General features: G+C 69.1%; 64 protein-coding genes, 1 tRNA gene and 1 pseudogene. 36 read left to right on the top strand and 30 right to left on the bottom strand.

The features are described 5' to 3' along the window. Positions 1–762: ABC transporter permease (locus HY049_14035; protein MBI3450021.1), on the top strand; the 762-nt coding region annotated here is incomplete at its 5' end. Positions 763–1,403: 641 nt separating this feature from the next. On the opposite strand, the gene HY049_14030 is transcribed toward HY049_14035, so the two are convergent. The 17 genes from HY049_14030 to HY049_13950 all read right to left on the bottom strand — a co-directional run bounded on the left by HY049_14030 (position 1,404) and on the right by HY049_13950 (position 18,883). Then, on the bottom strand, positions 1,404–2,681 hold the full coding sequence (locus HY049_14030; protein MBI3450020.1) for an ATP-binding protein: 1,278 nt from the start codon (positions 2,679–2,681) through the stop codon (positions 1,404–1,406). A gap of 163 nt (positions 2,682–2,844) precedes the next feature. Further along, complete coding sequence (locus HY049_14025; protein MBI3450019.1) at positions 2,845–3,276, bottom strand: DUF420 domain-containing protein; 432 nt, start codon at positions 3,274–3,276, stop codon at positions 2,845–2,847. Positions 3,277–3,280: 4 nt separating this feature from the next. Beyond that, the gene (locus HY049_14020; GenBank protein MBI3450018.1) at positions 3,281–3,943 is read right to left on the bottom strand and encodes an SCO family protein; all 663 of its coding nucleotides are present in this window, start codon (positions 3,941–3,943) and stop codon (positions 3,281–3,283) included. Between the two features lie 38 nt (positions 3,944–3,981). Beyond that, the gene (locus tag HY049_14015; GenBank protein ID MBI3450017.1) at positions 3,982–4,335 is read right to left on the bottom strand and encodes a cytochrome C oxidase subunit IV family protein; all 354 of its coding nucleotides are present in this window, start codon (positions 4,333–4,335) and stop codon (positions 3,982–3,984) included. 55 nt (positions 4,336–4,390) lie between these two features. After that, positions 4,391–4,981 (bottom strand): cytochrome c oxidase subunit 3, encoded by a 591-nt coding sequence (locus tag HY049_14010; protein ID MBI3450016.1) that lies wholly within the window; start codon positions 4,979–4,981, stop codon positions 4,391–4,393. A 19-nt stretch (positions 4,982–5,000) separates the two neighbouring features. Continuing rightward, a complete protein-coding gene (locus HY049_14005) occupies positions 5,001–5,318 on the bottom strand; it encodes a hypothetical protein (GenBank protein MBI3450015.1) in 318 nt (105 codons plus the stop codon). Between the two features lie 29 nt (positions 5,319–5,347). Next, positions 5,348–6,007: a heme-copper oxidase subunit III gene (locus HY049_14000; protein ID MBI3450014.1), complete on the bottom strand. Its 660-nt coding sequence runs from the start codon at positions 6,005–6,007 to the stop codon at positions 5,348–5,350. A 186-nt stretch (positions 6,008–6,193) separates the two neighbouring features. Then, positions 6,194–7,027 (bottom strand): protoheme IX farnesyltransferase, encoded by an 834-nt coding sequence (gene cyoE / locus HY049_13995; protein MBI3450013.1) that lies wholly within the window; start codon positions 7,025–7,027, stop codon positions 6,194–6,196. 89 nt (positions 7,028–7,116) lie between these two features. Further along, positions 7,117–8,055, bottom strand: a complete 939-nt coding sequence (locus HY049_13990; protein MBI3450012.1) for a COX15/CtaA family protein — start codon at positions 8,053–8,055, stop codon at positions 7,117–7,119. A gap of 4 nt (positions 8,056–8,059) precedes the next feature. After that, positions 8,060–9,799, bottom strand: coding sequence for a cbb3-type cytochrome c oxidase subunit I (locus tag HY049_13985; protein ID MBI3450011.1), 1,740 nt, complete (start codon positions 9,797–9,799; stop codon positions 8,060–8,062). Further along, on the bottom strand, positions 9,796–10,473 hold the full coding sequence (gene coxB, locus HY049_13980) for a cytochrome c oxidase subunit II (protein MBI3450010.1): 678 nt from the start codon (positions 10,471–10,473) through the stop codon (positions 9,796–9,798). The genes HY049_13985 and coxB overlap by 4 nt, the downstream gene beginning before the upstream one ends. Positions 10,474–10,632: 159 nt before the next feature. Beyond that, complete coding sequence (locus tag HY049_13975; GenBank protein ID MBI3450009.1) at positions 10,633–11,442, bottom strand: hypothetical protein; 810 nt, start codon at positions 11,440–11,442, stop codon at positions 10,633–10,635. A 152-nt stretch (positions 11,443–11,594) separates the two neighbouring features. Next, positions 11,595–12,836, bottom strand: a complete 1,242-nt coding sequence (locus HY049_13970; protein MBI3450008.1) for an ATP-binding protein — start codon at positions 12,834–12,836, stop codon at positions 11,595–11,597. A gap of 23 nt (positions 12,837–12,859) precedes the next feature. Further along, positions 12,860–14,191, bottom strand: coding sequence for a DUF2723 domain-containing protein (locus tag HY049_13965; GenBank protein ID MBI3450007.1), 1,332 nt, complete (start codon positions 14,189–14,191; stop codon positions 12,860–12,862). 121 nt (positions 14,192–14,312) lie between these two features. After that, on the bottom strand, positions 14,313–15,161 hold the full coding sequence (locus HY049_13960) for a (2Fe-2S)-binding protein (protein MBI3450006.1): 849 nt from the start codon (positions 15,159–15,161) through the stop codon (positions 14,313–14,315). Next, positions 15,155–16,972 carry an NAD(P)H-dependent oxidoreductase subunit E gene (locus HY049_13955; GenBank protein MBI3450005.1) on the bottom strand — a complete coding sequence of 606 codons (1,818 nt, stop codon included), beginning with the start codon at positions 16,970–16,972 and terminating at the stop codon, positions 15,155–15,157. The genes HY049_13960 and HY049_13955 overlap by 7 nt, the downstream gene beginning before the upstream one ends. Then, positions 16,973–18,883, bottom strand: coding sequence for a molybdopterin-dependent oxidoreductase (locus tag HY049_13950; GenBank protein ID MBI3450004.1), 1,911 nt, complete (start codon positions 18,881–18,883; stop codon positions 16,973–16,975). Positions 18,884–19,030: 147 nt separating this feature from the next. Here HY049_13950 and HY049_13945 point away from each other — a divergent pair, with 147 nt between their 5' ends. The 18 genes from HY049_13945 (at position 19,031) to HY049_13860 (ending at position 38,302) form a co-directional block, all read left to right on the top strand. Next, positions 19,031–19,486, top strand: a complete 456-nt coding sequence (locus HY049_13945; protein MBI3450003.1) for a hypothetical protein — start codon at positions 19,031–19,033, stop codon at positions 19,484–19,486. Beyond that, positions 19,483–20,499, top strand: coding sequence for a hypothetical protein (locus tag HY049_13940; GenBank protein MBI3450002.1), 1,017 nt, complete (start codon positions 19,483–19,485; stop codon positions 20,497–20,499). The genes HY049_13945 and HY049_13940 overlap by 4 nt, the downstream gene beginning before the upstream one ends. Positions 20,500–20,525: 26 nt before the next feature. Continuing rightward, positions 20,526–21,155 carry a hypothetical protein gene (locus tag HY049_13935; GenBank protein MBI3450001.1) on the top strand — a complete coding sequence of 210 codons (630 nt, stop codon included), beginning with the start codon at positions 20,526–20,528 and terminating at the stop codon, positions 21,153–21,155. Further along, positions 21,113–21,949 (top strand): sigma-54-dependent Fis family transcriptional regulator, encoded by an 837-nt coding sequence (locus tag HY049_13930; GenBank protein ID MBI3450000.1) that lies wholly within the window; start codon positions 21,113–21,115, stop codon positions 21,947–21,949. The genes HY049_13935 and HY049_13930 overlap by 43 nt, the downstream gene beginning before the upstream one ends. Positions 21,950–22,160: 211 nt before the next feature. Next, the gene (locus tag HY049_13925) at positions 22,161–22,943 is read left to right on the top strand and encodes a hypothetical protein (protein ID MBI3449999.1); all 783 of its coding nucleotides are present in this window, start codon (positions 22,161–22,163) and stop codon (positions 22,941–22,943) included. A 1-nt stretch (position 22,944) separates the two neighbouring features. After that, positions 22,945–24,906 (top strand): asparagine synthase (glutamine-hydrolyzing), encoded by a 1,962-nt coding sequence (gene asnB / locus HY049_13920; protein MBI3449998.1) that lies wholly within the window; start codon positions 22,945–22,947, stop codon positions 24,904–24,906. Beyond that, a complete protein-coding gene (locus tag HY049_13915) occupies positions 24,903–26,489 on the top strand; it encodes a glycosyltransferase family 39 protein (GenBank protein ID MBI3449997.1) in 1,587 nt (528 codons plus the stop codon). Before asnB ends, HY049_13915 begins: the two co-directional genes overlap by 4 nt. Positions 26,490–26,500: 11 nt before the next feature. Then, positions 26,501–27,268 carry an ABC transporter ATP-binding protein gene (locus HY049_13910; protein MBI3449996.1) on the top strand — a complete coding sequence of 256 codons (768 nt, stop codon included), beginning with the start codon at positions 26,501–26,503 and terminating at the stop codon, positions 27,266–27,268. Further along, the gene (locus HY049_13905) at positions 27,265–28,974 is read left to right on the top strand and encodes a hypothetical protein (protein ID MBI3449995.1); all 1,710 of its coding nucleotides are present in this window, start codon (positions 27,265–27,267) and stop codon (positions 28,972–28,974) included. The genes HY049_13910 and HY049_13905 overlap by 4 nt, the downstream gene beginning before the upstream one ends. An 83-nt stretch (positions 28,975–29,057) precedes the next feature. Continuing rightward, the gene (locus tag HY049_13900; GenBank protein ID MBI3449994.1) at positions 29,058–29,732 is read left to right on the top strand and encodes a hypothetical protein; all 675 of its coding nucleotides are present in this window, start codon (positions 29,058–29,060) and stop codon (positions 29,730–29,732) included. A gap of 29 nt (positions 29,733–29,761) precedes the next feature. Beyond that, on the top strand, positions 29,762–30,613 hold the full coding sequence (locus HY049_13895; GenBank protein ID MBI3449993.1) for a DMT family transporter: 852 nt from the start codon (positions 29,762–29,764) through the stop codon (positions 30,611–30,613). An 84-nt stretch (positions 30,614–30,697) separates the two neighbouring features. After that, positions 30,698–30,997, top strand: a complete 300-nt coding sequence (locus tag HY049_13890) for a hypothetical protein (protein MBI3449992.1) — start codon at positions 30,698–30,700, stop codon at positions 30,995–30,997. 78 nt (positions 30,998–31,075) lie between these two features. After that, positions 31,076–31,669 carry a helix-turn-helix transcriptional regulator gene (locus tag HY049_13885; protein ID MBI3449991.1) on the top strand — a complete coding sequence of 198 codons (594 nt, stop codon included), beginning with the start codon at positions 31,076–31,078 and terminating at the stop codon, positions 31,667–31,669. Further along, positions 31,666–33,117, top strand: coding sequence for a retropepsin-like domain-containing protein (locus HY049_13880; GenBank protein MBI3449990.1), 1,452 nt, complete (start codon positions 31,666–31,668; stop codon positions 33,115–33,117). The genes HY049_13885 and HY049_13880 overlap by 4 nt, the downstream gene beginning before the upstream one ends. Before the next feature lie 11 nt (positions 33,118–33,128). Continuing rightward, positions 33,129–34,157, top strand: coding sequence for an ATP-binding cassette domain-containing protein (locus tag HY049_13875; protein ID MBI3449989.1), 1,029 nt, complete (start codon positions 33,129–33,131; stop codon positions 34,155–34,157). Further along, complete coding sequence (locus HY049_13870) at positions 34,154–34,924, top strand: ABC transporter permease (protein ID MBI3449988.1); 771 nt, start codon at positions 34,154–34,156, stop codon at positions 34,922–34,924. Before HY049_13875 ends, HY049_13870 begins: the two co-directional genes overlap by 4 nt. 73 nt (positions 34,925–34,997) lie before the next feature. Further along, positions 34,998–36,662, top strand: a complete 1,665-nt coding sequence (locus HY049_13865; GenBank protein ID MBI3449987.1) for a hypothetical protein — start codon at positions 34,998–35,000, stop codon at positions 36,660–36,662. 50 nt (positions 36,663–36,712) lie between these two features. Next, positions 36,713–38,302: a hypothetical protein gene (locus HY049_13860; GenBank protein ID MBI3449986.1), complete on the top strand. Its 1,590-nt coding sequence runs from the start codon at positions 36,713–36,715 to the stop codon at positions 38,300–38,302. Here HY049_13860 and HY049_13855 read toward each other — a convergent pair. Beyond that, the gene (locus HY049_13855) at positions 38,268–40,370 is read right to left on the bottom strand and encodes a hypothetical protein (protein ID MBI3449985.1); all 2,103 of its coding nucleotides are present in this window, start codon (positions 40,368–40,370) and stop codon (positions 38,268–38,270) included. The two genes, HY049_13860 and HY049_13855, sit on opposite strands and share 35 nt — an antisense overlap. Here HY049_13855 and HY049_13850 point away from each other — a divergent pair. Next, on the top strand, positions 40,318–42,162 hold the full coding sequence (locus HY049_13850; protein ID MBI3449984.1) for a thrombospondin type 3 repeat-containing protein: 1,845 nt from the start codon (positions 40,318–40,320) through the stop codon (positions 42,160–42,162). The genes HY049_13855 and HY049_13850 overlap by 53 nt on opposite strands. 16 nt (positions 42,163–42,178) lie before the next feature. Here the strand turns inward: HY049_13850 and HY049_13845 are convergent, their stop codons facing one another. The 5 genes from HY049_13845 to HY049_13825 all read right to left on the bottom strand — a co-directional run bounded on the left by HY049_13845 (position 42,179) and on the right by HY049_13825 (position 50,746). After that, entirely contained in the window at positions 42,179–43,888 is a 1,710-nt protein-coding gene (locus HY049_13845) for a response regulator (protein ID MBI3449983.1), read from the bottom strand. After that, on the bottom strand, positions 43,885–45,576 hold the full coding sequence (locus HY049_13840) for a HAMP domain-containing histidine kinase (GenBank protein ID MBI3449982.1): 1,692 nt from the start codon (positions 45,574–45,576) through the stop codon (positions 43,885–43,887). The genes HY049_13845 and HY049_13840 overlap by 4 nt, the downstream gene beginning before the upstream one ends. Continuing rightward, on the bottom strand, positions 45,573–46,499 hold the full coding sequence (locus tag HY049_13835) for an ABC transporter substrate-binding protein (GenBank protein MBI3449981.1): 927 nt from the start codon (positions 46,497–46,499) through the stop codon (positions 45,573–45,575). Before HY049_13835 ends, HY049_13840 begins: the two co-directional genes overlap by 4 nt. A 17-nt stretch (positions 46,500–46,516) precedes the next feature. Next, positions 46,517–48,520: a TonB-dependent receptor gene (locus tag HY049_13830; protein ID MBI3449980.1), complete on the bottom strand. Its 2,004-nt coding sequence runs from the start codon at positions 48,518–48,520 to the stop codon at positions 46,517–46,519. 351 nt (positions 48,521–48,871) lie between these two features. Further along, a complete protein-coding gene (locus tag HY049_13825) occupies positions 48,872–50,746 on the bottom strand; it encodes a hypothetical protein (GenBank protein ID MBI3449979.1) in 1,875 nt (624 codons plus the stop codon). Positions 50,747–50,919: 173 nt separating this feature from the next. Here HY049_13825 and HY049_13820 point away from each other — a divergent pair, with 173 nt between their 5' ends. Continuing rightward, positions 50,920–53,490, top strand: coding sequence for a serine/threonine protein kinase (locus HY049_13820; GenBank protein ID MBI3449978.1), 2,571 nt, complete (start codon positions 50,920–50,922; stop codon positions 53,488–53,490). Positions 53,491–53,503: 13 nt separating this feature from the next. On the opposite strand, the gene HY049_13815 is transcribed toward HY049_13820, so the two are convergent. Next, positions 53,504–56,131: a PD40 domain-containing protein gene (locus tag HY049_13815; GenBank protein ID MBI3449977.1), complete on the bottom strand. Its 2,628-nt coding sequence runs from the start codon at positions 56,129–56,131 to the stop codon at positions 53,504–53,506. A 181-nt stretch (positions 56,132–56,312) separates the two neighbouring features. Between HY049_13815 and HY049_13810 the strand changes: the two genes are divergently transcribed. Both HY049_13810 and HY049_13805 read left to right on the top strand, forming a co-directional pair. Next, positions 56,313–59,207: a protein kinase gene (locus HY049_13810; protein MBI3449976.1), complete on the top strand. Its 2,895-nt coding sequence runs from the start codon at positions 56,313–56,315 to the stop codon at positions 59,205–59,207. A 20-nt stretch (positions 59,208–59,227) separates the two neighbouring features. Beyond that, on the top strand, positions 59,228–60,229 hold the full coding sequence (locus tag HY049_13805; protein MBI3449975.1) for a tetratricopeptide repeat protein: 1,002 nt from the start codon (positions 59,228–59,230) through the stop codon (positions 60,227–60,229). Positions 60,230–60,248: 19 nt separating this feature from the next. Here HY049_13805 and pip read toward each other — a convergent pair whose 3' ends face one another. Beyond that, on the bottom strand, positions 60,249–61,217 hold the full coding sequence (gene pip / locus HY049_13800; GenBank protein MBI3449974.1) for a prolyl aminopeptidase: 969 nt from the start codon (positions 61,215–61,217) through the stop codon (positions 60,249–60,251). An 88-nt stretch (positions 61,218–61,305) separates the two neighbouring features. Between pip and HY049_13795 the strand changes: the two genes are divergently transcribed. The 6 genes and pseudogenes from HY049_13795 to HY049_13770 all read left to right on the top strand — a co-directional run bounded on the left by HY049_13795 (position 61,306) and on the right by HY049_13770 (position 67,021). Then, positions 61,306–61,530, top strand: a complete 225-nt coding sequence (locus HY049_13795; protein ID MBI3449973.1) for a hypothetical protein — start codon at positions 61,306–61,308, stop codon at positions 61,528–61,530. 162 nt (positions 61,531–61,692) lie between these two features. Next, entirely contained in the window at positions 61,693–63,513 is a 1,821-nt protein-coding gene (locus tag HY049_13790) for a malate synthase (GenBank protein ID MBI3449972.1), read from the top strand. Beyond that, on the top strand, positions 63,510–63,758 hold the full coding sequence (locus HY049_13785; protein ID MBI3449971.1) for a hypothetical protein: 249 nt from the start codon (positions 63,510–63,512) through the stop codon (positions 63,756–63,758). The genes HY049_13790 and HY049_13785 overlap by 4 nt, the downstream gene beginning before the upstream one ends. Beyond that, a pseudogene (locus HY049_13780) lies at positions 63,755–64,225 on the top strand (isocitrate lyase/phosphoenolpyruvate mutase family protein). The gene HY049_13785 and the pseudogene HY049_13780 overlap by 4 nt, the downstream one beginning before the upstream one ends. A 192-nt stretch (positions 64,226–64,417) precedes the next feature. Then, on the top strand, positions 64,418–65,683 hold the full coding sequence (locus tag HY049_13775; GenBank protein MBI3449970.1) for a hypothetical protein: 1,266 nt from the start codon (positions 64,418–64,420) through the stop codon (positions 65,681–65,683). Between the two features lie 183 nt (positions 65,684–65,866). Beyond that, positions 65,867–67,021: a DJ-1/PfpI family protein gene (locus HY049_13770; GenBank protein ID MBI3449969.1), complete on the top strand. Its 1,155-nt coding sequence runs from the start codon at positions 65,867–65,869 to the stop codon at positions 67,019–67,021. 9 nt (positions 67,022–67,030) lie between these two features. Here the strand turns inward: HY049_13770 and HY049_13765 are convergent, their stop codons facing one another. After that, entirely contained in the window at positions 67,031–67,471 is a 441-nt protein-coding gene (locus HY049_13765; GenBank protein ID MBI3449968.1) for a hypothetical protein, read from the bottom strand. Positions 67,472–67,562: 91 nt separating this feature from the next. Here HY049_13765 and HY049_13760 point away from each other — a divergent pair, with 91 nt between their 5' ends. After that, a complete protein-coding gene (locus tag HY049_13760; protein ID MBI3449967.1) occupies positions 67,563–68,723 on the top strand; it encodes a serine/threonine protein kinase in 1,161 nt (386 codons plus the stop codon). Positions 68,724–68,845: 122 nt separating this feature from the next. Further along, the gene (locus HY049_13755; protein MBI3449966.1) at positions 68,846–70,225 is read left to right on the top strand and encodes a PD40 domain-containing protein; all 1,380 of its coding nucleotides are present in this window, start codon (positions 68,846–68,848) and stop codon (positions 70,223–70,225) included. Here the strand turns inward: HY049_13755 and HY049_13750 are convergent. From HY049_13750 to HY049_13740, 3 genes are all read right to left on the bottom strand, one after another. Beyond that, positions 70,222–70,704, bottom strand: a complete 483-nt coding sequence (locus tag HY049_13750; protein MBI3449965.1) for a hypothetical protein — start codon at positions 70,702–70,704, stop codon at positions 70,222–70,224. The genes HY049_13755 and HY049_13750 overlap by 4 nt on opposite strands. Before the next feature lie 71 nt (positions 70,705–70,775). Next, positions 70,776–71,189: a helix-turn-helix transcriptional regulator gene (locus HY049_13745; GenBank protein MBI3449964.1), complete on the bottom strand. Its 414-nt coding sequence runs from the start codon at positions 71,187–71,189 to the stop codon at positions 70,776–70,778. Positions 71,190–71,242: 53 nt separating this feature from the next. Continuing rightward, a complete protein-coding gene (locus HY049_13740) occupies positions 71,243–72,880 on the bottom strand; it encodes an ABC-F family ATP-binding cassette domain-containing protein (protein MBI3449963.1) in 1,638 nt (545 codons plus the stop codon). A gap of 177 nt (positions 72,881–73,057) precedes the next feature. Here HY049_13740 and HY049_13735 point away from each other — a divergent pair, with 177 nt between their 5' ends. From HY049_13735 to HY049_13715, 5 genes are all read left to right on the top strand, one after another. Further along, positions 73,058–76,219: a hypothetical protein gene (locus tag HY049_13735; protein ID MBI3449962.1), complete on the top strand. Its 3,162-nt coding sequence runs from the start codon at positions 73,058–73,060 to the stop codon at positions 76,217–76,219. A gap of 34 nt (positions 76,220–76,253) precedes the next feature. Further along, positions 76,254–76,934, top strand: coding sequence for a response regulator transcription factor (locus HY049_13730; protein MBI3449961.1), 681 nt, complete (start codon positions 76,254–76,256; stop codon positions 76,932–76,934). 83 nt (positions 76,935–77,017) lie between these two features. Next, complete coding sequence (locus HY049_13725) at positions 77,018–78,613, top strand: thiol oxidoreductase-like protein (protein MBI3449960.1); 1,596 nt, start codon at positions 77,018–77,020, stop codon at positions 78,611–78,613. Positions 78,614–78,732: 119 nt separating this feature from the next. Continuing rightward, positions 78,733–78,807, top strand: a tRNA-Gln gene (locus tag HY049_13720). Between the two features lie 28 nt (positions 78,808–78,835). Beyond that, a complete protein-coding gene (locus HY049_13715; GenBank protein MBI3449959.1) occupies positions 78,836–80,521 on the top strand; it encodes a glutamine--tRNA ligase/YqeY domain fusion protein in 1,686 nt (561 codons plus the stop codon). Here HY049_13715 and HY049_13710 read toward each other — a convergent pair. Further along, positions 80,518–82,461: a hypothetical protein gene (locus HY049_13710; protein ID MBI3449958.1), complete on the bottom strand. Its 1,944-nt coding sequence runs from the start codon at positions 82,459–82,461 to the stop codon at positions 80,518–80,520. The two genes, HY049_13715 and HY049_13710, sit on opposite strands and share 4 nt — an antisense overlap. Positions 82,462–82,717: the final 256 nt, after the last annotated feature.

Below are 82,717 nucleotides of genomic sequence, written 5' to 3'. Positions count from 1 at the left end.
TGCACCCTCGCCTGGCGAGAGGTGATCCGCTTCGTGAGGCAGCGCAGCCGCCTGACGGGGGCGCTCCTCCAGCCGCTCCTCTTCTGGGCTCTCCTCGGAGGCGGCTTCCGGGCGTCGTTCCGTGTCCCCGGCGGCGCGGAGGGGATGACGTACACCGAGTACTTCTACCCGGGGATCCTCTCTCTCGTCCTCCTCTTCACCGCGATCTTCTCGACGATCAGCGCGGTGGAGGACCGGCAGTCGGGGTTCCTCCAGGGTGTGCTCGTCGCGCCGATCCCCCGCTGGGCGATCGTGATGGGGCAGGCGCTCGGCTGCACGATTCTCGCCGTGGCGCAGGGGGTCATCCTGCTCGCCCTCGCGCCTCTCGCCGGGATCCCCCTGACGGTGGAGTCGGCGCTCGCCACCACCGCCGCGATGATCCTCGTCGCCTTCTGCGTCACGGGGCTGGGGCTGATCCTCGCGTGGCGCCTCGACTCGACGCAGGGGTTCCACGCGATCATGAACTTGATCCTGATGCCCCTGTGGCTCCTCTCCGGAGCCTTCTTCCCAGCCGAGGGGCTCCCCTTCTGGCTCGCGATCCTGGTGAAGGTGAACCCTCTCACCTACGGGATGGCCGCGCTGAGGCGGTGCCTCTACATGGCGCGGCCGGATCTCGTCGCGACGCTTCCGCCCCTGGGCCTCTCGATCGCGGCGACGGCGATCTTCTCGGCCTTGGGCTTCGCCGCCGCCGTCCACGCCGCGACGCGGAAGGGGCGGGGGTAGGAGCGCCCGCGTCCAGTGGGAGGCGAACGCCTACCTCGGGGGGAACCAAGTTCCGAGACGGGCTCGGAGACGATGGAATGATTCGTCTCGACATCGATTGACGCTCACCTTGCGGGCGATTCTCTCGTAGACTGCCGAAGACCGAGGCACTTTGGTCTCGAAGAGCGCTTGCTCCACCGCCCGCTTTGGATCGGGAGGCTTGACAACTTCTTCTGGCCACAAACCCTTTTCCCGAAGCCACACTCTGACTCCCGGTCGCCGGCCGCCCCAACCAAGTGCGGTACCCACGTGAGGAGAATCGCTCCACACCCACACTTCGAGTTCGGGGGCAATGACGACCACGTCAGCCCAAGCCTCCTGCCCTGCCCCTCGGAGACGTTCGCGGACTGCAGTCTCCAGGACACTCGCGTCCTGGCTTGGCGCGCCTTCCCAGGCCTGATCAAAGAGGACCAAGGCGTTGAGGTACGCACTGCGAAGCGGCCGCAAGAACTCGTGCCCCCGCTGAAAGCATCCCGGGTCCCGCTGCGGGTGAACAAACACGTCGAACGTAACAGTCCGCATTCCCATCGCTCGAGGGCGATCCAGCAGCGCTTGAATTGTCGCGGCCTGATTCCGGTCCGCGACTAGGCAAGCTAAGTCCTTCACCCGAGAACCCCACCGGCGAAGAGCGTGCCGAGATCGGCTTCGCCCTTCCAATCACGAAGGCGAGGGTGCAGGTCCCCCTGTACGATGTCCGTCGCGCCATCGGTGTCGCGGGCAAAGCAGAGGATATCGCCGGCCCTGGCGATGCTTACTGCAACCGGTGAGTGCGTGGCGCAGAGGATCTGAGCTCCGTACGCGCTGGAGAGTGATTGGATGATGGTCTCGACCGCACGTGGGTGAATTCCGTTCTCAGGTTCCTCGATGAGAAACACGCCTGTCACGTCCGGCGCGTACGCAAGAATGGTCAGCGCAAGAAGTCGGAGCGTGCCGTCCGAGACGAGCCACGACGGCGTTTCCAGTCCGTTCGAATGTTTGAGAACGACGTACCGATGTCGGTCCTCTTCGCGTGGACGAGTCGTGACTTCGACGAGTTGCGGAAGCGCCTGGCGAAGGTGCTGGACCCACTCGTGATGACGGTCCGAGTGCTTCTTTCGGAGTGCGTCAACCATCCACGGCAGGCCGGACCCATCCGGGAAGTAGGAATGAGCCCGACCAGGCGGGCTCGGTCGGCGCAGCGCGTCGCTGGAGAGCGCGACTCGCTGAATCCCGTCCACAAGCGCCTGCTTGAACCAAGTCGCGACGGGAAACTTCGCTTCGTCTTCCGGGAGGCTGGCCAAGGCCAACTTCGCTGGTCTCACTCGAAATGGGTTGTTCCAGCCCGAGGTCTCCGCACTGAATGTCACCTTGGAAGCGTCTTCCCCACGCGAGATCACTTTCTTCCAACCAGCCGGAGGCCGTTTCCTCGGAAGATGCACGATGTGATCCGGTGGATGCTCCGGGAGGGGAAACTGCATCTGACTTCTCGTCGTCTCTGTTCTCGGAGGATCGGGAAGCAGCCATACCGCTTCGTTCTCGATCCCCAAGTCGTCTCCGGCGACCACCGCGAGTTCATATCGCACCCGCGCGAAGCCGCCGTTGAGAAGACGGCCTTTTCGCTCCGGCGGAATCTCAGCCTCCACAGCAAGCTCGAACCGTTTCCCCTGTCGCATCCAGACCAACTGCCGAGCGTCCGGAGCGCGTTCGGGGATACTCAAGCGAGCGTCACCTTCAATAGCTCCGGGAAGACCGACGCGGACGAGATCACCGAGCAGCGAGACGACGTCGAGAAACGTGGATTTTCCGCTGGCGTTCGGTCCGACGAGGAGATGAAACGGGCGGACATCCTGGGCGACGTACCGGAGGGATCGGTAGTTCAACGCTTCGATTCTTGTGATCACTCGCCCTCTCCCGGAAGTGTGACCCGCTCCGGGCCATCAAGGTCACAGCGTGACCTCATTCTAGTGTCCCGCGACCTTCAGTTGGCACCCTTCGAATCGGTCTGGACTCGAGTCGACGCCGGCAAGACTCCGGCGAGCATGCAGGAACCTGGCTTGCACGCCCCTACCCCGCCGGCGGGTACAGGTGGTACAGCATCGCGTAGACGATCAGCCCCGTCACCGACACGTACATCCACAACGGAAGCGTGAAGTGTGCGATCGACTTGTGGCGATCGATCTGCCCCTTGAAGGCCCGGCGCATGGTGACGATCGCGAGCGGGACGATCGACGCGGCGAGGATGACGTGCGTGGTCAGGATGAAGAAGTAGACCGGGCGGATGATCCCGGTGCCGGGGAAGTGGGTGGACCCGGCGTGATAGTGGTAGACGACGTACGAGATCAGGAAGAGGATCGCGACGACGAAGGCCGAGAGCATGCAGGCGCGGTGGGCGGCGATCTTCTTCAGGCGGATGAAGGTGAACCCGGCCGTCAGGAGGACCAGGCTCGTCGCGTTGAGGGCCGCGTTCAGGTGAGGGAGGGCCGCGTAGGGGATCATCGCCTCAGGACCCCCCCGCCAGACCGTCGAGATCGGTGAGGACGCGGCGCACCGTCTCCTCCTCCGATCCCCGGTAGTACCCCCGGATCCTCCCCTTCCCGTCCACCAGCACCAGCCGATCGCTGTGCGTGATCAGCTCCCCCGGGGCGGCGGTCCCCTCGGGGGCCTTCGCCACGGCGAGGTGGAACCCGCGGCCGATCAGATCGTGGAGCTCGGGCCTCGGCCCGGTGAGGAAGATCCAGCGCGAACTGTCGGCGCCGTGATCCTTCGCGTAGGCGGCGAGGACTTCGGGGGTGTCGTAGTCGGGGTCGACGCTGAAGGAGACGAGGCGCACGTCGTCGCGCCCGCGGAGCGCCTTCTGGAGCGCGAGCATCCGCCCGCTGAGAAGCGGGCACACCCCCGTGCAGCGGGTGAAGACGAAGTCGGCGACCCAGATGCGGCCTGCGAGGGTCGCGTTCGTGACGGGGGCGCGGTCGGAGGCGGTCAGGGCGAAGGAGGGGACGGGATCGAAGAGCGGGAGCGCGGGGTCCTGCGACTCGGGGAACGGGTGGGGGCGCCGGGCGACGAGATCGCGGGCACCTATCGCGATGATGACCGCGAGGACGACGCCGACGCCGGCGAGGATCGCCCGCTCCGCGGGGCTCCTCCGCGGCTGGCCGCCGGCCATCGCTCAGCCGATCGAGGGCGCGCCCGCGCCCCGCGGGGTCACGGGTGCGTCGCCGCGGCCGGAGCGGGAGGGGCCGCGGGGTGCTTCACCTTGGCGGGGTCGGCATCGGGAAGGAGCATGAACATCAGGAAGACGCACAGCGCGATCGGCGTCGCCGCGATGACGGCGAGCGTGCGCTTCTCGAACTTGAGGTGCATGAAGTACATCGCGACGAGGATCGCCTTGGTGAAGGCGAGGGTCACCAGGATGGCGCCGATCGCCAGCCTCGAGATGGGCATGAAGACCATGACGACTTCGACCACCGTCAGGACGGCCAGCGCGACGAAGACCGCCATGTAGTTGGGTTCGGCGTGATCGGCGTGGGCCGCGCCACCTGCGTTGTGCTGCGTCATCTCTCGGAGTCCTTCCCGGCGGACCGCGCGGCCCGCCTCGCCAAGACGGAGAACGTCAGATCAGGTAGACGAAGGTGAAGACCAGGATCCAGATCAGATCGACGAAGTGCCAGTAGAGCCCCAGGACCTCGATGCCGTTGTAGGACGACTTCTCTCGCGCGGTCAGCATCAGCTGGGACGTCAGGTAGATGACCCCGGCGAGGACGTGGCAGCCGTGGAAGCCGGTCAGGATGAAGAACGTCGTCCCGAAGAGGGAGCTCCCCCACGGGTTTCCGCGAATCGTCATCCCCTCGTGGATGAGCCCCGTCCACTCGATCGCCTGCATCCCGAGGAAGATCGCGCCGCCGAGGATGGTGAGCCCGAGGAAGAGCTTGGTCTTCCCCGAGTCCCCCCTCTTCTTCGCGGAGAGGGCCTTCACCATCGTGACGCTGCTGCAGATGAGGATGAAGGTCATGAACGCCGTCGTCTGGATCCCGAGGACCTTCTTCGGGTCGGGCCAGTTGCCGCTCGAGTACCTGAGCGCCCCGTACCCGGCGAGCAGTCCGCCGAAGCTCATCGCGTCCGCCGCGAGGAAGATCCACATCCCCAGCTTCCCCCAGCTCTCGGGGGTGAGCGGCGATTCGGCCGGCTCCACCGCGTGTTCCATCGTCGCTGCCTGGCTCAAGTCAGACTCCTCCCGTCGCCTGTGGGTCGGCGGTCGTCGCTTGCGGATCGTCGGGGGTCGCGGCGGCGAGGCGCGCCGCGTTCCTCGCCTTCCGGTTCGAGAGCACGAGCCACCCCGCGGCCGAGAAGAAGACCGCGAAGGGCATGGAGACCATGAAGAGAACGCTGTGGGAGAGCCCCCGCGTCAGCGGGTCGTCCTGCCCCTCGACGGCGGTCCGGCACATCGCGCACCCCTGCGCGAGCGCGGGAGGAGCCGACAGGAGGACGGCCGCGGCAAGAAGGGCCGCCGCCGCGAAGCGCTTTCGAACTCGCAGGGTCATGATCGCGTCATCTCCGCCTCGTCACGAGGTCAGTAAAGGTACACCAGCGGGAAGAGGATCAGCCACAGCCCGCCCACGTAGAACCAGTAGATGGAGACCATGTCGATGGCGGCGGCGTTCGCCCCCGAGTACCGGGTGCGCCGCGCCCGCTGCTGGACCCACAGCAGCCAGAGGACCGCCCCGAGGACGTGCAGGCCGTGCACCCCGATGAGGGTGTAGAACGTCGCGCCGTAGACTCCCGTCGAGACGGTGAGCCCGTGGCGGACGAGCCTGATCCACTCCGACCCCTGCACCGCGAGGAAGAACATCCCGAGGAGCGTCGTGAGCGTGAGATAGCGCTCCAGCCGCCAGGGGCTCTTCCGCTTCAGCGCGGAGAGGGACATCGCCATCGTGACGCACGAGGTGACGAGGACCAGCGTGTTCGCCCAGGTCACCGCGATGGGAAGGCGCGGCAGGCCGATCGGCGGCCACGCCGTGCTCGCCCCGCGCAGCACCACGTAGGCCCCGATGAGCCCCGTGAAAAACATCGTCTCCGCGCCGAGGAGCATGACGATGGCAATGCGCGTGCTGGCGATCCCGGACCGCGGCGGCGACGGAGGTCCCCCGCCGAACGCCGTCGCCGGAGCCCCCGCCGCACCCGAAGGCAGTCCCCGGGCCGCTCCGCTCCGCGCCGCCGATCCCTGCGCCATGGCGAGAACTCGACGCCTCCTCCGCCCGAACCCCGGCGGCTCCGTTAGTCATGCCTGTGAAGCGCGATGTAGACGATGGTGAAGACCGCGAGGAAAGCCGCGACCGCGAGGAGAACCCGCCTCAGCCGCCGGTTTCTCGCCTCCGTCCCGTCGTAGGTCTGGCTTCCGGACATCGTCATGCGCCCCTCACCACCCGAGCGGCCCGCGCCCGAGGGGGATGCGATCGAGCGCCATCGCCGTCAGGACGACCGGGACGTAGTAGAACGTCGTGTGCAGCAGCCTCCGGGCCCCGGCCGGCGTTCCCGCGAGGGCCGCCCCCACCGCGTCGGCGAGGAACCACCCTCCCATCCCGAAGGCCACCGCGAAGTACATCCACCCCGCGAGGCCGATCAGTGTCGGGAGCATCCCCACGCCGAGGAGCGCGATCGCGTTGATCGCGATCTGGCGGCCCGTGCTCCGCCCGTCGGGCTCGACGGTCGGGAGGAGGCGCGTCCCCGCGCGCGCGTAGTCGTCGCGGTAGATCCAGCCGATGGCGAGGGAGTGAGGGAGCTGCCAGAAAAACATGATGCCGAACAGGACCGCGGCCCCCACGCCGAGGTGCCCCGTCGCCGCCGCCCATCCCGTGACGGGTGGGAGCGCGCCGGGAACGGCGCCGACCACGGTGCACAGGGCGCTCCGGCTCTTCATCGGGGTGTACGCGAAGAGATAGCTCAGGACGGTGAACGCCGTCACCGCCGCGCTCACCGGGCCGACGGCCGCGAGGAGGTAGACGAGCCCGAGGACGGTGACGATCGCCCCGAAGGCCAGCGCCTCGATCGGCTGAAGCCTTCCGTCGGGAAGCGGGCGGCGGCGCGTCCGCTCCATGCGGCCGTCCTCCACGCGCTCGAGGTACTGGTTGAGCGCGAGGGCGCCGGCCGCCGCGAGGCCCGTGCCGAAAAGGGTGTGGAAGAGCGCCGTCACGTCGGGAGAGGCTCCGGAGCCCATGTAGAAGCCCGCGGCCGTCGTGACCAGGATGAGCATCACGATGCGCGGCTTGGTCAGCTCGAGAAAGCTGGAGAGCGCGGAGGCGGCGCCGGCCGGACGGACCTCGACGGCGAGGCGAAGCAACGTCACGCCGTCACCTCGAAGGTCGCCGCGCTCTTCACCGGCAGAGGGCGCGTCGCGACGAGCCGGTGCGCGCGGAGCGTGATGAGAAAGCTCGTGCCGAGGATCGCCGCCCCGCCGAGGACGTGGGCGGTGGTCGGCAGGACCGCCTTCCCCGTCCAGATCGTGAGGGCGCCGAGAGTCCCCTGCGCGACGAGGAGGGTGGCCAGGAGGATCGCCGGCCGCCTCAGCAGCCCCTCACCCGCGTGCTCCCTGAGGATCCGCGAGACGGTCCAGACGACCATCGCGCTCACGATCAGCGCGCCCACCCGGTGCGCGAAGTGGATCTGCACCTTCGGATCCCCGAGCGGGGGCACCAGCCGGCCGACGGCCAGCGGGAAGTCGGGGATCGCGAGCCCCGCGCCGGTGTGGCGCATGACCGCGCCGAGGATGAGCTGGACGTAGACGGCCGCCGTCGTGGCGATCGCGAGGGCCTTGAGCGGGATGGCGGCCCTCTCGGGGGTCGCCCGCATCTTTCCCCACACGTCGCCGGTCACGACCGCGATCGAGATCGTCAGGCAGAGAAAGGCCTGCGCGAGGCAGGCGTGCGCGACGGAGACGGCCGGGGGGAGCTTCAGCAGCACCGTCAGCCCGCCGAGAAGCCCCTGGAGCACGACCGTGCCGAGAGCGCACGCGGCGAGGGTGCTGATCGGCGCGCGCCGTTTCCCGAGGGCCGTCCAGACGTACAGCGCGACGACCAGCGCTCCGACGGCCGCCGCCACCATCCGGTGGCCGTGCTCGAAGAGGACGCCTCCCTCCATCTTGGGGAAGACCATCCCGAACGAGAGGGGCCAGTCGGGGACGGCGAGCCCGGAGCCGGTGCTCGTGACGAGGCCGCCGACGAAGACCAGGACGAACGTCGCGCCCGAGAGGAAGACGGCGAAGCGGTGGAGCGCGGCGTTCATCTCGTCAGTGGGCGAGGCCCGAGGCCGGCCCCAGATCCCGATTCTGCGGGAGCCAGTCCTCGGTCACCAGCGGCGAGGAGTACTCGTACGGCCCGCGGAAGACGGTCGGGATGGCGTCGAAGTTGCCGTGCGGCGGCGGGGTCGCCGCGACCCATTCGAGGGTGTTCGCCTTCCACGGGTTCTGTTCGGCCTTCTTGCCCTTGTACAGGCTGTAGTAGTAGTTGAAGGCGAAGATGAACTGCGTCGCCCCGAGGCACAGCGCGTTCACCGTGATGAAGTGGTTCACCGGCTGGAGGGGCTTGAGGAAATCGTAGTACTCGGGGTTGAAGATGCGGCGCATGTGGCCGCCGATCCCCAGGATGTGCATCGGGAAAAAGGTGCCGTTGAAGAAGATGAACGTCAGGAAGAAGTGAATCTTGCCCAGCGTCTCGTTCATCATGCGGCCGTACATCTTGGGGAACCAGTACGTGATCCCGCCGAAGATCGCGAAGAGGCTGCCGCCGAACAGCACGTAGTGGATGTGCGCCACGATGAAGTAGGTGTCGTGAATGAAGATGTCGACCGGCGTCGAGGCCATGAAGATGCCCGACAGGCCGCCGATGAGGAACATCGACACGAACGCGAGGGCGTGGAGCATCGCCGTGGTGAAGCGTATCGAGCCGCCCCACAGCGTCCCGAGCCAGTTGAAGACCTTGATGGCGGACGGGACCCCGATGACCATCGTCGAGATCATGAACGACGTCCCGAGCGCCGGGCTCATCCCGCTCTGGAACATGTGGTGTCCCCACACGATCCAGCCCAGGAACGCGATGCCGATCATCGAGTAGGCCATCGCCTTGTAGCCGAAGATGGGCTTCCGGGAGAAGGTCGCGAGGAGGTCCGAGGCGATCCCCATGGCGGGGAGGATCATGATGTAGACCTCGGGGTGGCCGAAGAACCAGAAGAGGTGCTGCCAGAGAAGCGGCTGCCCTCCCCCCTTCGGGATGAAGAACGACGTCCCCGCCATCCGGTCCATCAGCAGCATCCCCAGGGCGGCGGTCAGCACGGGAAGGGCGAGGAGGAGAAGGATGGCGGTGATGAAAAGCGACCAGATGACGAGGGGCATCCGGAACCACGTCATCCCCGGCGCGCGCATGTTGATGATCGTCGTGATGTAGTTGATCGACCCCATCAGCGACGAGATGCCGAGGACGATGATGCTGATGCACCAGAGGTTCTGGCCCCAGTCGACGCCCGTGTACGCCGGGACCGCCGAGAGGGGCGCGTACGACGTCCACCCCCCCGACGCATGGCCGCCGGGGACGACGAACCCCGCGAGCATGAGGATGCCGGAGAGGAGCGCGACCCAGAACGAGAGCATGTTCAGGACCGGGAAGGCCATGTCGCGCGCGCCGATCATCAGCGGGATCAGGAAGTTTCCGAAGCACCCGACGAGGATCGGCATGACGACGAAGAAGATCATGATCGTCGCGTGCATCGTGAACGCGGTGTTGTAGAAGGCCGGGCTGATCGTCCCCTGCACCATGTAGGGCTCGGGGACCCATCCCATGCCCGGGATGACGCTCCCGGGCCAGGCGAGCTGCCAGCGGACGAGCATCGCCAGGCCGCCGCCGATGATCAGCATGAAGAGCGACACCGTGAGGAACTGCTTCCCGATCATCTTGTGATCCGTCGAGAAGAGGTACTTCCTCACGAACCCCGGCTCGTGATGCGCCTCCGCGTGCGCGGGCGCCGCCTCGGTCATGCTCCGCCTCCTTCAACGGGAAACGCCTTCTTCTCGGCCGCCCAGGCCTTGAAGCTCGCCGGGTCGTGCACCGTCAGGTACCCCAGCATGTTGCCGTGGCCGAAGCCGCAGAGCTCGGCGCACGGGATGTCGTACTTGCCGGGCTTCGTGGCCTCGAACCAGACCTCGATGTCGCGCCCGGGGACCGCGTCCTGCTTGAGCCGCGCGTTCGGAAGGAAGAACGAGTGGATGACGTCCTCGCTCGAGAGGATGACGCGCACGGGCTTGCCCGTCGGCACGTGAAGGCTGTTCTCGGCCTTCACGTCATCGGCGGTGCCGAGGACGCCGTCGAGGCCCGGGTACTGCATCACCCAGTTGAACTGCTTGCCCGTCACGCGGACGCGGATGTCGGTCTCGGGGAGCGTCTGGCGGATGTGGGCCCAGACGGAGCGGCTCATGAACCCGAGCATCACGAAGACCAGCGCGGGAACGATCGTCCAGATGATCTCGAGCGTGTTGTTCCCGTGCGAGTAGATCGCCCGCCGTCCCTCGCGATGCCGGTACTTCACGAGGAAATACAGCATGCAGAGCAGGACGCCGATGCAGGCGAAGCCGGTGATGTAGTAGATGAGGTAGAAGAGCCGGTCGACATCCGGGCCGTAGGTCGAGATGTCCTCAGGAAGCCATTGGGACACGGGTTTCCCTCTCGAAGCCGTTACGTTTCCGAGGAGTGGCGGTGCGCTGCGGCAGGGCGCGGGCCCAATCGAGCGGGGCGCACTTTAAACCGGCCGCCGGGAGGAGGTCAAGAACCGTCCCCCCGGCGGCGCGACAGGGCGCAGCTGCGTGGCTCCGGCTCAGGAGGCCTGGAGCGCGAAGTCGGCGGTCGCCGTCCCCTTGGCGTCGACCTTGATCGGCATGCTCTTCTCGCCGAAGCGGCCGTGCCACACCTTCAGCGTGTAGCTCCCCGGCGGGACGTCGCCGAGCGAAAACGATCCGTCCTCCTTCGTGATGGCGAAGTACGGGTGCGCCGCGACGAAGACCCACGCGCTCATCCACGAGTGGACGTCGCACTTCATGTGGACCGGGCCCGTCTCGGTGACCTTCTTCGGGGTCTTCTGCCCCTTCATCGGCTGCGCGATGTTGAAGAGCGTCTCCTCGCCGTGGTAGGCGTGGATGTTGTGGAGGATCGTGTCGGAGTTGACGACCTCGACCGTGCCCCCCGCCTGCACCGCCTGGATCTGCGGGATGTAGTGGCAGTCCTTCTGATCGATCGTGACCTTGTCGTTTCCGGCCCAGGCCTTCCCCTTCGAGATACCATCGATCCAGACGACCGCGTCGGCGAGCGATCCGCCCGCGCCCACACGGACGTCCTCCATCGTCTTCTCGTTGCCGCAGACGGCGGTGTCCTTGTTGACCTCGACCTTCTCGGGCTTCGGCACGTTTCCGGTGACGGTGACCTTCCCTGAAATCGTCCCGCCGTCGGCGACGGTCGTGGCTTCGTAGGCGCCCGCCTCACCGCCACCCGCCGCTTCCGCGGCAGGAGCGGCCGGCGCCGGCGCGGCTTCGGACTTCGTCTCCGCGGGGGGCGGAGGCGTCGAGCCGCCACAGGCGGCGAAGAGAACGAGGGCGACGAGAGCGGCTGCGGAACTGTACTTCTTGAGCATCTTCGGAAGTCCTCCTGGTGTGGCGCGGCCTGACGCGTCCGATCTCGAGCCTCAGGCTTTCGCGGACCGCGGGCCGTGCGATAGGAACAAGACAAAGGATGGCCGACGGACGGTACACAGCCGGAGGGGAGGGTGTCAAGGGGAGGGGGGAATCAGCAGACACGCCACCAAGGGACCGCCAGAACGTCGGGTGTCAGCCACTCGATCGAGGTTCCGCAATGCAGGAGGAGCCCCAACCTCGCCCGTGCGCCGTACTCGTGCCGGAACGCCCGGGGGTGCGCGACGTCCCCCAACCGCGGCCGGGTCGTCGCCTTGATCTCGATCGGGAGCACTCGATCGCCGTCTTCGATCACCAGGTCCACTTCTTCGCCGGAAGTGGTCCGCCAGTAGAGAATTTCGGCGCGCTTCGATCTCGCGTCCCGCCAGACGAGCAGATCGTGGAGCACGATGTTCTCGAGGTGGGCCCCCGTCGGCTCCGCGAGACCGGCGAGATAGAGCGCGAGGCCGACATCCCCCCAGTACAGCTTGGGAGACTTGACCAGGCGCTTCGTTCGGTTGACCGAGTACGCCGGCAACCGAACGAGGAGGTACGAGGCCTCGAGCAAGTTGAGGTAGCGGTGCACCGTGGGCTGGGCAAGCGCAAGATCGCGGGAGATCTCTGTCTGATTCGCGAGCTGACCGAGGCGCAGACATGTCGCGCGCATGAGCCGCCGGAAGTCCGGAAGGGCCGAGATCGAGGACAGCGCCTGGAGATCGCGCTCGAGGTACGTTCGGGTGTATCCATCGAACCAGATGGCGCGATCCTCCGCCTGCTTCATGTGCACGGCAGGCGTCGGGAACCCTCCGCGCCTCGCCAGGAGCCGCCAGTCCTCCGCGCCAGTGCGATCGGCGCGCAAGATCTTCGGCCACTCGGAGTCCTTGGCGGCGAGCAGCTCCTCCCACAGCCCGCACCGCCCACGCCCCCGCTGCTCGCGGCGCGTCATCGGCCACAGCGTCAGGTGGCTGGCGCGTCCGGCGAGCGACTCCGACACGCCGCGCATGAGCAGGAGGTTCGCCGACTCCGTCAGCAAGAACTGCCCCGGCCGACGTCGTCGATCGATCGCCCGCTTCACCGCGAGGAGCAACCCGGGCTCGCGCTGCACCTCGTCGAGGGTGAGGCGCGCGTGGCTGCCGATGAGCGCCTCGGGGTCATGAGCCGCCAGGTCGATGACGTCGAGATCGTCGAGCGACAGGTAGCGGCGCTTCCCCGGAGTCAGCCGCTCGACCAGCGTGCTCTTGCCGGTCTGCCGAGCGCCGGCGACCACGAGGGCCGGCATCGCTCTCAGCCGGGCCGCGAGCGCCGGAACGACATGTCGCGGGTATTCGTTTCTATTCACGGAGTGAATGATTTCCATTCACGACGTGAATGACATGGCGGTCACCCCCGGCTCTTCAGGCGAAAGACGGGCCCCGCCGGAACGATTTCGAACCGCCCGCGGAGCGCGTCCAGGTTGTAGTACGCGTCGGCGGCGGCGAGGAAGACCGGGCGGCCGAGGCGGGCGCGGGCCGACGCAAGCTGGAGCTGGCGCGATCGCGAGACGTAGAAGACCTCGACATCGGTCCGCTCTCGTTCGACGACCTGCACGTAGTCGAGGGGCTCGGCCAGGGTGTCGTCGGCGATGAGGAACGTCCGCTCGGGACATGCCGCGAGCGCTTCCTCGGCAAACCGGCGGGCGCCGTCGTCCCCGCGCTTGCCGGGATAAAGATGATAGAGGGCGGCGTCCCTTCCCGGGATGGAGCGCACGGCTCCGACCTCGGGGATCGAGCCGGCGGCGAGCGGGGCGAGGCGGTACATGATCGGTGGTGCGACTACGCAGCCCACGGCGAGGACCGCGACGGCGAGGCGACGAGACGAGGCCGTGCGCACCAGCATCGCGTCGAGCCCCGGGGCCGCCACAATCGCGACGACCAGATACGACGGCAGAAAGAAGGCGAAGCGATCCTGCGCCGGATAGCTGAACGCGAAGCCGGCGCTCGCGACGTAGATCAGGGCGAGGCCGGCGAGGAGATCGCGCCTCAGGCGCGCCGCACCGACGATCGCCGCGGCGAGGATCGCCACCGTCGGAAATTGGTACACGAGGTACCCCGCGAACCGCGCCGTGTCGGCGAGTTTCCCCGCGGGCGAGAGATACACCCCGAGGAGGCGCGACGCGAGGGCCGCCACACCTTCCACCCTCCCCGTCCCCGCGCGGAGCCAGAGGTACGGAGCGACGCCCAGCGCGAAACCGCAGGCCGCGGCGACGAGCCCGCCCCGCGACACGCGCTCGCGGCGATGCGCGGCGGCGAGGATCCACGCGATCCCCGGCACCCAGAGGAAGACGAGGTTGTGATTGTCGCCACCGAGCGCGCACCCGAGCCCCGTCCCGAAAAGGGCGACGTCGGACGGCGGGCGTTCGGCGCCGGCCTCGGCGGCCGCGCGCGTGACGACGTCGAGCAGCAGGAGCATCACGAGCGAGTTGAGGGCGTAGACCTCGGTGATGACGGCGTGGAGCCAGTACGTGTGCGACACGGCGAGGGCGAGGCAGGCGATCGACGCCGCGGCCTGCGAGGCGCCGAGCCGCCGCATGATTCTGAGGGTGGGTCCGAGGGCGAGCGCCGAGAGGATTGCCGACAGAAGATTGCACCCTCGCGCCGGATCCATCTTCGTGACCCAGAGGAAGCTCTGCGCGAGGAAGACCCACAGCGGATGCCCCGCTTCGTCGAAGCGCATCTCCCCTTCGAAGGCCATGCGCTGGAACCGCGCGGAGTCGCCCCAGAGGAGCCCGGGGGCGAGCGTCAGGTAGAAGAGGACGAAGGCGAGCGCGACGAGAAGGGCAGGATGGCGCGAGGCGTTACTCCCGGGCGGGCTTCCGGATCTGCACGAACTCCCACCCGAACCGCCCCTTGATGCAGAGATTTCCGTGCGTGACGCTGTCGTCGAGCGGCGAGGTCGCCTTCACGATGGTGTTGTCCTGCACGTGGAGCGTGAGCGTGCACCCCACGCCGCAGTACGGGCAGATCGTGTCGGTCTTCGTCTGCCGCGACTCGTCCCAGCGGCCTTCGGCGCGCATGTCGTGCTCGCTCTTCGCCATCAGCGCCCCCGTCGGGCAGACCCCCACGCAGTTCCCGCAGTAGACGCAGGCCGTCTCGGGGAGCGGGGCCGTGTACTCCGTCGCGATCGTCGCGCCAAAAGCCCGGCCGGCGACGGAGATGGCGAAGGTGTTCTGCGCCTGATCGCCGCAGGCGTCCACGCACCGGTAGCAGAGGACGCAGCGCCCGTAGTCGCGCACGTACAGGTTGTTGTCGACGATGGGGGCGTTCCGGGGGGGCGCCGACCCGAACCGCTCGGGGCGCGCGCCGTAGCGGTCGATCGCGGCCTTCAGCTCGGGCGCGGCGAGCGAGAGGTCGACGCTGCCGGCGAGGAGCTCGAGGATCAGGCGGCGGCTGTGCCGCACGCGCTCGCTCTCCGTCTGGACGACCATGCCGGCCTCGACCCGGCGCGAGCACGACGGGACGAGGACGCGCGCCCCCTGGAGCTCGACGACGCAGAGGCGGCAGGCGTTGATCGGATCGAGCGTCTCGAGGTAGCAGAGGGTCGGGATCTCGATCCCCTCACTCCGGCAGGCCTGCAGGATCGTGAGCCCCGCCGCCACCTCGACCTTCCGGCCGTCGAGCGTGAGCTCGACCGAATCGCTCACGATCTCCCCTTCGCCTGGAACAGGCCGAGCCTTCCAATCGACGATTGCACGGCGGCCGCGGCCGTCTGCCCCAGTCCGCAGATCGAGGCGTCGGTCATCGCGCGCGCGACGTCGGCGAGAAGGCCGATCTCGTCGCCCGTCGACCCATGCGGCCGGCGCGATCCGAGGCGCTTCAGAATCTCCTCCTGCCTCTCGGTCCCGATGCGGCACGGCACGCACTGGCCGCAGGACTCGTGCCGGAAGAACGACGCGATGCGCAGGACGATCTCCTCGAGATCGGCCTTCGCGTCGAAGACCATGATGACCCCCGAGCCGAGCGTCGTCCCGGCCGCCCGCGTCCCCTCGAACGTCAGCGGCATGTCCAGCTGGTCGGCGGTGACGAAGCTCCCCGCCGCGCCGCCGAGGAGGATCGCGGAGGGCTTCCCGCCCCCCGGGACGCCCCCCGCGAGATCGAGCAGGGATCGAAGCGTCGCCCCGAAGACGACCTCGTAGAGCCCCGGCCGCGCGACGGCTCCCGAAAGGCAGAAGAGCTTCGTGCCGGTGGAGCCGGGGGTGCCGTTCCTCGCGAAGGCCTCTCCCCCTTCGAGGACGATGTCGAGGACGTTGACGAAGGTCTCGACGTTGTTGATGAGGGTGGGCTTCCCGAAGAGCCCGGCCTCGACGGGAAACGGCGGCTTGTTCCGGGGCTCGCCGCGGAACCCCTCGATTGAATTGAAGAGGGCCGTCTCCTCTCCGCAGATGTAGGCGCCCCCCCCTCTTCGGATCTCGAGATTGAAGTCGATCCCCTTCCCCATGACGTCGGGGCCGAGGAGGCCGAAGCGCCGGCTCTCCGCGATCGCGGCCGCAAGGCGCCGCGCCGCCTCGGGGTACTCACCTCTTATATATATGTAGCCCTGCCGGCAGCCGGTCGCGATCGCCGCGATCGTCATCGCCTCGATGAGCGCGAAGGGGTCCTCCTCCATCAGGACGCGATCCTTGAAGGTGCCGGGCTCCGACTCGTCGGCGTTGCAGACGACGTAGTGCGGCCAAGCTTTTGCCTTCGCGACCGCCTCCCACTTGCGCCCCGTCGGGAACGCCGCGCCGCCGCGGCCGAGGAGCTTCGACGCGATCATCTCGCGGAGGACCGCGTCGGAGCCGAGCTCGATCGCGCGCACCAGGGCGGTCGCCCCGCCGTGCGCGCGGTAGCTCTCGAAGCTTCCCGGATCGACGAGGCCGGCGCGCCGGAGGAGGCGGAGCTTCGGATCGCGCGGGTCGCGCGCCTGCGGGGCGGCGGAGAGGCGCGGAGGCTCGGGCCTGCGCGCGGGTGTCAACAGATCTTTCGCCCTCGCCGGGGCGATGCCGGCCTCGCGCGGCTCCGCGCCCGCCACCTGCACCAGCGCCGCGGGGGCGCGCTCGCACGTGACGAGGCAGGGGCTTCGATGCCACGCGACGCCGCCGCCGGGTCCGCCGGGCTTCCCTTCGGGGCCGATCTCCTTTTCCATCGCCGCGCACAGCTCGAGCCCGCCGCGCGTGCGGCAGGCGATGTCGTCGCAGACGTGGATGGCGCCGCGCGGCCCGGGCTCGTGCGCGAGGAGGGCGTAGAAGCTGAGGACTCCGTACGCGTCGGCCGGCGCCACGTCGAGGCGCCCGCAGATCTCGTTCAGCGCCCCCGGGCTCACCCACCCGACGCGGCGCTGGACGGCGAGAAGCGCCGGAAGGAGAAGGTGCCGGCGCGAGCCGTCGGGGGGGGATGCCGCCCCCGAGGCGACGGCGGACTCGACCGCCGCCCGCTCGTCGGCGGTCGCGAAGGCGCCGGGGATCTTGTGAAGATCCAATCAGCGCCCCTGCGGCGAGGCCGCGAGCTTCTCGATGCGAATCGCCGTCGCCTTGAACTCGGCCGTCCCCGACTTCGGATCGGTCGCGTCGATCGTCAGGAGGTTGGTCGCGACGTCGTCGGGGAAGTGAAGCGTCATGAAGGCGAGGCCGGGGCGGAGCGTCTCATCGTAGCGGACCGGAACGACGACCGAGCCCCGCCGCGAGATCACGGTCACCGTCTCGCCGTCCCGGACGCCGTAGGACGCGCCGTCCTCCTCGTGCAGGTCGAGCGTCTCGCCGCGCCGGAGCGGCGACGTGTAGCCGCCGGTCTGCACGCCCGTGTTGAACGAGTCGAGACGCCTCCCTGTCGTGAGGCGGATCGGGTACTCCGCCGTGAGGGCGTCGACGGGAGGATCGTTCTCCACGGGGGAGAAGGGAGCGCGAGCTCCCTCGATCGGATTCTTCCAGAGGCGCCCGTGCAGGAAGATGTCTCCGGGGTGGTCCTCGGCGGGGCAGGGCCACTGGATGCCGCCGAGCGACTCGAGGCGCGCGTAGCTCATGCCGCGATGCCAGTCGGAGAGCGAGCGAAGCTCGTCCCAGACCTCCTCGGCCGAGGGGTGACCCCAGTCGCATTTCATCCGCCGCGCGATCTCGGAGAGGATCCACAGATCATCGCGGGCGTCGCCCGGGGGTTCGAGCGCTTTGCGCACGCGGCGCACGCGGCGCTCGCTGCTCGTCACCGTCCCGTCCGACTCGCACCACGACGCGGAGGCGGGGAGGACGACGCTCGCCAGCTCCGCCGTCTTCGTCATGAAGATCTCCTGCACCACGAGGGCGTCGAGGCCGGCGAGGAGGCGCGCGGCGCGGGAGCTCTCCGCCTCGGACTGCGCCGGGTTCTCGCCGATGAGGTAGAGCGCCCTCAGATCCCCGTGCTCCATCGCCTCGAACATCTGCGAGAGGTGCCATCCCTTCTTCGGCGGGACGGGCCGCCGCCACGTCGCCTCGAAGGGGGCGCGGCACTCGGCGAGCTCGAGATCCACGCCGCCGGGGAGGCGGTTCGGCAGGGCCCCCATGTCGCCACCCCCCTGCACGTTGTTCTGGCCGCGGAGCGGGTTGAGCCCCGATCCGAAGCGGCCGACGTGGCCGGTGAGAAGCGAGAGGTTGATGATGGCGAGGACGTTGTCCACCGCGTTGTGGTGCTCCGTGATCCCCAGCGTCCAGCAGATCTGCGCGCGCGGAGCCTTCGCGTAGGCGTGCGCCAGATCGCGGATCGTCGCGGCCGGGACGCGGGTGAGGCGCTCCCCTTCCGCGAGCGTGTACTTCTGCACGCCCGCGCGGTACGCCTCGATCCCCTCCGTCGCCCGGGCGATGAACTCGCGGTTCTCGAGCCCCTCGGCCAGGATCTCGCGCCCGATCGCGTTGGCGAGGGCGACGTCGGAGCCGACGTCGAGGCCGAGCCACACGTGCGCCCACCGGGCCGAGCTCGTCCTCCTCGGATCGATCGCGTAGAGACGCGCGCCGCCCCGCACCCCCTTCAACAGATGATGGAAGAAGATGGGGTGCGTCTCACGGGCGTTGCTCCCCCACAGGACGACGAGATCGGTCTCCTCGATCTCACGGTACGAGCTGGTCGCCCCTCCCGCGCCGAATACCGTCGTCAGACCGACGACGCTGGGCGCGTGTCAGGTCCGGTTGCAGCTGTCGATGTTGTTGCTGCCCACGACGGCCCGCGCGAACTTCTGGGCGAGGTAGTTCACCTCGTTCGTCGCCTTCGAGCAGCTGAAGAGGCCGAAGGCCGTCGGGCCCCGCGCGTCGACCGCCGCCGTGAACCCTGCGGCGGCGCGATCGAGTGCCTCGTCCCAGGTGGCGGGGCGAAGCGCTCCATTCTCGCGGACCTGCGGCTCTACCAGCCTCTCGTAGCGGTGTCTCATCGCCATCTCCTGAGCCGTCCCTCGCGCCCACGGGGCGCGAGCCGGCGGCGGCCAAGATTACCATTCGCGGTCCGCGATGGCCCTCCCCGCGGGGCGCGGCTATCCTTCGCCGGGATCCTGACGCACTCCGAACGCGAGGGCACCGCGGTGAACCCGCTCCGAATCGCACAGAGGTCGATCGCGATCCTGCTCGTGCTCGGCTCGGCGGGCGCGGCGACGGCCCCCGCGAGCCAGCCCGTGCCGAAGCTCGTCGAGCTGCCGCTGAAGCTCGAGACCAGGATCCCCGCGGTTCTCGAGGATCAGCTCGCGGACGTCGAGCGCGCCGCGTCCGCGCTCCCGGGCATGGATCGCAAGCGCGCGTACCTTCTCACGCTCCCGCTCCAGAACTACCTGGAGGACGTGGTCCTCTCCGGCGGACGCCCCGTGCTGGTCCACCCGCGCGCGCTGGCCTGGCTCATCGGACGGGAGGCCGCCCGGGGGACGCCCGCCAGGGACATCTCGCGCCTCCTCGTGACCTATTACCAGAAAGATCTCTTCAGGACGCTGGACATCGAGCCTCACGACGTCTCGGCGACGGAAGCCTCCAAGGGGGGAAATCCATGATGCGGCGGACGGCGATTCTCACGATGGTGCTCGCGCTCTTCGGGGTTCCCGCGGCCGCGGCCGACGAGGCTCGGGATCCCAACGCCCTGCCGGCCGCGACGTGGGGGGGAGAGGTCCGGCTCCACGCGGGCGGCATCAACGGCGACCCGGGCATCGGCGGGACGGGGGGGCCCTTCGACGCACGGTTCTCCCTCGACGCCCCACTGGCCCGGGGGCTGCGGCTCTTCGGAGAGGCCGGCACGGGGGGTTACCTCGGGGAGGATGAGGCGGGGGTGCACCAGCTCTATCTCTCGTACGAGCTCGGCGACGCGAGGCCGGTCAGCGTGCGCGCCGGATACATCCCGGTCCCGTTCGGCCGCTGGGACGCCGTCACGCTGAGCCGCCCCCTGATCAAGGACTACGAGTTCACCCTGGGAGCCGGCGATGCGTTCGTGCTTCGAAGAGCGAGCCCCGGCGTGGGGTTCCACGCCACCGCCGGGCTCTTCGAGACGGATCTGGCGCTCGTCGATCAGACCAGCACGCCGAGGTTCGGCGTCGAGCGAGGGGATGGCCGGGATGCCGCCGCGCGGTTCGGCCTCCGCGGCGGGGCGTTCTCCGCGGGCGTCAGCCTTCTCGAAGGGCTGAGGCCGGGGACCCCCGCGACGGCCGGCGGAGACGCCGAGGACATCCGGTCGCGGGGGATCGATCTCGAGTGGAGCCGCGGGCCGTTCAGCGTGGGGGGAGAGGCCGTCGTCGTCGATCTCGCCGGGAGCCGCAACGCCGGCTACTACGTGCAGGGAAGCTGGGACGCCTCCCCGCTCGTCCGCGGCCTGCGACTCTTCGGCAAGTACGACGTCTTCTCGACGAAGAACGGCGTTCCCGAGGAGAACTTCCGGCGGACGACGATCGGACTGCGGCAGGCGCTCCGGCGCGATCTCGACGTCGAGCTCGAGGCCGATCGCGATCGAGGAAACGCCGGCGCCACCGGCTTCGGCGGCACGCATCTCGTCTTCGGCGTGAGATACCGGTTCTAGGAGGACTCGCCGTTCACCGGCCCCCCGTGAAGCTCAGACATCGCATCGCGTGGTTCGTCATCCCGACGGTCGTCGTTCTCAGCGGGACGGCGGGGTGGTTCATCCTCTCGTCGATCGAGGCGTACCACGACGAGCAGGAGCGAGACTCGGTGCTCGGCCTCGCCCGCACGATCAGCCTCAGCCTGAGGCGCGAGCGGGATCTCTCGGACGCCCGGCGGCTTCACACCTTCATCGAGCAGCTCCGGGACAGCGATCCCCGGATTCTCGAGGCCACCGTCGTGGACGATCGTGGGGAGATCACCGGAGACCTGGACGCCTCGCGCGTCTACGGCGCGGCCACGGACGCCGACCTCCTCGCCGTCCTTCACGGCGGAGGCGCCGTCTCGCGCGCGACGCGACGCGGATCCTCCGCCTTCGAGGCGACGGTGCCGATCTTCTTCCCGGGCTCCGAAAAGCTCCTAGGCGTCTTCAGGCTCCGGTACGACACGTCGTCCACGCAGGCCATCCGCCAGACGGCGCGGCTGCGCATGCTCCTCGCCATCGCCGCCATCGCCGTGCTCCTGGTCGCCGGCCTGCGCGCCGCGCGGCGGCGAGCGACTCCACGGTCCTGGTCATGGGGGAGACGGGCGTGGGGAAGGATCTTTTCGCCCGCCTGATCCACCGGGAGAGCGCGAGGTCGGGGCAGCCGCTCATCACGGTGAACTGCGCGACGCTCCCCGAGAGCCTGATCGAGAGCGAGCTCTTCGGCCACAGGAAGGGGGCGTTCACGGGAGCCCTCGAGCACCGGGAGGGGGTCTTCGAGCTCGCCGACGGCGGCACTCTCTTCCTCGACGAGATCGCCGAGATTCCGGCCGCGCTGCAATCGAAGCTCCTGCGAGCCCTGCAGTTCGGCGAAGTGAAGAGGCTCGGCGACACGGTGAGCCGGACGACGGACGCGCGGGTGATCGGCGCGACATCCCGGGATCTGAAGGCCGAGATGGCGGCGGGCCGCTTCCGCGAGGACCTCTACTACCGACTGAACGTCCTCGAGCTGCGGATCCCTCCGCTCCGGGAGAGGCTCGAGGACATCCCGGCGCTCGTCGCGGCGATCCTGCGCCGCGCGCGGCGGCCGGAGGGCCCGAGGCGCCTGGGCCCGCGGTCCGTCGATCTCCTCATGAAGTACGACTGGCCCGGGAACGTCCGTCAGCTCGAGAACCTCCTCGAGCAATGCCAGGTCCTCTCCGACGACGTCGAGATCGACCTCGCGCAGACCCCGTTCGCCGCCGAGCTCGAGGAGAGCCTCTCTCGCGCCGGGACCCGGGTCGACGCGACCCTCGAGGAGATCGAGCGGCGCCACATCCAGTCCACCCTCGAGCGCCACCGGGGCAATCGGGCGAATGCGGCCCGCGAGCTGGGCGTCTCCGTCCGCGCCCTGTACTACAAGATCAAGTCGTTGGGCGTGAAGAGCTGACTGCAAGATCCGATGCGTGAAGCCGGGAATTGCAGTCAGGTCGCCGGCGCCGGCGCGCAGCCCGCGCATTCCCGGACGGCCGATTTCCGTGCCACGCTCCGCGAATGACAGCCCGGCGCAACTCCCGATCTTCGGTGGCAGCCCCCTTGCTATTCCCTCGAGCCGCCGGTCTACTGGGAGGGTGCGACGGATGAGAATCGAACCGTTCAGAATGCGTGCGACAATTCGGGCGTTTCTTCTCGTCCTGTGTCTCGCCGGCGCCGCAGGGAGCGGCATGGCGCAAACGCTCGAGACGGAGACAGCGCGGCTGCTGACGGCAGGCTCATGGAAGCTCGGGACCGCCTACGAGCGCCAGCACTCCTCGGACGGGACGGAGGGGGCATTCCCCTTCCTCGCCGAGTACGGAATCCGTGACAACCTGGAAATCGCCGTCGAGCCCGTGCCGTACACGGCCATCCGCCCTCACGCCGCGAGCGCCGCAACCGGAGCGGGCGACACCGAAGCCACGTTGACCTACCGTTTCCGGCAGGAGTCCAGGCGTCTCCCTGCGATGGCGGTTGCGGGCGAGGTGAAATTCGCCACCGCAGGAAACACCCAGATCGGCACGAAGCAGACCGATGACGCCGCCTACTTCATCGCCAGCAAACGATTCGGGAAGTTCGACACGCACCTGAACGTCGGTTACACCGTCGTCGGCGACCCGCCGGGAACGTATCTCAAGAACATCATCAACTTCGCCCTGGCCGGGGTGTATCGGCCGAGCCCGAACGTCGAGATCTTCGCCGAGATGCTCAGGAACACTTCCTCGCTCCCGCACGGCGAGACGGGCGATTCGAGCAAGAGCGTCATCCCGGAAGCATCCGGGGGGGAGACCGTGGGGACCCTCGGAGCGGGCAGGCGCCTTCGCGAGAACCTGCTTCTCTACATGGCGGTCAGCTACGACAACAACGGGGCGCTGCAGGTCCGACCCGGATTGACGTTTCGGATCCACTGACATGTGCGGGCTGGCCGGGATCGTCGGGCGCGCGGGAAAAGACGCGGCGAGATCCGCGAAAGTTCGCAGGATGGCGGCGACGCTGTATCACCGCGGCCCCGACGGCGCGGGGCACGCGGCGCTCGACGGCTGCGACCTCGGGTTCCGGCGCCTCGCGATCGTGGATGTCTTCGCCCCTGCCCCACCCTTCTCGAACGAGGACGGATCGATTTGGTCCGTCTGCAACGGCGAGATCTACAACGCCGCGGAGCTGCGCCTCCGCCTCGAGGCGCGCGGCCACGCGTTCCGCACGCACGTCGACACCGAGGTCATCCCCCATCTCTACGAGGAGCGGGGGGCCGATCTCGTCCAGGATCTCGACGGGATGTTCGCGTTCGCCGTGTGGGATCAGCCGCGCCAGAGGCTCACGCTGGGGCGCGACCGGGCGGGAGAGAAGCCGATGTTCTACTGGCGCGGCGACGACGAGCTGGTCTTCGCGTCCGAGCTGCGCTCGATCCTCTCCCATCCGGCGGTGCGGCCGTCGCTCGATCCCGTCGCGCTGCGGAGATACCTCCTCCACGACTACTTCCCCGCCCCGCTGACTCCGCTGCGGGGGGTGCGCAAGCTGCCGGCGGCGCACGTCATGACCTTCGAGGCCGGGAAGGAATCGCTCCGGCGATACTGGGATCTGGCGGATCACTTCGACCCGAGGCCTCCCGCGCCGCGCCGCCCCGCCGCCGCGGCCGAGCGGCTCGACGGTCTCGTCGCGCAGGCGGTCTCGAGCCGGGCCGTGAGCGACGCGCCGGTCGGGGTCTTTCTCTCGGGGGGGCTCGACTCGTCCTTGATTCTCGCCCACCTCACCGCGCAGCGGGGGCGCGGCGTCCCGGTCTTCTCGCTGGGGCATGCCGACCGGTCAGCCGACGAGTCGCATCTCGCGCGCCGGACCGCGGAGGAGCTCGGGGCCGACTACGACGAGCTGATCCTGACGGCGGCCGATCTCGAGGAGGGACTCCGGCAGGTGGGCGAGTCGATGGACGAGCCGCTCGGCGATTCATCGTGCATTCCGACGTACCTCCTCGCCTCCCGAGCCCGGCGCAAGGTGAAGGTCGTCCTCTCGGGCGAGGGGGGCGACGAGCTCTTCGCCGGATACCCCACCTATCCGGGCGCGCGGATGGCGCGTCTATTCCGGAGGCTCCCGCGCACCTTCCGGAGGAATCTGGGCGACAGGCTTCGCGCGCTTCTCCCGCCAGGTGAGGGAGACGTCGGGCCGGCCTACCTCCTCGCCCGATTCCTCCGCGGCGCGGAGCGAAGCGGCGTGGAAGGTCATCACGCGTGGTTCGGGAGCTTCGCCCCGGAGACCCATGCGCGCCTCCTCGCCCCCGACGTGGCGAGAGCGCTGGTGGTCGACGATCCGTTCACGGCCGCGCGCGTCACCGTCGAGAGCCGGAGATTCCCCGACGCTCTCGCCGAGCTCCTCTACACCGACTTCGCGATGTACCTGCAGGACGGGCTCCTCACCAAGGTCGATCGGATGACGATGCTCGCGTCCCTGGAGGCGCGGGCCCCCTACCTCGATCACCGGCTCGCCGAGTTCGCCGCCGGGCTGCCGTCGAGCGTGAAGCTCCGCGGATTCCGAACGAAGTGGATCCTGAGGCGCGCGGCCCGCGGCCGGGTCCCCCGGTCGGTGCTCACGCGCCGCAAGCGCGGGTTCAACATCCCCTTCTCGCGGTGGCTGCTCGACGGCCTGGGCCTGCGGCTCAGAGCCCGCTTCTCGGAGGAGCGGGTGCGCGCGAGGGGGATCTTCGCGAGCGCCGGCATCGCGACGCTCATCGACGACCACCTCGCCCGAAGGGCCGACAACCGCAAGCCCCTCTACAACCTCCTCGCGCTCGATCTCTGGTGCGATCGCGTGTGGGGCGAGGGAGCCGCGGTCCCCCTCGCGGCGATGCACGCGGGGCGAGCCGCCGAGCTCTGCACGGCATGATCACCCGGGGCCGCCTCCTTCTCGCCCTCGCGGCGATCGTCTTCATCTGGAACACGTGGGGATACGACCTCTGGGCCCCCGACGAGCCCTACTTCGCCGAGGGAGCGCGCGAGATGGTCGTGGACGGCCACTGGGCGGTCCCTCACGTGAACGGCGTCGTGACGCCCGACAAGCCTCCCCTCTTCTTCTGGCTCATCGCGCTCCTGTCGCTCCCCCTCGGACACATCTCGTCCTTCAGCGCACGACTTCCCTCCGCGGCGGCGGCCGTGATCTCCGTCGCGCTCACGATGCGCCTCGCGCGGCGGCTGGCAGGTGAGACCGCGGGGTCTCTCGCGGGCCTCGTGTTGATGACGACGTACATGGTCTGGGAAAAGGCCCGGACGGCCCAGATCGACTCGCTCCTGTGCTGCCTCGAGCTCGTCGCCCTCTCCGCGTTCGAGAGCCTGAGGTCCGGCGCGAGGCGCCCGCGTCTCACCGCGATCGTCCTCTGGACGGCCTGCGCCCTGGCGGTCATCGCCAAGGGGCCCGTGGGTTTGATCGTCCCTGGGGGGATCGGGATCGCGACGCTGGCGATGGACGGCGGCCTCGGGACGTGGAGGCGCTACGCGCCGGCCGCGGGGTCGGCGATCTTCGCGCTGATCGTCGGCGCCTGGGCGATCGGGGCGACGCTGGGGGGCGACGGTGAGTACTCGGTGTGGGGGGCGTTCAAGCAGCACGCGCTCGGCCGCGCCATCTTCGGCATGCACCACGTGCAGCCCCCGTGGTACTTCCTGGAGGTGATGCCGTTCCAGCTCTTCCCCTGGACTCTGCTCCTCCCCGCGGCGCTGTACGATCTCTGGCGGCGCCGCTCCGCCGACAGCCGGTTCCTCCTCGCGTGGATCGCGTTCCCGTTCCTCTTCTTCAGCGCCGTCACCGAGAAACGGGAGCTCTATCTCCTCCCCCTGTGCCCCGCGGTGGCGATTCTCGTCGCGCGCTTCCTGACCTCACTTCCCTCGGAACGGTGGACGCTCACTGCGCTCCGCGCGACCTGCGCGCTGATCATCGCGGTGGGAGCCGCCCTGCCGTTCGCGGTGCGGGGGTATCCGGTCGTTCCCATGCCCGTCGCGACCGCCCTCGCGATGGGCCTGGTCATGACCGGGCTCGTCACGGCGTGGCGGTCGACGCGCGCGGGCCTCCTCCCGTCGGTGCGGGCTCTCGCGACGGGAACGCTCCTGGTGTACCTGCTCGTCGCCACGGCGGCCCTCCCGTCGCTCCAGGGGATCAAGTCGGTCGAGCCGTTCGCCGCCAGGTTCAAGGAGCTGACGGCGGCCGCGAGGAAGCGGGGGGATCCGGTGCTGGCCTTCCGGATAGGCAACCTCTCGGACGCGATCGCCTTCTTCACCAACGGCGTCTACGTCCGCGAGGCGACGCTCTTCGACCTGGAGCTTCACCTGGGTCGGGCCGACCCGACCTTCGCGCTCGCCGACGCGGGGGAGATCCCCCACATCCGGCCCGCGATCCGCGATCGCCTCACCATCGTGGAATCGGCGACGTTCGGCCCGACCCGGCTCGTCCTCGTCACCAACCAGAGGCCGGCGATGTAGAATCGCCGCCCATGGAACCCGCCCTGGAGACGCGTGGCCTCACCCGGACCTTCGGCGACCTCCGGGCCGTGGACGGGATCGATCTCACCGTGCCGGCCGGGAGCTTCTACGGGTTCCTGGGCCCGAACGGGGCGGGCAAGTCGACCACGATCAAGTGCCTCACGGGTCTCCTCGCCCCCTCATCCGGATCGATGCGCATCCTCGGCCTCGATCCGATCGCGGATCCCGTCGCGGTGAAGCGGAAGGTGGGCGTCGTCCCGGAGGATCTCGCCCTCTTCGATCGCCTCACGGGCGTCGAGACGCTCGCCTTCGTCGGCCAGGTGCACGGCCTCGGCGCCGCGACGCGCCGGTCGAGGACGGCCGAGCTCTTGAAGCTCATGAGCCTCGAAGAGAGCGGCGTGACGCTCGTCGCCGACTACTCGCACGGGATGAAGAAGAAGCTCTCCCTCGCGGCGGCGCTCCTCCCCGCGCCGAGGCTCCTCTTCCTCGACGAGCCGTTCGAGGGGATCGACGCGATCGCCTCGCACCAGATCAAGGATCTCCTCGGCCAGTTCGTGAAGGGGGGCGGGACCGTCTTCGTGACCTCCCACATCCTCGAGATCGTCGATCGCCTGTGCGATCACGTCGCCGTCATCCAGAGAGGGCGCCTGGTGGCGCAGGGGACGATGGCGGAGCTGAAGGCGGGCGGGGCGGCCGGCCGGAGCCTCGAGCAGATCTTCCTCGATCTGGTCGGCGCGGAACAGGCGCAGGGCCCGGCCCTCGAGTGGCTCTCGCGGTGATCCGGTTTCTCCGCGCCTTCGTCTGGCTGAGGTGGCGGCTCGTGGTGAACGGACTTCGCGGCGGGAAGCGGCGCGACCTCGTCGAGGACATCTCGCGCGCGGCCGGCGTCGCGGTCCCCCTGATCGTTCTCTCATTCTTCGCGGTCGGCGCGGCGAGCTTCTCCTGGCTCTCGTTCCACGGCGGGCGTCTCCTTGGAACGGGGGAAGCGGCGGCGACGGCCGTCCTCCTTCCCGCCCGGCTGATCCTGTTCCTCCTTCTCTTCATCTTCTTCCTGATCCCCCTGGCCCGCTCGATGCACGGGTCGACCCTCGGCGTCGCGAGGTTTCTCCTCCTGCCGATCCCGCGATCGGCCCTCCACGCGGTGGAGGTGGCCGCGACCCTCTTCGACCCGTGGGTGATCGCGGTCGCCCCGGGCCTGGTCGCCTTCCCGCTCGGCCTCGCCGTCTCGGGCTCGCCGGGGCCCGCGGGGGTGGCGCTCGTCGCGGTCGCGGCGTTCCTGGTCCTCTGCGCCTCGCTCGGCGCTCTCCTCTCGTTCCTCTTCGCGTGGCTCCTCCGCGATCGGCGCCGCGCGGAGATCGTCTCGCTCCTCTTCATGCTCGCGGTGCTGAGCGCCGCCGTCGTTCCGGCGCTCGTGGTTCCTCGCGATCTCGGGAAGAGGCCAGGGCCCGGCGACGAGCGCGGCCCCGGGATCTCCCTCGAGGAGATAGACGCCCGGCTTCCCGTTTGGACCGCCGCGCTCCCCTCGGAGATGTGCGTCCGCGCCGTGCGCGCCGGAGCCGAGGGGGACACGGGTCGCGGGATGCTCTGGACGCTCGGGCTGACGGCCGAGGCGGCCGTCCTGTTCGTCCTGTCGGGGTCGATCCACCGCCGCCTTCTCGACTCGGGAGGGGCCGGGGGCACGCGGCGCGGAGATCGCGGGCGCGACGCGCGGGAGTTCCGGATCCCCGGGCTCGGGGCCGGCGCCTCGGCGGTCGCCGTCGCGCACGTGCGGACGTCGCTGCGCACGCTCATCGGGCGCCTGGCGGTTCTCGGCATGGCGCCGATGATCCTCGCCCTCGGGACACTCGCGGCCCGCCTCGGAGGGGACGCCCGCGCCGCGGGGCTTCTCGCGCCGGGGGGTTACGTCATCGCCGCCGGCGGGATGGTCTTCTCGCTCCTCACGCTCCAGCCGATCCTCATGAACCAGCTCGGCTCCGATCGGGCGGGGTTGACGCTCCAGTTCATCCAGCCGCTCGGCGACCGGGAGATCGTCCTCGGGAAGGCCGCCGGGGGGCTCGCGCTCTTCGGCGCGTGCGCGGTGCTGAGCCTGGCCGCAGGTCTGGTCCTCAACCGTTCGGGCGCGCCCCTCTCGTGGTTGGCGGCCCTCCTCGCGGGGATCTCGACGTACCTCTGGACGGCGCCCGTCTCGGCGCTCCTGTCCGCGATCTTCCCGAAGGCCTCGAACCTCGGAAGCTTCGGCCCGGACGGAAAAGCGCACGGCGCCTCCCAGTTCTTCGGGGCGCTGGCCACCCTTGGGGCCGCCGCACCTCCGATGCTCGTGCTGGTCTTCCGGTCGTCCGCCCCCGAGCGGGCGACGTCGGGGTTCACGCTGATCCTGGCGTGGACGCTTCTCGCCGCGTTCTCCGCCGTCCCCCTCCTCGGCGCCGCCGCGCGGCTTCTCGGCCCACGCCGCGAGAACATCGGCCTCGTCGCCTCCGGGCGCTGACTTCGAGAGCGGTATTCCCTCAACCCGGCCCCGTTGTGTCCGATTGACCTCCCGGAGTGTGCCGCGCACTCCGTGGAGACGTCATGCGGAAAAACTCGCGCGCGCACTTCCTCATCCTCTTCCTGTGGGCGTTCCTCCTCACGGGGATCGGCACGGTCGTCGCCGCCCCACATGGGGCCTGCGGCACGTGCCATCTTCCCGTCGCCCGCGCGGCGAGCGACGCCCCGCGCGGCGCCGGCGGGGCGGCGGCCATCTGCGCCAGATGCCACATGGCGACGGCGGAAGGGGAGGCGCACTCTCCCGTCGTGGGGGGCCACGCGCAGGGGGATCATCCGCGGGACCCGGTCGTGCCGCCCCTCGGAAGGGCCGAGGTCAAGCAGGTCGATTGCCTCTCGTGTCACTCCCCCCACCCCAACGGGCAACCTCATCAGCTCCTTGAGGTCCGCCTGAGCGGCGTGCGGGGCGACTTCGATCCCGAGACGCGGCTGTGCCTCTCGTGCCATCCGCTCGCCGCGGACTTCCGAGGATCCGGCGGCCACTTCACGCGCCACCCCGTGGGACGCGATGTCGCGGCGCGCGTCCAGCCGGTGCGGCTCGAGGCAGCCGATCTGTCCGCGCCCGCCCCCGAAGGCGTCAGCTGCGCGACGTGCCACCGGGCGCACGAGGAGCGCAACCCGTTCCTGCTCCGCTGGGCGATGAAGGACCAGATCTCCGCGTGCGCCGCCTGTCACGCCGACGTCGCGGCCGGCCTGCGCTGATCGGCCCGCCCGCGGAGTATCATGCCCGGATGCCCGCGTCGCGCGGAGCGGGGCGGACCGTCGCGCTGACGGGCGCCGCGCTCACCGGATTCGCCGCCAACTCGATCCTCTGCCGCCTTGCCCTCGCCTCCGGAGGGGCCGACCCGGCCACCTTCACGACGATTCGCCTCGGATCCGGCGCGATCGCCCTGGCGCTGATTGCGCTCGCCACGGGCTCCCCCAGGGCGAAGGCGCACGAAGGGTGGGGATCGGCCGTGGCCCTCTTCATCTACGCCGCCGCCTTCTCGTGGGCGTACGTCCGGCTGACGGCGGGGACCGGCGCGCTGGTCCTCTTCGCCTCCGTGCAGGCGACGATGATCGGCTGGGGGCTCGCGAAGGGCGAGAGGGTCAAGCGCGCCGAATGGTGGGGGATCGCCGCCGCCCTCTCGGGCCTCGTCGTCCTGACCTTCCCGGGGCTCACCGCTCCGGATCCGGGGGCTCTGGGCCTGATGGCGGCCGCGGGAGCGGCCTGGGGGGCGTACTCTCTTGCCGGGAGGGGGGGATCGAGCCCGCTCCGAACGACGGCGTCGAACTTCCTGAAGGCCGTCCCGCTCGCGGCGGGGGCGAGCCTCGTGTCGCTTTCCGGCGCGCACCTCTCCGCGCGAGGGGCGCTCCTCGCCGCCGCCTCCGGCGCGCTCGCTTCGGGGGTCGGCTACGCCCTCTGGTTCGCCGCGCTCCCCGCGCTGAGGGCGACGCGGGCCGCGATCGTCCAGCTTCTCGTGCCGGCGCTCGCCGCCTCGATGGGCGTCGCGCTCCTCGGCGAGCCGATCACGGCGCGACTCGTCGTGGCGGCGGCCGCGATCTTCGGCGGCGTGGCGGTCGCCTCGCTCTCCGGTCGCTGATCGTCTCCGCGCGCGCGCGTCTGATAGGATCGCGACGGTCGGCGCTCACGCGCCCTTTTCTCCGGAGGAACCATCATGCCCAGAATGAAACTCGCCGTCATCGCGCTGCTCGCGATCGCGCTCGGCACCGCCGCCGCACACGCCGCTGCGGCGAAGACCTACCAGGTCACCGGCCCCGTCCTCTCCGTCACCGCGGACACCATCGTGGTCCAGAAGGGGGAGGACAAGTGGGAGATCTCCCGGGACGCCGCCACCAAGGTCACTGGCGATCTCGCCGTCGGCTCGCAGGTCACCATCCAGTACCGCATGTCGGCCGTCTCCGTCGAGGTGAAGGCCCCGAAGGGCGAGGCCAAGGCCCCCGCGAAGTCCAAGTCGAAGTCCTGACCCCCCGCCGCGATTGGCCGGGCGGACATATTCAAAAAACTTGACAATTTTGAATATCGTTCTACGATGGGCTCCGCCATGGAGCCCACCCGCCCGGCCGTCGTCGTCCTGAAATCCCGCGCCCAGCTCGACGCCCTCGTCTCCCCGATCCGGCTCGAGATCCTCGAGCAGTTCCGCGATCGGCGCGCCCTCGCAATCGCCGACGTCGCCCGCCGGATGGAGCGCTCCGCCACTTCCCTGACGTATCACGTGGCGAAGCTCGCCCGCGCCGGCATCCTCGTCCGGACCGGGATGCGCCGCTCGGGCGGCCGATCCCACTCCCTCTACGCGCTGGCCGGCGAGAGGCTCGCCGTCGGCGTCCGCGCCGGCTCGCGGCCGGCACTCGACGCCGCCTCACGCTCCATCGCCACGATGCTTCGTCTCGCGGCGCGCGAGGCGGGGCGCGCGCTCGCGGCCGGGTGCGGCGACGCCCGCCGGAAGAGCGCGAGCCCGTTCGTGCGGCGCATCCGGACGCGGCTCACCGACGCCGACGCGGAGAGTCTCGCGCGCCGTCTCGAGGAGCTTCAGGAGTGGCTCGCCTCGTGCGACGGAGGAAGAGCCGGTCGCCCTCACGCAGTGACCGTCGTCGTGGTGCCGCTCGCCCCGCGCGGGCGGCGGAAGGAGAGCCGATGAACCTTGGAGAGTTCCGATCTTCGGTCCGATCCGCGGCGCGCGTGCCGCTCCTCTTCGAGGGGACGGTGACGCGGCTCGGCATCGAGAGCCCCTGGACCATGCACGTCTCACCGGCAGGGAAGTTCGCGCTGCGCATCGTCGGCCGCGTCCCGCGATCGATCGGTTTCGACGGCTCGGCCGTCTGGGCGGCGGACGCCTCCGGGACGTCGCGCACGCTCCTCTTCGACGAGCGCGACGCGTGGTACGTGCCGCTCGCGGCCGCGACGCATGCGTGGCTCGACGGTCCCGAGCCGGCGCGCGCCGCGATCGTCGAGCCGGGCGACGGCCCCGACGTGACGATCGCCATGAGCCTCGACGAGAGCGCGCCGCCCTGCCGGCTGGTCTTCGATCGCACCACGCGTCTTCCGCGCGCCGTCATCGTCCCGGGGAACCACGCCGGGGGCCAGCGGTGGGAGTTCACGGACTTCCGCGAGGCTCACGGCACGCGATTCCCGCACACTCTCGTTCATACGAAGCCGGGGACGGTGAACACGTACCGGGTCGATCGCGTGCGCTCGGTCGCGTCGATCGCGGACGCCGCCTTCTCACCCACCCCCTCGCCCCGGCGAGCCGTCTTCCCGCCGGAGCCCCGCCCGGTCTCCCTCGAGCTCGCGGTCACCGGCCACCTCGTGTGCCGGCCCCGACTCTCGGGCCGGGAGGCCGGCGCCTTCATCTTCGACACCGGCGCGGGCGTCCCGCTCGTCTCCCGCGCCGCGGCGGAGGCCGCGGGTATGGCGGCCTTCGGCCGAACGGCGATGAGCGGGGCCGGCGCGGCGATCCGCGAGGCGACTCTTCGCGACGGGGCCCCGTTCGAGCTCGGCGGGGTCGAGATGCCCGATCTCTGCTTTCTCGAGGCCGACCTGTCGTCGTTGAGCGGGGCGCTCGGCGTCGAGATCGAGGGGGTCGTCGGTTACGACGTGCTGGCGCGGACGGTCGCCGAGATCGACCTGGCCGCGCCGTCCATCACGCTGCACGACCCCGGAGCGTACCGGCTCGCCGGGGGGTCTTGGCAGGAGCTGCTGCTCCGCAGGAACCACCCGCTCGTGCGCTGCCGCTTCGAAGGGGATCGCGAGGGGCTCTTTCTCTGGGACACCGGGGCCGGTTCCGCGCCCGTGATCTTCACCGCCCCCACCGTCCAGAGGCTGGGCCTTCTCGACGAACGGGAGACGACCACGGCGCGCGCCATGGGCGCCGGGGGGGAGATGGAGGTCCGGATCGGGACGCTCGCGTACCTCGAAATCGCGGGGCGGCGGATGGAGCAGGTCCAGGCGGTCTTCCCGTCGCCTCAGGAGGGCGCCCTGGGCGATCCGTGCATCGCCGGCCTTATCGGCAATCCTCTCCTCACCCCCTTCCGTGTCGTCATGAACTACCCTGCGGGACTCATCGCGTTCGTCGAAAAGGTGTCCTGAGGTCACGCCCGATGTCCGTCGGCCTGCGCACGGAGAATCTCAAGAAGGTCTTTCACACGCCGCCTCCCGCCGCCGCGGGGGCGCGCCCGGTCGGCATCCTCGCGACGCGGAGCCGCGTCGGGCCCCGGGACAAGCCGAAGGACGACGTGGTCGCCCTCGACGGGATCTCGCTCGAGGTCAAGCCGGGGGAGATCTTCGGGCTGCTCGGCCCGAACGGCGCGGGGAAGTCGACGACCGTCGGGGTCCTCACGACGAGGGTGACCCCGACGTCGGGCGGGGCCTTCGTCGGGGAGCACAGCGTCACCCGGGAGAGGACCGCGGTGAAGCGGCTCATCGGCGTCGTACCCCAGCGGCCGAACCTCGACTTCGGCCTCACGGCGCGCGAGATCCTCACCTTCCACGGCGCCTACTTCGGCATGGGCGCCGCCGAGCGCGCCGCGATCGCGCAGGCCCTCCTCGATCGCTTCAAGCTCGGGGATCGCGCCGACCAGCTCCTCTTCGGCTTCTCGGGCGGAATGCTCCAAAGATTGTCGATCGCGCGGGCCATGGTGCACGACCCCCGCGTGCTCTTCCTCGACGAGCCGAGCGCCGGCCTCGACCCCCAGACGCGGCTGCTGCTGTGGGAGATCGTCCGCGAGTACAACGCGCGCGGCAAGACCATCCTGATGACGACGCACAACATGGAGGAGGCCGACGGTCTCTGCCACCGCGTCGCGATCATCGATCACGGGAGGGTGATCGCCCTCGGCACCCCCGACGAGCTGAAGCGCTCCGTGCCGGGCGGCTACCTCGTGAGGCTCCAGTTCGATCGCGCCGTCCCGAAGCTCCTCGACGTCCTGCGCGCGCTCCCCGGCGTCACCGAGGTGCGGCAGGGGGCGGGGGCGAGCGTCGATATGTACGCCGACCGGGGAGGGGCGCTGATCCCGATCCTGGTGAACACGGCGCAGGAGAGCGGCGTCGACATCCTCGACGTGCACATCTCGGCTCCGAGCCTCGAGAACCTCTTCCTCCACCACACGGGAAGGAGCCTCCGCGAATGAACTGGAAGACGTTCCTGGCGATGCTGTCGCGCGACGCCCACGTGGCCCGGCGGAACTTCGTGCCGCTGCTCCTCCAGACGCTGCTGCAGCCGATGCTGTTCGTCTTCATCTTCGGCCGCGTCATGACGGGAAGCGGGCTCATGCCGCCGGAGTACAAGAGCCTCCTCCTCCCGGGGGTCATCGCCATCAGCATGATGCTCTCGGGGATCCAGGCCGTCGCCCTTCCGCTCGTGAGCGAGTTCCAGTTCACCCGCGAGATCGAGGACCGGCTCCTCGCGCCGATGGAGATCGAGTGGCTGGCGATCGAGAAGGTGGTCGCCGGCATGATCCAGGCCCTCGCGGCCGGGCTCGTCGTGATCCCTCTCGCGCGGCTCATCATGGGCCCGGGGACGAATCTGAGCTTCGACGCACCGCTGCGCTTCCTGGCCGTCTCGCTGATCGTCTCGTGCCTCGCGGCGGCGATCGGCCTCACGCTGGGGTGCTCGGTGGGACAGACGCAGATCGGGCTGATGTTCTCGCTCGTGCTGGCGCCGATGATCTTCTTCGGCTGCACCTACTACCCGTGGAGCGCACTCGACAAGTTCCCCATCATGCAGAAGGCGGTGCTGATCAACCCGCTGGTCTACGCGAGCGAGGGGTTCCGGGGAGCGCTGGTGCCGCAGTTCCCGCACCTGGGGGCGGGAGGGGTGATGGGCGCGCTCGTGCTCTTCGACGCCTTCTTCATCTTCCTCGGCCTGCGCCAGTTCCGGAAGAAGGCGATCGCTTAGGAGCGCGCCCGGGGGTGCTCCTATCCCGTGCAGGGACGTTTCGGCCGGGCGGACGCCGTGATACTCTGTCGGGATGCGCTTCCGGATCCTTCCCCGCCTTTTCGCCTGCTTCGCTCTCGCCGCCGCCTCCGCCGCCAGCGCCCAGACCCCCGAGGGGTTCGGGGAGAACACGACAGGCGGCGCCGGCAAGCCGATCGTCCACGTCACGAACCTCATGGACAACGATCCCAACCAGGCGGTCATCGCCGGAAGCCTCCGGGCGGCGGTCCACGGGAGCAACCGCATCATCGTCTTCGACGTCGGCGGGACGATCACGCTGAGACAGAAGCTCGACATGCGAAGCCAGAGCAACGTCACGGTCGACGGCACGACCGCGCCGTCGCCGGGGATCACGCTCCGCCTCAACCAGTTCGAGATTCGCGACTCGCACAACATCATCGTGCGAAACCTGCGCCTTCGAGACACCGCCGACCTGGACGACATCACTCCCGGCTTCATCCTCTTCAAGAACTGCTCGGACGTCTGGCTCGATCATCTGTCCGCCAGCCGCATCAGCGACGAGTCGATAGGCGTCTTCGGCGGCACCCCAGCGGAAGGGGCCCCCGTCGACGTGACCGTCTCGTGGTGCCTCATCACCGACGCGCTGCACACCGTGAGCCACGGGAAGGGACTGCTCGTCTCGGGTCCCGGCAGCGGGGACGCCAACGTGCCGATCACCGGCGCCTTCGCTGATCGCGTCTCGGTGCACCACAACATCTTCAACAACAACCCGGAGAGGAACCCCCAGATCAGCGGGAACAACAACACGGCCACGGCGATGCCGCTCGTGGACATCCGGAACAACCTCGTCCACAACTGGATAGATTACGGCACGCGCATCCGGTTCAACGGCACCGGGAACGTCGTGAAGAACATCTACCTCTCGAACGTGAAGCCGAACTTCGCCCTCCTCCTCGAGCAGAACGGCCCCGTCTTCACCTCGGGAAACATGGCGCCGGCGCAGGGGGCCGGGGTCGACATCAACACGCTCGGGAACGCCGGCTCCGCGATCACCGCGCCGCCGATCACCGAGGACAGCGTCGCCTCGCTGCCGGCGGTCCTCCTCGGTGACGGGATCACGACGGGGGCCGGCGCCCTCCCGCGCGACGCCGTGGATGCGAACGCGATCGCGCGCGTCGCCGCGGATCTCGGATCGAGCCTCCAGACGTGCTCGGCGCTCGGGGGGACGGGGTGCTCGGCGGGATCGATCTGCAACGGCGGGACGTTCACCGCTTCGAGCGATTTCGGAAGCCTCTGCTGCGTCGCCGGAACGTGCATGGCGCCGCCGGGGCAGGACACCGACGGCGACGGCGTGGAGGACGCGGTGGACGACTGCCCGGCGATCTACAACCCGTCGCAGACCGACACCGACGGCGACGGCGCCGGGGACGCGTGCGATCTGACCGTCACCTTCCCTCTCGCCGGAGACATCCTCTGCAGCGATCCGCCGCCCCTCGTCCAGTGGACGCCGAAGACTTACGACCGGTTCAAGCTCTTCGTCGGCGCGAACGCGGCGTTTACGGTCAAGGTCTCGAGCGGAAGCACGCTCCTCAAGACCCCCTCGTACCAGGTGCCCGCGAAGAAGTGGGCGAAGATCTGCGGGAAGGCGAGCCCCAGCCTCTTCTTCCGGGTGCTCGGGAAGGTCGCGGGAACGCACACGTCGGAGCTGAGCGCGGTGGACGCCGTCGTCGTCAAGTAGACGGCACGACGCCACGCGGACCCTTCAACCGGACCGTTCGAGAGGAAACGATGCGAAGACTCCTGGTCGGCACGATGGTCGTCGTCTTCGGGGCGTGGGCCGGGGCGCGGGCGCAGTCCGTCCCCTCGGGGTTCGAGTTCCAGGTGAACACCTACACGATGGGCGTCCAGTCGGGACCCGCGATGTCCGGAGATGCGCGGGGGAACTTCGTCGTGGTCTGGACGAGCGTGGGCCAGGACGGGGACGCGGGGGGGATCTTCGGCCAGCGGTTTGCCAGCAGCGGCGTGCCGCAGGGAAGCGAGTTCCAGGTCAACACCTACACATCGGGCAGTCAGTTCGGGCCCGCCGTCGCGATGTCGGGCTTCGGGAGCTTCGTCGTCGTCTGGTCCAGCTTCGGCCGGGACGGAAACGGCTACGCCGTCGTCGGGCAGAGGTTCGACAGCCTGGGCGGAAAGCTCGGCGTCGAGTTCCAGGTGAACACCTACACGGCGGGCGACCAGTACTACCCGGCCGCGGCTGCGGACGCCGGCGGGAGCTTCATCGTCGTGTGGCGCGACGTGGGGGCGGGGCTCAAGGTCGTCGCGCGGCGGTTCGACGGTCTCGGAAACGCGCGCGGCGGGGAGTTCGCCGTCACGACGTCCACATCCAACTTGCAGACGAACCCCTCGGTCGCCGCAGATCCTGCGGGGAACTTCGTCGTCGCGTGGCAGCAGAAGGCGCCGGCAGCCCCCAACTGGTCGGTGTCGGCGCGTCGGTTCAACGGCGCTGGCGCCGCGACGACACCCGACATCCTCGTCAGCTCGTACACGAGCGCGGACGAGCGCCAGCCCACACTGGCGATGGCGGCCGACGGCAGCTTCGTCGTCGTCTGGGCGCGCGACACCGGAACGAGCTACGCCGCGATGGGCCAGAGGTACTCCTCGGCGGGCGCCCCCACGGCGGGTCCGTTCCTCGTGGCCGCCTCGACGAGCGAGAACACGCGCGTGCCGCGCCTGGCGGGAGATCCGGTCGGCAACTTCGTCGTCTCGTGGACGGGCGACGACGGCTCGGGGTACGGCACCTTCGCGCGGCTCTTCAACAACGCCGGGCAGAAGCGCGGCCCCGAGTTCGCGCTCAATACGTACACCACCTCGAACCAGCTCGCCTCGGGCGTCCACATGGACACCGACGGGAACTTCGTGACCGCGTGGCAGAGCGCCGGGGAGGACGGATCGGGGGACGGGATCTTCGCCCAGCAGTTTGCGTGCACCGACGTCGACCTGGACGGCATCTGCGATCTCCAGGACGTCGTCGTGACGAACCCTCTGGTCTCGGACACGCTCGATTGCAGCAACCCGCTCGCCCTCCAGCCGACCATCCAGTGGGACGGCGGGGCGTACGACAAGTTCCGCGTCCTCATCGCCGCCGACGCCCAGTTCACGACGGCGAACCGCGTCACGAGCGGATCGACCCTCCTCAAGACCCGCTCCTACACCCCGCCCGCCAGGAAGTGGAAGAAGGTCTGCGATCGGGCGACGGCGATCAACTCGGTGACCCCCCAGGTCTTCGTCGAGGTCTACGGCGTGGACGTCAGCGTGCCGAAGAGCGCGCCGAACCGGACGACTCTCAGCCAGACCGTGCAGGTGGCCGTGGCGCCTTGAAGAGGCGCTCGAGGTTGGCCCGGTGGAGGGGGTTCCCGGGGGCGAGGCGCATCGCCTCCTTCTGCGCGGTGAGAGCCGCCAGGCGATCCCCGGACAGCACCGCGAGGTTGGCGAGGTACTGGTAGACGAGCGCGCTCCGGGCCGGGCCGTTCAACCCTTCCGCCCTTTCCAGGAGACCCCGCGCCTCGGCGACCTTTCGCGACTCGACCGCCTGGCGCGCCGCGTCGCAGAGACGATCGACCTCCGCGCGCGCCGCGGCGTCGGGGGGCGGAAGCGACGCCGCCTCTCGCTGCCACAGCTCGGCCGCCCGCCCGAGGAACGCCCCGAAGTCCTCGCGGGCCAGATCGCGGGAGGGCCAGAGCGGATCGAGCCGCGCGTCGAGCTCGAAGTACTCGAGACGCACCGGCCCCGGAAGAAACGTCGTGGTCGGGACGAGGCCGGGGGTGAGGCGCGCGAGGAGGCCGAGATCCGGGGCGGCCGCCTTCCCCGCCGCGCCGATCTCGAAGGGGTTCCCGAAGAACGTCTCGATGGCGCGCTCGTCGCCGGCGCCGGCCTCCGCGGAGGCGGGCAGCGCCACGCGGCGCGGCCGGTAGAAGAAGCGGAAGACAGGGTCCTCCGCCATCTCGCGATCGCTGAGGTAGTAGGGATCGAACGAGCCCGAGGCGTTGTACCAGACGATGGCATCGGGCCGCCGATCGAGGACGTACGTCCCCCATCCGCGCCGGTGCCCCGCCCAGCCGACCGAGACGACGAAGACGGGGCGGTTCGCGATGTTCTCGTCGGTCAGGCCGAGCATGTCGATCGCGGGAAGCTCCGACACGTAGGGAAGCGCCCCCGCGGTGTTCACGGCGATCGTCGATCCCGCGGGCAGGTGCCCCTTCATCCACTCCCCCGCCGCCTCCCCCACGATCGCCGTGCGCGACGCGACGAAGGCTCGGTACCCCTGCGGTCCGACCTGCCCCGCGGCCGCCGAGAGGAGGCATGCGGTGAGGGCGACGAGGGCGCGTGGCGTCGCGCGCGCGGCGAGACGCTCCGCGAGCGCCGCGATCGAGGTGGCCGCAATCGCGGCGGCGATCGGGAGGGCCGGGATGAAGAAGCGGAAGAAGGGCATGAAGTCCCCCCCCACCGCGACGACGTAAAGAATCCAGGCGATGGGGAGCATCGCGAGGACCGAGATGGAGACCGCGGGGGCGCGCCCCGCCCGGCGCGCGCGCCACGCCACGCCCAGCGGCGCCGCGGCGACGGCGAGCGCCAGGACCGGGTAGCCGAGGCACCACTCGCCGAGGTGCCTGGCGCCGGTCAGGATCTGCTCCCACCCTCCCGTCACCTTCGCGGTGAAGGTGTTCGGGACGAGCTTGCCGTAGTACCAGAGCCGCCAGCCGAAGTAGGCCCCGTACAGGGCCGCGAAGACGGCCGCGGCGCGAATCGACGCCGCGAGAGGCGGCCTCGCGCCGTCGCGCCACCACGCGCAGAGAAAGAGGGCCACGAGCGTCAGGCCGAACCAGAGCCCCCCTTCGGGGCGCGTGAGCGCGGCGGCGACGAACGCCAGCGTCGAGGCCGCGCCCGGACGATCATCTCTCAGCGCGAGGGCGACGCTCAGCGAGACGAGCGCGGTGAAGAGCATCGTCTCCATCGCCGACGTCGCCCAGTAGGCGAAGGCCGGAAGCGGAAGGAGAAGGAGCGGCGACAGCGGCAGCGCCGCCCGGCGCCTCGGAGCGTCGCCTCGCATCGCGAGCTCGAGCCGGACGGCGGCCGCGACGGCCGCGATCGCCGCGAGGAGCGAGATCCACGGAAGCGCGGCGGCGGGATCCATCCCGGCGCGCAGCATCCCCGCCGAGAGGATCACGTGGAGGAAGTTCGTGTACCCCTCGACTTTCTCGCCCGGGTTGTAGACGAGGCCGTTCCCCGCGACGAGGTTCCGCGCGTAACGGAAGGAGATGTACGTGTCGTCGAGGAGATAGCCGTGGTAGCGGACGAGGCCGGCGGCGAAGAGGGCGGCGGCGAGGAGCGAGCCGATGACGACGGCGCGGTGCCGGCGCCACGCGAAGGGCAGACATCGAAGCCGCATGGGGGGCGATTCTACTCCGCGACTCGGAGAGATCGCACACGCGCCTCGGGACTCGGGTCGCGCCCGCCGCGGCCGCGTGCTAGTTTTCCGGCGCCGTCGACGCGTCACCCAACAGGAGACCACGATGAAGCCACTCTGCGCCGGAATCCTCCTCACGGTCCTCGCACCGGCCGGCCTGGCCCTCGCCCAGGGGGGCCCCTCGAAGGCCGGGACGGAGTTCATCGTCAACTCGTACACGACCAACAGCCAGACCCAGAGCGCCGTCGGCATGACGGCCAACGGCGACTTCGTCGTCGCGTGGCACGCCCCGGGATCGAGCGGGTACCCGGTCTCCGCGCAACTCTTCGACGCCTCGGGCGCCGCGGTCGGCCTCGAGTTCCAGGTCAACGCCGCGACGACGTCGTACAACACGCGGCCTCGCGTGGCGGTGGCCGGGAACGGCTTCGTCGTCGTCTGGCGGGAGTCGTACGGCTCGACCTACCTCGTCCACGCCCGGCGGTATGACAGCGCCGGCGCACCGAAAGGCCCCCAGTTTCAGGTCAACACCGACACGAGCTCGCTCGTCGAGCCCAACGTCGCGTCGGACCCGAACGGCGCCTTCGTGGTCGTCTGGAGCGGGTCCGACGGCTCGGGGGACGGCATCCTCGCGCGCCGCTTCAACTCGAGCGGAGCCCCCCTCGACGCGCAGGAGTTCCTCGTGAACTCGTACACCACCGGCGAGCAGGACGTCCCCGCGGTCGCCTACGCCGGCGGGAACTTCGTCGTCGTGTGGGAGGGGCCCGGGCTGGGGGACGCGAGCGGGATCCACGGGAAGCGTTTCACCTCGAGCGGCGCGGCGATCGGGGGCGAGTTCCTCGTCAATTCCTACACGGGCTCGTACCAGAGGCAGGCGGCCGTCGCCGGGGATGCCACGGGCGACTTCGTGGTGGCGTGGGCCAGCAACTTGCAGGACGGGAGCTCGTACGGCGTCTTCGGACAGAAGTTCGGAGCCAATGGGAACGCGAAGGGGCAGGAGTTCCAGATCAGCAGCTTCGTCACCGGCGCTCAGGAGTACCCCTCGGTCGCGATGAACGCCTCCGGCGATTTCGTCGTCGCCTGGACGAGCTACGGCGGGCAGGACGGCAGCGGGGGGGGAGTTTTCGGCCAGGCCTTCCGAAGCTCCGGCGGGATGCTCGGGAGCGAATTCGCCGCAAACGTCTTCACGACGGGCGATCAGGTCGTGCCATCCGTCGGGATCGACACGTCGGGGAACTTCACCGTCGCGTGGCAGAGCTTCGGGCAGGACGGCGACAATTACGGCATCGTCGCGCAGCTCTTCTGCGGCCCGGGTCAGGACAAGGACGGCGACGGCGTCTGCGACGCCTCGGACAACTGCCCGAACGACGCGAACCCGACGCAGAGCGACGCCGACGGGGACGGGATCGGCGACGCCTGCGACGTCTTCATCACGTCGCCGGCGAACGCCCAGAACCTCGACTGCACCGATCCGAACACGACGCGGCCGACGATCTTGTGGAACAAGGGGAACTACGACAGGTTCCGCGTCTTCTTCTCGGGGAACGCCGCCTTCACGAAGGCGGCGCGCGTGTCGAGCGGCAGCACGCTGCTCGTGACGAACTCGTATTCGCCGACCGTGAGGAAATGGAAGAAGGCCTGCGGCAAGGCGATCGCGGCGAACCCCGGCGCGCACCAGATGTTCATCCGGGTGTTCGGCGTGGACGCTCAGCTTGCGAGCGGAGACCCGAACCGGAAGACGTTCAGCCAGGTCGTGAACGTGGGGATCGTGCCGTAGGGCGGCTCTCGAGCCCTCAGGCGACGGGGCAGGCTTCGAACGCCCCCACCGCCGCCAGGAGATCATCCCGGGAGAAGGGCTTCTGGAGGCGGGGCGCGGCGGCAAGGATCGGATCGCAGATCCCGGCGGCCCCCGGGACGTCGCCGCTCGCGAAGAGAACGCGCCCCGACATCTCGGGCCTGCGGCTGAGCAGAGCGCGCACGAACTCGACTCCTCCCATGCGGGGCATTTTGACGTCGGTGATGACCAGGTCGAACTCTTCCTCCTCCGCCCGCCGAAGCGCAACTTCCCCGTCCGGGGCCGTCACGACGGCGTGACCCGGCTGCGTCAGGACGGTGCGCGCGAAATCGAGGATCATCGGCTCGTCGTCCACCAGAAGGATCTTCAGTCCCGGCAACGCGGTCCTGCCGGCGACGGGGGCGCTTTCGCGCCGCCCTCCTGCCGGAGCGACGGGGCGCGCGCGGTCCCCCGCGACATCCTCGAGAACGGGGAGGGAGACGGCGAACGAGGCCCCGCCCCCCGCGCGATTGAACGCCTTGATGTCTCCACCGTGCTCCAGCACGATTCCGTAGCAGATGCTCAGGCCCAGGCCGGTGCCTCTCCCGGCATCCTTTGTCGTGAAGAACGGATCGAAAACGTGAGGGAGGGCCGACTCGGCGATTCCCGGACCCTCGTCGCTGATGACCGCCTCGATGCGCCCATCCCGGAGCCTCGTGTCGATGCGGATCGCCCCGACCCTGCCGTGCCCGACCATCGCCTGCTCGGCGTTCGTGAGAAGATTGACGAAGACCTGCTGGAGCTGATTGGAGTCGAGCATCGTCTTCGGGAGATCCGGAGCCATCTCGGTGTGCACCGTGATGTTCGCGACCTTCAGCTCGTATTCGCGAAGCTGGATCGACTTGACGATCACTTCGTTGAGCTGGAGGTGGCGCTTCTCCGGCTCCTGCTTCCTCGCGAACGAGAGGAGGTTCCTGACGATCCCTGCGGCCCGCGTCGCCTGGTCGGCGACTCTCTCGAGAGGAACGCGCTGTGAGTTCAGATCGTCGCTCTGCAGGGCCAGGTGGGTGTATCCGATGACGCTCGTGAGGGGATTGTTGAGCTCGTGGGCCACTCCGGAAGCCAGCCTGCCGATGCTCGCCAGCTTCTCGGACTGAAGCAGGTGCTGCCGGGCCTCCTGAAGCTCGGCGGCCCGTCTCGTCAGGTCCTCGTTCGCGCTCTTCAGCCGGACCGTCAGCGCTTCGTTCTCCCGCCGGCGCGACCATCCGGCCAGCATGTTCGTGGCCTTCTGGATGATCTCGGACCGGGTGAAGGGCTTGTTCAGGAAATCCCACTCGTCCTGCGCCTGAGGGCCGAAGATTCCGCCGATATCCGACAGCGATCGGTCCTGGTACGCGGTGACGAACGTCACCAGGATTCTCGGATCCAGAGCGCGGAGCTGCCGGACGGTCTCGAGCCCGTCGATCCCGCCCGGCATCCGCATGTCGACGAAGCACGCGCAGAGCGAGCCCCCGCGATGATAGATCCCCGTGGCCAGCCGGACCGCCTGCTCTCCGCTGTCGGCGAGGGTCAGCGTGCAGCGGACGGCGAATCCGTCCACCGGCGGCGCTTCTCCCCTCGAGGATCGGGGGAGATCCATGGCGACCCGCGGCGAGAGAAGATCCTCGTACACTTTGAGGATTCCCGGCTCGTCGTCGACGGCAAGTATCGCGTCATGCATGTCGTTCATGCGGCGTCACTCCTCGGCAGTTCGACGATCATCTTCGTACCCTTGGTCGGCGCGCTCCATCCCAAGCGGACGTCGCCACGAGTTCGCCGGGCGAGACGGCGGCAGATCCCGAGTCCGAGTCCGGTTCCCTCCCTGGGCCCCTTGGTCGTGAACGTGGTCTCGAACAGTTTGGCCTGATGATCCAACGCGATGCCCGCGCCGTTGTCCTGAACGCGAACCTCGATGAACCTCGGACTGTCGACGATCTCGATCAGGATCTCCCCCTCGCCGCGGGCGCGGGCCGCGTCGATGGCCTGCATCGCGTTTCGGAGCAGGTTCGTGAAGATCTGCACGAGCTCGCCGCGATCGGCCCGGACTCTCAACGCCGCGCGCTCTTTCGCCATCTCGACGCGGATCGCCCGCTTCTCGATGGGATCGCGGAGGACCTCGATCGACTCTTCGACAACCTGGGCCACGTCGAGTTCCTCCAGCGTGATCGCGGATCGGCTCATCGATCTCATGCCCTCGACGATTCTGGTGACACGCTCGATCTCCTTGAGGAGAAAATCGATCTGATGGGCGCGCTGGTCGTGGAGTCGCCTGAAGCCGCCGAGGATTCGCTTCAGGTTGTCGAGGTCTTCTTCCAGGAGGGGAACCGTGCCGCAGCCGTCACGCCCCGGGACCCGGCGCCTGAAAGAGGCCTCCAGCGCGGGCAGGCCTCCCGATCGGTACTCCTCCGACCACCCCTCCACGATTTGCTCGAGGACTTGAAGAAGCGGACCGTGATGGCTTCCCAACTCGTGCCGCTCGTTCTCGAGCCGGCCGTAGACCGCGGCGATGGGATTGAGGATTTCGTGGGCCGCCTGGCCGGCGACCTCCCCGACCGCCGCCAGACGGCTGGACTGCAAGAGTGCCTCCTGCGCTTCCTTCGTCGCGGCCCGGGAGAGCTGGAGGCTCTCGGCCATCTGGTTGAAGGAGCGCGCGAGGCGCCCGATCTCGCCGGCCCAGGTCTCGGGCACGCGGGAATTGAAATCGCCCGCGGCGACGCGGGACAGGCGCTCGGACAGCCGCTCGATCGGGTGAATCAGGTATCGGAGGGACACGAGAACGACCAGGGAGCCGAAGGCGACGGAGAGCGTGAAGAGACCCACGGCGGATCGGAGCGCCCGGCGCAACCCGTCCTCCATGTGGCGCCGGCTCAACCCGACCCGGACCGTTCCGTCCAGATCGACCCTCCCCTGCGCCGGAACACCGAACGTCGCCTCGACCTCGGGATCGACGCGGGCCGCTCCAGCGCGGGATCGGGAGTTGATCAGCATCTCGACCTCGAAGAGGCTCGCGTCCGGTTCCCGCGATGGATCCGCCGCCGACCCGTACCCCGGCTTCCATCTCTCGAGAAGAATCTCCCCGCCGTGATCGGAGAACGCGATGTGCACGATGTCCCTGTCGTCGAAGGCACGGTCCGCGATCTCCGCCAGCACGACTCCGTCGCGGGTCATGACGGCGTAGCGGGACGTGAACGCGAGCGCCCACGCAATCGTCCGGACGCGCCCCTCCACCTGGTCCGCGAGGGACTGCCGGGACTCATCGTACAGATACCAGCCCGTTCCCGCGCTGGTGGGGACGACGAGGAGAAAGAAGAGAGCGAGGAATCTCGCCCGGAGGGAAAACCGCAGGATCGGGAGCCTCACTCCCCGCGCGGCGCTCACTCGACGATCCGATCCGCGGCACGAAGGGTCTCGGGAGCTATCGAGAGATTGAGAGTTCCTTCCGTCCGGCGATTGATGACGAGGCGAGGGTGCTCCGGCGCCTCCACGCGATCTCCGGCGAGCGCCCCCTGGACGTTGACTCTCCTCAACATCCGCGCCGCCTGGCGGCCGATCTCCGCGTAGTCGGGAGAGAGCGAGAGAAGGGCCCCCGCGCTCACGTAGGCTTCGGAGAAGACGAGGAGGGGAACCTTCACTTCGAGCGAGAGGTTGAGCACGAACTGGAACGATTCCCTGCTGAAGCACGTGCTGTCGGGGATCAGCCAGAGGGCCTGAACCTTGCCCACGAGGTCGCGGACGACGCCCGGGACGTCGTTCGCGCTCGAGACGGGCCGGGGGATCAAGTCGAGGCCGAGGAGCTTCGCCTTCCTGCCCGCGTCCTCGATCAGGCTCGCGGAATGGGCGGGGTCGAAGACGACGCCGACGGTCGTGACCCCGGGAAGCGCCCGCCTCAGCGCCCGGAACTGGGTCTCCGGGTCGACGTTGAGCGAGATTCCCGAGACGTTCTTCGCGCTCAGGACCGACTCCGAAACTCCCATCGCCATGCAGAACACGACGGGGATGTCGGGAATCTGCGGAGCGAGAATCTCCGTCGCCAACGAGCCCACGGTGAGAACCGCGTCGGGCTTCTGCTCCCGAATCTCGCGAAGCACCCATGCCCCTTCGGCCACGTCACCTTTCAGGCTCATGACGACGACGGGCGACCCTGTTTCGGCCCTGAAAGCGTCGACCGCTGCGCGGTAGGGCGCCAGGTCCTGGCTCAGCGCGATCACGACACCGCGGCCGCCCGCCCGGATCGCGGCCCCCGGGGCGGGTGAGAATCCCACCGCAAGAAGCAACACCGACACCGGCAGGACGCGTCGCATCGACCGACTGGCCTCCGTCAAAACGTCTCGAGAAACTTGAGGACGACCCAGCGGCCGGGCTGGACGATCTGATCCTGCGTGTGCTCGAACGAACCGGGGACGAAGTTATCCCGGTTGAGCAGGTTGGAGACGGTCATCGACAGGCTCGCTGAATTCACGTTCAGCCGGTACAGGAGTGTGAAGTTGACGGTCTCGAAGGGAGGCGTTCTGTCGCCCGCGAGCGTTCGCCTCTCCCCGGCGTACAGGATCTCGGTGGATGCGAACAGGCTCCGCTCCAGGATCGGAACCGAGACGCCCGACTTGACAATCTGCCGAGGCGAGTTGGTCAGCCACGATCCGTCGCCGTCCACCCCGCTCGTGTAGCTCGCGCTGGCGAACGCGAGGAGCCCCGACCCGAGGGCGACGCGGCCTTCGGCCTCCACCCCTTCCGTTCGCGCGCTGTCGACGTTCTCGAAACGAGAGAGTCCGCTCGGCCGCAGGACGGGCGTGATGAGATCCGTCACGTCGTTTCTGAAGGCGGTCACCGAAAGCGTCTCAGCGACGCCCAGCCTTTGCTCGTAGGTCGCCTCGTAACTCACGACCCGCTCGGGGACGAGACGGGCCGGGGTCTCCAGGCTCACCCCGTCCACGTAGAAACGCTCGTAGACGTTCGGGGCCCGGTAGGCCGAGCCCGCGAGGAGCTTCAGGGTCGAAGCCGGCGAGAAGTGCAGAAACGCGGCGGCCCGAGGGTTGAGAGCGAGGCCGAAATCGTCGTGGTGATCGAGACGCGAGCCGAGGTCGAGCGAGAACATGCGCGAGATCTTCCATTCGTCCTGGACGAAGAGGGCCCACTGGTTGAATTGGGTCGTGGTGTCGAGGTACTTGAAGTACGGCGCCCGATCGAAGTTGAGCATCTTCGCGCTGAACGTCGCCTCGTAGCTCTGACTCACCGTCAGGCGATGCGAAGGGGTGCTCTGCCAGGCGAGGCTCACCTCCTCGCCGGTCCACCAGGCCGAGCCGGAGTCGTCGTTCAGGACCGTGGGCGGGCCGCTGTATGGATAGGCACCGTGGGTCGCATACCAGTCGGAGTAGCCGCGCGCGGTGATTTCGACCGATCGGCCGAGCCTGTGGACGTAGTGCACGTCAACGAGGGACGAAGTGTCTCGCGTGTACAACGAGCCGTCGCCGAACGCCGTGCCGAAAGAGGCGGTCGGGACCTGCTTCGCGCGGCTGTCGTTGAACGCGAGCACGCTGAAGTCGCCCCGGTCCCATCGGAGGGACTCCTGGTGCGTCGTCTCCCGATCGAGATCCCGCGCCCATCCGAAGTTGCTCGCCGGGGAGTCGAACTGCGGAAAGTACAGGTTCTCGCCGCGCGCATCCAGAATCGCCCCCGAGATCCGGTAGTCGGACCCACCCGCGGTCCGCGTGCCGTAGCTGACGGCGGATCCGTACCTGCCCCGGTTGCCGCCGATGAGTTCCGGGCGGAGGCCGCTGATCTCGGATCCCTTGCGCGTGATGACGTTGATCACCGCGAAGACCGCGTTCGTGCCGTACAGCGTGGAGCCGGGGCCTCGGACGATCTCGACCCGATCGACCGTCCCCAGGTCCAGCCCCGTGTCGGGCCCGATGGCTGCGGCCGAGTCGTAGACGTTTTCGTTGATGGGATGCCCGTCGAGGAGGAAGAGAACCCGGGAGTTGTAATCGCCCGGCCGGCCGAAGCCGCGCACGCCGACGTACGAGTAGTTGCGATCGTTGGAGACGTAGAAGCTGCGCACCGAGTCGAGCAGGTCGCCGAGCGTCAGGTAGCCGAACCGCTCGATCTCCTCGGAGGTGATGACCGTCACCGAGGAGGGCGCTTCGCTGAGAAGCTGGACGTGCTTGGCGGCAGCGGTGACGGTCGTCTCGTCGACGACGGCGAACTCGTCGTCGAGAGCGGCGGAGGTCGCTCCGCCGGGTTTCGTCTCGGCCGGAACGGAGCCGGGGATCAGCAACGTGAGAGACACCACGAGGAACGCGAGAACGGCGGGGCTCGATGACTTCATCGATCTCGACCTTTCAGCCCGCCTCGCGAGCCTCTTCACGCCCCCAACACCATGAATTCGGAAGAGTTCGTCCGACCTGCAGGGGCGTCGGCGGACATCGGAGAAAGATTATTTGTTCTCGGGGATTCATCCAGTTCCGATTGGCCGGGGATTCCGCGTCTTCTCGGATCGGGTTCGTCCTGGAGGCGGGAGGGCGAGGCGAAAAAGGCCCCTCCGTCGACGCTGGATGACGCTCGGGCGAGATCTAGGCGCGGCGAGATGGAGCTCGGCTCGAGGCGGCGGCCGGGCTCGGACGAGCGGTGTCAGGTGGCGGATGGCGCCGCGCCCGTCGGCGCCGCGAGCGCGAGGTCCCTAGTCGCAGTGCTGCGGGCTCTGCGCCGCGCCGGTGTCTCGGCTCTGGTTTCCGTACGTCCCGGTGCCTCCGGCGCAGCCGTTCTGCCCGCGGATCATGAAATACGTCGCCTGCCCCGGCGCCGGGCCGGCTCCCGGGTAGTCGAAGTACGACGTCGCCACGTTGTCGGCGAGGCACGACCCGGCCGCGAAATTCCCGAGCGGATAATCCGCGCCGGATCGTCCGAAGACGTCGTAGTGGGTTCCCATCCCCGCGGTCGACCCCTGGTCCACCCAGTGATACCTGAGGCCGTCGCCGGGGAGGTCCTCGATGTCCATGAGCACCACGGCGACGGGCGGCGCGAAGGACCCCGCATCGGCGTCGTTGCAGTCGTAGTTTCCGCACCCCGTCGCTCCGTCCCCGTCGGCGTCGAGAGGAGCGCCCACCGGGTTCGGGGTCGAGGCGTTCACGCACTGAACGGCCCCTGAATCGACCCTCACGGCGTCGTACCCGAGATCGCCGCACTTTCCGAGGCGGCAGTTCGGAATCGATACGCCAGAGGTCTCGGGCTTCTTGCCGAAGAGAACCCGCAGCCGGAAGCAGGCGTCGGCCGACACGGTGAGGCCGCTGAGCGAGGGGGCCGACGTCTCGGATCCGACGGGCGTCCACGTCATCGTCGCCGGCTGCACGAGGCCGTTCGCGTCGACGTTGGCGCAGGTGACCGGCGCCGCCTCCATCCTGTAGCGGATGAGCGGGAACTTCGCGTTCAGATCGAGGACACCCGTCCCCGCGGCGCGCGTCGGATCCGCGGGCGCCAGCGTCGGGTTCGTGCTCGGACGGATCGAGCCGTCGTGGTAGAGGACGTTCGGGGTCCACGAGGCGTTGACGGTCCTCGGACCGACTCCCGAGCAACCCGACACGCAGGCGAGCTGCGGCGTGGGTGCCTCCTGCCAGGGGATCACGTTCGGCAGGCCGGTGCTCGCGTTCGTCCCCCCGTTGACGATGTCCTTGAAAAAGAAATGGCCCGGTCGGAAGTCGCAGGGGGCCGGGTTCGTTCCGGGATTGACCGAAGCGCAAGGACCGTTGTGTCCGGTGCCGTCGTTGTTCCGCTTCATCGAGGCGATGGCGGCAAAGGCGAAGTACCGGGAGACGCTGCCGTCCGCGCACTTCGCGTCATCCGCGCACGTCATGCCCGCATTCGGCCCGGCCGGGCAGAAATCGCAGTCGCTCTCGAAGAAGCACGATTGGCCGGCGCGAGGTCCCGAGGTGCACGCGGTGCTCGTGGCGCCCGCGCAGATCGGCGTGTGATCGCACCCGACGTGAGCGGCCGGCCCCCGGAGGAGCACCGCCATCGGGTAGTCCTGCTGCCACATCCGCGAGTACTCCCCGAAGTAACTGTAGTGGGCCTGCTGCATGTCGGCGTACGGATTGAGCATGCCGTCGTCTGCGAACGGGAGGGACGTGTCCCGCACGTCGTCCATGCACCCGTCGATGCCGCCATTCCCCCAGTTGTTGCTCCCGAGACACGTGGCGCCCGGCGGGATCTGGAAGAACTGCGTCGCGGTGCGGGCGTCGAGGAACTGGGGGAGCCAGGACCCGGAGTCGTTTCCGCTGAACGCCGTCGCGCTGGCCATTCCGGTTCCGGAGTTTCCGCCGGCCGGGCTCACGCTCCGATTGCCGAACCCTATCTGCCAGAATGCGATGGATCCGTTGGTGACGACCCCGTTCGCGTCGCTCGTCACCTGCCACGGGGGCGGCGCGAAGTAGCCCAGGTCGGCGCACTGGAAGATGGCGAACCCGCCGAAGTCGAGGCAACTTGCGGCGGCGACCGAGGCGCCGAGGAGAAACGAGAGGGTGAGACCGAGCGGCCAGCGGACACGGTGCAGGATCGCCATGATGAGGCCCTCCTGAATCCGGACGTCTGGGACGAATGCCTCGTCGCCAGAGGTATACCGCGATCCTGATGCTGAGTCAACATTATAAAGGGCGGCGAAGTCGGTGGTAGGCTTGCCGGCCTTCGCGCGCGCACCGACCCGCGCCACCCGGCCCCGCACCGGAGAGTGCCGTCTTGACGGACCGCCCCATCGACACGCCGCCACCGAACGACGCCACGCCCACGGTGACGTCGGGGGGGATCGAATCCCGCACGACGCTGGGGTCCGGAGCTCCCGCGCTCCCCTTCCCGATGCCCGACTCGATCGGCGGCTACCACATCATCGGCCTCCTCGGCGAAGGGGGGATGGGCGTCGTCTGGGAGGCGGAGCAGCAGAGCCCCCGCCGCCGCGTCGCGGTGAAGGTCGTGCGGCAGGCGCAGGCCTTCGACCCGCTCCGGGCCCTCATGTTCCAGCGCGAGGCGGAGATGCTCGGGAGGCTCAAGCATCCCGGCATCGCCGCCATCTACGAGTCGGGGCGCACCGGCGACGGGCACGGCTTCTTCGCGATGGAGCTCGTCCGCGGCGAGATGCTCGACGAGTGGCTGGCGAAACGCCCCTCCCCGGTCACCCGCGACGAGATGACGCTCCGGCTCAGGATCTTCCGCTCGATCTGCGACGCGGTCAATTACGCCCACCAGCGCGGTGTCATCCACCGCGACCTCAAGCCGTCCAACCTCATCGTCACGAGCGAGGCGGTGAGCACCACCGGCGGCTCCGGCCCGCCGGCGCCGGCGGTCAAGATCCTCGACTTCGGCCTGGCGCGCCTCGCGGGGGCCGACGAGGACGGCGGGGGGATCCTCACCCTCGTCGGCGTCGTCCGGGGGACGCCGCAGTACATGAGCCCGGAGCAGGCGCGCGGCGAGCCGCGCACGATCGACCACCGCACCGACATCTACTCGCTCGGGGTGGTCCTCTACGAGATCCTCACGCGGAGCCGCCCGCACGAGCTGAAGGGGGCGCCCCTGACCGAGGCCGTGCGCGTCGTCTGCGACGAGCCGCCGCGACCGCTGCGCGAGGCGTGGCGCGGCACCTCCAGGCTCGACCGCGACCTCGAGACGATCGTCGGCAAGTCGCTCGAGAAGGAGGCGGATCGCAGGTACCAGAGCGCCGCGGCCCTCGGCGAGGACATCGAGCGCTACCTGACGTCCCAGCCGATCGCGGCGCGCGCGCCCAGCCGCGCGTATCTCGCGCGCACGTTCCTGAGGCGCCACCGGGTCGGCGCCTCGGTGGCCACCCTCCTCGCCGTCGTCCTCCTCGCCTTCGCGGCGAGCATGGCGGTGCAGGCCCGAAGGATCGCGGTCGAGCGCGATCGCGCGAACCGCGAGGCGGCGGCCTTCAAGCGGGTGTCGGACTTCATGGCCGGGATGTTCCGGGTGTCGGACCCCAGCGAGGCGCGCGGGAACAGCGTGACGGCGCGCGAGATTCTCGAGAAGGCCTCGAATGAGATTGAGACGGGGCTCGCCGACGATCCCGAGCTGAAGGCCCGGCTGCTCGGCACGATCGGGACGGTCTACCGGGGGCTCGGCCTCTTCTCGAAGGCCCAGCCGCTCCTCGAGCAGTCGGCCGCGACGTACGGGCGAGCGCTCGGCCCGGAGAGCCCCGACACGCTGAAGGCGATGCAGGAGGTCGGGATCGTTCTGGCCCAGCGGGGCCACTACGCCGAAGCGGAGAAAGTGGGGCGCGAGGTCCTCGAGGGGCAGCGCCGCGCCCTCGGCCCCGAGCACCCCGATCTGGCGCGCACCCTCAGCAACATCGCCGTCGCCGCGTGGTACCAGGGGCACCTCAAAGACGCCGAGAAGCTCCTCACCGAGTCGCTCGCTCTCAGCCGCCGCACGAAGGGTTCGGGCCATCCCGACACGCTGGGGCCGATGAACAACCTCGGCCTCGTGTACATGGACGAGGGGAAGTTCGCCGAGGCCGAGAAGCTCTTCAAGGACACGCTCGAGCTCCGCCGCCGCATCTCAGGTGAGGACCACCCGGACAGCCTGAAGTCCCTGCTGAACCTGGCCATCGTCACGGAGCGCCAGGGGCATCTCGCCGACGCCGAGAAACTCTTTCGCGAGTGCCTCGACCTTCGCCGGCGCGTCGTCGGCCCCGATCATCCCGACACCTTCGAGGCGATGAGCAGCCTGGTCGAGGTGTACTACGAAGAGGAGCGGTTCGCGGAGGCCGAGGCGCTGGGCCGGGAGACCCTCGACGGGCGCCGGCGCGTCCTCGGCCCCGATCATCCCGAAACGCTGACCTCGATGAACACTCTCGCGAACGTCTACGACACCGACGGGAAGCGCGCCGACGCCGAGCCGCTCTACCGCGAGACCCTCGAGCGCCGCCGCCGCGCGCTCGGGCCCGAGAGCCCCGAGGCGGTGCGCACGATGATCGATCTGGCCGAGTGCCTTCGGGGACAAGCTCGTCTCGACGAGGCCGAAAAGCTCCTGAACGACGCGCTCGCGATCCAGCAGCGCGTCCCCGACACCGATCGGGCCGAGATCGGTCTCACCTTCTACGGACTGGCCGGCGTCGCCGCGGTCCGGGGCGCGACGGACGCCGCGTTCGCAGATCTCCGGAAGGCCTTCGACGCGGGGCTCGATCCCCAGTTCGCGCGCAAGGTGGAGGTGGCTACGGAGTTCCGGTCGCTCCACGGAGATCCCCGGTTCGCCGCCGTCGTCGAGGAGGCGAAGAAAATCGCGAGCTCCCCCGGGTCGTGAGGCCGGCGGCGCCTCACTTCGCGGGCGCGGCGGCCTGCGTCTCCAGCATCCAGATGTCGGACTCGACCGAGATCTCACCGGCGTAGATCGTCCGGCCGTCCCTCGCCACGACGATCGCCTCGGGAGTGAGCGCGAACGGAAGTCCTGATCCCGGGGACTTGTGCCGCCCCGAGTCGACGTCGAGCAGGCCCAGGCCTCCGTCGTCCTCGACGTAGACGACGCGACGGCTGTCGGGGAGCCATCGGATCTTCTTGAACGCCGCGCTGACGACGCCGGCGACTTCGCGCGACCTCCCCGTGGTGAAATCGTAAACGCCCACACCGCTCATCGAGGCGCTCCCCTCCGTCATCGGCCCGACGAGGCGCCGGCCGTCCGGCGACCACGCGAGGGGGACGAGCCACTTCCCGCCCACGTCGAGGCCCTCGAGAGGCCGGGGGGTCTGCTCCTTCCACGGACGCGCCGGATCGAAGATGATCGCCCGGCGATCCTCGAGACCGACGATGGCGATCACCCGGTCGCCCGACGGCGAGTACTCGGGCCAGATCAGCCCGTCCTTCTCCGAATCGGTGAGCTGCCTCAGGCCGCTCCCGTCGGGGTGAATGCTCCAGCAGGCGTAGCGCCCGCTGCGGTTCGAGTAGAAGGCGATCTCGCGGCCGTCCGGCGACCAGGTGGGCCACCGGTCGCGGAAGGGATCGTCCGTGAGGCGCCTCACGTCCGAGCCGTCCACGCGGCTGACGAAGACGTCCTCCTGCCTCTCGCCGAAGTTGGTGAGGGCGAGCCACTCCCCGTCCGGCGAGACGCCGGTGGGGCTGAGCGACCCCGACCGCCGGATGAGGCGCCTCGGCTCGCCGATCGTCTCGGACGCCGGATCGAACGGGAGCGCGATCGGGTTCCGCGTCGACACCTCCGATCGGAAGACGATCCTCCCCGTCCTCGAGAGCGCGGGGAGCTCGGCCGCCGAGCTCACGCCGCTCGTGACCACCTCGGGCTCGCCGAGCCTCCGCCCGGTCGGCTCGTCGATCCGCACGCGCCACAGGTTCATCGTCCCGCCGCGATCGCTCGCGAAGTAGAGATACCGACCGTCGGGGGACCACGCCGGCGACCAGTCGAGAGCGGTGTCGGTCGTCATCGCGACCGGCGTCCCCCCGTCCGCCGCGATCGTGAACAGATCGCGCTGCCCGCGGTTGACGGCCCAGAACGCGATACGCCCCCCCGACGGGGACCAGGCGGGCTGCACGGCGTCGCCGTCGAAGATCTTCCTCGGCGCCCCGCCCGCGAGATCCACGACCCAGAGCTGGCTCGTGCTCTGCCGCGAGAAGGGGACGAAGATCTCCTCGGTGCAGAAGGCCAGGTGCTTGCCGTCGGGGGACCACGAGGGATGGAACCCGAAGTCGGTGAGGCGCCGCGCCGACTCCCCTGTCGCCCCGACGACGAAGAGACCCCCCTTCCGGTCGGACAGGTGGTACGCGATCGACGCGCCGTCGGGAGAGAAGGCCGGCGCCGTTTCGTCCCGGTGCGGATCTCCGGCGACGACGGTCGCGTTCCGGCCCCCCACGCGCTGCACGAGGATGTCCCACGTCCCCTTCTCGCGCCTCGCGAAGGCGAGCGAGCTTCCGTCGGGGGAGAGGCTGGGCGAGGACTCCTGTCCCGCCTGGTCCGTGAGCTGCGTGAAATGCGGCGAGAGGACGGCGGGTGCCTCCCCGCGCCGGGCGGCGTACCACGCGCCGAGAGCCGAGATCGCGGCGGCCGCGATCACCAGGGCGGCGACGGCCGCGGCCCCGGGACCCCGGCGACCGCGCGCCCCGGTCTCGACCGCCGCGACGACGCCGCTCGCGGGCGCCCCCGCGCCGCTTCCCGGCACGAGGCTCTGGATCGCGAACGTGAGATCCCGCGCGCTCTGCCACCTGTCGTCCGGATCCTTCGCGAGGCAGCGCGCCACGATCTGATCGAGAACGGCCGGGGCCAGCGGGATCATCTCGGCGATCGGCCGCGGCTCGTCGCGCATGATCGAGGAGATGAGCGACGCCTGTGTCTTCCCCTCGAAGGCCCGCTTCCCCGTCGCCATCTCGTAGAGAGTCGCCCCGAGCGCCCAGATGTCGCTCCGGGCGTCGGCCTCCCTCCCCTCGAGCTGCTCGGGAGCCATGTACTGGAAGGTCCCGACGATCGTCCCTTCGGCCGTGAGCGGCTGCGCCACCGTCGGCGAGTGCGTCTCCTCACCCGCCGCGCCGGGGCCCGCCGCGCGCGCGAGGCCAAAGTCGAGGAGCTTCGCCCCCGACTTCGTGAGGATGATGTTGCCGGGCTTGAGGTCCCGGTGGGCGAACCCCTTGTGGTGCGCCCGGTCGAGAGCGGCGGCGATCTGCGAGCCGATCCGGAGGAGCTCGCCGAGCGGGAGCGGGCCCCGGAGGATGCGCGCCACGAGCGTCTCCCCCTGAAGCAGCTCCATCACGAGGTAGTCGACGCCGCCGTCGTGGCCCACGTCGTACAGCGTGCAGATGTTCGGGTGGCTGAGCGAGGAGATCGCCTTCGCCTCGCGGTCGAACCGCTCGCGGGCCTCGGGGTGCTGCGAGAGGTGCGACGGCAGGACCTTGATCGCGACGTCGCGGTTCAGCCGCGTGTCGCGCGCGCGGTAGACCTCTCCCATCCCGCCGGCGCCGATCGGGGCGACGACCTCGTACGGGCCGAGCTTCGAGCCGGGGGAAAGACTCAGAGTCGCCTCACAGAAACGGCATTCTACATGAGAGGGATGGGTTGCGCGCCGCGTGGACGGACCCCGTTCACGGGGGTAGAGTGCCCGCGTCGCCGTTCCGTCGAAAGGGTGCGCCATGAGCCGGACGCTTCAGCCCGACGACCAGATCTCCCACTACCGCGTCGTCGGACCATTAGGCGCCGGCGGGATGGGCGAGGTCTACATCGCCCAGGACGAGAAGCTCGAGCGCAGCGTCGCTCTGAAAGTCCTGCCGCTCCGGCTGGTCCGCAACGAGGAGCGCGTCCGCCGCTTCGTGACCGAGGCGAAGTCTGCCTCCTCCCTGAACCACCCCAACATCGTCACCATCTACGAGATTGGCCACGACGTGGTGAGGTCCAGCCGGGCGGGCGACGGGGCGGAGCCGGACGCCGAGCCGGTCCACTTCATCTCGATGGAGCTGGTCTCCGGCGACACTCTGACGCAGAAGATCCACCACGAGAAGGCGGACCTGAGGACCCTCCTCGGCTACCTCGCCCAGGCCGCCGAAGGCGTCTCCAAGGCCCATGCGGCCGGCATCGTCCACCGGGACCTCAAGCCCGGCAACATCATGGTCTCCAAGGACGGTTTCGCGAAGGTCCTCGACTTCGGCCTCGCGAAACTGACGGAGAAGCAGGCTCCCGCGGAGGCGGACGCCACCAGCGCCCCGACGAACGTGGCGGCGACGAGCGAGGGGGTCGTCATGGGGACGGTGGGGTACATGTCCCCCGAGCAGGTGCAGGCCAAGACGGTCGATCACCGCTCCGACATCTTCTCGATGGGGTGCATCCTCTACGAGGCGGCGACGCGCCGGCGGCCGTTCGTGGCGGACACCGACATCGAGGTCATGCACCAGATCCTGAGGGAAAAGCCGAGGGCCATCGAGGAGCTGAACCCAGAGGTGCCCGCCGAGGTGCGGCGCATCGTCCGCCGATGCCTGGCGAAGAGCCCCGATCAACGCTTCCAGTCGATGAGGGACGTCGCCATCGATCTGCGCGAGGTCGTCGAGGAGTGGGACACCCTCTCCGCGAGCGCGACCTCGGCCACCTCGGCGCCTTCCGTCCCCTCGGGAGCGCTGGGCGCGGCGCCGGGGCGGGGGAAAGGGTTCTGGATCGGCATGACTGCCGCGGCGGTCGTGGCCCTCGGCGGGCTGGCCTTCGGCCTCTACGGCCTCCTCGGCCGGGGGGCGCGGGGGGAAGACGCCGGCGCGGGCTTCCAGGATCTGAAGATGTCCGTCCTCATGAGCCGCAACGATCTGGGCGAGGCGGTCCTCTCGAAGGACGGCCGTTACCTCGCCTACGTCACCGCGAAGGACCGGGAAACCTCCTTCGTCGTGCGCCAGGTGCGCACAGGGAGCGACGCGCCGATTCTCCCCGATCAGGATTTCCAGATTCGAGGGATCAGCTTCTCCCCCGACGGCGACTACCTCTATTACCTGAACCGGGATCCGGACGCTGCGCACTACAGCGCCCTCTGGGAGGTGCCGTCGCTGGGTGGATCGCCGCGCAAGGTCGCCTTCGACGTGGACTCGGCGGCCACCTTCTCCCCGGACGGGAAGCGCGCCTGCTTCAGGCGCGGGCTCCTCGACGTCAGTCAGGACTCTCTCGTCGTCGCGGAAGTCGACAGCGGCAAGGAGCGGGAGCTCGTCCGGATCAAGTCCCCCGAGCATTTCATCGTCCCGCCGGCACGGTCACCCGACGGAAAGAAGATCGCCGCGGGCATCCAGAGCACGGAGGCCGGAGCGAAGACCTGGATGGTCGCAATCGACGCGGAGACCGGAACCAGTGAACGTTTCGGCAACCGCACCTGGCTCAGCGCCAACAGCACGGGATGGGTCCCCGACGGGGGCGCGGTCGTCGTCAGCGCGTTCGACCTGGGGGCGGGAACCAGTCCCCAGCTCTACCGCGTCTCCTACCCGGGCGGCAAGACGCTCCGCGTGACCAACGACCTGGACGGCTACGGCAACCTCTCCATCTCCGCCGACGGCTCGTCGATCGCCGCCATCCGGAGAACGACCGTCGACAACCTCTGGGTCGCCCGGACGGAGAAGGGGGCGGAGGCGCAGCCGATCACCTTCGCCTCGGGGAGCGCGGGGTCCATCGGCAACCTCGTGCCGCTGCCCCACGGCGCGGCGGCCTTCTCGGCCCCGAAGGACAACAGCGTCTTCATGTGGCGCATCGGCGCCGACGGCAACGGGCGGCGGCAGCTCTCCTCGCAGGGGATTTTCGTGATCAACGCGGAGTACACGGAAGGCACCGGTCTCGTCTTCTCGCAGGTGGACGCGGGAGAGAAGGTCGTCGCCCACGTCTGGCGCATGGACGCGGACGGCGGCGGGCTCAAGCAGCTGACGGAAGGGAACGGCGAGCAGCTCATCGCGCTCTCGCCGGCGGGCAACGCCCTGGCGTTCTCCCGATGGGACGATCCGAAGTCGATCTGGATCCGGAACATCGGCGAGGCCAGGCCCTACAAGCTCGTCGACGGGAAGGCGGTCGAGCTGCCCCTCGTCTCGCACGACGGGAAGCGGGCCCTCTACGCGACGCTCGAGGAGGTCCAGGGGAAGTTCCTCACGCGTTACCACGTCGTCCCCCTGCCAGGAGGCGAGCCGCAGGCCGGCTTCTCCCTGCCGCCCGGCGCGACCAACCTCCTGTGGACGCCGGACGGTGCGGCGCTGACCTTCGTCGATCGCGGCCAGGGTTGGAACCTGATGCGCAAGACCATTCCGGACGGCGAGCCCCAGCCGCTCACGCGCTTCACGGACGGCCAGGTCGTCGACCACGTCTGGCACCCCGACGGCTCGCGCATGGTCATCCACCGGCGCGTCGATCAGAAGGACAGCCTCTGGGTGCTGAAGCCGGGCGAGGCGCAGCCGACCCTCGTCACGGAGTTCAAGACGGGGAGGCTCTCGCGCCACTTCTGGGCCCCCGACGAGCCGCTCCTCTACTTCACGTACGGCGCCTCGACCCAGGACGTGGTCCTGATCGGCGGATTCAAGTAGTGTCGAGGAGGGCGCGCTCCATGAAATCGATCGTCTGCTGGGCCGCCCTTTCGATCGTCTTGCCGGCAGGGGCAACCCTCGCCGGCCCGGATCAGGACGACCGCCCTCGCCTCCATACCCCGGCGCAGATCATCGATATCATGGAGAAGTCCCACCTCGTCTACGAGGTCGGCGACTACGAGCCAACCGGGGTGCCCCCGCAGAAGGGGCGCGTCCTCACGAGCGATATCCGACTCGTGAAGAATGACGAGGGGGGATACGCCCTCACGCAGTTCACGATTTCCAAGGAGGCGAGCGAGCTCTTTGCGAAAGCCGAGGCGGCTTACGAGAAGAAGGACTACGCGGCCGCGATGGCGCTCTATCTCGTCGTTCAGGAGAAAGAGCCTGAGTACCATCACTTGAAGACGCTCATGGGCGACGTCGAGTTCATGCAGAAGAGGTACCCGGAGGCCGAGAAGCTCTACCTCGCGGCGATCGAATCGAACTTCGCCGATTACGAGGCGCACTGGTTCCTCTCCGACGCGTATGCGAAACAGGAGGAGAAGGAGAAGGCGGTCCGCAGCCTCACCATTGCGCACGTCCTCAACGTCAACCACGAGATCCTGCGCAAGAAACTCGTTTCGGAGCGGGAGAGCGCGGGGAGGCCCTGGAAGGAATGGAGCTTCTCTCCAGAGTACTCGATCGCGAAAGAAGGCGATAAGATCAAGGTCAAGGCCACTCTCGACTGGATGGGCTACGCCATCACGAAGGCGGTGTGGGCCTACGAGCCCGGATACGCCGAGGCCATGGACGGCCCCGAGACGTCCACGCACCCGTTTCGGATGGACGAAGAGAAGGAAGCGCTCCTCATGCTCATCGCGATGAAGAGCAAAGCCGCCGACGTCGAGAAGGTCATCGCCGACGGGTACGTCGACGAGTTCGCCTACTACGAGATCCTCGCTCCGCAGTCGCCGGAGGCGGTCGTGCTGATGCCGCGCGAAATCTTCATGCGGATCGTGGATTACGTGGACAAGTACCACTGAGTAGGCGGCCCGAGCGCCCCTACAGCCTCGCGAAGCGATCCGTCTCCTCGATCAGCGCGGTGCGGATTCCGGGCTCGGCCATGGAGTGGCCGGCGTCGGGCACCACGATGAGCTTCGCCTCGGGCCAGGCTCGGTGGAGATCCCACGCCGAGCGGATCGGGCAGACGACGTCGTACCTCCCCTGAACGATCACGCCGGGGATCCTGCGGATCTTCCGGACGTCGCGCAGGAGCTGATCGTCGGGGTTCATGAACCCCCGGTTCACGAAGTAGTGCGCCTCGATCCGGGCGAAGGCGTCGGCGAACCGGCCGCCCCCCATCGTCTTCACCAGCGCCGGATCGAAGAAGAGCTTGCTCGTGCTCCCCTCCCAGATCGACCAGGCGCGCGCGGCCGTCTCCCGCACGCGGCGGTCTCGGCTGGTGAGGCGCTTGTAGTACGCCTTCATCATGTCGCCGCGCTCTCGCGGCGGGATGGGCGCGAGGTAGTGCTCCCAGGCGTCGGGGAAGATGTGGCTCGCCCCGTCCTGGTAGAACCAGAGGAGCTCGCTCCGCCGCAGCATGAAGATGCCGCGCAGCACGAGCGCCTTGCAGCGATCGGGGTGCGTCTCGGCGTAGGCCAGCGACAGCGTGCTCCCCCAGCTCCCGCCGAAGACGACCCATCGGTCGATGCCGAGGTGCTCCCTCAGCTTCTCGATGTCGGCCACGAGATCCCACGTGGTGTTCTCGCGAAGCTCGGAGAACGGAGTGCTCTTGCCGCAGCCGCGCTGGTCGTGGAGCACGATGCGCCACTTCCTCGGATCGAAGTAACGGCGGTAGACCGGGCCGATGCCGCCGCCGGGGCCACCATGCAGGAAGACGAGCGGCTTGCCGCGCGGGTTGCCGGACTCCTCGTAGTGGATCGTGTGCAGCTTCGAGACCTTCAACTTCCCCGTTCGGTAGGGCTTCGTCTCGGGGTAGAGCTCGCGGTGGCGCACGGCTTTGGGTTTCATGCGGCACAGGGTAGTACGCGGCCGACACCGCGGGAACACCCCCCCAGGATTGCTTGCTCGATGTCTCGATCATGGTCATACTCACGGGATGAAGACAGCCGTTTCCATTCCGGATGAGGTCCACTACGCGGCGAAGCTCATGGCTCGCCGTTTGGGTATCTCGCGGAGCGAGCTCTACGCCGCGGCAATCGGCGAATACGTCGCCGGCGATCTCACGAAGCGCCTCAACGAAATCTACGCTGGGCACACGTCCTACCTCGACCCGAAAGTACTCGCCGCCCAACTCCGCTCGCTCCCTCGAGACAAACGCTGATTCTTCGCCCCTCCCCGACTTGACGGTCGGTCGTTCCGCCCCATCTTCGTCACTCGAGTGGACAAGAACCCGCGGATCCAAGGTGCGCCCGGCCGGACCCAGGACCTCGAGATCCGCCCGGGCCTCGAGCGCGAGTTCCCGGACGTCTACACCCGCGAGGTGATGTCGGCGATGTCGGCGATGTCGGCGTTCGAGGCCGAAAGGCGCGACCTCATGGACGCGCGTATCAAGAGGAGGGCCGACCGGGCGCAACGGAAGGAGCGCATCGGCTTCCTGGACCCCGACTCCGTGATCCCGCGGACCCGCATCAAGGTGCGCGACGCGCGCGAGGGGAAGTTCGCCGGCGGCGAAATCCCGAAGGACCTGAGACGCCAGTGGATCCAGGGGACTGGCCCGGCGACGAAGCCCGGCGAGCCGATCGAGCGGAGCCTCCGGAACGTCGCGTACGCCCTGCTGTCGGGGGCCGACGGCTGGATGTTCGACGGCGAGGACGCCCTGGGGCAGATCTCGACGATGTCGCTCGAGAACCAGCGGAACCTCAAGCTCGCGCTCGACGGCTCTCCTCTCTTCCTCCGGATCGCCTCGGAGGTGGCGGGCGAGATGAACGCGTGGGCGCGGGGTTTTCTCGGCCGGGAGATCGTGACGAGCGTGACGGAGCAGCTCGGCTTCACGACGAAGATCTTCCGCCCGCGCGGCCTCCACCTCGACGATCGCCACGTGCGCGTCAGGGGGGGAGAGGGATTCTCGGCCTCGATCGTCGACGCCTCGATGTACGTCGTCCACAACCACGCCGCGCTCCTGGGGAGCGGCCGCTCGATCGTCCTCTACCTCCCCAAGATCCAGACGGCCGAGGAGGCCGCCCTCTGGAGCGAGATCCTCTCGGCGCTCGAGGGGCACGCGGGGTTGCCCGCCTCCTCCATCCGGACGTACGTCCTCGTCGAGCAGCTCGAGGCGAGCTTCCAGCTCATGGAGATCCGCGCCGCCCTTGGGCGGCGGTTCGTCGGCTTCAACACGGGCCGGTGGGACTACATCAACAGCGTCTCCGACGCGATGGCGTGGGACCCGTCGTTCGTGAACCCGAACATCGACGCGATCACGATGACGTACGGGTACATGAGGAACTACGAGGATCGCGTGAGGCGCGCGGTGAACACCCCCGATCGCGACGGCCGCTGCGCCCTGTGGCAGGGCGGCATGGAGCCCAACATCCCGGTGGGCTCGAAGGCCGGCGTCGAGAGCGGCATGCGCCGGGCGATCGCTGGGGCAGAGCGGGAGCAGCGCGAGGGGGCGAGCGGCAAGTGGGTCGCGCACTGGAAGATGGTCCACATCGTGCGGCCCGTCTGGGAGAGGGGCGGCGAGGACAACCAGCTCGGCCGCGCCTTCCCCCGGCTCACCCACACGGCCGCCGACGCCGAAGGATTGACGCTCCTCGAGCCGGCGCCTCGCACCGTCCGCGGCGCGCGCGATCTGCTGAGCGTCGCCCTGCAGTACGGCAACGCCTTCAGCCAGGGATTCCAGGCGGCGGCGCTGAAGCCGGCCGACTTTTTCGGCGACGACGACGTCCTCTACCTGATGGAGGACATGGCCACCGGCGAGATCCGCCTGAGCATCCTCTGGGAGTGGCTGCACAAGGGGGCGCGGCTGACCGAGGAACCGGCCTTCACGTCCGAAATCTTCGGAGCGCTCCTCGCATCTGAGTACGGGAAGCTCCGCGCGGCGGGCAACCGCGACGTCCACGACGACTCGAAGGAGACGACGCTGCCGATCGCCCGCGAGATCGTCGAGGCGTACGTCGGGGCGGAGGTGAAGGCACCGTGGTACATCGATCTCCTCAACATCAACCTGAACAACCACGACCTCGGCTCGGCGAGGGGGCGGATCCGCCGGTACATGGACGCCTTCAGGGGCGGCGGAACGCGCCTCACCGGCAACATGGATTTCAGCGCCCCGGAGGATGGCGGCGGGGGCAGGAGCGCGAGATGAGCCTATTCCAGCAGCAGATTGCGGAGATCCGGGAGTGGTTCGACTCCCCGCGCTTCCGGGGGATCACGAGGCTCTACTCCCCCCGCGAGGTCGCCGAGCAGCGGGGGACGATCCGCGCCGACTGCGTCGTCGCCCGCGCCGCCGCTGAGGGGTTCCACGCGCGGCTCCGGGAGCTCTTCGCGAAGCGCTCCTCGATCACCACCTTCGGCCCCTACTCCCCCGGGATCTCGCGAGCTATCCGCTGAGCCAGGTTCCCGCCGAGGCGGCCCCGATCGTGCGGATGCTCCTCGCCGCCGACCGGAACCAGCACTTCGCGCGCGCGCGGATGACCGACAAGCAGCGGCTCTCCGCCCCCGAGATCGACTTCCGTCCCTTCAGCATCGCCGACGCCGACACCGGCCACGGAGGGGACGCGCACGTCCGGAACCTCATCCGCCGGTTCGTGGAGGTGGGGGTCCCCGGCTACCACATCGAGGATCAGAAGCCCGGCGCCAAGAAATGCGGCCACCAGGGAGGAAAAGTCCTCGTCCCCCAGGACGAGCAGATCAAGCGCCTCAACGCCGCCCGCTTCCAGCTCGACATCATGGGAGTCCCCGGCCTCATCGTGGCCCGCACCGACGCGGAGGCCGCGACCTTCCTCGACGGCCGCAGCGACGAGCGCGACCAGCCCTTCATCCTCGGCGCGACGAGCGTGGATCTTCCGAGCTTCAGGCTCTGCTCCATCGCCGTCATGAAGCGCCTCTTCGACCTGGGCCTCGAGGACGTCCGGGGACACCTCCTCTTCTCGATCTCGTCCGAGGAGTACGAGGCCGCCTTCCGCTGGCTGAAGAAGGCCGGCGTGATGCCGGTGGTCAAGGACGCGGCCGCCGCGTTCAAGGGGGCGAAGGCCCCCATCGTCGAGCAGATGCTCGACAAGGTCGGCTCGCGCTGCCTCGACGCGTGGCAGTCGGAGGCCGGCCTCAAGACGTACGGCCAGGCGGTGGCCGACGTCATCGCCTTCCGCGCGGCGGAGGGGGAGCGGTTCGACATGAGCGCCCCGGAGTGGCAGGCCTTCGCCGCGAAGGCCTCGTTCGTCGCCGCGCGCGAGAAGGCCCGATCGCTCGGCGTCCACGTCATCTGGGACTGCGAGCTGACCAAGACCCCCGACGGCTACTACCAGGTCGTGAACGGGATCGACTACGCGATCGCCAAGTCGATCGCCTGCGCCCCGTTCGCCGATCTTCTCTGGATGGAGACCAAGACCGCGAACCTCGCGGACGCCCGGAAGTTCGCCGCGGCGGTCCACGCCGTCCACCCCGACAAGATGCTCGCCTACAACCTCTCGCCGTCGTTCAACTGGGACACCACCGGCATGAGCGACGACGAGATGCGGCGATTCCCCGAGGAGCTCGGCAAGCTCGGCTACGTCTTCAACTTCATCACGTACGGCGGCCACCAGATCGACGGCCTCGCGGCCGAGGAGTTCGCGGCGGCGCTGCGGCAGGACGGGATGCTCGCCCTCGCGCGCCTCCAGAGGAAGTTCCGGCTCCTCGAGTCGCCCTACAAGACGCCTCAGACCCTGGTCGGCGGGCCGAGGCTCGACGCGGCGCTCCTCGCCTCGTCGGGGCACACCGCGGCGACCAAGGCGATGGGAAAGGGCTCGACGCAGGCGCAGCACCTCGTGCAGACCGAGGTTCCGCCGAAGCTCCTCGCCGAGTGGCTCGAGATGTGGACGAAGCACAACGGGCTGAAGCTCGAGCTGCGCGTCCATCTTCGCCCGCACACGCCGGGATCGGAGGTGCTGGAGCTGGGGCTCTTCAACGGCGGCAACGGCGAGGTCGCGAACGTCATCTTCGCGAACATCCACGACCGCCGGGGCCGGAGCCTCCTGTCCGTCCGCGATCAGAACACCTTCGAGGAGTCGCTCCGGAAGAAGAGGCTGATGACGCTCGTGACCCTCTTCCTCATCCATCGCTACAAGGCGGCCTCGGTGCACTACGTCGGCCCGACCGAGGACAACCAGTACCAGACGCGGAAGATGAAGAGCCACGGGATCTTCAGCGACGTCCACAGCGAGGTGGGGCAGATCATCGTCGCCGAGGTGAATGGGGATCGGATCGCGGAGCTCGTCGAGCCGGACCGCAAGGCGCTCGCGAAGCTGATCGACAAGACGGGGCCGCCGCCGGCCTGAACCGTCCCGATCCGGAACCGCTGGTCCCACGAACGGACAGCGCCGGATCCCCGTCTCCTCTAGACCGTCGACAACTCGTTCAAATTCCATGGCGCGCCCCCGCGAGCGGTGGCACCGGCCTTGCTGAATCCCCCGCGAAGGCAATCCCGACGCCCTCGAGAATCCAACCGTGGAGGCTTCCGCATGAGATCCCTCGCCCGCGCCCTGACCTCGATCCTCTTCGTCGCTTCGATCACCTTCGGCGCGCTCTCGGTCCCGGCGGCGCAGACAGCCGCGTCCGGAGAGACCGGCAAGCACTGGGTCTGCCCTCCGTGCGGCATGCCGTGCGACGAGACGGTCTACGACCATCCGGGGAACTGCCCTGTCTGCGGCTCCCGGCTCGTCGACAGGGACGCGGCGGAAGCGGCCGCCAAGGCGCGCAAGAAAGTCGCCATCCTGATCTTCACCGGCGTCCAGATCATCGACTACACGGGGCCGTACGAGATCTTCCAGGCGGCCGGCTTCGACGTGTACACCGTCGGCGCGACGAAGGATCCGATCACGACCGTCGCCGGCATGACCGTCGTCCCGAAGTACACCTTCGCCGACGCCCCCCAGCCCAGCATCCTTGTGGTTCCCGGAGGGGGGATCAACGGCGTCCACGAGAGCGAGCCGACCCTGAAGTGGATCACCGACGTCACCGCGAAGGCGGAGCACACGATGTCGGTGTGCAACGGCGCCTTCATCCTCGCGCAGGCGGGGCTCCTCGACGGCCTCACGGCGACGACGACGTACTCCAACGTCGCGAAGCTCCGGGCCGGGTACCCGAAGGTCACCGTCGTCGACGATCAGCGCTTCGTCGACAACGGGAAGATCATCACGACCGGGGGACTCTCCGCCGGCATCGACGGCGCCCTGCACGTGGTGGAGCTCGCGCGCGGCAAGGGAGCCGCGCAGAGCGTCGCCCTCAGCGAGGAGTACGACTGGAACGCGGAGTTCGCGCGCGGAAAGCTGGCCGATCGGTTCGTCCTCCCGTACATCGACGAGTTCGCAAACGCGACGGGCACGTGGGCGATCGAGAGCACGGAAGGATCATCCGACCGATGGCGCATCGTGGCGCGCGGATCGTCCGAAAAGAGCGCGGCCGAGATCCTCGGAGCCTTCGATCAGACGCTCGGCGCGCGGGCGAACTGGACGAAGGGCTCGTCCCCCGCCTCGAGCGCGTCCGACGCGACGCGGCACGACTTCAAGTTCGTCGCGCCCGGCGGCAAGGCATGGCGGGGCTCGGTCCGCGTCGAGCCGGTGACGGGGAAGACGCACGAGTACACCGTGGATCTGGAGATCGCGAGGGCGAGCTAGAGGTGCGAGCTACTTCTTGAAGAGGTCGTCGAACCCCTTGCGGGCGTCGGCGGGGCGCGCCGGCGCCGCGGTCGAGATGTCGCGCTCGAAGCTCGCGCGCAGCTCGAAGAGCTCGCACTCGTTGCGGCCTCTCTTGTCGGCGACGGCCTCGGCGACCGGCTTCGCGCACTGGAACCGGCCGCCGGGATCGAAGAATGCGCACTGCGTGCACGCGTGGATCTCGACCCCGCACCCCGCGCAGACGCCGTCCGCTCCGCCGGAGGCGAGCATCGCGCCGCACTCGGTGCAGCGGGAGACGGTGCGGGTTCGGGGCTTCTCGACGGGCCGGGGCTCGGTCCGATCCCGCGGGGTCGCGGCGGGGCGCTTCTCGCGGACCGCTCCGCCGCCCGAGTCCTGGTAGCCTTTCTGCTTGTACTTGCGATCGTGATCGACCATCGAGTGCTCCTTCACGGGAGACATTAATCCGGATTCGCACCGCCTGTCCATGCGCGCGGATCGACGCGCCCTCCCGGCCGGGCCTTCGTGCTAGTCTCGCTCCCTCATGCCGCTGAACGCCGGACAGCGACTCGGACCGTACGAGATCCTCACCCCGATCGGGGCGGGAGGCATGGGGGAAGTCTACAGGGCGCGCGACACACGCCTCGATCGCACCGTCGCCGTCAAGGTCCTCCCCTCCCACGCGGCGTCGAACCCCGAAGTCCGCCAGCGCTTCGAGCGGGAGGCGAAGGCCGTCTCGAGCCTGAACCACCCGAACATCTGCACCCTCCACGACATCGGAAGCTCGGAGGGCGTCGACTACCTCGTGATGGAGTACCTCGAGGGGGAGACGCTCGCGCAGAAGCTCGCGCGGGGGCCGCTTCCCGTGGAGGAGCTCCTCCGCTGCGCCATCGAGATCGCCGACGCCCTCGACCGGGCGCACAGGAGCGGCCTCGTCCATCGCGACCTCAAGCCCGGCAACGTCATGATCACGAAGTCGGGGACGAAGCTCCTCGACTTCGGCCTCGCGAAGTCCATCGGAGCCGCGACAGCTCCCACGCAACTGACAGCTGCGCCGACGATGACGAGCCCCCTCACCGCTGCCGGGACGATCGTCGGCACCTTCCAGTACATGGCCCCCGAGCAGCTCGAAGGTCTCGAGGCCGACCCGCGCAGCGACCTCTTCGCGTTCGGCACGGTGATCTACGAGATGGCGACCGGGGCGCGCGCCTTCGAAGGAAAGACCCAGGCCTCGCTCATCGCCTCGATCCTCAAGGAGCAGCCGCGGCCGATCGCCGAGCTGCGGCCGATGACGCCGGTGACGCTCGAGCGCGTCGTGAGGCAGTGCCTCGCGAAGGACCCCGACGACCGCTGGCAGAGCGCCGGCGACCTCAAGCGCGAGCTCAAGTGGATCGCGGAGGGAGGATCGCAGGCGGGAGCCGCCGCATTCATCGCCGCCCCGGCCGTCGCCCCGCGCCGATCTCCGGCATGGCTCCCCTGGCTCGCGACGCTCGTCCTCGCCGTCGGCGGCGTCGCCCTCGGCTGGTCGCTGCACAGGCCCGCTCCCGTCCGCGCGATGCGCGCGAGCATGCTGCTTCCCCCGGGCACGTCGCTGGACGCGCAGAACACGAGCATCGTCCTCTCGCCCGACGGCTCGAAGGTCGCAATGGTCCTCGCGAACGAAGGGGCCCCCCCACGATCTGGATCCGGCCCATCGACAGCCTGACGGCGCAGCCCCTCGCCGGGACCGAAGGCGCGTCGTATCCCTTCTGGTCCCCCGACGGACAGCAGCTCGGCTTCTTCGCCGATCGCAAGCTCAAGAAGATCCCCGCCGCCGGCGGCACGGTCGTGGCCCTGTGCGACGCCGACGACCCGCGAGGCGGGAGCTGGAGCTCGGGAGGCTCGATCGTCTTCGCCCCCGACGCCTACAGCGGCCTGTCGCAGGTCTCCTCGGCGGGCGGCGCTCCCGTCCCCATCACGACGCTCCCGAAGGAGGGGATGTCGCACCGCCTCCCGCAGTTCCTTCCCGACGGCAAGCGCCTCCTCTACTACTCCGCGGCGGCCGCCGTGGGGGACAAGGACAACGGCATCTTCAGCCTCGACCTCGCGTCGAAGAAGGCCGATCTCGTCGTCACGGCGGAGAGCGGAGGGCTCTACGCCGCGCCGGGGCATCTCCTCTTCGTGCGCGACGGAAACCTGATGGCCCAGCCCTTCGACGCCGCCTCCGCCCGGGTGAGCGGCGAGGCGGTGCCGATCGCCGAGAAGGTCACCTTCAACAATTTCCGCTTCACCGGCGCGTACACCGTCGCGGCGAACGGCCTTCTCCTCTTCCAGACCGGCGCCGCGATCCCGAAGAGCCAGCTCACCTGGTTCGATCTGGAGGGCAAGAAGCTCTCGACCCTCGCCGAGCCGGCGAGCTTCCCCGCGGTCGGCCGCGCGGCGATCTCCCCCGACGGCCAGCGCGCGACGATCCCGGTCCAGACCGGCGAGGGGAGGATCGATCTCTGGGTCTACGAGATCGCGCGCGGCGTGGGGACGCGCTTCACCTTCGGCCCGGAGACGTATCTCTTCCCGCTCTGGACCCCCGACGGGCGCCAGATCGCCTACTCCGACAGCCGCGGGAAGATGTCAATCAAGGCCGCGGACGGCGCGTCGGAGGCCCGCAACATCTTCACCTCCGAGTCGGCCGGCCGCCTCGTGCTCCTGTCGATGTCGCCGGACGGCGCCTTCCTGGCCTTCCGGATGCAGGGGGGGAAGACGCGCTGGGACATCTGGCTCCTGCCGTTGAAGGGGGACGCGAAGGCGTACCCTTTCATCAACTCGCCGGCGTCGGAGGGGGGCGCGCAGTTCTCACCCGACGGGAAGTGGATGTCGTACGTCTCCGACGAATCGGGGAAGGCCGAGCTGTTCGTCGTTCCGTTCCCGGGGCCGGGGGCGAAGCGGCAGATCTCCTCCGGCGGGGCCACCTTTGGGTACTGGATTTCGGGGGGTCGGGAGATCGCTTACGTGACCTCGTCGCGGAAGATGTTCGGGGTGGAGGTTCGGGTCGTGGGGGCTTCGCTCGAGGTCGGCGAGTCGCGACCGCTTTTCGGGGGGCAGGTGGTGCCCGCGGACGGGACGTTCTCGCCGGATGGCAAGCGGTATCTCTCGGCGGTGCCGCTGACCCAGGTGGTCGCGCCGCCTCTGACGCTCGTCACGAACTGGATGGCGGGGGTGGGGGGGAGTTAAAGACGGACGCGCTTCGGCGCCTTCGCCCTGACGCGCGGGTTGTCGAGGAACGACTCAAACTGGTCAGCCATCTGATACGACGCAGCCAGTTCCCGGGCGAACTCGAGCTTCTCGGGGCTCCTGAGCACGAGCATGACGACATCGAGCACGTCCTGCGGGCCGCCCGCGCGGAACTTGAGATCGATCAGTGTCCCGAGATCGACGACCTTGAGCTCCTCCCCGTCTCCCATCGGAACCGTCGCCGTCCTGTCCCACTCGATGTGACCGATAGGCGGCAGGACATCGAAGTTCACTCCCCCGATCACGCCCCGGACGAGTGAGAAGTCGCCCTCGAACTTGTCGCCGTGCCGTAGCGCGCACTTCACGCCGCTCGCTTTGAGGCGCTTCACGACCTCCGGAAGCGGAATCCGGGCCATGAGATCGACATCCCGCGTGGCGCGCGTGTACCCGTACGCCGCCAGGGCCAGCGCGCCAATCACGGCGCAGTCGTCCACCCCCACCGCGCGAATGAGTCGAAGCGCTGCGCGCCGCAGTTTGGTGGCGTCTCCCTTCACAGACCCCTGGCCCTCCCGCCCCGCTCAAGCGTACTCGCGAACTCACTGACATCGAAACACTCTTCCAGGCCGCGCCGCATCGCCAGGAGTTCGCGGCGAGACCTCACGGGCGCGGGCTCCTTCGCGACGAACCCCGCGAGGGCCTCGCGCTCGGTCACGGCCTCCTTGATTCCCGCCGGCGTCAGTTCGTAATAGGTGCGCGGCCGCCCGCTTCGCGACATGTTGACGGGCCACGACCTGACGAGCCCGCGGCGCTCGAGCGTCCCGAGAGCCGGATAGGCGGCGCCCTGCTGGAGTCGAATTCGCCCGCGGCTTCGATTTCGGACGCGCTCGATAAGCGCGAGCCCGTACCCCGGGCCGCCGAGGAGAGCGAGGATGAGCGCCGTTTCCGTCCTGAGGGGAGACGTCATGAGGTCAGAATAATCTCATATTTTGAGAAAATCAAGCCACTCCGAGACCCCCCCTACACATACGTCCCGGGCGCCTCGTGCCCCGTCCGCGCCACGTAGTCCACGTACGACCCCGGGTAGACGTGCGGCTGCGCATCAACCCCGCTCTCCCCTCCCAGCTCGAGCACCCGCGTGCCGAGGCCGCGAAGGAACGTCCGGTCGTGCGAGACGAAGATCATCGTCCCCTCGAACCCCTTGAGGGAGTCCACCAGCATCTCCTTCGTCGCGAGATCCAGATGGTTCGTCGGCTCGTCCAGCACCAGGAAGTTCGGCGGATCGAAGAGGAGCCGCGCCATCGCCAACCGCGACTTCTCCCCACCGGACAAGGACCGGATCTTCTTCTCGACGTCGTCCCCCGAGAACTGGAAAGCCCCTGCCAGGGACCGGATGACCCCGATCCCCTCGATCGGGAAATCCGCCGAGAGCTGCTCGAAGACCGTCAGAGAAGGATCGAGGACGTCGAGCGACTGCTGCGCGAAGTACCCCATCTTCAAGCTCGCCCCGAGACGGACCGAGCCGGAATCGGGCGCCAGCACCCCCGAGATGATGCGGAGGAGCGTCGTCTTCCCCGCCCCGTTCCGCCCCATCACCGCCCATCTCTCCCGACGCTGGATCGTGAAATCGAGCCCCTTGAAGATGACGCGCCGGCCGTACGCCTTGTGGAGCCCCGAGATCACCGCGACCTGGTCCCCCGAGCGGGGCGGATCCCGGAACTCGAACCTCACGATCGCGCGACGCCGGGGAAGGATGACCTTCTCGATCTTGTCGAGGGCCTTGATGCGGCTCTGCACCTGCGAGGCCTTCGAAGCGTGCGTCCGGAAGCGATCGATGAAGCGCTGCTCCTTCGCGAGCATCGACTGCTGGCGCGCGTAGGCCGCCTCGCGGTTCGTCTCGCGGAGCGTCCGCTCCCTCTCGTAGAAGTCGTAGTTTCCCGAGTAGACGGTGATCTCGCCCCCGTCGATCTCGGCGATCTTCGAGACGATGTGGTTGAGGAACTCGCGATCGTGCGACGTCATGAGAAGCGCGCCCGCGTATCCCTCGAGAAAAGACTGCAGCCACACGATCGACTCGATGTCGAGGTGGTTCGTCGGCTCGTCCATCAGGAGGACGTCGGGGCGGCCCAGCAGGACGCGCGCCATCGCGACGCGCATCTTCCAGCCGCCCGACAGATCGCCCACGTCGCCGTCGATGCGCTCGTCGTCGAAGCCGAGGCCGTGCAGCACCTCCCGCGCACGGCTCTCGAGGGCGTAGCCGCCGAGGTGCTCGTACTCCTCCTGGACTTCCCCGAAGCGCGCGAGGATGGCGTCGGACTCTGAGGCCCTCGCGGGGTCGGCCATCGCGTGCTGCAGGGCCTCGAGCTCGTGGTGGAGATCGCCGGCGCGGCCGCTCCCCGCGATCGCCTCGTCGAGGACCGAGCGCCCCGACATCTCCTCGACGTCCTGGCGGAAGTAGCCGATGGTGATCTTCTTCGGGACCGTGACGGCGCCGTCGTTCGGCGCCTCCTCGCCCACGATCATCCGGAAAATCGTCGTCTTCCCGGCGCCGTTCGGGCCGACGAGGCCCACCTTCTCGCCGGGGTTGAGCTGGAAGGAGGCCTCGACGAAAACGACCTGCTTGCCGTACGCTTTGCTGATGCCGTCGAAGGAGATCATGAGGCGGGAATCTACTCCATCTCCGCTCGCACGGAAACGTCGATCCAGCGCTGCTTTTTCCTGATCACGAGCGGAGCAGGGCAGGAATGCGTAACGCGCGGGGCAATCAGGCGTCTCTTCAGGTACCTTGTGGGCCTCGTGCGGCCGGGCTCTTCCCCCGCCGCGGGCCGGTAGAGAATGCGCATCCATCCCGGGGACATGCCGGACACCAGCCACAGCGCGGGCGCGCGAGCCCGATGCGTCCGGCGCTGGCTCACCGTCGTCCTGATCCTCGTCTCGCCGTCGGGAGTCTGCCGCGCCGAGCGGTTCCCCGCGAAGGTGTACACGACCTCCGACGGCCTGGCGCGGGACGCGGTGACGGGCGTGATTCAGGACTCGCGCGGATTCCTCTGGATCGCGACGATGGGAGGAGTTTCGCGGTTCGATGGGTACCGCTTCGCCACGCTCGGGATCGAGCAGGGACTCCCCAGCGATGCCGTCGCGGCCCTGCTGGAAACTCGCAGGGGTGATCTCTGGGTAGGCACGAGGCGGGGCCTGTGCCGCTTCGAGCCGAGGCCGCGGCCCGGCGCCCGGCAGTTCACCACCGTGAGGGCGCTCGGCGCGGCAAGCGACCCGGAGATCAACGTGCTGCTCGAACAGCCCGATGGAGCCGTCCTGGTCGGAACCGATCGCGGGCTCTTCGAGCTGACGGAGCCTCCCGGCCCGCCATCGCTGCGCAAGGTCGAAATCGCGTTCGATCCGGGCGAGGGGGAAGGCGAGGTCGTCGAGAGCCTCGCCCGGGATCGCCGCGGATCGCTCTGGATCGGCGCACGGAGCGGCCTGTACCGTCGCCTCTCCGGCGGGCGGCTCGAACACTTCACCGAGCGCGATGGCCTCCCGCAGAACCGTGTCATCTCGATCCTGGAGGACAGACGGGGCCGCTTGTGGATCGGGACGGCGGCGGGGCTCGTTCGACTGGTAGCCGACCCTTCGCCCGGAAGATCTATCGTCGAGCGACGATTCACGCGGCTCGACGGGCTGCCGGAAAAATGGGTCCTCGCACTCTACGAGTCCCGTGACGGCTCCGTCTGGGCCGGCACGACGGCGGGTCTCGGTTGGATGGCGCCGGCGGCCGTGCCGGAAAGGTTCCGGATGCTGGGCCGCGCGGAGGGTCTCGGCCACGAGTCGATCTCGTCCATCGCCGAAGACCGGGAGGGAAACCTCTGGGTCGGCACCGAGGCCGGCGGTGTGACGAAGCTCGCGTCGTACGGCCTCGTCTCGTACCAGGAGTCGGACGGCATCGGACGGGGCACCGTGAGCCAGATCGGCGAGTCGCGCGACGGGATCCTCTTCGTGCGAGAAGAGGAGCGCATCTTCGAGCTGTCGGGCGAGCGCTTTCTCGACGTCACGCCGAAGATTCCCCCCTCGATCGACTACCTCGGATGGGGATGGAACCAGCTCCTCCTCCAGGACCGCCTCGGAATCTGGTGGTACCCGACCGGCCGCGGCCTGTGCAGGTACCCGAAGGGGACGCTTCTCGAGGATCTTCCCCGGCGACTCCCGGAGAGGATCTACACGACGCGCGACGGCCTGCCGGGGGACGTGATCTTCCGGGTCTTCGAGGACTCGCGAAGCGACATCTGGGTTGGAGTCGGGGGGGAGCCGACCCATCGCCTCGCGCGCCTCGACAGAAGAACGGACCGGTTCGAGTCCTTCCGCGCCGCGGACGGGCTCCCGGACATCCCCGTCTATCCTTCGTCGTTCACCGAGGATCGATCCGGCGCGGTCTGGGTCGGCCTCTACCACGGCGGCCTGCTCCGTCATCGTCGCGACCGGTTCGACTTCTTCGACGCGCGCGACGGCCTGCCCGCGGGGCTGATCGGCGATCTCCACGTCGATCGGTCCGGGAGGCTCTGGATCGCTGGAAGCCGCGGCGGCGTCGCATGCGTCGATGATCCCGCTGCCGAGCGCCCTTCGTTCCGCAGTTACACGACGCGGGAGGGGCTGGCCTCCGACCTATGCGCCGCCCTCGCCGAGGATCGCGAGGGGCGGATCTACGTCGGCCACAGCCGGGGCGTCGATCGCCTCGACACGGCGACCGGGCGGGTCCGTCACTTCACGAGCACCGATGGGCTCGCGGGGAACGATCCGACGGTCGCGCACGGTGACGGGGCGGGCGACCTGTGGTTCGGTTCGAAGCTGGGACTGTCGCGGCTCACGCCGCGGCCGGATGTCCCCGCTCTCGCTCCCGAGATACGCATCGACGGCCTGAAGATCGCCGGAGCGCGGAGCCCCCTGTCGGCGTACGGAGAGAGCGAGATCGGTCCGACGCACCTCACATCGGACGAGCGCGACGTGGAGATCGAGTACAGCAGCGTGACCTTTCTCGCCGGCGAGAGACGGCTCTACCAGACCCGGCTGGAGGGGGCGGACGAGGACTGGCTCCCGCCGACCGAGAAGAGGGTGATCACGTACGCCAACCTCACGCCCGGGACCTACCGTTTCCTGGTGAGGGCCATCGACTCGAGCGGACGGCTCAGCGCGCGGCCGGCGTCGTTCGATTTCACCGTCACGCCCCCCCTCTGGCGGCGGCTGTGGTTCAGGATCTCGCTCCTCGCGGCGCTCGCGGGGTTGGCCTACGCCGCGCACAGGGTCCGCGTCGCCGGCCTCGTCGGGCTCGAGCGCGTGAGAATCGAGATCGCCGCGGACCTTCACGACGCCATCGGATCCGGACTCGGGAGCATCGGGATCCTCGCGGAGCTCGCGGGCCGGAACGGGATGGAGGAGTCGGTCCGGCGCACGCTCGCCTCGAGGATTGCCGCGATGGCGGCGGAGCTCGGCTCCTCCCTCGGCGACATCGTCTGGTCCCTGGGTCCCGCCTCGGCGGAGCTGGAGGCGCTCGCGGCGCACATCGCCGAGAGGGCCTCGCGCATGTTTCCCGAGGAAGGGCGGGATCTCGTGCTCGACTTCCCGTCTCCGTGGCCGAGGGTATCCGCTTCCCTGACGGTCCGCCGCAACGTCCTGCTCATCGCTCTCGAGGCGATCCACAACGCGGCGAAGCACTCGGGTGCCAGGCGCGCGACCCTGAGGCTCGCGCCGGAAGGGCGCCTCTGGCGGCTGGACGTGGAGGACGACGGCCGGGGGATGACCGACGTGACGCCTGATCGACGCGGGCGCCGCGGCATGGGCCTCGCGAACATGCGGGCGCGAGCCGGGGAGATGGGCGCTCGCATCGAGTGGACCGCGCTCGCGCCGTCCGGGACGAGAGTCAGCCTCTGGTTCCGCCCCGAAGCCGAGGGCCGCCCTCCCGCATCGCATGATCATGCGACAGGCGCGGGACGCGAATTGGGGGCACCTTGAGCCCGCTCGTCGCGCGGATGAGGAGAGCGACTTCGTGACCTTGAGGGTGGCCTTCGTGGAAGATGACGCGAACTATCGCTCCGGTCTCGAGGCGCTCTTCTCCTACGAGCCCGGGATCGCGCTCGCGGGCAGCTTCGATTCGCCGACGGCGTTCCTGCGCGAGGCCGCCCCGGAGACCGGCCGGCCGCGCCTCTCGGGGCTGAATCTCGTCCTGATGGATCTCGATCTGCCGGAGATGAGCGGGATCGAGGTCATCCGGCGATTCAAGGCCGGAGTCGCCGACGTCCCGGTCGTGGCGCTCACGGTGTTCGAGGAGCCGGCCACGATTCTTCAGGCGATCTGCGCCGGGGCCGACGGCTACCTGCTCAAGAAAACGCCCGCGTCGGATCTGATCGCGCAGATCCGCGTCGTCGCGTCCGGCGGATCCCCGCTGACACCCGGTGTGGCCCGCAGCATCCTCCAGATCCTCCGCAGTCCGGGAGAGGGGGTCCGCTCGCCCGCGGCGCGTCCCGTCGCGGCCGCTCTCGATCTCTCCGAGCGTGAGCAGCAGGTCCTGCGATGCCTCGTGCGCGGGCTCGCCTACAAGCAGGCCGCCGACGAGATGAACATCAGCCTCGACACCGTCCGCACCTACATCCGCCGGATCTACGGGAAGCTCCAGGTGCACAGCGTCGCCGAAGCGGTCGGCCGCGCTCTGCGCGAAGGGCTGGTCTGATCCACGGATCACATCATCATGCGACATGCGCCGGCGACGGGCCGGGCGTAACCTCCTCACCGGATCGTGGAGGGAGGTGCTGCATGAGACGACAGACCGTTCGACCGTTCAGTGACTGGTTTCCGGCGCTGCTCGCGGCGGCCCTGCTCAGCGCAGGATCGGCCAGGGCGCAGATGACCGACACGACGCAGACCCCCAGCGTCGCGAATGAAGGGATCCACAAGTCACTCGCCGAGCAGGCGGGCCCCGGTCGCGGCGACGATCTCCTGCCGGGTTCCTCCCTGTACGTCATCCATCGCGACCCCTTCCGCGCCATCCGCCGGGGCCGGCAGATCTTCCAGCGCAAGTTCACGCTCGCCGAGGGCGCGGGGCCCCGATCCGGCGACGGCGTGGGCGACATCGCGGCGGACGCATCGCTCGGGGCGGGGCTCGCAGACAGCTGCGCGGGCTGTCACGGCCGGCCTCGAGGCGCCGCCGGCTTCGGCGGCGACGTCTTCACGAGACCCGACAGCCGTGACGCCCCTCACCTCTTCGGCCTCGGGCTGGTCGAGATGGTCGCGGACGAGATCACGAGGGAACTGCGGGCAACGCGATCGCTCGCGATCGCAGAGGCGCGGGCGACCGGGAGGCCGGCGACGCGCCGCCTGATCGCCAAGGGAATTGATTTCGGAGCGCTGACCGCGCTTCCGAACGGCGACATCGACACCTCCGCCGTGCGCGGGGTGAACCCCGACCTGCGCGTGCGCCCCTTCTTCGCCCAGGGTGGAACGACCTCGATTCGCGAGTTCGTCGTCGGCGCGCTCAACGCGGAGATGGGGCTTCAGGCGGTGGACCCGGATCTCGTGGCCGCCTCCGGCGGCGCGGATATCGTGACGCCGGCGGGGATGCTCCTCAGCGGCAGCCTCGATCGGATCGAAGCGCCGAAGGCGCAGGGCCCGACGGACGATCCGGATCGCGACGGCGTGGTCAACGAAGTCCCGGTCAGCCTCGTCGATTATATCGAATTCTATCTCCTCAACTACTTCAGGCCTGGGCTCTCGCAGCCCGCCGAGGCCACGGCGGCGGGACGCCGGGTGTTTCAGAGAGTGGGATGCGCGTCCTGCCACATCCAGGATCTCTGGATCGATCGCGACCGTCGAGTGGCCGATGTCGAGACGGCGTTCGACCCTGCACGCGGTATCTTCAATCGGCTCTTCGCCACGGCCTCACCCCGGCTCCAGCTCATCCAGGACACGGTGGGGCAACCCCCTCTGAAGCTGCCGTCGGGGCAGCCTTTCCTCGTGAAAGACATCTTTGCCGATTTCCGGCGACACGACCTCGGACCCACGTTTCACGAGAGAAACTTTGACGGATCCGTCACGACGCTGTTCATGACCGAGCCGCTCTGGGGAGTCGGATCCACGCCGCCCTACGGCCACGACGGACGCAGCACCAGCCTGACCGAGGTGATACTCCGGCACGGCGGCGAAGCCCAGACCTCGCGGGACCGGTTCGCCGCGCTGCCGGACGCTCCACGCGCCGCGATGCTCGCGTTCCTGGAGTCGCTGGTGCTCTTCCCACCGGACGACACCGCCTCGAACCTCGACCCGGGAAATCCCGAGGCACTGGGATTCCCGCAGAAGGGGCACGGCTCCATCGCGCTCCGGGCTCTCTTCAACGACCCGGGAGATCCCGAATGACGCGTTCCGGCGCCGCCGCCGCTCGCGCCATGCGCCTGAACCGGTCCGCCGCCGCCCACTTGCTCCCCCGCCGCGGTTGCCGTAGAGTGTTCGCTTCCGTCGGCCCTCCGGGCCACAGGTGGGGCGTAGCCAAATGGTAAGGCAGCGGACTCTGGATCCGCCATCTGGAGGTTCGAGCCCTCCCGCCCCAGCCACCTGAACCCCGCCACCCCGAGGGCGCTCGTGAGCGAAGAGATCGGCGTCAGCAACTTCATCCGCCAGATCGTCGAGGCCGACCTCGCCGCAGGGAAGCACGAGGGGGTCGTCACGCGCTTCCCCCCCGAGCCGAACGGCTACCTCCATATCGGCCACGCCAAGTCGATCTGCCTGAACTTCGGCATCGCCCGCGACTACAAGGGGCGCTGCCACCTGCGGTTCGACGACACGAACCCCGTCAAGGAGGACGTCGAGTACATCGACTCGATCCAGGAGGACGTCCGCTGGCTCGGCTTCGACTGGGGCCCGCATCTCTACCACGCAGCCGATTACTTCGAGCAGTTGTACGAGTGGGCCGAGAGGCTCGTCCAAAAGGGGCGCGCCTTCGTCTGCGATCTTTCCGCCGACGAGATCCGCCTGAGCCGGGGGACGCTCACGGAGCCGGGGCGCGAGTCCCCCTACCGCGGTCGCACGATCGAGGAGAACCTCGATCTCTTCCGGCGCATGCGGGCGGGGGAGTTTCCCAACGGCGCGCGCGTCCTGCGGGCGAAGATCGACATGGCCTCGCCGAATCTAAACCTGCGCGACCCGGTCATGTACCGCATCCTCCACGCCTCCCATCATCGCTCGGGGGACGCCTGGAAGATCTACCCGACGTACGATTGGGCGCACGGCCAGTCCGACGCCATCGAGGGGATCACCCACTCCCTCTGCACGCTCGAGTTCGAGGATCACCGGCCCCTCTACGACTGGTACCTCGAGCAGCTCGAGCTTCCCCACCGCCCGCGGCAGATCGAGTTCGCCCGCCTGAACCTCGGCTTCACCGTTCTGAGCAAGCGCTGGCTCAACGAGCTCGTCGGCGCCGGACTCGTCTCGGGGTGGGACGATCCGCGCATGCCCACCCTCGCGGGGCTGCGCCGGCGCGGGTACACCCCCGAGGCCATCCGTCTCTTCTGCGAGCGCATCCGCGTCGCGAGGGCCGACAGCCTCGTGGACATGGACCTTCTCGAGAACACCCTTCGCGAGGATCTCAACGAGCGCGTGCCGCGCGCCATGTGCGTGCACCGCCCGCTGAAGGTCGTCCTGACGAACGTTCCCGAAGGAACTGTCGAGGAGATCGAGGCGCCGAACTTCCCCGACGACCCGCCGCGGATGGGATCGCGCCGGCTCCCCTTCACGCGCACCCTCTTCGTCGAGCGGGACGATTTCATGGAGAACCCCTCGAAGAAGTACCACCGCCTCGCCCCGGGGCGGGAGGTGCGCCTTCGCTTCGCCTACGTCATCCGGTGCGACGAGGTCGTCAAGGACCCTGCCACGGGGGAGATCGTCGAGCTGCGCGGCACCTGCGATCGCGAGACGCTCGGGGGGCCGCCCCTGGGGCGCAAGGTGCCGGGGACAATCCACTGGGTCTCTGCGGAGCGCTCGACCCCGGTGGAGCTGCGGCTCTACGATCGCCTCTTCTCCGTGCCCAGCCCGGGAGCGGGCGGCGGAGACTACAGGGCGCACCTCAACGCGGGCTCGCTCGAGGTTCTCGCGGGCGCGCGCGCGGAAGGGTCGCTCGCCGCGGCGCGATCGGGCGATCGGTTCCAGTTCGAGCGCCGCGGCTTCTACGTCGCCGACCTCAAGGACTCGAGGCCCGGCGCCCCCGTCTTCAACAGGATCGTCCCGCTTCGCGACACCTGGGCGAAGCTCGTCGACGCCGGGAAGAGCTAGACGCCTCCGGCTGGCGCTGATTCGATCCGGTAGATGTAGATCGAGTCTCCCGCGCGGGCGATCGGCTGCATCGACTCGCGGACGCGGGTGAGCCACGTGGAGAGGAGGCCCGCCGTCGCCTCCCGCCTCTGCGCCTCGGTGATCGCCCCGTTCCCGACGAGCCAGTCCGGGAGAGGCGCGTACGGCTCGCGCCGCGCGAGCGCCCGACCCCGCACGGCGCGCCACGCGGCGAGGCGCTCTCGCGGAACCCACCCGCGCCGCAGGACCGAGTTGGCGAAATCGGTGACGTCGTCGACGTAGAGCCCGGACAGGACGTTCAGACTCACCGCCAGGTACTGGCCGGGTCCCGGCCGCGTCGGCGCGAGGTCGGGATAGAAATCGTACGGAAAGCGGACCTTGTGAAACCGGATCCCGTAGCTCGCCGGATCGGCCGTCCCGAAGTACGCGAGGTAGACCTCCTGGATGCCGTGGGCGTCCATCGCGGTCTTCAGCCTTGCGAGGTCCTGGCCCCAGTCGATGTTCGAGTCGAGAAGGTAACGCCATCCCCCGCGAGGCCCCCCGGCGAGGACGTTGAAGTACGAGAGATACCCCGGCGTCGCCGCGACGAAGGAGACGATCGTGCCGCCGAGGAAGGCCGCGAGCGCCCGCCGCCGTCCCGCCGTCACGGCGAGCGGCGCGGCGGCTCCGGCGGCGACGATGAGAATCGGGTAGATCGGGAGGAGGTGCCGGTGGCCGATGTCGACGGCGCTGTTCATCGCCATGCCGGAATAGACGGCGACCGGCGCACCGAGAGCCCAGAGCTTCGGCGAGCGGAGCCGCCTCGTGAGGATCGCGGTGGCGCCGAGGGCGCCGAGGAGCAGGAGGAATGCCGGGGGCGTCTTGAGGAGGAACGCTTCCGGGAAGTAGTACCACCATCCGTCCACCGAGACGGCGCCGTTGAGGTAGCCGACGCGCTTCTCGGTCGTCCCGAGGAAGGCGTGGAGACCGTAGAGATACGCCTCGGGGAGGAGGCGTCGATCGCTCGCGGCGCCCGCGAGGCCGGGAGGCCGGAGGAGACCGTTTTCAGCATCCGCCCAGTCCAGCCGGTACTCGGGGTCGGCGGCCGCGGCGAAGCGGAAACCGTAGGCGGCCCAGATCGCGGCGAAGGCGAGCGCCAGCGCCGCCGCGAAGAGCCCCGTCGCGCGGAGCGCGCGAGCCCGGCGCCCGCCGTCCCCGGGGGGCGCCGCGAAGATCCACGCGATCGTCATGCACGCGGCAATCGGCCAGAGGATCAGGAGGCTGAACTTCGCGATCTGCGAGATCGCGACGGCGGCGGCGAAGAGCAGCCCCCGGCCGGGGCCGGGACGCTGCGTGTACCGCCAGAGGAGCCAGAGCGTCGAGGTGAACCCGAGCGCGGCCGGCAGATCGGTCGTCACGAGGCGCGCGTGGGCGAGAAGGGGCGGTGACAGCGTGAAGATGAAGAGCGAGAGGAGCCCGGCCGCCGGGCCCCAGAGATCGCGCGACCAGGCGTAGACGATGAGGCCGAGAGCGACTCCGAGCGCGATCATCATCGAGCGGGCGGGGACGAGCACGCGCGCGGGATCCCGGCGGTGCGGGGTGTCCCCTCGACCGTTCATGAGCTCGAACCCGAAGGTCCACTGATCCGCTCCCGTGCGGTAGGGAGCGCCGCGGGGATCGGGTGTGCCGCGCCAGGAGGCCGAGGCGTAGTCGGCCGCCAGCTCCCGATCGAACAGCAACGGGATCGCGCACCACACCTTCGCGAGCGGGGGATGCTCGGGGTTCAGCCGGAAGTCGCGGGCGTCGAGGGCCGAGTATCCCGCGGCGATGTGCGCCGTCTCGTCGAAGGTGGCCGAGTCCTCCCTCGAGGAGAGGAAGGCGGCGACCGCGAACAGTGCGAGCAGCGCGGCGACGGCCAGCGCATGGCTGCGACGGGATCTCATGGATGCGGAAGCCTCGCCTCGAAGAGGAGATCGGCTCAAGATAGAGGAGATGCCGGTCGCGGGTCCATTCACGCGAGCCCGCTCACGCCTCCGCCTCTCGTCCGCTTGACATGCCGCGCGACTTTCGTATAGGTTTCGCTTTCCGAGTCGAGCTCCGCGCGCAGGCCCACGACGATCGCGGGCGCCGGCGGGGCCGGGTCTCCGGTGACTCGAGACCCGCCGTGGCGGCCCCGCGAATCAGGTTGACGACGACGCA

The organism is Acidobacteriota bacterium (assembly GCA_016195325.1).
In the GTDB taxonomy this organism is placed as follows: domain Bacteria; phylum Acidobacteriota; class Polarisedimenticolia; order JACPZX01; family JACPZX01; genus JACPZX01.
The sequence above is the reverse complement of the archived record's forward strand: the minus strand, read 5'-3'. Positions and strand labels throughout refer to the sequence as shown.

Excerpts from the sequence above, each read along its gene's own strand:
- HY049_14020 (MBI3450018.1), bottom strand. The coding sequence starts at position 3,943 with ATGGCCGGCGGCCAGCCGCGGAGGAGCCCCGCGGAGCGGGCGATCCTC.
- HY049_14025 (MBI3450019.1), bottom strand. The coding sequence starts at position 3,276 with ATGATCCCCTACGCGGCCCTCCCTCACCTGAACGCGGCCCTCAACGCG.
- HY049_13785 (MBI3449971.1), top strand. The coding sequence starts at position 63,510 with ATGAGCCTATTCCAGCAGCAGATTGCGGAGATCCGGGAGTGGTTCGAC.
- HY049_13775 (MBI3449970.1), top strand. The coding sequence starts at position 64,418 with ATGCTCGACAAGGTCGGCTCGCGCTGCCTCGACGCGTGGCAGTCGGAG.
- HY049_13990 (MBI3450012.1), bottom strand. The coding sequence starts at position 8,055 with ATGAACGCCGCGCTCCACCGCTTCGCCGTCTTCCTCTCGGGCGCGACG.
- HY049_13895 (MBI3449993.1), top strand. The coding sequence starts at position 29,762 with ATGCCCGCGTCGCGCGGAGCGGGGCGGACCGTCGCGCTGACGGGCGCC.
- HY049_13815 (MBI3449977.1), bottom strand. The coding sequence starts at position 56,131 with ATGGGAGAGGTCTACCGCGCGCGCGACACGCGGCTGAACCGCGACGTC.
- HY049_14000 (MBI3450014.1), bottom strand. The coding sequence starts at position 6,007 with ATGGCGCAGGGATCGGCGGCGCGGAGCGGAGCGGCCCGGGGACTGCCT.
- HY049_14015 (MBI3450017.1), bottom strand. The coding sequence starts at position 4,335 with ATGACGCAGCACAACGCAGGTGGCGCGGCCCACGCCGATCACGCCGAA.
- HY049_13885 (MBI3449991.1), top strand. The coding sequence starts at position 31,076 with ATGGAGCCCACCCGCCCGGCCGTCGTCGTCCTGAAATCCCGCGCCCAG.
- HY049_13985 (MBI3450011.1), bottom strand. The coding sequence starts at position 9,799 with ATGACCGAGGCGGCGCCCGCGCACGCGGAGGCGCATCACGAGCCGGGG.
- HY049_13870 (MBI3449988.1), top strand. The coding sequence starts at position 34,154 with ATGAACTGGAAGACGTTCCTGGCGATGCTGTCGCGCGACGCCCACGTG.
- HY049_13975 (MBI3450009.1), bottom strand. The coding sequence starts at position 11,442 with ATGCTCAAGAAGTACAGTTCCGCAGCCGCTCTCGTCGCCCTCGTTCTC.
- HY049_13835 (MBI3449981.1), bottom strand. The coding sequence starts at position 46,499 with ATGCGACGCGTCCTGCCGGTGTCGGTGTTGCTTCTTGCGGTGGGATTC.
- HY049_13760 (MBI3449967.1), top strand. The coding sequence starts at position 67,563 with ATGCCGCTGAACGCCGGACAGCGACTCGGACCGTACGAGATCCTCACC.
- HY049_13745 (MBI3449964.1), bottom strand. The coding sequence starts at position 71,189 with ATGACGTCTCCCCTCAGGACGGAAACGGCGCTCATCCTCGCTCTCCTC.
- HY049_13965 (MBI3450007.1), bottom strand. The coding sequence starts at position 14,191 with ATGCGCTTCGACGAAGCGGGGCATCCGCTGTGGGTCTTCCTCGCGCAG.
- HY049_13810 (MBI3449976.1), top strand. The coding sequence starts at position 56,313 with ATGAGCCGGACGCTTCAGCCCGACGACCAGATCTCCCACTACCGCGTC.
- HY049_13825 (MBI3449979.1), bottom strand. The coding sequence starts at position 50,746 with ATGGCGATCCTGCACCGTGTCCGCTGGCCGCTCGGTCTCACCCTCTCG.
- HY049_14005 (MBI3450015.1), bottom strand. The coding sequence starts at position 5,318 with ATGACCCTGCGAGTTCGAAAGCGCTTCGCGGCGGCGGCCCTTCTTGCC.
- HY049_13740 (MBI3449963.1), bottom strand. The coding sequence starts at position 72,880 with ATGATCTCCTTCGACGGCATCAGCAAAGCGTACGGCAAGCAGGTCGTT.
- pip (MBI3449974.1), bottom strand. The coding sequence starts at position 61,217 with ATGAAACCCAAAGCCGTGCGCCACCGCGAGCTCTACCCCGAGACGAAG.
- HY049_13725 (MBI3449960.1), top strand. The coding sequence starts at position 77,018 with ATGAGACGACAGACCGTTCGACCGTTCAGTGACTGGTTTCCGGCGCTG.
- HY049_13875 (MBI3449989.1), top strand. The coding sequence starts at position 33,129 with ATGTCCGTCGGCCTGCGCACGGAGAATCTCAAGAAGGTCTTTCACACG.
- HY049_13805 (MBI3449975.1), top strand. The coding sequence starts at position 59,228 with ATGAAATCGATCGTCTGCTGGGCCGCCCTTTCGATCGTCTTGCCGGCA.
- HY049_13795 (MBI3449973.1), top strand. The coding sequence starts at position 61,306 with ATGAAGACAGCCGTTTCCATTCCGGATGAGGTCCACTACGCGGCGAAG.
- HY049_13850 (MBI3449984.1), top strand. The coding sequence starts at position 40,318 with ATGACGACGGCGCGGTGCCGGCGCCACGCGAAGGGCAGACATCGAAGC.
- HY049_14010 (MBI3450016.1), bottom strand. The coding sequence starts at position 4,981 with ATGGAACACGCGGTGGAGCCGGCCGAATCGCCGCTCACCCCCGAGAGC.
- HY049_13770 (MBI3449969.1), top strand. The coding sequence starts at position 65,867 with ATGAGATCCCTCGCCCGCGCCCTGACCTCGATCCTCTTCGTCGCTTCG.
- HY049_13860 (MBI3449986.1), top strand. The coding sequence starts at position 36,713 with ATGCGAAGACTCCTGGTCGGCACGATGGTCGTCGTCTTCGGGGCGTGG.
- HY049_13710 (MBI3449958.1), bottom strand. The coding sequence starts at position 82,461 with ATGAGATCCCGTCGCAGCCATGCGCTGGCCGTCGCCGCGCTGCTCGCA.
- HY049_13845 (MBI3449983.1), bottom strand. The coding sequence starts at position 43,888 with ATGAACGACATGCATGACGCGATACTTGCCGTCGACGACGAGCCGGGA.
- HY049_13735 (MBI3449962.1), top strand. The coding sequence starts at position 73,058 with ATGCGCATCCATCCCGGGGACATGCCGGACACCAGCCACAGCGCGGGC.
- HY049_13865 (MBI3449987.1), top strand. The coding sequence starts at position 34,998 with ATGCGCTTCCGGATCCTTCCCCGCCTTTTCGCCTGCTTCGCTCTCGCC.
- HY049_13940 (MBI3450002.1), top strand. The coding sequence starts at position 19,483 with ATGATGCGGCGGACGGCGATTCTCACGATGGTGCTCGCGCTCTTCGGG.
- HY049_13830 (MBI3449980.1), bottom strand. The coding sequence starts at position 48,520 with ATGAAGTCATCGAGCCCCGCCGTTCTCGCGTTCCTCGTGGTGTCTCTC.
- cyoE (MBI3450013.1), bottom strand. The coding sequence starts at position 7,027 with ATGCTCATCCTGGTCACGACGGCCGCGGGCTTCTACATGGGCTCCGGA.
- HY049_13890 (MBI3449992.1), top strand. The coding sequence starts at position 30,698 with ATGAAACTCGCCGTCATCGCGCTGCTCGCGATCGCGCTCGGCACCGCC.
- HY049_13915 (MBI3449997.1), top strand. The coding sequence starts at position 24,903 with ATGATCACCCGGGGCCGCCTCCTTCTCGCCCTCGCGGCGATCGTCTTC.
- HY049_13900 (MBI3449994.1), top strand. The coding sequence starts at position 29,058 with ATGCGGAAAAACTCGCGCGCGCACTTCCTCATCCTCTTCCTGTGGGCG.
- HY049_13855 (MBI3449985.1), bottom strand. The coding sequence starts at position 40,370 with ATGCGGCTTCGATGTCTGCCCTTCGCGTGGCGCCGGCACCGCGCCGTC.
- HY049_13790 (MBI3449972.1), top strand. The coding sequence starts at position 61,693 with ATGTCGGCGATGTCGGCGATGTCGGCGTTCGAGGCCGAAAGGCGCGAC.
- HY049_13910 (MBI3449996.1), top strand. The coding sequence starts at position 26,501 with ATGGAACCCGCCCTGGAGACGCGTGGCCTCACCCGGACCTTCGGCGAC.
- HY049_13970 (MBI3450008.1), bottom strand. The coding sequence starts at position 12,836 with ATGGAAATCATTCACTCCGTGAATAGAAACGAATACCCGCGACATGTC.
- HY049_13930 (MBI3450000.1), top strand. The coding sequence starts at position 21,113 with ATGGGGGAGACGGGCGTGGGGAAGGATCTTTTCGCCCGCCTGATCCAC.
- HY049_13925 (MBI3449999.1), top strand. The coding sequence starts at position 22,161 with ATGCGTGCGACAATTCGGGCGTTTCTTCTCGTCCTGTGTCTCGCCGGC.
- HY049_13880 (MBI3449990.1), top strand. The coding sequence starts at position 31,666 with ATGAACCTTGGAGAGTTCCGATCTTCGGTCCGATCCGCGGCGCGCGTG.
- asnB (MBI3449998.1), top strand. The coding sequence starts at position 22,945 with ATGTGCGGGCTGGCCGGGATCGTCGGGCGCGCGGGAAAAGACGCGGCG.